Annotated in this window: 120 protein-coding genes, 2 pseudogenes and 1 riboswitch; of the genes and pseudogenes, 38 read left to right on the top strand and 84 right to left on the bottom strand. The window is 71.7% G+C overall.

The window, feature by feature from the left end:
* The 4 genes from LB823_RS06960 to LB823_RS06945 form a co-directional block, all read right to left on the bottom strand.
* Positions 1 to 426 (bottom strand): acyl-CoA thioesterase domain-containing protein (locus LB823_RS06960; RefSeq protein ID WP_224646035.1); only part of this gene is annotated, 426 nt, incomplete at its 3' end.
* A 43-nt stretch (positions 427 to 469) separates the two neighbouring features.
* Positions 470 to 1321: a sugar phosphate isomerase/epimerase gene (locus LB823_RS06955; RefSeq protein WP_224646034.1), complete on the bottom strand. Its 852-nt coding sequence runs from the start codon at positions 1319 to 1321 to the stop codon at positions 470 to 472.
* Positions 1322 to 1335: 14 nt separating this feature from the next.
* Positions 1336 to 2622 carry a hypothetical protein gene (locus LB823_RS06950; protein ID WP_224646033.1) on the bottom strand — a complete coding sequence of 429 codons (1287 nt, stop codon included), beginning with the start codon at positions 2620 to 2622 and terminating at the stop codon, positions 1336 to 1338.
* Between the two features lie 161 nt (positions 2623 to 2783).
* Positions 2784 to 3743: a Ppx/GppA phosphatase family protein gene (locus LB823_RS06945; RefSeq protein ID WP_224646032.1), complete on the bottom strand. Its 960-nt coding sequence runs from the start codon at positions 3741 to 3743 to the stop codon at positions 2784 to 2786.
* A 48-nt stretch (positions 3744 to 3791) separates the two neighbouring features.
* Between LB823_RS06945 and LB823_RS06940 the strand changes: the two genes are divergently transcribed.
* A complete protein-coding gene (locus tag LB823_RS06940; RefSeq protein ID WP_224646042.1) occupies positions 3792 to 4607 on the top strand; it encodes a hypothetical protein in 816 nt (271 codons plus the stop codon).
* Here LB823_RS06940 and LB823_RS06935 read toward each other — a convergent pair.
* The 7 genes from LB823_RS06935 to LB823_RS06905 form a co-directional block, all read right to left on the bottom strand.
* Positions 4604 to 5290: a sterol desaturase family protein gene (locus LB823_RS06935; protein WP_224646031.1), complete on the bottom strand. Its 687-nt coding sequence runs from the start codon at positions 5288 to 5290 to the stop codon at positions 4604 to 4606. The genes LB823_RS06940 and LB823_RS06935 overlap by 4 nt on opposite strands.
* The gene (locus tag LB823_RS06930) at positions 5287 to 6012 is read right to left on the bottom strand and encodes a FadR/GntR family transcriptional regulator (protein WP_224646030.1); all 726 of its coding nucleotides are present in this window, start codon (positions 6010 to 6012) and stop codon (positions 5287 to 5289) included. The genes LB823_RS06935 and LB823_RS06930 overlap by 4 nt, the downstream gene beginning before the upstream one ends.
* A gap of 90 nt (positions 6013 to 6102) precedes the next feature.
* Complete coding sequence (locus LB823_RS06925) at positions 6103 to 6792, bottom strand: response regulator transcription factor (protein WP_224646029.1); 690 nt, start codon at positions 6790 to 6792, stop codon at positions 6103 to 6105.
* Positions 6789 to 7985: a cell wall metabolism sensor histidine kinase WalK gene (locus tag LB823_RS06920; RefSeq protein ID WP_224646028.1), complete on the bottom strand. Its 1197-nt coding sequence runs from the start codon at positions 7983 to 7985 to the stop codon at positions 6789 to 6791. The genes LB823_RS06925 and LB823_RS06920 overlap by 4 nt, the downstream gene beginning before the upstream one ends.
* Positions 7986 to 8048: 63 nt before the next feature.
* Positions 8049 to 8345: a GNAT family N-acetyltransferase gene (locus tag LB823_RS06915; RefSeq protein WP_224646027.1), complete on the bottom strand. Its 297-nt coding sequence runs from the start codon at positions 8343 to 8345 to the stop codon at positions 8049 to 8051.
* A gap of 98 nt (positions 8346 to 8443) precedes the next feature.
* Positions 8444 to 9190, bottom strand: coding sequence for a phosphoglyceromutase (locus LB823_RS06910; protein WP_224646026.1), 747 nt, complete (start codon positions 9188 to 9190; stop codon positions 8444 to 8446).
* Positions 9187 to 9756 carry a TetR/AcrR family transcriptional regulator gene (locus LB823_RS06905; RefSeq protein ID WP_224646025.1) on the bottom strand — a complete coding sequence of 190 codons (570 nt, stop codon included), beginning with the start codon at positions 9754 to 9756 and terminating at the stop codon, positions 9187 to 9189. Before LB823_RS06905 ends, LB823_RS06910 begins: the two co-directional genes overlap by 4 nt.
* Positions 9757 to 9822: 66 nt before the next feature.
* Here LB823_RS06905 and LB823_RS06900 point away from each other — a divergent pair, with 66 nt between their 5' ends.
* Entirely contained in the window at positions 9823 to 10665 is an 843-nt protein-coding gene (locus tag LB823_RS06900; RefSeq protein ID WP_224646024.1) for an SAM-dependent methyltransferase, read from the top strand.
* Here the strand turns inward: LB823_RS06900 and ctaD are convergent.
* The 4 genes from ctaD to LB823_RS06880 form a co-directional block, all read right to left on the bottom strand.
* Complete coding sequence (ctaD, locus tag LB823_RS06895) at positions 10662 to 12371, bottom strand: cytochrome c oxidase subunit I (RefSeq protein WP_224646023.1); 1710 nt, start codon at positions 12369 to 12371, stop codon at positions 10662 to 10664. The two genes, LB823_RS06900 and ctaD, sit on opposite strands and share 4 nt — an antisense overlap.
* 67 nt (positions 12372 to 12438) lie before the next feature.
* Complete coding sequence (locus tag LB823_RS06890) at positions 12439 to 12852, bottom strand: pyridoxamine 5'-phosphate oxidase family protein (RefSeq protein WP_224646022.1); 414 nt, start codon at positions 12850 to 12852, stop codon at positions 12439 to 12441.
* Between the two features lie 124 nt (positions 12853 to 12976).
* Positions 12977 to 13753: an LLM class F420-dependent oxidoreductase gene (locus tag LB823_RS06885; protein WP_224646021.1), complete on the bottom strand. Its 777-nt coding sequence runs from the start codon at positions 13751 to 13753 to the stop codon at positions 12977 to 12979.
* Between the two features lie 14 nt (positions 13754 to 13767).
* Complete coding sequence (locus LB823_RS06880; RefSeq protein ID WP_224646020.1) at positions 13768 to 14994, bottom strand: MFS transporter; 1227 nt, start codon at positions 14992 to 14994, stop codon at positions 13768 to 13770.
* A 71-nt stretch (positions 14995 to 15065) separates the two neighbouring features.
* Between LB823_RS06880 and LB823_RS06875 the strand changes: the two genes are divergently transcribed.
* Positions 15066 to 15965 carry a LysR family transcriptional regulator gene (locus LB823_RS06875; RefSeq protein WP_224646019.1) on the top strand — a complete coding sequence of 300 codons (900 nt, stop codon included), beginning with the start codon at positions 15066 to 15068 and terminating at the stop codon, positions 15963 to 15965.
* Here LB823_RS06875 and LB823_RS06870 read toward each other — a convergent pair.
* The gene (locus LB823_RS06870) at positions 15947 to 16720 is read right to left on the bottom strand and encodes a methyltransferase domain-containing protein (protein ID WP_224646018.1); all 774 of its coding nucleotides are present in this window, start codon (positions 16718 to 16720) and stop codon (positions 15947 to 15949) included. The genes LB823_RS06875 and LB823_RS06870 overlap by 19 nt on opposite strands.
* Positions 16721 to 16756: 36 nt before the next feature.
* Between LB823_RS06870 and LB823_RS06865 the strand changes: the two genes are divergently transcribed.
* The 5 genes from LB823_RS06865 (at position 16757) to LB823_RS06845 (ending at position 20584) form a co-directional block, all read left to right on the top strand.
* Positions 16757 to 17554 (top strand): ABC transporter ATP-binding protein, encoded by a 798-nt coding sequence (locus LB823_RS06865; protein WP_224646017.1) that lies wholly within the window; start codon positions 16757 to 16759, stop codon positions 17552 to 17554.
* Between the two features lie 304 nt (positions 17555 to 17858).
* Entirely contained in the window at positions 17859 to 18443 is a 585-nt protein-coding gene (locus tag LB823_RS06860) for a DinB family protein (protein WP_224646016.1), read from the top strand.
* Positions 18444 to 18518: 75 nt separating this feature from the next.
* The gene (locus tag LB823_RS06855; RefSeq protein ID WP_224646015.1) at positions 18519 to 19052 is read left to right on the top strand and encodes a MerR family transcriptional regulator; all 534 of its coding nucleotides are present in this window, start codon (positions 18519 to 18521) and stop codon (positions 19050 to 19052) included.
* 1 nt (position 19053) lies between these two features.
* Positions 19054 to 20052 carry an aldo/keto reductase gene (locus LB823_RS06850; protein WP_224646014.1) on the top strand — a complete coding sequence of 333 codons (999 nt, stop codon included), beginning with the start codon at positions 19054 to 19056 and terminating at the stop codon, positions 20050 to 20052.
* Between the two features lie 121 nt (positions 20053 to 20173).
* Entirely contained in the window at positions 20174 to 20584 is a 411-nt protein-coding gene (locus tag LB823_RS06845) for a hypothetical protein (protein WP_224646013.1), read from the top strand.
* Positions 20585 to 20711: 127 nt separating this feature from the next.
* On the opposite strand, the gene LB823_RS06840 is transcribed toward LB823_RS06845, so the two are convergent.
* Together LB823_RS06840 and LB823_RS06835 are read right to left on the bottom strand one after the other, a co-directional pair.
* Positions 20712 to 21842: a YbfB/YjiJ family MFS transporter gene (locus LB823_RS06840; RefSeq protein ID WP_224646012.1), complete on the bottom strand. Its 1131-nt coding sequence runs from the start codon at positions 21840 to 21842 to the stop codon at positions 20712 to 20714.
* A gap of 9 nt (positions 21843 to 21851) precedes the next feature.
* A complete protein-coding gene (locus LB823_RS06835; protein WP_224646011.1) occupies positions 21852 to 23234 on the bottom strand; it encodes an MFS transporter in 1383 nt (460 codons plus the stop codon).
* 60 nt (positions 23235 to 23294) lie between these two features.
* Here LB823_RS06835 and LB823_RS06830 point away from each other — a divergent pair, with 60 nt between their 5' ends.
* The gene (locus tag LB823_RS06830) at positions 23295 to 23954 is read left to right on the top strand and encodes a TetR/AcrR family transcriptional regulator (protein WP_224646010.1); all 660 of its coding nucleotides are present in this window, start codon (positions 23295 to 23297) and stop codon (positions 23952 to 23954) included.
* 4 nt (positions 23955 to 23958) lie between these two features.
* Here the strand turns inward: LB823_RS06830 and nagB are convergent, their stop codons facing one another.
* The 3 genes from nagB to LB823_RS06815 form a co-directional block, all read right to left on the bottom strand.
* Complete coding sequence (nagB, locus tag LB823_RS06825) at positions 23959 to 24738, bottom strand: glucosamine-6-phosphate deaminase (RefSeq protein WP_224646009.1); 780 nt, start codon at positions 24736 to 24738, stop codon at positions 23959 to 23961.
* A gap of 66 nt (positions 24739 to 24804) precedes the next feature.
* Positions 24805 to 25305: a hypothetical protein gene (locus LB823_RS06820; protein WP_224646008.1), complete on the bottom strand. Its 501-nt coding sequence runs from the start codon at positions 25303 to 25305 to the stop codon at positions 24805 to 24807.
* Positions 25302 to 25895 carry a hypothetical protein gene (locus tag LB823_RS06815; RefSeq protein ID WP_224646007.1) on the bottom strand — a complete coding sequence of 198 codons (594 nt, stop codon included), beginning with the start codon at positions 25893 to 25895 and terminating at the stop codon, positions 25302 to 25304. The genes LB823_RS06820 and LB823_RS06815 overlap by 4 nt, the downstream gene beginning before the upstream one ends.
* Positions 25896 to 25991: 96 nt before the next feature.
* Here LB823_RS06815 and LB823_RS06810 point away from each other — a divergent pair, with 96 nt between their 5' ends.
* The gene (locus LB823_RS06810) at positions 25992 to 27485 is read left to right on the top strand and encodes an MFS transporter (protein WP_224646006.1); all 1494 of its coding nucleotides are present in this window, start codon (positions 25992 to 25994) and stop codon (positions 27483 to 27485) included.
* Here LB823_RS06810 and LB823_RS06805 read toward each other — a convergent pair.
* The 3 genes from LB823_RS06805 to LB823_RS06795 are packed head-to-tail and all read right to left on the bottom strand — an operon-like array spanning position 27433 to position 30137.
* A complete protein-coding gene (locus LB823_RS06805) occupies positions 27433 to 27939 on the bottom strand; it encodes a YbjN domain-containing protein (protein WP_374201283.1) in 507 nt (168 codons plus the stop codon). The genes LB823_RS06810 and LB823_RS06805 overlap by 53 nt on opposite strands.
* 5 nt (positions 27940 to 27944) lie before the next feature.
* Positions 27945 to 29258, bottom strand: coding sequence for a D-inositol-3-phosphate glycosyltransferase (mshA, locus tag LB823_RS06800; protein WP_224646004.1), 1314 nt, complete (start codon positions 29256 to 29258; stop codon positions 27945 to 27947).
* Between the two features lie 24 nt (positions 29259 to 29282).
* Positions 29283 to 30137, bottom strand: a complete 855-nt coding sequence (locus LB823_RS06795; protein WP_224646003.1) for an alpha/beta fold hydrolase — start codon at positions 30135 to 30137, stop codon at positions 29283 to 29285.
* Positions 30138 to 30458: 321 nt separating this feature from the next.
* Here LB823_RS06795 and LB823_RS06790 point away from each other — a divergent pair, with 321 nt between their 5' ends.
* A complete protein-coding gene (locus LB823_RS06790; RefSeq protein ID WP_224646002.1) occupies positions 30459 to 31430 on the top strand; it encodes a pirin family protein in 972 nt (323 codons plus the stop codon).
* A gap of 22 nt (positions 31431 to 31452) precedes the next feature.
* On the opposite strand, the gene LB823_RS06785 is transcribed toward LB823_RS06790, so the two are convergent.
* From LB823_RS06785 to LB823_RS06775, 3 genes are all read right to left on the bottom strand, one after another.
* Positions 31453 to 32184 (bottom strand): DUF305 domain-containing protein, encoded by a 732-nt coding sequence (locus LB823_RS06785; RefSeq protein ID WP_224646001.1) that lies wholly within the window; start codon positions 32182 to 32184, stop codon positions 31453 to 31455.
* Positions 32181 to 33734, bottom strand: coding sequence for a hypothetical protein (locus LB823_RS06780; protein ID WP_255603045.1), 1554 nt, complete (start codon positions 33732 to 33734; stop codon positions 32181 to 32183). The genes LB823_RS06785 and LB823_RS06780 overlap by 4 nt, the downstream gene beginning before the upstream one ends.
* A gap of 154 nt (positions 33735 to 33888) precedes the next feature.
* A complete protein-coding gene (locus tag LB823_RS06775) occupies positions 33889 to 34446 on the bottom strand; it encodes a PadR family transcriptional regulator (protein WP_224645999.1) in 558 nt (185 codons plus the stop codon).
* A 70-nt stretch (positions 34447 to 34516) separates the two neighbouring features.
* On the opposite strand from LB823_RS06775, the gene LB823_RS06770 reads away from it, so the two are divergent.
* From LB823_RS06770 to LB823_RS06750, 5 genes are all read left to right on the top strand, one after another.
* Positions 34517 to 34936 carry a nuclear transport factor 2 family protein gene (locus tag LB823_RS06770; protein WP_224645998.1) on the top strand — a complete coding sequence of 140 codons (420 nt, stop codon included), beginning with the start codon at positions 34517 to 34519 and terminating at the stop codon, positions 34934 to 34936.
* 107 nt (positions 34937 to 35043) lie between these two features.
* Complete coding sequence (locus LB823_RS06765; protein WP_224645997.1) at positions 35044 to 35940, top strand: metal ABC transporter solute-binding protein, Zn/Mn family; 897 nt, start codon at positions 35044 to 35046, stop codon at positions 35938 to 35940.
* Positions 35937 to 36692 (top strand): metal ABC transporter ATP-binding protein, encoded by a 756-nt coding sequence (locus LB823_RS06760; RefSeq protein ID WP_224645996.1) that lies wholly within the window; start codon positions 35937 to 35939, stop codon positions 36690 to 36692. Before LB823_RS06765 ends, LB823_RS06760 begins: the two co-directional genes overlap by 4 nt.
* Positions 36692 to 37594 carry a metal ABC transporter permease gene (locus LB823_RS06755; RefSeq protein WP_224645995.1) on the top strand — a complete coding sequence of 301 codons (903 nt, stop codon included), beginning with the start codon at positions 36692 to 36694 and terminating at the stop codon, positions 37592 to 37594. The genes LB823_RS06760 and LB823_RS06755 overlap by 1 nt, the downstream gene beginning before the upstream one ends.
* Positions 37591 to 38346 (top strand): LamB/YcsF family protein, encoded by a 756-nt coding sequence (locus LB823_RS06750; protein ID WP_224645994.1) that lies wholly within the window; start codon positions 37591 to 37593, stop codon positions 38344 to 38346. Before LB823_RS06755 ends, LB823_RS06750 begins: the two co-directional genes overlap by 4 nt.
* 4 nt (positions 38347 to 38350) lie before the next feature.
* On the opposite strand, the gene LB823_RS06745 is transcribed toward LB823_RS06750, so the two are convergent.
* From LB823_RS06745 to cysS, 3 genes are read right to left on the bottom strand one after another with little or no spacing between them, the layout of a single operon-like run.
* Positions 38351 to 38959, bottom strand: coding sequence for a TetR/AcrR family transcriptional regulator (locus LB823_RS06745; protein ID WP_224645993.1), 609 nt, complete (start codon positions 38957 to 38959; stop codon positions 38351 to 38353).
* A gap of 25 nt (positions 38960 to 38984) precedes the next feature.
* Complete coding sequence (gene rlmB, locus LB823_RS06740; RefSeq protein WP_224645992.1) at positions 38985 to 39950, bottom strand: 23S rRNA (guanosine(2251)-2'-O)-methyltransferase RlmB; 966 nt, start codon at positions 39948 to 39950, stop codon at positions 38985 to 38987.
* A gap of 11 nt (positions 39951 to 39961) precedes the next feature.
* On the bottom strand, positions 39962 to 41368 hold the full coding sequence (gene cysS, locus LB823_RS06735) for a cysteine--tRNA ligase (protein WP_224645991.1): 1407 nt from the start codon (positions 41366 to 41368) through the stop codon (positions 39962 to 39964).
* An 85-nt stretch (positions 41369 to 41453) separates the two neighbouring features.
* Here cysS and rarD point away from each other — a divergent pair, with 85 nt between their 5' ends.
* On the top strand, positions 41454 to 42377 hold the full coding sequence (rarD, locus tag LB823_RS06730) for an EamA family transporter RarD (protein WP_224645990.1): 924 nt from the start codon (positions 41454 to 41456) through the stop codon (positions 42375 to 42377).
* Positions 42378 to 42822: 445 nt separating this feature from the next.
* On the opposite strand, the gene ispF is transcribed toward rarD, so the two are convergent.
* The 3 genes from ispF to LB823_RS06715 are packed head-to-tail and all read right to left on the bottom strand — an operon-like array spanning position 42823 to position 44440.
* Positions 42823 to 43290 carry a 2-C-methyl-D-erythritol 2,4-cyclodiphosphate synthase gene (ispF, locus tag LB823_RS06725; RefSeq protein ID WP_224646041.1) on the bottom strand — a complete coding sequence of 156 codons (468 nt, stop codon included), beginning with the start codon at positions 43288 to 43290 and terminating at the stop codon, positions 42823 to 42825.
* A 2-nt stretch (positions 43291 to 43292) separates the two neighbouring features.
* A complete protein-coding gene (gene ispD / locus LB823_RS06720; RefSeq protein WP_224646040.1) occupies positions 43293 to 43955 on the bottom strand; it encodes a 2-C-methyl-D-erythritol 4-phosphate cytidylyltransferase in 663 nt (220 codons plus the stop codon).
* Entirely contained in the window at positions 43952 to 44440 is a 489-nt protein-coding gene (locus tag LB823_RS06715) for a CarD family transcriptional regulator (RefSeq protein WP_068523712.1), read from the bottom strand. Before LB823_RS06715 ends, ispD begins: the two co-directional genes overlap by 4 nt.
* A 282-nt stretch (positions 44441 to 44722) precedes the next feature.
* Here LB823_RS06715 and LB823_RS06710 point away from each other — a divergent pair, with 282 nt between their 5' ends.
* Genes LB823_RS06710 through disA form a run of 3 tightly spaced genes read left to right on the top strand, consistent with a single transcriptional unit; the run spans position 44723 to position 47818 of the window.
* Positions 44723 to 45316 carry a hypothetical protein gene (locus LB823_RS06710; protein WP_224645989.1) on the top strand — a complete coding sequence of 198 codons (594 nt, stop codon included), beginning with the start codon at positions 44723 to 44725 and terminating at the stop codon, positions 45314 to 45316.
* 15 nt (positions 45317 to 45331) lie between these two features.
* Complete coding sequence (radA, locus tag LB823_RS06705) at positions 45332 to 46735, top strand: DNA repair protein RadA (protein ID WP_224645988.1); 1404 nt, start codon at positions 45332 to 45334, stop codon at positions 46733 to 46735.
* A gap of 9 nt (positions 46736 to 46744) precedes the next feature.
* Entirely contained in the window at positions 46745 to 47818 is a 1074-nt protein-coding gene (gene disA, locus LB823_RS06700) for a DNA integrity scanning diadenylate cyclase DisA (protein ID WP_224645987.1), read from the top strand.
* 21 nt (positions 47819 to 47839) lie between these two features.
* Here the strand turns inward: disA and LB823_RS06695 are convergent, their stop codons facing one another.
* Entirely contained in the window at positions 47840 to 48649 is an 810-nt protein-coding gene (locus tag LB823_RS06695) for a BsuPI-related putative proteinase inhibitor (protein ID WP_224645986.1), read from the bottom strand.
* 69 nt (positions 48650 to 48718) lie between these two features.
* A complete protein-coding gene (locus tag LB823_RS06690; protein WP_224645985.1) occupies positions 48719 to 49372 on the bottom strand; it encodes a carbonic anhydrase in 654 nt (217 codons plus the stop codon).
* A 9-nt stretch (positions 49373 to 49381) separates the two neighbouring features.
* Here LB823_RS06690 and LB823_RS06685 point away from each other — a divergent pair, with 9 nt between their 5' ends.
* Genes LB823_RS06685 through LB823_RS06675 form a run of 3 tightly spaced genes read left to right on the top strand, consistent with a single transcriptional unit; the run spans position 49382 to position 52129 of the window.
* On the top strand, positions 49382 to 50302 hold the full coding sequence (locus LB823_RS06685) for an A/G-specific adenine glycosylase (protein WP_374201281.1): 921 nt from the start codon (positions 49382 to 49384) through the stop codon (positions 50300 to 50302).
* A gap of 47 nt (positions 50303 to 50349) precedes the next feature.
* A complete protein-coding gene (locus tag LB823_RS06680) occupies positions 50350 to 51279 on the top strand; it encodes an oxygenase MpaB family protein (RefSeq protein WP_224645983.1) in 930 nt (309 codons plus the stop codon).
* A 10-nt stretch (positions 51280 to 51289) separates the two neighbouring features.
* On the top strand, positions 51290 to 52129 hold the full coding sequence (locus LB823_RS06675) for an SDR family NAD(P)-dependent oxidoreductase (RefSeq protein WP_224645982.1): 840 nt from the start codon (positions 51290 to 51292) through the stop codon (positions 52127 to 52129).
* Between the two features lie 42 nt (positions 52130 to 52171).
* Here LB823_RS06675 and LB823_RS06670 read toward each other — a convergent pair whose 3' ends face one another.
* Positions 52172 to 52531: a hypothetical protein gene (locus LB823_RS06670; RefSeq protein WP_224645981.1), complete on the bottom strand. Its 360-nt coding sequence runs from the start codon at positions 52529 to 52531 to the stop codon at positions 52172 to 52174.
* 166 nt (positions 52532 to 52697) lie between these two features.
* Between LB823_RS06670 and LB823_RS06665 the strand changes: the two genes are divergently transcribed.
* Entirely contained in the window at positions 52698 to 53405 is a 708-nt protein-coding gene (locus LB823_RS06665; protein WP_224645980.1) for a DsbA family oxidoreductase, read from the top strand.
* Between the two features lie 21 nt (positions 53406 to 53426).
* Here LB823_RS06665 and LB823_RS23995 read toward each other — a convergent pair whose 3' ends face one another.
* The 4 genes from LB823_RS23995 to LB823_RS06640 form a co-directional block, all read right to left on the bottom strand.
* Positions 53427 to 53996 (bottom strand): TetR family transcriptional regulator, encoded by a 570-nt coding sequence (locus LB823_RS23995; RefSeq protein ID WP_308011425.1) that lies wholly within the window; start codon positions 53994 to 53996, stop codon positions 53427 to 53429.
* The gene (locus tag LB823_RS06650; RefSeq protein WP_224645979.1) at positions 53980 to 54915 is read right to left on the bottom strand and encodes an SDR family oxidoreductase; all 936 of its coding nucleotides are present in this window, start codon (positions 54913 to 54915) and stop codon (positions 53980 to 53982) included. Before LB823_RS06650 ends, LB823_RS23995 begins: the two co-directional genes overlap by 17 nt.
* A 74-nt stretch (positions 54916 to 54989) precedes the next feature.
* Positions 54990 to 55781, bottom strand: coding sequence for a DNA-formamidopyrimidine glycosylase family protein (locus LB823_RS06645; RefSeq protein ID WP_224645978.1), 792 nt, complete (start codon positions 55779 to 55781; stop codon positions 54990 to 54992).
* Between the two features lie 3 nt (positions 55782 to 55784).
* Positions 55785 to 56501, bottom strand: coding sequence for an alpha/beta fold hydrolase (locus tag LB823_RS06640; protein ID WP_374201282.1), 717 nt, complete (start codon positions 56499 to 56501; stop codon positions 55785 to 55787).
* A 95-nt stretch (positions 56502 to 56596) separates the two neighbouring features.
* Here LB823_RS06640 and LB823_RS06635 point away from each other — a divergent pair, with 95 nt between their 5' ends.
* Together LB823_RS06635 and LB823_RS06630 are read left to right on the top strand one after the other, a co-directional pair.
* Positions 56597 to 56932, top strand: coding sequence for an antibiotic biosynthesis monooxygenase (locus tag LB823_RS06635; protein ID WP_224645976.1), 336 nt, complete (start codon positions 56597 to 56599; stop codon positions 56930 to 56932).
* Positions 56933 to 56994: 62 nt separating this feature from the next.
* Positions 56995 to 57300 carry a hypothetical protein gene (locus LB823_RS06630; protein ID WP_224645975.1) on the top strand — a complete coding sequence of 102 codons (306 nt, stop codon included), beginning with the start codon at positions 56995 to 56997 and terminating at the stop codon, positions 57298 to 57300.
* 93 nt (positions 57301 to 57393) lie between these two features.
* Here the strand turns inward: LB823_RS06630 and hsaB are convergent, their stop codons facing one another.
* From hsaB to LB823_RS06615, 3 genes are all read right to left on the bottom strand, one after another.
* Positions 57394 to 57945, bottom strand: a complete 552-nt coding sequence (gene hsaB, locus LB823_RS06625) for a 3-hydroxy-9,10-secoandrosta-1,3,5(10)-triene-9,17-dione monooxygenase reductase subunit (protein ID WP_224645974.1) — start codon at positions 57943 to 57945, stop codon at positions 57394 to 57396.
* Between the two features lie 127 nt (positions 57946 to 58072).
* Positions 58073 to 58876 (bottom strand): phytanoyl-CoA dioxygenase family protein, encoded by an 804-nt coding sequence (locus LB823_RS06620; RefSeq protein ID WP_224645973.1) that lies wholly within the window; start codon positions 58874 to 58876, stop codon positions 58073 to 58075.
* Positions 58877 to 58961: 85 nt separating this feature from the next.
* Positions 58962 to 59504, bottom strand: coding sequence for a hypothetical protein (locus LB823_RS06615; RefSeq protein ID WP_224645972.1), 543 nt, complete (start codon positions 59502 to 59504; stop codon positions 58962 to 58964).
* A gap of 114 nt (positions 59505 to 59618) precedes the next feature.
* Here LB823_RS06615 and LB823_RS06610 point away from each other — a divergent pair, with 114 nt between their 5' ends.
* Positions 59619 to 60368, top strand: coding sequence for a potassium channel family protein (locus tag LB823_RS06610; RefSeq protein WP_224645971.1), 750 nt, complete (start codon positions 59619 to 59621; stop codon positions 60366 to 60368).
* Between the two features lie 38 nt (positions 60369 to 60406).
* On the opposite strand, the gene LB823_RS06605 is transcribed toward LB823_RS06610, so the two are convergent.
* The 5 genes from LB823_RS06605 to LB823_RS06585 form a co-directional block, all read right to left on the bottom strand.
* Entirely contained in the window at positions 60407 to 62989 is a 2583-nt protein-coding gene (locus LB823_RS06605) for an ATP-dependent Clp protease ATP-binding subunit (RefSeq protein WP_224645970.1), read from the bottom strand.
* A gap of 285 nt (positions 62990 to 63274) precedes the next feature.
* Complete coding sequence (locus tag LB823_RS06600; RefSeq protein WP_224645969.1) at positions 63275 to 63619, bottom strand: Lsr2 family protein; 345 nt, start codon at positions 63617 to 63619, stop codon at positions 63275 to 63277.
* 185 nt (positions 63620 to 63804) lie between these two features.
* On the bottom strand, positions 63805 to 65574 hold the full coding sequence (gene lysS, locus LB823_RS06595; protein ID WP_224645968.1) for a lysine--tRNA ligase: 1770 nt from the start codon (positions 65572 to 65574) through the stop codon (positions 63805 to 63807).
* 43 nt (positions 65575 to 65617) lie between these two features.
* Positions 65618 to 65938, bottom strand: coding sequence for a multidrug efflux SMR transporter (locus LB823_RS06590; RefSeq protein WP_224645967.1), 321 nt, complete (start codon positions 65936 to 65938; stop codon positions 65618 to 65620).
* Positions 65935 to 66612, bottom strand: coding sequence for an FMN-dependent NADH-azoreductase (locus tag LB823_RS06585; protein ID WP_224645966.1), 678 nt, complete (start codon positions 66610 to 66612; stop codon positions 65935 to 65937). Before LB823_RS06585 ends, LB823_RS06590 begins: the two co-directional genes overlap by 4 nt.
* A 107-nt stretch (positions 66613 to 66719) precedes the next feature.
* Between LB823_RS06585 and LB823_RS06580 the strand changes: the two genes are divergently transcribed.
* Positions 66720 to 67325, top strand: coding sequence for a TetR/AcrR family transcriptional regulator (locus LB823_RS06580; protein ID WP_224645965.1), 606 nt, complete (start codon positions 66720 to 66722; stop codon positions 67323 to 67325).
* A 45-nt stretch (positions 67326 to 67370) separates the two neighbouring features.
* Here the strand turns inward: LB823_RS06580 and LB823_RS06575 are convergent, their stop codons facing one another.
* From LB823_RS06575 to ftsH, 12 genes are all read right to left on the bottom strand, one after another.
* Positions 67371 to 67745: a rhodanese-like domain-containing protein gene (locus LB823_RS06575; RefSeq protein ID WP_224645964.1), complete on the bottom strand. Its 375-nt coding sequence runs from the start codon at positions 67743 to 67745 to the stop codon at positions 67371 to 67373.
* A gap of 158 nt (positions 67746 to 67903) precedes the next feature.
* Positions 67904 to 68737, bottom strand: a complete 834-nt coding sequence (locus tag LB823_RS06570) for a type III pantothenate kinase (RefSeq protein ID WP_224645963.1) — start codon at positions 68735 to 68737, stop codon at positions 67904 to 67906.
* Positions 68737 to 69144, bottom strand: coding sequence for an aspartate 1-decarboxylase (gene panD, locus LB823_RS06565; RefSeq protein WP_224645962.1), 408 nt, complete (start codon positions 69142 to 69144; stop codon positions 68737 to 68739). Before panD ends, LB823_RS06570 begins: the two co-directional genes overlap by 1 nt.
* On the bottom strand, positions 69144 to 70037 hold the full coding sequence (gene panC, locus LB823_RS06560) for a pantoate--beta-alanine ligase (RefSeq protein ID WP_224645961.1): 894 nt from the start codon (positions 70035 to 70037) through the stop codon (positions 69144 to 69146). The genes panD and panC overlap by 1 nt, the downstream gene beginning before the upstream one ends.
* Positions 70034 to 70984 (bottom strand): Rossmann-like and DUF2520 domain-containing protein, encoded by a 951-nt coding sequence (locus LB823_RS06555; protein WP_224645960.1) that lies wholly within the window; start codon positions 70982 to 70984, stop codon positions 70034 to 70036. Before LB823_RS06555 ends, panC begins: the two co-directional genes overlap by 4 nt.
* Before the next feature lie 109 nt (positions 70985 to 71093).
* Positions 71094 to 72095, bottom strand: a complete 1002-nt coding sequence (locus LB823_RS06550) for a DUF6779 domain-containing protein (protein WP_224645959.1) — start codon at positions 72093 to 72095, stop codon at positions 71094 to 71096.
* Positions 72096 to 72131: 36 nt separating this feature from the next.
* Positions 72132 to 72659 (bottom strand): DUF3180 domain-containing protein, encoded by a 528-nt coding sequence (locus LB823_RS06545; RefSeq protein WP_224645958.1) that lies wholly within the window; start codon positions 72657 to 72659, stop codon positions 72132 to 72134.
* Positions 72656 to 73144: a 2-amino-4-hydroxy-6-hydroxymethyldihydropteridine diphosphokinase gene (folK, locus tag LB823_RS06540; protein ID WP_224645957.1), complete on the bottom strand. Its 489-nt coding sequence runs from the start codon at positions 73142 to 73144 to the stop codon at positions 72656 to 72658. The genes LB823_RS06545 and folK overlap by 4 nt, the downstream gene beginning before the upstream one ends.
* Positions 73141 to 73521: a dihydroneopterin aldolase gene (folB, locus tag LB823_RS06535; protein ID WP_224646038.1), complete on the bottom strand. Its 381-nt coding sequence runs from the start codon at positions 73519 to 73521 to the stop codon at positions 73141 to 73143. Before folB ends, folK begins: the two co-directional genes overlap by 4 nt.
* Position 73522: 1 nt before the next feature.
* The gene (gene folP, locus LB823_RS06530; protein ID WP_224646037.1) at positions 73523 to 74332 is read right to left on the bottom strand and encodes a dihydropteroate synthase; all 810 of its coding nucleotides are present in this window, start codon (positions 74330 to 74332) and stop codon (positions 73523 to 73525) included.
* A gap of 26 nt (positions 74333 to 74358) precedes the next feature.
* On the bottom strand, positions 74359 to 74955 hold the full coding sequence (folE, locus tag LB823_RS06525; RefSeq protein ID WP_224645956.1) for a GTP cyclohydrolase I FolE: 597 nt from the start codon (positions 74953 to 74955) through the stop codon (positions 74359 to 74361).
* A complete protein-coding gene (ftsH, locus tag LB823_RS06520) occupies positions 74955 to 77390 on the bottom strand; it encodes an ATP-dependent zinc metalloprotease FtsH (RefSeq protein WP_224645955.1) in 2436 nt (811 codons plus the stop codon). Before ftsH ends, folE begins: the two co-directional genes overlap by 1 nt.
* Positions 77391 to 77549: 159 nt before the next feature.
* On the opposite strand from ftsH, the gene LB823_RS06515 reads away from it, so the two are divergent.
* A complete protein-coding gene (locus LB823_RS06515; protein ID WP_224645954.1) occupies positions 77550 to 78137 on the top strand; it encodes a DUF2628 domain-containing protein in 588 nt (195 codons plus the stop codon).
* Positions 78138 to 78477: 340 nt separating this feature from the next.
* Positions 78478 to 79038, top strand: a complete 561-nt coding sequence (locus LB823_RS06510) for a LysR family transcriptional regulator (RefSeq protein ID WP_224645953.1) — start codon at positions 78478 to 78480, stop codon at positions 79036 to 79038.
* A 22-nt stretch (positions 79039 to 79060) separates the two neighbouring features.
* On the opposite strand, the gene LB823_RS06505 is transcribed toward LB823_RS06510, so the two are convergent.
* Genes LB823_RS06505 through dacB form a run of 5 tightly spaced genes read right to left on the bottom strand, consistent with a single transcriptional unit; the run spans position 79061 to position 84276 of the window.
* Complete coding sequence (locus LB823_RS06505) at positions 79061 to 80374, bottom strand: amidase (RefSeq protein WP_224645952.1); 1314 nt, start codon at positions 80372 to 80374, stop codon at positions 79061 to 79063.
* The gene (hpt, locus tag LB823_RS06500; RefSeq protein ID WP_068524691.1) at positions 80371 to 80937 is read right to left on the bottom strand and encodes a hypoxanthine phosphoribosyltransferase; all 567 of its coding nucleotides are present in this window, start codon (positions 80935 to 80937) and stop codon (positions 80371 to 80373) included. The genes LB823_RS06505 and hpt overlap by 4 nt, the downstream gene beginning before the upstream one ends.
* Complete coding sequence (gene tilS / locus LB823_RS06495; protein WP_224645951.1) at positions 80934 to 81890, bottom strand: tRNA lysidine(34) synthetase TilS; 957 nt, start codon at positions 81888 to 81890, stop codon at positions 80934 to 80936. The genes hpt and tilS overlap by 4 nt, the downstream gene beginning before the upstream one ends.
* Positions 81869 to 82915, bottom strand: a complete 1047-nt coding sequence (locus LB823_RS06490; protein WP_224645950.1) for a zinc-dependent metalloprotease — start codon at positions 82913 to 82915, stop codon at positions 81869 to 81871. The genes tilS and LB823_RS06490 overlap by 22 nt, the downstream gene beginning before the upstream one ends.
* A complete protein-coding gene (gene dacB / locus LB823_RS06485) occupies positions 82906 to 84276 on the bottom strand; it encodes a D-alanyl-D-alanine carboxypeptidase/D-alanyl-D-alanine-endopeptidase (RefSeq protein ID WP_224645949.1) in 1371 nt (456 codons plus the stop codon). Before dacB ends, LB823_RS06490 begins: the two co-directional genes overlap by 10 nt.
* Before the next feature lie 107 nt (positions 84277 to 84383).
* Here dacB and LB823_RS06480 point away from each other — a divergent pair, with 107 nt between their 5' ends.
* Positions 84384 to 84887 carry an inorganic diphosphatase gene (locus LB823_RS06480; RefSeq protein ID WP_068523642.1) on the top strand — a complete coding sequence of 168 codons (504 nt, stop codon included), beginning with the start codon at positions 84384 to 84386 and terminating at the stop codon, positions 84885 to 84887.
* Between the two features lie 68 nt (positions 84888 to 84955).
* Here LB823_RS06480 and LB823_RS06475 read toward each other — a convergent pair whose 3' ends face one another.
* The 8 genes and pseudogenes from LB823_RS06475 to LB823_RS06440 all read right to left on the bottom strand — a co-directional run bounded on the left by LB823_RS06475 (position 84956) and on the right by LB823_RS06440 (position 93065).
* Positions 84956 to 85630, bottom strand: a complete 675-nt coding sequence (locus tag LB823_RS06475) for a hypothetical protein (RefSeq protein WP_224645948.1) — start codon at positions 85628 to 85630, stop codon at positions 84956 to 84958.
* Positions 85631 to 85665: 35 nt separating this feature from the next.
* The gene (locus tag LB823_RS06470) at positions 85666 to 86784 is read right to left on the bottom strand and encodes a tRNA guanosine(34) transglycosylase Tgt (protein ID WP_224646036.1); all 1119 of its coding nucleotides are present in this window, start codon (positions 86782 to 86784) and stop codon (positions 85666 to 85668) included.
* Positions 86785 to 87066: 282 nt separating this feature from the next.
* Positions 87067 to 88728: pseudogene (locus LB823_RS06465) on the bottom strand (MDR family MFS transporter); the annotation flags it as partial.
* A complete protein-coding gene (locus LB823_RS06460; protein WP_224645947.1) occupies positions 88725 to 89201 on the bottom strand; it encodes a MarR family winged helix-turn-helix transcriptional regulator in 477 nt (158 codons plus the stop codon). The gene LB823_RS06460 and the pseudogene LB823_RS06465, both read right to left, overlap by 4 nt.
* A gap of 104 nt (positions 89202 to 89305) precedes the next feature.
* Positions 89306 to 89788, bottom strand: a complete 483-nt coding sequence (locus LB823_RS06455; protein ID WP_224645946.1) for a YbaK/EbsC family protein — start codon at positions 89786 to 89788, stop codon at positions 89306 to 89308.
* 23 nt (positions 89789 to 89811) lie between these two features.
* Complete coding sequence (locus LB823_RS06450) at positions 89812 to 90198, bottom strand: hypothetical protein (RefSeq protein ID WP_224645945.1); 387 nt, start codon at positions 90196 to 90198, stop codon at positions 89812 to 89814.
* A 14-nt stretch (positions 90199 to 90212) separates the two neighbouring features.
* Positions 90213 to 91496, bottom strand: coding sequence for an aminotransferase class V-fold PLP-dependent enzyme (locus tag LB823_RS06445; RefSeq protein WP_224645944.1), 1284 nt, complete (start codon positions 91494 to 91496; stop codon positions 90213 to 90215).
* Between the two features lie 53 nt (positions 91497 to 91549).
* Positions 91550 to 91661, bottom strand: a riboswitch (SAM riboswitch).
* A 45-nt stretch (positions 91662 to 91706) separates the two neighbouring features.
* A complete protein-coding gene (locus tag LB823_RS06440) occupies positions 91707 to 93065 on the bottom strand; it encodes an MFS transporter (protein WP_255603034.1) in 1359 nt (452 codons plus the stop codon).
* Between the two features lie 69 nt (positions 93066 to 93134).
* On the opposite strand from LB823_RS06440, the gene LB823_RS06435 reads away from it, so the two are divergent.
* Complete coding sequence (locus tag LB823_RS06435; protein ID WP_224645942.1) at positions 93135 to 93740, top strand: TetR/AcrR family transcriptional regulator; 606 nt, start codon at positions 93135 to 93137, stop codon at positions 93738 to 93740.
* Between the two features lie 65 nt (positions 93741 to 93805).
* Entirely contained in the window at positions 93806 to 94393 is a 588-nt protein-coding gene (locus tag LB823_RS06430; protein WP_224645941.1) for a hypothetical protein, read from the top strand.
* Between the two features lie 77 nt (positions 94394 to 94470).
* Here the strand turns inward: LB823_RS06430 and LB823_RS06425 are convergent, their stop codons facing one another.
* The 3 genes from LB823_RS06425 to LB823_RS06415 all read right to left on the bottom strand — a co-directional run bounded on the left by LB823_RS06425 (position 94471) and on the right by LB823_RS06415 (position 96852).
* On the bottom strand, positions 94471 to 95637 hold the full coding sequence (locus tag LB823_RS06425; RefSeq protein ID WP_224645940.1) for an RtcB family protein: 1167 nt from the start codon (positions 95635 to 95637) through the stop codon (positions 94471 to 94473).
* A 221-nt stretch (positions 95638 to 95858) separates the two neighbouring features.
* Positions 95859 to 96488, bottom strand: a complete 630-nt coding sequence (locus LB823_RS06420) for a hypothetical protein (RefSeq protein ID WP_224645939.1) — start codon at positions 96486 to 96488, stop codon at positions 95859 to 95861.
* Positions 96475 to 96852: a hypothetical protein gene (locus tag LB823_RS06415; RefSeq protein ID WP_224645938.1), complete on the bottom strand. Its 378-nt coding sequence runs from the start codon at positions 96850 to 96852 to the stop codon at positions 96475 to 96477. The genes LB823_RS06420 and LB823_RS06415 overlap by 14 nt, the downstream gene beginning before the upstream one ends.
* A gap of 59 nt (positions 96853 to 96911) precedes the next feature.
* Between LB823_RS06415 and LB823_RS06410 the strand changes: the two genes are divergently transcribed.
* Positions 96912 to 97583, top strand: coding sequence for a copper homeostasis protein CutC (locus LB823_RS06410; protein ID WP_224645937.1), 672 nt, complete (start codon positions 96912 to 96914; stop codon positions 97581 to 97583).
* Positions 97584 to 97588: 5 nt separating this feature from the next.
* Here LB823_RS06410 and LB823_RS06405 read toward each other — a convergent pair whose 3' ends face one another.
* Genes LB823_RS06405 through LB823_RS23990 form a run of 3 tightly spaced genes read right to left on the bottom strand, consistent with a single transcriptional unit; the run spans position 97589 to position 99682 of the window.
* Positions 97589 to 98794, bottom strand: coding sequence for an O-succinylhomoserine sulfhydrylase (locus LB823_RS06405; RefSeq protein ID WP_224645936.1), 1206 nt, complete (start codon positions 98792 to 98794; stop codon positions 97589 to 97591).
* A 10-nt stretch (positions 98795 to 98804) separates the two neighbouring features.
* Positions 98805 to 99218, bottom strand: coding sequence for a rhodanese-like domain-containing protein (locus LB823_RS06400; RefSeq protein ID WP_224645935.1), 414 nt, complete (start codon positions 99216 to 99218; stop codon positions 98805 to 98807).
* Positions 99215 to 99682 (bottom strand): DUF4878 domain-containing protein, encoded by a 468-nt coding sequence (locus tag LB823_RS23990; RefSeq protein WP_224645934.1) that lies wholly within the window; start codon positions 99680 to 99682, stop codon positions 99215 to 99217. Before LB823_RS23990 ends, LB823_RS06400 begins: the two co-directional genes overlap by 4 nt.
* A gap of 145 nt (positions 99683 to 99827) precedes the next feature.
* Between LB823_RS23990 and LB823_RS06390 the strand changes: the two genes are divergently transcribed.
* Positions 99828 to 101216, top strand: a complete 1389-nt coding sequence (locus LB823_RS06390; protein WP_224645933.1) for an FAD-dependent oxidoreductase — start codon at positions 99828 to 99830, stop codon at positions 101214 to 101216.
* 111 nt (positions 101217 to 101327) lie between these two features.
* Here LB823_RS06390 and LB823_RS06385 read toward each other — a convergent pair whose 3' ends face one another.
* From LB823_RS06385 to LB823_RS06375, 3 genes are all read right to left on the bottom strand, one after another.
* A complete protein-coding gene (locus tag LB823_RS06385; protein ID WP_224645932.1) occupies positions 101328 to 101648 on the bottom strand; it encodes a hypothetical protein in 321 nt (106 codons plus the stop codon).
* Positions 101649 to 101688: 40 nt separating this feature from the next.
* Positions 101689 to 102072, bottom strand: a complete 384-nt coding sequence (locus LB823_RS06380; RefSeq protein ID WP_224645931.1) for a hypothetical protein — start codon at positions 102070 to 102072, stop codon at positions 101689 to 101691.
* 75 nt (positions 102073 to 102147) lie between these two features.
* On the bottom strand, positions 102148 to 102456 hold the full coding sequence (locus LB823_RS06375; RefSeq protein WP_224645930.1) for a helix-turn-helix domain-containing protein: 309 nt from the start codon (positions 102454 to 102456) through the stop codon (positions 102148 to 102150).
* A gap of 80 nt (positions 102457 to 102536) precedes the next feature.
* Here LB823_RS06375 and LB823_RS06370 point away from each other — a divergent pair, with 80 nt between their 5' ends.
* Entirely contained in the window at positions 102537 to 103265 is a 729-nt protein-coding gene (locus tag LB823_RS06370) for an SDR family oxidoreductase (RefSeq protein WP_224645929.1), read from the top strand.
* Here the strand turns inward: LB823_RS06370 and LB823_RS06365 are convergent.
* Positions 103254 to 105095 carry an ABC transporter ATP-binding protein/permease gene (locus tag LB823_RS06365; protein WP_224645928.1) on the bottom strand — a complete coding sequence of 614 codons (1842 nt, stop codon included), beginning with the start codon at positions 105093 to 105095 and terminating at the stop codon, positions 103254 to 103256. The two genes, LB823_RS06370 and LB823_RS06365, sit on opposite strands and share 12 nt — an antisense overlap.
* A gap of 114 nt (positions 105096 to 105209) precedes the next feature.
* Between LB823_RS06365 and LB823_RS06360 the strand changes: the two genes are divergently transcribed.
* Complete coding sequence (locus LB823_RS06360) at positions 105210 to 105932, top strand: siderophore-interacting protein (protein WP_224645927.1); 723 nt, start codon at positions 105210 to 105212, stop codon at positions 105930 to 105932.
* Between the two features lie 210 nt (positions 105933 to 106142).
* The gene (erm, locus tag LB823_RS06355) at positions 106143 to 106907 is read left to right on the top strand and encodes a 23S ribosomal RNA methyltransferase Erm (protein WP_224645926.1); all 765 of its coding nucleotides are present in this window, start codon (positions 106143 to 106145) and stop codon (positions 106905 to 106907) included.
* Here erm and LB823_RS06350 read toward each other — a convergent pair.
* Positions 106904 to 107174: pseudogene (locus LB823_RS06350) on the bottom strand (formate-dependent phosphoribosylglycinamide formyltransferase); the annotation flags it as partial. The gene erm and the pseudogene LB823_RS06350 overlap by 4 nt on opposite strands.

Here is a 107174-nt window from a genome sequence, read left to right as displayed (position 1 = left end):
CTCGGGGTCCCAGGCCAGCGCGTGGGCGGGCGGGGTCGGCGGCATCGCGTCGATCGGGAGGGGCTCGGCGTAGCGCTCGTCGCCCTCGTCGCGCTGCGCGAGGGTCACGGCCGCCTGCACGTAGACGCGGTCACCCTGGACGGCCTCGACGTTCACGAACGAGGTGGTGCGGCCGCGCTTGCGCACGTCGGTCCGCAGCTCGACGTGCCCCGGGTCGGGCGCGCCGAGGTACTCGGCGGAGATCACCACGGGCGTGACCTCGGGGTCTCCCCCGTCGTCGAGGTAGGCGGCCTGCGCCGCCGAGGCGATGACGGCGAGCAGCGCCCCGCCGTGCACCTTGTTGCCCACCGACCAGGTGGGATCGATGTCGGCGGTGTACCCGCCGGGGGCCTTCGCGACGGAGACGAGGTCCGCGAACAAAGCCATCTGTGCGCTCTCCTTACCGGGGTACCCGTGCGGGTACCCGACGTCAGGCTGCCGGATCGGCGCGCAGGTGCTCCCGCGCGAATTCCAGCGCCTCCGTGAGCATCGCACGGCGCTCCTCGGGGGTCTTCGCCGAGCCCGTCGCGATCTCGAGGATCACGTGCCCGTCGAAGCCGGACGCGGCGAGCCGGCGGCACACCTCGGCGGCCGGCTGGGTGCCGTGACCGGGCACGAGGTGCTCGTCGACGGCCGCGCCGAGGCCGTCGGTGAGGTGCAGGTGCCGCAGCCCGTCGCCCATCCGGTCCATCAGCTCGAGGGCGTCGACGCCCGCGGTGGCGGTGTGCGAGAGGTCCAGGGTGTAGTTCGCGTAGCCGACGTCCGTCGGGTCGATCGACGGGGCGAAGGCCGAGACCGCGGTGCCGGGGTGACCGCGGCGCTTGAGGCGCTCGACGGATTCGCCGCGGCGCCCGAAGAAGGCGTCGAGCCGCATCGGGAACATGTTCTCCACCGCGACGGCCACGTCGCTGTCGTCCTCGAGCTCGCTGACGAGGTCGACGAAGTTCTCGGCGTAGCGCCGCTGCCACCGGAACGGCGGATGCACGACGACGGTGCTCGCACCCAGGTCCTCCGCGGCCGTCACCGCGCGGCCGAGCTTCGCCATCGGATCGGGGCCCCACACGCGCTGGCTGATGAGCAGGCAGGGCGCGTGGACCGACAGCACGGGCACGTCGTAACGCATGGACAGCCCGGCGACGTTGGCGATGTCCTGGCTGGCGCCCTCGTGCCACACCATGAGCTCGACACCGTCGTAGCCCGTCTCGGCGGCGTACCGGAAGGCGTCCTCGAGCTTCTCGGGATAGACCGAGGCCGTCGACAGTCCGACCGGTATCCCGCTCACGTCGCCGAGCGTACTCAGTTGGAGCCGAGCGCCATCAGCAGCGGGCCGAAGGTGATCACCAGGCCCACGAACAGGGCGAGCCCCAGGGTGAGGTAATCGGTGGTCTTGCGCAGGTAGTGCGTGAAGGTCACGATGCCGATGATCACGATGAACGCGAGCACGACGGTCAGCGCGATGGTGGGCCAGCCGCCGCCCCAGTTCCACAGCTTGAAGAAGCCATAGAACAGGCCGGCGCCGGCCGCGAGGCCGAGCACCACCTCGGCGGCGAGCGCGGCCCAACCGCGGCCCTTGCCCGTCGCGGCGTCCTTCTCGTCGGCGTCCGCGTCCTCGTCGCCCGGCTTCGCGAGGAAGTCCGGGGTCTCCTCGGCGCGCGCGTCGTCGATCTGCTGAGCGCTGAGCGCCGCGGTGTCGGGCGCGACGGGCGCATCCAGGTCCACGTCCGGGGTCGGCACGGCGACGGGCTTCACGTCGACGGTGTCGTCGGCCTCGACCTCGGCGAACCGGGACTGGCGCTCGCGGACCTGCGCGGTGTTGAAGTCGGCGGTCGCCATGATCGGGGCCTCGGCCTGATCCCAGCGCGACCACGCGTAGTCGCGGCCGTCCTCCGCCCGGGGGGCGTCGGCCTGCGGGGCGTCGGCCGGCGCGGCATCGGCAGCCGGCGCACCGTCGGCCAGCGCGGCAGCGGGTTCCGCGGCCTGCTCGGCCACAGGCTCGGCGGCGGGCTCCTGCACGGGCTCCTGCGGCGCCTCGGCCGCCCGGGAGCCACGGCCCCAGCGGAGCAGCCCACCGCGCCGGCCCTCGGGCTGCGCAGGCGTCTCGTCCACCGCCGGCGCCTCGGGCTCCTGCGGCGCGCTCTCCTGCGGTGCAGGAGTTTCGACGGGGCCGGGGGCAGCCACGGCGGCGGCGAGGAAGGAGGAGGTGATCGGCTCATCGTCGTCCTGGTCGGCCTGCTCCGCCGGGGCGGCCGGCTCGGGCGCGGCGGGCTCGGGCTCGACGACCTCGGGGGTCACGACCTCGGGCTCGTACGCGGCCTGCTGCGCAGGAGCGGCCGGTGCGGGCTGAACCGCCTGCGCGGCGGGTGCCTCGGGCACGGCCGACACCTCGGGCTGCTCGGCCGGCGCCTCGGTGCCCGGGGCGGGCTGGTCGTCGCGGATGACGGGGATCTCACCGGTCAGCTCGGCGACGGTGATCGAGTTCTCGCCGCCGCGGTGGCGTCGGCGGCGTCCGCCCGCGGGTGCGGGTGGAGTGCCGCCCTCCCTGGCGAGCAGCTCCGCCAGCGAAATCCTTCGCTCCTCGCTCATGCACGTCACCGTCCTGTGGCTCGTCGGCCTCGTGGGCCCCGCGCGTGCCGGAAAGTTCACACCCGCCACTCACGCCCTGTGTGGTCTCAGAAGATTCTACTTGTACACCGTCGCGCAACCGTGGCGGCACACGCGGCGGTCCGTTATGTTACTTCGCGCCTTTAATGGGCTTTACCGCTGCTCTCCGGGGTGAAGCCCGCCTGGGTGTCCAGATAGCGCAGGATCACGCCCTCGCGCAGCGCCCACGGGCAGATGTCGAGCTCCTCGACCTTCATCGCCCGCATCGCGGCCTCGGCGACCAGCGCGCCGGCCACGATCTGGCCCGCGCGGTCGGAGCTCAGCCCGTCCAGCTCGCGGCGGTCGGACTCCGTCATCCGGCTGATGAAGGCGATCAGCTGGCTCAGCCCGCGCGCCGTGAGCGTGCGCTTGACGCGCGGCCCGGCGGAGGAGGGCGCCGCACCCGTCAGGCGGGCGAGGGTGCGCATCGTCTTCGACGTGCCCGCCACCAGGTCGGGCGTGCCGACGGCCTGCAGTCGCGCGGCGGCGGGGGCGATCTCGGCGTCGAGCCAGTCGCGGAGCATGGCGACGCGGCGACGCCCGGGCGGATCGTCGGGCAGCCACTCGCGGGTGATCCTGCCCGCGCCCAGCGGCAGCGAGAGCGCGACGTCCGGCTCCTCGTCGACGCCGTTGCTCATCTCGAGCGAGCCGCCGCCGATGTCGATGTTGAGCACGCGACCCACGCTCCAGCCGTACCAGCGGCGCACCGCCAGCGCGGTGAGGCGGGACTCGTCGGCGCCGGAGAGCACCTCGACGTCGACGCCCGTGGCCTGCTTGACGTGCGCGAGGACGGTGTCGGTGTTGCTGGCGTCGCGGACCGCGGAGGTCGCGAAGGCCATCACCTCGGAGCAGCCGGAGCTGCGCGCGATCTTCGTGAACTCCTCGACGGATGCGACGAGCGCATCCTCGCCGGCCTGGCTGAGCCGGCCGCTCGGCTCGATCTTCTCGGCGAGCCGCAACGTGGCCTTGGTCGAGCTCATCGGCGTCGGGTGCGCGCCCCAGTGGGCGTCGACCACGAGCAGGTGCACCGTATTGGACCCGATGTCGAGGACTCCCAATCTCACCCCGTCAATCTAGACCCGACTACGGTGGCCCCTGTGACCGACCTTCCGATGCCCGGCCTGCGGCGTCCCGTCCCGGAAGTCCCCCTGGACTTCCCGCGCGAGTGGCTGGAGTTCACCGACCCCGCGGACCCGAGCCATCTGATCGCGGCGGATCTGACCTGGCTGCTCTCCCACTGGACGTGCGTCTTCGGCACCGAGTCGTGCCACGGGATCGAGCCGGGCCGGGACACGGACGGCTGCTGCAGCCACGGGGCCTTCCTCTCCGACAACGACGACAAGAAGCGCCTGAAGAAGGCCGTCGCGAAGCTGACGGACGACGACTGGCAGTTCCGCAGCAAGGGATTGGGCAAGAAGGGCTACCTCGAGGAGGACGACCTCGACGACGAGCCCGCGCTGCGCACGCGCCGGTACGAGGGCGCGTGCATCTTCCTCAACCGGCCGGGCTTCCCCGGCGGCGAAGGCTGCGCCCTGCACGCGATGGCCCTGCGGACCGGGGTGGAGCCGCTCACCGTCAAGCCCGACGTCTGCTGGCAGCTGCCGGTCCGGCGCACCCAGGAGTGGGTCGAGCGGCCCGACGGCGAGCAGATCCTGCGCACGACGATCGGCGAGTACGACCGACGGGGTTGGGGCGCAGGCGGACTCGACCTGCAGTGGTACTGCTCCGGCTCCCCCGAGGCGCACGTCGGCGCGCAGCAGGTGTGGCAGAGCTACGCCCCCGAACTGACCGAGCTACTGGGCGAGGAGGCGTACGCCGCGCTGGCCCGCGAGTGCGAGGCGCGCCAGGGCAAGCTGGTCGCCGTGCACCCCGCCACCGCCGCGGCGACGGAGCGGCAGAACTTCGACATGAAGTACGTGGAGCTCTAGGCGATCTCGTCCAGGCCGTGCAGGTTCTTGGCGGTCGGGCTGGTGTCGACGGTGCCGGGGTCCGGATAGGTGCCCAGCACCCGGTCGGAGGTGCCCGCGGTGGTGACCGAGAACCAGTAGTGCTCGTTCTTGAAGTGGTGCAGACGGTGACTGCGCCAGACCGCCTTGTAGGCGCGGCCGCGCGGCTTGTAGTCGGTGTGGACGAGGTAGTGGGTCCACTCGTAGCCGAGCAGGAAGACCGCCTCGACCAGCATGAAGGTGAGCGTCGCGTGCACCGGGGCGCCGATCAGGGCGCCCACGCCGAGCGGCGCGGCGACACCCAGGCCGACGATCACCCAGGGCAGCGCGCGGGTGGGGATGAACACGAGATCCACGTCGCGGGGCGCGGCGTGGTGCCGGCGATGGTCGCGCGCGAGCAGCGTGTCCACCGTGATCGGCCCGACGGTGCGCGGCCGCCAGTGCAGCACGAAGACGTGGATCACCCACTCCAGGAACGGGAACAGGGCCGCGAAGACGAGCGGCGCCCACAGGTCGGCGAGCCCTCCCCCGCCGACGGCGATGCGCGCTGCGACGGTGCCGGCCAGGAAGGCCAGGATCATCCACGGCGTGGGATGGCGCAGGAACTCGCGGCCGGCGTCGCCGAGTGAGAATCCGCGGCGGGCCGCGCGATCGGTCGTGGTCATGACTGCTCCATCCGGTCGAGGAATCCACCGAGCACGCCAGTGGCGCCGCCGAGGACGGCCAGCGCGGCCGTGCGGGCGGCGGTGGCGTCGCCGTCGAGGACGGCGGCGGTGAGCGCGCGGTAAAGATCCGCGGGCTCCGCGGCCGCGACGGCGTCGGCGAGCACGCCGAGCAGCGGCTCGTAGACGCGCCGCATGCCGTTGAAGATGAGGGTCATCGCGATCGAGTCGGCACCCCGCACGAGGTGCTCCCAATAGGCGAGGGCTGCGGCCTGCTGCTCCGCGCCGGAGCCGGCGCCCTCGATCGCGGCGAGCGCCGCGGTCAGCGGGCCGGCAAGCGCGTCGGCCGAGCGGGCGGCCGCCTTCTCGGCGATCCACGGCCCGAGGTACTCGCGGACCTCGAGGACGCTGCGGACCACGGACGGGTCGACGACGGCACCGTCGGGCGCGGCGACGAGCAGGTGCGGCAGCAGGTCCAGCCCGCCCGTGCGGGTGATGTCGTTGACGACGGCACCGTCGCCCTGCCGGACCTCGACGTGGCCCGACGTGGCGAGGCGGGCGATGGCCTCGCGGACGACGGGGCGAGAGACGCCGAGGACCTCCGCGAGCTTGCGCTCGCTGGGCAGCCGCGAGCCGACCGGCGCGGCACCACTGACCAGCTGGTTCAGCAGCTGCTCGTGCACCTCGTCGGCGGCGGACCGCTTCGTGACCGGGCTCAGTTCCATGCCGGAACCGTAGCGCCACCCGGTCCGGTGGTCAAGTGGTATTACCAGTGAATCGAAGGACCGTCGCGGAACGCGACGGTGATGCCGGGGCTAGGGCTCGAGCTTGTAGCCGAGGCCCCGGACGGTGACCAGGTGCTTCGGGTTGGCCGGGTCCGCCTCGATCTTGCTGCGCAGGCGCTTGACGTGCACGTCGAGCGTCTTGGTGTCGCCCACGTAGTCCGCGCCCCAGACGCGGTCGATGAGCTGCCCGCGAGTGAGCACGCGGCCGCTGTTGCGCAGCAGGTACTCGAGCAGGTCGAACTCCTTGAGCGGCAGGGTCACCGCGTCTCCCCCGACGGTCACGACGTGCCGCTCGACGTCCATCCGGACGGGACCGCCCTCGAGCACCCCGTCGTCGAGGCCGTCCGCGGCGGCGGTGTCGGCGCCGCGGCGCAGCACCGCGCGGATGCGGGCGATGAGCTCCCGTGCGGAGTAGGGCTTGGTGACGTAGTCGTCGGCGCCCAGCTCCAGGCCCACGACCTTGTCGATCTCGCTGTCGCGCGCGGTCACCATGATGACCGGCACGGACGAGCGGGCGCGCAGCTGCTTGCACACGTCGGTGCCGCTCATGCCGGGCAGCATCAGGTCGAGCAGGACGATGTCGGCGCCCGCGGAGTCGAAGTGCCGCAGTGCCTCGACCCCGTCGCCCACGACGGTGGTCTCGAACCCCTCCTTGCGGAGCAGGAACGCGAGAGGGTCGGCCAGCGATTCCTCGTCCTCGACGATCAGTACGTGTGTCACCGCAGTACATCCTCACTGTGGTCATCGCGCTCTGCAGGGTCCGGCCCGGACTCGACCGACGCCGGCAGCACCAGCGTGAAGGTCGAACCCATGCCCGGTTTGCTCCAGAGCCTAATGGTGCCGCCGTGGTTCGCGGCGACGTGTTTGACGATCGCGAGACCGAGTCCGGTCCCGCCCGTCATCCGGGACCGCGCCTTGTCGACGCGGAAGAAGCGCTCGAAGACGCGCTCCTGGTCTTCGGGGGCGATGCCGATGCCCCGGTCGGTGACCGCGATCTCGACCGACGCGGCACCGTCGGGCCCGGCGGCGGGCCGCAGGCGGCGGCTGATCGAGACCTGGGTGTTCTGCGGCGAGTAGGCGATCGCGTTGGAGATGAGGTTCGACAGCGCCGTCAGCAGCAGGGTGTCGTCGCCGCGGATCTCCAGGCCGGAGGGCTCGTCGACGATGAGCGAGATGTTGTTGGCCTCCGCGGAGACCTGGGCGCGGGCCACGGCCTCACCGACCACGTCGTCGACCTCCACGCTGCCGAGGTCGGGCAACTTCTCCGCGCCCTGCAGGCGGGAGAGCGCGATCAGCTCGTTGACCATGTTGCCCATGCGGGTGGACTCGACGAGCACGCGGGAGCCGAAGTGCCGCACCGCCTCCGGGTCGTCGTCGGATTCGAGCAGCGCCTCGGCGAGCAGGCCGATCGCGCCGACGGGGGTCTTGAGCTCGTGCGAGACGTTCGCCACGAAGTCGCGGCGGGTTGCCTCCATGCGCTGGTTCTCGGTGTCGTCGTCGGCGTAGACGACGGCGTACCGCTCGTCGGGTTCGGTCCCGACGATGAGGTCCACCCGGCAGCGCACCGCGATGCTCGCCCGGTCGGACCGGCGGGACACCGTCAGTTCGACGGTGCGCGGCGCCCCCGTCTCGAGCACCAGGGAGGCGGCCTGCCACACGCGATCGTCGAGGAGCTGCTCGCGGACGAGGGAGAACTCCTCGGCGCGCGGATTGCAGGCGATGACGTCGCGGAAGCGATCGACGACCAGCAGGCCGGTGGGCGACTCGCGGAGCACCGCGCGCTGCAACTCCGCGACCGTCATGCGGGTCGGACCGACGGGTTCGGCGGTGACCACCCGCTGCCGGACGCGCCGCGCGAGCCATCCGATGAGGGCGCCCGCCAGGGCGGACACCACACAGAGGGCCACAGTCACGCGGTCAGTGTACCCAGGTTCTCCGGCGATTCTTCACATCGGGAACGACTGGTGAACAACGGGTTACCGGTCGGCGGCCACCTCGACAACGGAGGCGTACTCGGGGTGCTTCGTCACGTAGTTCGCGACGTAGGAGCACACCGCGCGGGCCCTCTTGGCCGAGGCGACGACGTCGTCGAGCGCAGCTTTGGTGAGCACCGCCGCATAGCCGTTGCCGCCGTACTCGGCGTCGACCACGGTGTGGGTGAGCAGGCGCACGTCCACCTCGTCCACGTAGTCGAGGTAGCCCGCCTGCTCGCCGTCGACGGTGAGCACGTAGCGCTCCTGTTCCGGGGAATGGGTCACAGTCACGTCAGCCATGTGATCCAACCTATCCCCTTCGCGGCCCCGGAGCCTGAGGAGAAACTTAGGGGGCGGTACCGATTCGCTCGGTACCGCCCCCGTCGTCGATCGTGGGACTACTTGGCGCCCTGGTTGGCGACCGCGGCGGCGCCCGCGGCGGCGGCCTCGGGGTCCAGGTAGGTGCCGCCCGGGTTGGCGACGGAGCCGTCCTCGTTGAACGAGTAGGTCAGCGGGATGCCGGTGGGGATGTTCAGCGCCGCGATATCGGCGTCGGAGATCCCGTCGAGGTGCTTGACCAGCGCGCGCAGCGAGTTGCCGTGCGCGGCCACGAGCACCGTCTTCCCCTCGGCGACCTGCGGCTCGATGACGGCCTGGTAGTAGGGGATGAAGCGCTTGACCACGTCGAGCAGGCACTCGGTGAGCGGCACCTGCGGCAGGTGCGCGTACCGCGGGTCGGCGGTCTGGCTGTACTGGTCGTCCGCGTCGATCGCGGGCGGCGGGGTGTCGTAGCTGCGGCGCCACAGCATGAACTGCTCGTCGCCGTACTTGTCCTTGGTCTCGGCCTTGTTCAGGCCCTGCAGCGCGCCGTAGTGCCGCTCGTTGAGGCGCCAGTCGCGGACCACGGGGATCCAGTGCCGGTCGGCCGCGTTCAGCGCGATGTTCGCGGTGGTGATCGCGCGACGCAGCAGCGAGGTGTAGAGGATGTCGGGCAGCAGGCCGGCCTCCTTGAGCAGCTCGCCGCCGCGGGCGGCCTCGCCGCGCCCCTTCTCGGTCAGCGCCACGTCGACCCAGCCGGTGAACTGGTTGGACGCGTTCCACTCGCTCTCGCCGTGACGGAGCAGGATCAGGGTGCCGTAGGTCATGCGCCGTAGTTTAACGCCCGCCGGATCGGCCCACGCAGGTCCGCGAGGCTCTCGGCCTCGGCCTTCGCGGGCCCCAGCGACCGGGCGCCGTACAGCCGGTCGAAGAGCAGGCCCTCGAGCAGGCTGACCAAGTCGGCCGCCGCCCGGTCGGGGTCGACGGTGCCGAGCGCCGCGAACAGGCCCGTCGCGAGCGGCACCGAGAACAGGCAGGTGGCGAGGTCCGCCTCGAGCCCCTCGGCCTGCGCGTCCGGTGCCAGCGCGTAGCGGGCGAGCGAATCGCGCCGACGGTCCGTGAGCAGGTGGTGCAGCTGGCGCGCCGTCACGTCCGCCGCGGTGTCCCGGTCGACGGTGCGCGGCACGTCGGCGTCGAAGGCCGCCCGCGACCGCTGCCGGAGATGCTCGATCGCGGTGCGCAGCAGATCGGAGCGGGTGCGGCAGTAGTACGACGTCGATCCCTTCGGCAGCCCCAGCCGCTTGTCGACGGCGCCGTGCGTCACCGCCCGGTTGCCGCCCTCTGCCGCGAGGTCCAGCGCCGCCTCACCGATCGCGGTCCGCCGCTCGTCCACGGTTGCCCTCCATCCACTCGATCCTCTATAACAATAGAGCACTCTACTTTTATAGAGGGAGACGACATGGACGACCTGATCGGCACCGTCGACGACACCGCGCGCTGGGTCGCGCACCACCGGGCCATCGAATCGGCGCGCCCCGACGCGCTGTTCCACGACCCGTTCGCCGCGCGGCTCGCGGGCGCCGAGGGCGCGGCGATCGCGGAGGGCGCCGCCCCGGCCGCGGGCGGCGGCGACGGCTGGTACCTCACCGCCCGGACGGTGCTGGTCGACGAGGCGGTGGCCGCGTCGATCGCCGACGGCTGCGACACCGTCGTCAACCTGGGCGCGGGCCTCGACGCACGGCCGTACCGCCTCGACCTGCCCGCCGACCTCGAGTGGCTCGAGGTCGACCTCCCCGCGATCCTCGACCACAAGGCCGCGATCCTCGCGGCGGAGATGCCGCGATGCCGGCTGCGCCGGGTGCCGCTGGACCTGGCCTGCGACGGCCTCGCGGACCTCCTGGCCGGGCTCGCCGGCCGTCGGATCCTGGTCCTGTCCGAGGGGCTGGTCATGTACCTCTCCCCCGACGATGCCGACACCCTCGCCGACGCCCTGCTCGCCGCACCCGTGGACCACTGGTGCCTCGATCTCGGCTCTGCGGGTGTGGGATCGGTGATGGCGGAAAGGAACCGGGGCATCCTGCGGCACGCGCCGTGGCGCTTCCTCCCCGCGGACGGAGTCGCTCACTTCGAGGACCGAGGCTGGGCGGCCGACCGGATCGACTCGTTGTTCGTCGCCGCGGTGGAGCTAGGACGCCTGGACTCGCCGGAGGCGCACCGTCTGGCCGCGGGACCGCAACCGGACCCGCGCGCCCCTGGCGACGCACCATGGAGCGGCGTCGTGACGCTCTCCCCGGCTCGCTAGCGCGCGGTGTGCTTCTCCGCCCGCATTCGCTCGACCATGTGCGGGTAGTGCAGCTCGAACGCGGGGCGCTCGGAGCGGATGCGCGGCAGCTCGGTGAAGTTGTGCCGCGGCGGCGGGCAGCTGGTGGCCCACTCGAGGCTGTTGCCGAAGCCCCACGGGTCGTCGACCGTGACGACCTCGCCGTAGCGGTAGCTCGTGAAGACGTTCCACACGAAGGGCAGGACCGAGGCGCCCAGGATGAACGCGCCGACCGTCGAGATCTGGTTCAGCGTGGTGAAGCCGTCCGTGTCGAGGTAGTCGGCGTAGCGGCGCGGCATGCCCTCGGCGCCCAGCCAGTGCTGGACCAGGAAGGTGGTGTGGAAGCCGATGAAGGTGAGCCAGAAGTGCCAGCGGGCCAGTCGCTCGTTCAGCAGGCGTCCGGTGGCCTTGGGGAACCAGAAGTAGATGCCCGCGAACGCCGCGAAGACGATGGTGCCGAACAGCGTGTAGTGGAAGTGGGCGACCACGAAGTAGGTGTCTGAGACGTGGAAGTCGAGCGGCGGGGAGGCGAGGAGCACGCCGGTGAGGCCGCCGAAGAGGAAGGTCACGAGGAAGCCGATCGAGAACAGCATCGGCGACTCGAAGGTCATGTTCCCCTTCCACATCGTGCCGATCCAGTTGAAGAACTTCACGCCCGTCGGCACCGCGATCAGGAACGTCATGAAGCTGAAGAAGGGCAGCAATACCGCGCCGGTGGCGTACATGTGGTGCGCCCACACCGCCATCGAGATCGCCGCGATCGCGAGTGTCGCCATCACGAGGCCGCTGTAGCCGAAGATCGGCTTGCGGGTGAACACCGGGAAGATCTCGGAGACGATGCCGAAGAACGGCAGGGCCAGCACGTACACCTCCGGGTGACCGAAGAACCAGAACAGGTGCTGCCACAGGACCGCTCCGCCGTTCGCGGGGTCGAAGAGGTGGGCACCGAACTGCCGGTCCACCTCCAGCCCGACCAGTGCGGACGCCAACAACGGGAAGACCATCAGCGCGAGCACGCTCACCACGAACATGTTCCACGTGAAGATCGGCATCCGGAACATCGTCATCCCGGGCGCCCGCAGACAGAGGACTGTCGTGACCATGTTCACCGACGCGAGGATCGTCCCGAGCCCACCGACCGTGAGCCCCATCAACCACAGGTCGCCGCCGACGCCCGGGCTGTGCGCGGCATCGGAGAGCGGGGTGTACGCGGTCCAACCGAAGTCGGCCGCGCCGCCGGGGACCATGAAGCCCGCGGACGCGGTGAGGCCGCCGAACAGGTACAACCAGTAGCCGACGGCGTTGAGCCGGGGGAACGCGACATCGGGCGCGCCGATCTGCAGGGGCACGAGGTAGTTGGCGAAGCCGAACGCGATCGGGGTCGCGTAGAGCAGCAGCATCACGGTGCCGTGCATGGTGAACAGCTGATTGAACTGCTCCGTGGAGAGGAACTGCAGGCCGGGCTCCGCGAGCTCGCCCCGCATGACCAGGGCCATGAGGCCGCCCACGAAGAAGAACAGCATCGAGGTGACGATGTACATGACGCCGATCGTCTTGTGATCCGTGGTGACGACGACGTCGCGGATCCAGCCGCCGGCGGGCCTGCCGCGCGCGGGTTCGGGGCGCACGGCGCGAAGCCGCCGCTCGGGTGCCACGTCCGTGGCGGTCGTCTCGGTTCCACCGTCCATGGATCGATCGTCGGCCGCGGGAGCCCCCCGCGGCAGTGGCGGACGTCCCGACCGATGTCCCGGCGGCTCAGGACCAGGTGCGGCCGAAGCCGCGGGCGCTGACCCGTTCCGCCAGGACCTCCACGACCTCGTACTTGCCGTCGTCGATGAAGGGACGCAAGGAGAGCGCGTCCGTGACGGACAGGGCCGACGAGTCCGTGCGCACGCGTGCGGGCCCGCGCACGATGACGCTCCAGGCCTGGTCCCCGCCGACCTCGTCCACCTCGAAGGCCACCTCGCGCGCCACGACGGCCGAAGCGAGCTTGCTGCCCGGCCCGGTCCGGAACAGGACGTTGCAGCCCTCGCCGAGCACGTAATTCACGGGGAAGATCTCGGCATCTCCCCCGAGCGCGATCACGATGCGCCCGACGTCCTTGCGGCGCAGCAGCTCGATCGCCTCCGCACGATCGAGGACGGTGGTGCCGGCGGTGAAACGTTCCATGACTCGCTCCTGGGGTCGGGGCGGGCGGGTGCCCGCCGTCCCAACCTCACCCCGTCCGGCGGCGCGCCACCAGGGACCTTCGTCCGGCCGCACGTCCCGGGACCGCCGGGAGCGGAGGCCTCGCCTACTGCGAGTCCCGCCAGCGCAGCAGGGCTTCGATGATGGTGTAGTCGAAGCCGGGCGCGGAGAGCTCGGCGGTGAACTGCGTGGCCCCCTCGGCGACGAGCTGGTCGGCGAAGGCGAGGGCCTCGTCGGGGCCCGTGCCGCGCGGGATGGCGATGTTGTGCGCGATCTCCTTCGGGTCGCGGCCGATCTTCGCGCACGCCTCGGCGAGCACGGCCGACTTGTGCCGGTACGTCTCCAGGTCCACGAAGTAGTGCCACACCGACGCGTACTGCGCCACCAGCGGCAGCGTCTTCTTCTCGCCGCCGCCGCCGATGAGGATCGGGATGTCGCGCGTCGGAGCGGGATTGAGCTTGGCCCACCGCTCGGTGATCCGCGGCAGCGCGGCGCCGAGGTCGTCAAGGCGCGAACCGGCGGTGCCGAACTCGTAGCCGTACTCGTCGTAGTCGCGCTGGAACCAGCCGGAGCCGATGCCCAGGATCAGACGCCCCTTCGAGATGTGGTCGACGGTGCGCGCCATGTCGGCGAGCAGGTCGGGGTTGCGGTAGCTGTTGCAGGTGACCAGCGCGCCGATCTCGATCCGCGAGGTCTGCTCCGCCCAGGCGGCGAGCATCGTCCAGCACTCGAGGTGCGTGCCGTCGGGGTCGCCGGAGAGCGGGAAGAAGTGGTCCCAGTTGTAGACGACGTCGACTCCCAGGTCCTCGAGCTTGGCGACGGCGTCGCGGAGCTGCTGGTACTCGGTGAAGTGCTGGGGCTGAAGTTGGACTCCGATGCGCATGGCATCGACGCTACTCAGCGCTCCGCGGACGCGCTGGCCGAACCGGGAAGGACCGCGACGACCAGGACGAACGCCGCGGCGATGCCCACCCCGACCGCGGCGGCGATGCCCGCCCAGCCGGCGGCGGCGAAGGCCAGCCCCGCCGCCGCGCCGACGACCGACGAGCCCGCGTAGTAGCAGAACAGATACCCCGACGAGGCCTCCGCGCGATGCTCCGTCGCGAGCAGCCCGACCCAGCCGCTCGCGACGCTGTGCGCCGCGAAGAAGCCGGCGGTGAAGACGACCATCCCCGCGAGCACGGCGGGCGTCGAATCCGGCAGCGTGAGCACCAGACCCGCGCCCATCGTCGCGATCGAGGTCAGGAGCACCCGGCGGCGGCCGATCCGGTCCGCGAGCCGGCCCGCCGCACCCGAGGAGACGGTGCCAGCGAGGTAGATGAGGAAGACCAGCCCGACGACGCCGGGCGCGAATGCGAAGGGCGCGGCCAGGAGCCGGAATCCGAGGAAGTTGTAGACGCTGACGAAGCCGCCCATCAGCAGGAAGGCGAGCACGAACAGCGTCGCGAGCTCCGGCCGGCGGAGGTGGCCGAGCATGCCGCGCACCGTCGTTCCCACCGAGACCGGCTTCGGCACGTGGAACCGCGACGCCGGCAGGGTGCGGATCATCACCACCGTGAGCACCGCCGCGGCGACGGCGAAGAGCTCCATGGCGCCGCGCCAGGCCATGACGTCGAGCCCCACCGCCGTGACGACGCGTCCGAGCAGCCCGCCGATCGTCGTGCCCGCGACGTAGCGGCCCATCGCCCCGCCGAGGTCGCGCCCGTCCACCTCCTCGGCCAAGTAGGCCATGGCGACGGCGGGCACGCCGGCGAGTGCGATCCCCTGCAGCGCACGGAGTCCCAGCAGCATCGGGAGCGTCGGGGCGAGCGGGATCAGGAGGCCCAGTATTACGGCCGCGACGGCCGACACCGTCATCACGCGGGTCCGGCCGAAGCGCTCGGACAGCGCGCTGACGGGGATGATCGCGAGCGCGAGCAGCCCGGTGGTGACGGAGACCGCGAGCGCGGAGACGGCCGGCGCCGAACCGAAGACCCTCGTCAGCTCGGGCAGCACGGCCTGGGTCGAGTACATCGAGCCGAAGGTCGTCAGGCCCGCCACGAACAGCGCCAGGGTGGTCCGACGGTACGCGGGGGTCCCGGCACGGAGCGGCGCGGTCTCGGCGGTCTCGACGGTGGCGGTCATGGGGCTCACCCTGCCCCCGCGGTTCCGATGTGTGAAATGCATGGATATGTAGATCCTGATAGAAAGAACGCATGACCCCAGCTGGTAGGCCTGTTTCGAGCGCGTCGGACGACCTCGCGCGGTTCATCACACTCGCCGAGACCCAGCACATGACCGACGCCGCGGCGGCGCTGCGGATCACCCAGCCCACGCTCTCACGCACCCTGGCGCGCCTGGAGGCGGACATCGGGGCGCCCCTGTTCGACCGGCGGCACGGGCGCCTCGTCCTCAACGCGAGCGGCGAGATCTACCTCGACCACGCGCGCCGCGCGCACGCCGAGCTGGAGGCGGCGCGGGCCCAGATCGCCGACCTCCGCAGCCCCTCGCAGGGCACGATCCGGCTCTCCTTCCTGCACTCCTTCGGCGTGGCACTGGTGCCGCGGCTCGTCTCCGGCTTCCGGGAGCGGGAGCCGCGGGTGACCTTCGAGCTGTCGCAGTTCGCCGCCGGGACGGTCACCGAGCGGGTGCTCGCCGACGAGGCCGACCTCGCGATCGTCTCGCCGCGGCCCGCCACCAGCGCCGTCGCCTTCGGACTGCTCGCGGTGCAGCGCCTGGCGCTGGCCGTGCCGGCCGGCCACCCGCTGGCGGAGCGCCCGTCCGTGCACCTGTCCGAGGCCGCCGACGCGGACTTCATCACGATGCACCCCGAGTTCGGCCTGCGCCGCATCCTCGAAGAGCGCTGCGCCGCCGCCGGATTCCGGCCGCGGATCGCCTTCGAATCCTCCGAGTCCTTCACCGTCGCCGGCCTGGTCGCGGCCGGCCTCGGGGTGGCGCTGCTGCCCGTCGACGAGGACCCGCTGTGGCCACCCGGTCTGGTGCTGGTGCCCATGTCCGGGCCCGCGCCGACCCGCGAGGTGGGACTCATCTGGCGGCCCGACACGGCCCTACCGCGCGCGGTGCGCGCCTTCCGCGACTACGCGCTCGACTCCTGATCCCGGGCCGCCACGACGAAGATCCGACGGAAGGGCAGCACCGTCCCGAAATCCTTGGGCGGGTAGGCGGTGTTCAGCTCCGCCTTGTACCGGGCGACGAAGTCCGCGCGCTCGGCACCGTCGAGCCGCGCGAGCACCGGGCGCGCGCCGGTGCCGGAGATCCACTCGAAGACGGCGTCGGGGCCCTGCAGCACGTGTTGGTAGGTCGTCTCCCAGGCGTCGACCGCCCAGCCTGGGCGCTGCAGCGCCGCAAGATATTCGGCGGGATCGCGCACGTCGATGCGGCGGAAGTCGGTGATGCCGTACTCCGCCGCCAGGCGCCACAGGAGGGCGTGCGAGGGCGCGTCCTGGTTGCCGGGTACCTGGAAGGCGAAGGCGCGGGCGGCACCGTCGGCGGTGGCGGGCAGCAGGTCGATGTGCCGATCGACCCACTGGTACATGGCGTTCGAGACGATCACGTCGGGGCGCTCGCCGTCGGGGCGCCAGGCGGCGGCGTCCCCGACCGCGAAGGTCGCACGCGGATCGGCGACGTCGGCGCGGGCGCGCTCGATCATCTCCTCGCTGGAGTCGACGCCGTGGATCGCAGCGTCCGGCCAGCGGGCGCGCAGCGGCGCGACGTCGTTGCCCGGGCCGCAGCCGAGGTCGACGACGGTGCGTGCGTCACCGGGGATGCGGGCGAGCAGGTCGAGGAACGGGCGAGTGCGCTCGTCGCCGTAGCGGAGGTACTGGGATGGATCCCACCGATGAGAAGTCATACAATCATCCAATCAATTGGAGTGGAGAGGTGGACTGTGACTGATACCGCGACGAACGATCCGCACGTGCTGAGCATCGACCACGTGGACCTGGTCCGCACCGGTCGCAACCTCCTCGACGACGTCTCCCTCACCGTACGCCGGGGCGAGCACTGGGTCCTGCTGGGCGCGAACGGCGCCGGGAAGTCGACGCTGCTCGGCCTGTGCGGCGCGGTCACCCACCCGACCCGCGGCACCGTCGACGTGCTCGGCAAGCGCCTCGGGCGGGTGGACATGCGCGAGCTGCGCACGCACATCGGGCACGTCAACCCGCGCCACCGCCTGGACCAGCCGCTGACGGTGCGCGACGTCGTGATCACCGGCGTGACGAACACGCCCGAGTTCCCGCCGCGCTGGGCGCCGACCGACGCGCAGCGCACCCGCGCGGAGGAGCTCGTCGAGACGCTCGGGATGGCGCGGCACGTGGAATCGCGCTGGCCCACCCTCTCCCAGGGCGAGCGGGGGCGGGCGCTGATCGCGCGCGCGCTCATGGGCGAGCCCGATCTCCTCCTGCTGGACGAGCCGGCGACGGGGCTCGACCTCGCCGCCCGCGAGCGCCTCCTGACCACGGTCGACGGTGCGCGGCGCGCCCACCCCGAGCTCGCGTCGATCCTGGTGACCCACCACCTGGAGGAGATCCCCGTGACCACCACGCACGCGGTTCTGATCCGCGACGGCCGGATCACCGCGGCGGGCGCCGTCGACGACGTGCTGACCACCGACGCGATCAGCCACGCCTTCGACCACCCGATCACCATCGCGCGCCAGGATGGGCGCTGGACAGCCCGGTCGTAGCGCGCCGTTCGTTCGATTCGCGTTCGATATCGTTATCGATTCGTGATCTGGTGATCGATTTTCGGCGCTAGACTGGGGGCATCCTTCCACGGAGGTGCCGGATGTACAGCGACGACGAGTACGAGCCGTTCGAACACTGCGTGTGGCTGGAGGTCGCCCAGGAGGAGATCGCCGCCCGTGCGCTCGCCGATGCGATCGCCGATGCGCTCGCCGCCGAATACGAACAGCAGGACGCGATCGAGGCGGATGTCAGTGGTCCGCGCTTGACTGGGGACGTCCCCCTCGATCCCGTCAGGAGTTCTTCATGCCCTTCATGGCACCCCCGGCCGATTCCGAGCGAGCCGGGCTCCGTGGCTTCCTCACGCAGCAGCTCGACGGTCTGCGGCACACCGCGTTCGGTCTCACGGAGGCGCAGATCCGGCTCTCGCCCGCCCGCAGCACGCTCACCGTAGGCGGGCTGCTCAAGCACGTCACACTCACGGTCAACGCCTGGTCCGCGCGCGCCGAGGCCGCGCCGGAGCTGTTCTCCGATCCCCGGCTGGACGCCATGGCCGAGGGCGATGACTTCCGGCTCGGGGAGGGCGAGACGCTCGCGACCCTGCTCGCCGCCCACGACGCCGCCACCGCACGCGTCCTCGCCGTCGCAGACACCGCGAATCTCGACGCCGTCGCTCCCGCGCGCCCGGCGCCGTGGTTCCCCGACGGCTTCGAGGGGTGGACGGTGCGCTGGATCCTGCTCCACGTCATCGAGGAGGTGGCCCGCCACTCCGGCCACGCCGACATCCTCCGCGAGGAGATCGACGGCGCCACCGGATACCCACTCATCGCCGCGGCCGAGGGCATGGGCGACCTGGGCTTCGTCCGGCCCTGGACACCTGAGCGCGACTGACACAGCACCGACGGATCCGGGCGCCTGCGAAACGGTGTTGACTTCGAGTGCGCTCGAAGGCTTAGCGTTGCTCACGTGGTCGCACACACGGAAGAACTCGCATCCATCGTCCGCTCGCGCGGGCCGCTGCCGAGCGCGGCGGAGATCCTCGCCGGGCCGGCCCAGGAGGGGCCGCTCACCGTCGCCGAGATGGCGGAGCTGGTGGGCGTCTCGGGCCACACGCTGCGCTACTACGAGCGGGTCGGCCTGGTCACGGTCGACCGGGACGGCGCCGGGCACCGTCGCTACGGGCCGCAGGCGATCGCGCGGGTCATCTTCCTGACCCGGCTCCGCCTGTCCGGCATGCCGATCGCCGACATCACGGAGTACGTCCACCTCGTGGACGGCGGCGACGCCACGATCCCCGCCCGCCTCGCACTCCTCACGGCGCACCGTGCCCGCACGGCCGCGCAGATCGAGGAGCTGCAGTACTCGCTCGCGGTCATCGACTACAAGATCGCCACCTACGGCGGCGGGCTCGGCGACTGCGTCGCCGGCGCACCGGCCACCACTCCCGACACCGCGGCGGCCGGCACCGTCGCAGCCCACGAACTCGACCTGAAGGACTGACATGCTCCCCACTCGCACCCTCGGCGACCTGCGCGTCTCCGCCCTCGGCCTCGGCTGCATGGGCATGAGCCACGCCTACGGATCGGCCGATCCCGACGAGGCTCGCGCCACCCTCGAGGCCGCGCTCGCCGCCGGCGTGACGCTCTACGACACGGCCGACATGTACGGCAACGGCGCCAACGAGGAGTTCCTCGCCCCCTTCGTTCAGGCGCACCGCGACGAGATCGTGCTCGCCACCAAGTTCGGCTTCGTCAACGACGAGAACGCAAGGCCGATCGGCCTCGACGGCCGCCCGGAGCGGGTGGCCGGGTGCGTCGACGGCTCGCTGCGCCGCCTCGGCGTCGACGTGATCGACCTCTACTACCTGCACCGCGTCGATCCGCAGGTGCCCGTCGAGGAGACCGTGGGCGCGATGGCCGAGCAGGTGGCGGCGGGCAAGGTCCGCGCGCTGGGGCTGTCCGAGGCGACCGCCGAGGACATCCGCAAGGCCGCCTCCGTGCACCCGATCGCCGCGCTGCAGTCGGAGTACTCGATCTTCACCCGCGACGTCGAGGACGGTCCGCTGCAGGCCGCCCGCGAGGTGGGCGCCGGCCTGGTGCCCTTCAGCCCGCTCGGGCGGGGCCTACTCACGGCCGACCGCAAAGCCGTCGCCGCGGCGCTGGGCGGCGACGACTTCCGCCAGTCGATCCCGCGCTGGCAGGGCGAGAACCTCGAGGCGAACCTACGGCTCGTGGACCGGATCGACGCCATCGCCGCCGACCTCACCGCCTCCGGTGCCGGGGCCGACGGTGCGCCGGTGACCGCCGCGCAGGTCGCGCTCGCGTGGGTGCTGGCGCAGGGCGAGGACGTCGTGCCGATCCCGGGAACTACGCGGCGCAAGCACCTCGGCGACAACCTCGGCGCCGCCGCCGTCGCGCTCACCGCGGACCAGCTCGCCGAGCTGACCGCTCTGTCGGCCGTGGGCAGCCGCCTCCCGCAGCGCACGCTGCAGCAGCGCTGATACTCCGGCGGTCGGCCCGCGCCGCCGCAGTGCGGGCCAACCGCCGGGCAAGGCGACACCGAGGGGTCGCGGGAATCGTGGAGTTCGGCAAGAAGATCCGTGCTGACCTCCAGGAGAATCGATGCATCCCCATCCGACGAAGGCCGGGGGCCCGACGGGCCGGATCCGGCTCCACTGCCGGCGGGGCCGACGCGGGTTCTGGCAGCGGTTCGACCTCGTGAACCGCATCGCCGACTTCCTCTGGACCCGCGACCCGACGGATCTCATCGACCTGGGCGGCAACGGTCCCGACGTCTGGGCCACCGTGGACGGGCTGGTCGAGCAGTGGCCGCTGGCGACGATGTGGAGAACGAACACGCTGACGGTGGAGGCGGGCGATCGATTGCTGCGCGTCGCATGCAACACGGACACGGTCACCTTCACCTGGCAGTACCTGCCCGTGCGCGTGCTCCCCGGCCAGACAGTGGACGTCTACTACGCCGCGCCTCCGGCCAAGAACAGGCCCGCCTCGCTCGGATTCGTGCCGGCCTGACGCGGGGCATCCCGGTGCCGTCGGACCTCACGCGCGCGGAGGAGGTACTCGGCGTACCCGCTGAGATGTGTTCCCCAGCGGCGCGACCTCCGCGGAATCACAGGGGTGCGCCGCTGGGCGGCACAGGTCAGCGGATGCCCGGAGTGGCGGCCCGATCCGGCGCCGTCCAGCGGGCGAAGGCGGCCAGCGCCGCGGAGGCGACGAGCACGCCACCGGCGGTGAGGAACGCCGCGTCGTAGCCGTCGCCGAGCATCGGCGCGACGACGAGCGGGCCCACGATCTGGCCGATGCCGTACCCCGCGGTGAGCACGGCGGCCGACCGGGGAATGCCGATCCGCGCGCCCGCCTCCATCGACAGTTGCACTGCCCCGATGAAGGTGCCGCCGAACAGGACCGCCGAGACGGCGGCCGCCGCGGGACCGTGGACCAGGGCGGGCAGCACCGCGGAGACCACCTGCAGCAGCAGCGCGATCACCAGCAGCGATTCCGCGGAACGGTACCGCCGCAGCCGCGCCCAGATCAGCGGCGAGACGGCGGCCGCGAGACCGACGATTACCCACGCCGCGGGCCCCTCCCAGGGCCGCCCGCCGACGGCCACGGCGGCGACGAGGAAGGTGCCGAGCACGATGTAGCCGAGCCCCTCGAGGAAGTAGCTGATCCCGAGCGCCCACCCGGCCACACCGGGCCGGGGCGCGGGGGCACCGTCGGGCCGTGCGACGGGGCCGGACGCGCCCGGCGGGAGCCCCCACGCGAACAGCCCGAACAGCGCGGTCGCCACCGCGGCCACCCACCACAGGACCTGCCAGCCGACGACCTCCCCCAGCGCGACGACCAGCACGCCCGACGCGGCGATCCCGACACCGACGCCGCAGAAGGCGACGCCCGCCGCGGCGGTCCCGGCCACCGCGCCGGCGCAGTAGACGAAGACGACGGCGCTGGCGAGCCCGGCGATCAGCCGCACGCCGGACCACAGCGGCACGCTCACGGCCAGCACCATCGCCACCTCGCTGGCGACCAGCGCGAGCAGCGAGGCCCGAAGCAGTCCCCGGCTGCGAGCCAGCCGCGGTTGGACCGCCAGCGCCAGGGCGCCGAGGAAGTAGCCGAGGTAGTTGAACGTGGCGACGACCGCGGTGGAGCCGGGCGAGATGCCGGTCTGCTCCTGCATGAGCGGCAGGATCGGCGTGTAGACGAACCGCCCGAGTCCCATCGCCGCCGCGAGTCCGGCGAGGGCGCCGAAGCCGAGCTGCCGCGTATTCACTACGCCATTCTAACGAGCGGGGGATTCCTGCTTCGCGGGCAGGAGGAGCGCGAGGGCGAAGGCCGCCGCGACGAGGCCCGCGCTCACCAGCAGCGCGGAGCGGTAGCCGGGGAGGACGGCGCCGTCGCCGTTCACGGCGGCGGAGACGGTGACCAGGATCGCGAGCCCGAGCGCACCGCCCACCTGACGGAAGGTGTTGAGCGCACCCGAGACCATGCCCGCGGCCGCGGGCGCCACCGCGGCGGTCGCGACGTTCGGCAGCGGCAGGAAGACCATGCCGATGCCGACCGAGGTGACCAGCGACGGGATGAGCACGGCGGTGAGGAAGCCGCCGTCCGCGGGGAGCGGCGCGAAGAGCAGGAAGCCGACGGTCGCCAGCGCCGTGCCGATCGTCACCACCCTGCGGGCGCCGATCCGGGGCACGAGGCGCGACGCGACCTGCACCGCGACCACGATGCCGAAGGAGAAGGGCAGGAACATCAGTCCGGTCTTCGTCGCCGAATAGCCCAGGCCCATCTGCAGATACAGCGACACGAAGTAGAAGGCGCCGAACTGGCCCGCGACCACGAAGGCGAACACCAGGCACGGGACCAGCACGTCGCGCCTGCCGAGCACGCGGAAGTCGAGCAGCGGCACCGTCGTTCGGCGCTCGACGGCCACGAGGGCGGCGAGCAGCACAGCGGCGACGACGAACCAGCCCAGCGTGCGCGCGCTGCCCCAGCCGTTGTCGGTGGCCGCCACGATGCCGTAGGCGAGCACCGTCAGGCCCGCGGTGGCGAGCACGCCGCCGGCCCAGTCCGTCCGACGGTCCGCCCCCTCCACCGGCCCGGGAGCGGCGTACGAGAGGGCGAGGCCGAGCGCGGACACCACAGCGCCGCAGGCGATGACGGTGCGCCAGCCGAAGGCGTCGGTGAGGACGCCGGAGAGCACCACACCCACGGCGCCGCCGACCGACGCGCCGATCGCGATGGCGGCGAAGCCCTTCGCGCGCTGCGCGGGCTCGCGGAAGGTGAGCGCCACGGAGGTGATCGCGGCGGGCGCGATCGCGGCGGCGCCGACGCCCTGCAGCACCCGCACCGCGATCACCTGCCAGGGCTCGTGACACAGGTAGGCCGCCAAGGAGGCGACGGTGAACAGCGCGAAGCCGAACCGGAGCAGCGCCCGCGGGCCGAACCGGTCGGAGAGCCGGCCGGCCAGGAGGAGCAGCCCGCCGAAGACGATCGCGTACGCGTTGACCACCCACGACAGGCCCTGTGGGGTGAAGTGCACGTCGTCCCGGATCGCCCGGAGCGCGACGTTGGTGACGGAGGCGTCGAAGGCGACGAGGAACTGGGAGAGCGCGGCGAGGAGGAGCGCCGCCCGCACCGGAGGCTTTTGTGTATCTAGTAACATAAATTAATAGGGTAGCCTCAGCACTGGGTGTTCACAAGGCCTCTCCGACAGAATGTGGGCATGCGCCAGATCACGCCGCGCCGCGGCCGCCCGCCCAGCATCACGCGGGAGAAGATCGTCGAGCGGGCCCTCGTCGTGCTCGACGAGGCCGGCGTCGACGGGCTCACCATGAAGGCGCTCGCCGGCGACCTGGGCGTGACCACCATGGCTCTGTACCGCCATGTGGACGACAAGGAGAACCTGCTCGCCCTGGCGCTCGACGCGATCGCGGAGCCCTTCGCGGCGATCACCTTCCCCGACGAACCGCACGCCTGCATCCGGATGGCGATGACGACGCTCTTCGAGTCGCTCACGGCGCACCCCTGGGTGCCGGAGGCGCTCATCCGGCCGCAGCGGATCGGCCGCGGCGCGCTCCTCCTCACCGATGCCGTGATGGGCGCGGCGTACGAGCTCACGGGCGACCGCGCGGCCGCGCTCGCCGCCTACCGCGCGCTGTGGAGCCTCACCCTGGGCAGCGTGCTCTCGCACCTGCGGCAGCGCGCGGAGGGGACGCCGCTCACCCACGAGCGCATGGACGAGATCGTCGGGACGATGCCGCGGGACACCGTGCCGAACCTGCGCGCGAGCGCGGAACTGGATGCGAAGCCCGCCACCGTCGACGACTTCGCCGTGACCCTCGCGGCGCTGATGGCGGGCCTGTTCGGACCCGAGGGGTCCTGAGTTCCTAGAAGGGCTGGTTCGCCGGCTTGTTGGCCAGCACGTGCACGTAGTAGTCCTTCAGCCGCAGCCGCGACGCGGCGGCCTCGTCGATGACGACGGTGACGTGCGGGTGGAACTGGAGCACCGACGCGGGGTTGATCGCGGCGACGGGCCCCTCGACGGTGGCGGCGATCGCCTCGGCCTTGCCCTCGCCCGTGGCGAGCAGCAGCAGGTGCTCCGCCTCGGAGATGGTGCCGAGCCCCTGCGTGAGCACGTGGATCGGCACCTCGTCGATGGAGGCGAAGAACCGCGCGTTGTCCTCGCGGGTCTGCGTGGTGAGGGTCTTGATCCGGGTGCGCGAGGCCAGCGACGAGACCGGCTCGTTGAAGCCGATGTGCCCGTCGGTGCCGATGCCCAGCAGCTGCACGTCGACGCCGCCCGCGGCCTTGATCGCGTCCTCGTAGCGCTTCGCCTCGGCGGCGATATCGGCGGCCGTGCCGTCCGGGCCCTCGACCTTGGCGTCGGGGATGTCGACGTGCGAGGTGAACTCCTTGCGGATCACCTCGCGGTAGCTCTCGGGGTGCCCCTTCGGCAGCCCGACGTACTCGTCGAGGTTGAAGGAGACGCAGTCCTTGAAGCTCAGCCCCTCGTCGCGGTGGCGTCGGATGAGCTCCTGATACGTGGCGAGCGGCGTGGAACCGGTGGCCAGCCCCAGCACCGCGGGGCCGCGGCGCACGTGCTCGGCCACGATGTCGGCGGCGGTGACGGCGACGTCGGCGGGAGTCGGACGGATCACGATTTCCATGCGGCCATCCTAAGGGGCGTGACCGCGGGATACCCGCAGTTCAGCCAAACTGGTCATAACCAAATCTCAGGCGTTGCGAGCACGCCCCCGCAGGCCCCCGATGAGCAGCACCAGGCCCGGCCCGCCGACCAGCAGGGCGAAGCCGAAGGCGCCGAAGATCCCGCCGAGCAGGCGCGTCATGTCGGGGCGCTTGCCGAGCGCGACCTCCGTGTAGCCGGGGGTCGGCGGGCAGCCCGCCGTGACCGCACCGGTGCCCGTGTCGAAGACGCGCAGCACCATCCGGTTCTCCACCGTGACGCCCCCGGAGACCTCGCGCAGCGGGATCGGCGCACCGTCGGGCCCGGTCAGCACGCACGACGGTGCGCCCTCCTTGGTCCGCGTGGCCGCCAGGACCGCGTACTCGGCGCCGGCCGGGAGCGAGGCGGCGTGCGGCGCACCGTCGAGGGGGACGGTCTGCGCGTCGAGCCGGAACTGCGGCAGGGTGAGAGTGAGGACGAGGAGGATCGGCACGACGATCGCCGCGAGGATCATCGCGGCGCCGGCCCGGAGCTTCGCGGTCGGACTCACGCCTTCGACCTCCGGACCGCGGTGACGAGGACGCAGAGGAACCCGGAGAGCCCGAGAACGCCGCCGAGCGCGAGCGCGCCGAAGATCGCCCCGATCATCGGGCCGAAGCGCGGGTACTTCCCGACCTCCACGTTCTGCCTCATCCCCTCGGGGGACTCACAGGTCACGACCACCGTGCCCGACCCGGTGTCGAAGCGGCGCAGCACCTTCCATCCGCCGACCGTGGTGGTGCCGGCGAGCGGACGCAGCTCCACCGCGGCCCCCGAACCGTCGACGACACTGCACGCCGGGTCGCGGTAGCTCAGATACTCCGAGTTCGCCGTGTAGATCGCGTAGTCCGCGTTCACGGGGAGAACGACGCCGTGCGGCGCCCCGTCCGCGGGAACGGACCGGCGGTCGAGGTCCCACGCGGGGACGACGATCGTGAGTGCGATGACCAACGGCCCCACGACCGCGGCGACGAGCAGGGCGATGCCGACCCAGATCCCGGCTCGGCCGGGACGCGGCCGGGCGGGCCCCGCCGCGACTTCCGGCGCCGGGCCCCCGGGGCCCGGACCGAAGGGCGGAAAGCCCGGATTCGGGCAGTTCATGGCTCCACATTAATGCACGTCACAGTGCCCCCGGCGGGGGTGACGCTCGCCGCATCCGGTTGCTAGAGTTGTATTCTGCAACTACCGTCGTGCGGCATGACAGACATGCTCCGAAAGACCCGCGCCGGGGCCCCGTCGGACGGGATCCTCATCGCCGTCCTGTGCCTCGGCGGACTCCTCGCCTCCCTCATGCAGTCGCTGGTGGTGCCGCTCGTCGGGCAGCTGCCGCACCTGCTGAACACCTCCGCCGACAACGCCGCGTGGGTCATCACCTCGACGCTGCTGGCCTCGTCGGTCGCGATGCCGATCGCCGGGCGCCTCGGCGACATGTACGGCAAGCGCCTCATCCTGCTCACCAGCCTGCTGAGCCTCATCGCGGGCTCGCTGATCTGCGCGCTCTCGCACACGCTGCTGCTCACCGTCGTGGGCCGCTCGTTCCAGGGCTTCGCGATGGGCCTGGTGCCCGTGGGCATCTCGCTCATGCGCGACGAGCTGCACGCGAAGAAGATCCCCGGCGCCGTCGCGCTCATGTCGGCGATGCTCGGCGTGGGCGGCGCGATCGGTATTCCGTTCGGCGCCTACATCTCCGAGCACTTCGACTACCACACGCTGTTCTGGTTCTCGCTCGCGCTGGGCGTCATCACGCTCGGCCTGGTGTACGTCGTGGTCCCGGAATCGCCGAACCTCAACCCGGGCAAGTTCGACGTGGTCGGCACCGTCAGCCTCAGCGTCGGCCTGGTGTCCGTGCTGCTCTCGATCACCAAGGGGCAGAGCTGGGGCTGGACCTCGGCGGCCACGATCGGCTGCGCCGTCGGCGGCGTGCTCGTGCTGCTGGCCTGGGGCTGGTGGGAGCTGCGCACCCGCGAATCCCTGGTGGACCTGCGGATCTCGGCGCGCCGCCCGATCCTGCTGACCAACCTCGCCTCGATCATGGTCGGCTTCGCGATGTTCTCGCTCATGCTGACGATGCCGCAGCTGCTGCAGATCCCCGAAGCCTCCGGCTACGGCCTCGGCCTGACCATGCTGAACGCGGGCCTGTGGATGGTGCCCGGCGGCCTGGTCATGATGGTACTCTCCCCCGTCTCGGCGCTGCTGACCAAGCGGATCGGCGCGCGCCTGACGCTCGCGATCGGCGCCACCATGTCGGCCGTCGGCTACTTCGCGCTGCTCGGCCTGACCGACGCGACGTGGAAGATGTCGCTCGGCTCGATGATCGTCTTCGGCGGTGTGGGCGTGGCCTATTCGGCGATGCCCGCGCTCATCATGGGCAACGTCCCGGAGACCGAGTCCGCCGCCGCGAACGGCCTCAACTCGCTCATGCGCTCCATGGGCACCGCGGTCGCCTCGGCAGTGATGGCGACGGTCCTCACCCGCACCACCATCACCCTGGGCGCCGGCACCCCGCGCGCCGTCGAGCTGCCCGCGGAGTCCGCGTTCACCAGTTCCTTCGTGATCGCCGGCATCGTCGCCGCGGTCGCGGCCGTTGTCGCGCTGGCGATCCCGCGCACGCGCACCGTCGCCGACGGCGCCGAGGAGGTCAGCGCTCCGGAAGCTCCGGAAAGTCTGGCAGCAGGTGCTCGAAGGGCTTGAGGTTCCACAGCGGTTCGCCGCGGGAGACGCGCCAGTCGAACTCGCGGCGGATCGCGGTGGAGAAGCCCATCTCCAGCAGGATGTTGAAGTCGCCGTCGGCCGCCTCGAGCACCTGCCCGAGGATCCGGTCCAGCTCGTCCTCGGTGAGCTCGGCGAACTTGCCGGTGAGGTAGATGTCGCCGGCCTTGTCGAGCGTGTACGCCACCCCGTAGAGGCGCCGGTTGCGCTGCAGCAGATAGCGGTACACGCCCTCGAAGTTCTCGTCGACGTGCCGGCAGACGAAGGCCTCCACCCGCGCGCCGTGCGTGCCCAGCGTGAGCAGGGTGGTGGTCTTCAGCTTCTTCTCGCCGGGCAACTCGATGACGAAGTGGGCGGCGTCCGTGCCCGTCTCCTCCTTGCGCGTGAACTCCAGTTCGCGCTCGGCGAGCGCCGCCTCGACCTGTTCGGGCGTCATCGTGGTCATACCCGCGCTCCTGTTCTGCGTCGCCGGCGGCGCACCGTCTGCGCCGCCTCGCTCCGCGCCTGCATCGCCTTCCCGTAGCTCTCCAGGAGGCCGTCGGCCGTGCGCGCCCAGGAGAACTGCCGGGCGTGGGCGGCGGCACCGTCGGAAAGCCGTTGCCGCAGCGCGGGATCCGCGGTGACCTCGTCGAGCACGGCGGACCACACCTGGGGCTCGTGGCCGTCGACGAGGCGGCCCGAGACGCCGTCGGCGACGGCGACCGGCAGGCCGCCGACCTTCGCGGCCACGACGGGCGTGCCGCACGCCTGCGCCTCGACGGCGACGAGGCCGAAGGACTCGGAGTAGCTGGGCACGACGACCACGTCGGAGGCGCGGTAGACCTCGGCGAGCCCGGCGGGCGGGCGCGGCGGGCCGAAGGTGACCGCGTGCTCGATGCCGAGCTCGCGGGCCAGTGCGATCAGCGCGTCCGGGCGCTCCAGCCCGGTGCCGGACGGTCCGCCGATCACCAGCACGCGGATGCGGCGCTCCGGGTGCGCGTGGATCAGCGGCGCGGCGGCGCGCAGCAGCAGGTCGGGCGCCTTGTGCGGCTGGATGCGGCCGACGAAGGTGAGCACCAGCTCGTCGGGCGCGATGCCGAGCTCGGCGCGCTCGGCGGCCCCGTCTCCGGGGGTGTAAGTGTTCAGGTCGGCGCCCGGATACACCACGTCGATACGGCCGGGCGGCACGTCGTGGATCCGCGCGAGCTGGCCGGCCTCGACCTCGGTGTTGACGATGAGCCGGTCGGCCTCGTCGGAGACCTGCTGTTCGCCGATGAGCCGGGCCTGGGGCTCCGCGGTGTCGCCGACCGCGAGGGCGTCGTTCTTCACCGCGGCGAGCGTGTGCGCGGTGTGTACCAGCGGCACGCCCCAGCGGTCGCGCGCGAGCCAGCCGACCTGGCCCGAGAGCCAGTAGTGCGAGTGGATCAGGTCGAAGTAGCCGGGCTCCTCGCGGGCCTCGGCGCGCTGCACGCCCGCGGCGAAGGCGCACAGCTGCGCCGGCAGGTCGGTCTTGTCCAGGCCCTCGAAGGGCCCCGCGACGATGTTGCGCACGCGGATGCCGGGCGCGGCCTCGACGATCGGCTGGTCGGCCGAGGCGGTGGCGCGGGTGAAGATCTCGACCTCGATGCCGCGCTTCGCGAGCTCGAGGGAGGTCTGCCAGATGTAGACGTTCATCCCGCCGGCGTCGCCCGTCCCGGGCTGGGCCAGCGGCGACGTGTGCACCGACAGCACCGCGATCCGGCGCGGCACGGGGGCCGCGGACTTCCCAGTAGGCACGTCGTCCAGCTTAACCCCGGCCGATCAGGGCGCCAGTTCGAGGAGTTCGCGGGCGCTGCGGGCGGGGTCGACGACGAAGGGGGCGTGCCCGCCTCCGTCCCACCAGGACAGGGTCGCGTTCGGCAGGATCCGGGCGTGGTGCTCCGCGGTCGACGGCGCCACCACCTCGTCGTCGCGGCCGTGCTGCACCAGGACCGGGAAGGTCCAGGCCGCGAGGTCGGCGTCGTGGTCGACGGAGCGCCGGAACAGCCCGCCGCGCACGGCCGGAGGCGTGGACAGCGCGATGCCGAACTGCTGCTGGGCGACGGAGCCGAGCGCGTCCTGGTCGAAGCCGTGCGGCAGCATCCGCAGCTTCGCCAGGGCGGTGATGGCCTTGCCGGGGTGCGCGGACAGCGCTGCCGGGAGGGCGGCGTTCATGGAGTCGCCGGTGACGCCGCCGGGGAACGGGCCGGTCTCCTTCGAGCCGCCGATGGACGTGATGGCGCCGATGAGCCCGACGGCCGTGACCCCGTCCGTGCCGTGGGTGGCGAGGTGGTCCGCGATGACGAGGCCGCCGTAGGACCAGCCGACGAGGATCACGTCGGTCAGGCCCAGGTCGCGGCGGATCACCGCGAGGTCGTCGGCGAAGCGCTCCGTGGAGTACGGGTGGTCGGAGTCCGGGACCGAGCTGCGCCCGTGGCCGCGGTTGTCCACGGCGACCACGCGGTGCCCGGCGGCGGTGAGCTCGCCGAGGAACGCCGCGCCCCACGAGTCCGAGCTCGCCGACCAGCCGTGGACCAGCAGGAACGCCGGCTTCGCCGGGTCGGCACCGTCCGCGTAGTCGGCGTAGAAGATCTCCGTGCCGTCGTACGAGACGGCCAATCCCACTGATCGAGTCACGGCTCCGACACTAGCTGGCACGCCCCGTGGACGGTCTCGAGTCCGGTGCGGCCGCCCTCCGAGGGCCACTACGCCCGCGCGGGGACGCGGGCCGTGGCGACACTCGATTCGGCAGCTATGAAAACGTGACCGCTGGTGCCAATCCGGACATTGCGGCATGCCTGAATCGTCACCAGCGGTCACGTTTTCATAGTCGCCGGACTGCACCCCACTACCGGCCGGACGCACGACGTCACGCCGTGCCACCTCATCGCGGAATTAATCGGACCACGGTCCGGTTGATGGTACTGTCAGCGTCACCAGCCAATCGAGGAGGACGACATGCCCGCCGTCACCGCAGACACCCTGACCCTGCCCCGCATCGCCGCGGCGGCACCGTCGGACACCGAACGCCCCGTCCGGAAGATCACGACCGGCCCCCGCGGCCACGAGGGCGAGGGCTTCCCCGTCGTCCGCGCCTTCGCCGGCGTGCACCCGCGCGACCTGGACCCGTTCATCCACATGGACCAGATGGGCGAGGTCGAGTACGAGCCCGGCGAGCCCAAGGGCACGCACTGGCACCCGCACCGCGGCTTCGAGACCGTGACCTACATGATCGACGGCCTGTTCCAGCACCAGGACAGCCACGGCGGCGGCGGACTCATCCAGGACGGCGCCACCCAGTGGATGACCGCGGGCTCCGGCATCCTGCACATCGAGACCCCGCCGGCCGAGCTGGTCGAGTCGGGCGGCACCTTCCACGGCATCCAGTTGTGGGTGAACCTCCCCAAGTCGGAGAAGTTCACGACGCCCGCCTACCAGAACCTCGAGGGCGGCCAGACCACGCTCGTCACCACGCAGGACGGCGGCGCGCTGATCCGCGTCGTCGCGGGCGAGGTCGACGGGCACGCCGGCCCCGGCTCCACCCGCACGCCGATCAACTTCGTGCACGCGACCATCGCGCCCGGCGCCGAGGCCTCGCTGCCGTGGAACCGCGACTTCAACGCGCTGGTCTACATACTGAGCGGCAAGGGCACCGTCGGGCCCGTGGGGCACCCGATCCACCAGGGCCAGCTCGCGCAGCTCGGCCCCGGCGACCGCATCACCGTGGCCGCCGACGAGTCGCAGGACTCGCACCGCCCCGCGATGGAGGTGCTGATCCTGGGCGGCCGCCCGATCCGCGAGACCGTCGCGCAGTACGGCCCGTTCGTGATGAACACCAAGGCCGAGCTGATCCAGGCGCTCGAGGACTACAACGCCGGCAAGTTCGGTGTGATCCCGCCCGACGCGCTCATGCCGCACGTCGTGCGCTGACCGGGCTCCGGCTCGGCCGGCGTCAGGGGTAGGGCAGCGAGGTCGCGTTCCGCGCGGTGAGCTGGACCAGCATCATGCTGATCTCGTCGGACTGCCCCTTGGCCATGGCAGTGGCGCGCTGGCGGACCGCCGGCGCGTCACCGCCGCGTTGCGCGTACCCCGCCATGTCGACGCCGCCCTGGTGGTGGCGGAGCATCAGCTGCAGGAACCGAACCTCCTGTTGCACACCCGACGCGGTGGTCAGCGCCGTGAGCTCCTCGCTCGTCGCCATCCCGGGCATGGCGTGCTGCATCGTCGGCGCGGCCGACGCCGAGCTCGACGTCGCGGCGGGCATCGCGTGGCCGCCGTGCGCCCCGCCCCCGCTCGCGCCCGTCGACGGTGCCGAGGATTCGTCCGTCATCCAGGCCATCGGGTTCGGGTTCTGCAGCGGCTCCCCCAGCACTTCGAGCCAGCCCATGAGCACGCCGATCTCCCTGCTCTGCGAGAGCTGGATCTGCGTCGCGATGCCCCGCACGTCCGCGCTGAGGTCGGGCCCCAGCAACTCGACCATCTGCAGCGCCTGCTGGTGGTGCGCGATCATGTCCTGCGCGAAGCCGATGTCGGCGGCGCTGAGCCGCTGCGGCCCGCCCGGCTGCTGCTCGGGCTCCGCCGGCTGGGCGCCCCTCCCGATCAGGACGCCGATCGCGACCGCCAGGGCGATCGCCAGCACTGCGGCGGCCGCGCGCACGGACCGCCGTTCCGTGAATCCCGTCATCGTGGCGAGTACACCTTCGGGTCGATGCGCAGCCGCAGGAAGCCGTTGTCCATGCAGCTGACCATGAGTTCGTTGCCGCGGAACTCCGGCGGCGACATGCACCAGTCGGCCGAGAGATCCGCGCCCAGGAGCCTGCTCTGGTCGTTGATGATCCCGTTGACCGGGGCCTGCCCCTGCAGGATCGACCGCGCGATCGACAGCGTGCCCATGATCGGCGGCGCGATGATCGAGCCGAGCAGGGCGTGCGTCGAGTTCGGCAGCTGCAGGTTCTTCCCCGTCTGCGCCGGCGGATTGAAGTAGGCGATCTCGCGGATCCGGTCGGGGTCGCGGATGTCGAAGACGCGGATCCCGGACTGGATCCAGCCGCACGCCATGGCCGTCGGCTGCTCCGGCCGGTCGACGGAGCAGTAGTGCGCGTCGTACCCGAAGACGCCGTTCGACGTGGCGCTGGACGCCCACTTGGTCGCGTTCTTCGGCAGGTTGATCTCGAGCTTGATCTGGTTGCGGAGCTTGAGGTCCTTGAGATCGGTGAGAGCGAGCAGCTTCACGCCGCCCGATCCGGCCTCGTCGACCACGTAGACGTGGGGCTTGCCGCCGTAGGTGACGTAGATGCTGTGCTGCGTGATGTTCCCGTCGAGCCAGAACTTGCGACCCACGTGCGGCACCGGCGCGGTCACGACCGTGCGCGGCTTGCGGTCCTGGATCGCCGAGACGTCGATGACGGTGATGCCGGCGAGCGTGGAGGCGTACAGCTGCCGACCGTCGGGCGAGAAGCCGATGCCATGCCCCTCGATCCCCGTGATGCCCGACCAGACGACCATCGGATTGGCGGGGTCAGTGATGTCGACGGCGCTGAGATGCCCCGCGATCGGCCCGGACGCCCAGTACGTCCGCCCGTCGGGCGAGAAGTCGCCCTCGTGGGTGGTGATCGGGATCGGCATCGCCAGGTTCGAACCGGGGCCCGGGTTGAGCAGCCGCGGCCGGGCGCAGTCTGTCGCGACGTCGTAGATCGCGATGTATCCGAATCCCGTCAGAAACGGGACGGAGGTGCCGATCAGGAGTCCGCGTTTCGCGTTGACCTTGAGCGACTCCCACGTCCCGGTGACCATGCCGAGCTCGTTGAGGACCGCCGTCTGCTTCGGGTTCTTCGGGTCGGAGTTGTCGACGACCCGCACGCCGGGGCCGCGGCCTCCGGCGAAGTTCGTCGGGAAGGTCGTGGAGATGTACGAGCAGTTCTTGTAGCTCGGGCTGACGATGCCCGCACCGTCGCCCTGGTACTGGCCGACGAGGTCGATGTTGCAGTTGTAGCCCTTGGTGCTGCGCCGGTTCTTGCGGTCCTCGAGCGGGACGTCGCCCTGGATCCCCGTTTCGACGCGGTCGCCCTCGCGGCAGTCCGCACGCGGGACCGCCTTCTCCCATCGGCCGGTCGCGGGGAAGTACGACGGGTCGGCCTGCGCCACGCCCGGCGCGCCCGCCACCCCCACGGCCACGAGCAGGCCGGCCAGCAGGCAACGCAGCAGGGCCGAGGCCCTCACACCGGTGGTCCTCATGCATCCTCCGCATTCCCGCAGGTCCCGGGCGATCCGGCGCGGGATGCGAATCGCATTCACACCCCTATACGGGTTGGTCCTGCAGGCATCCTAAGGAACGGTGATTAACTTTTCCGCTGAAACCGGAAAATGCCGAGCACCGCGTCACTGCGCGTCAGGCGATCCGGGCACGCAGCACCGGCAGCGCCAGCTCTGCCCACGCGACGTTCTCCCGCTCGAAGGACAGCCCGCGCAGCAGCGTGAGATACGGGCCGCCGAGGTGCACGTCGGCGAGGAGCTCGGCGCGGCCGCGGTCGCCGAGCCAGGTGCGCTCGATCCGCTCGTAATAGGCGAGCTTGGCCGCGGCGGCGTCACGGAGCGCACCCACGGCGTCGCACACCGCGGCCGGATCGCCGACCTCGACGGCCTGCACCTGCACCATCAGCTCGTCGCGGATCGCGGTGGCGCGCGGGGTGGTCGCGGTGAAGGCGGCGAGCTCGGCGCAGCCGGCGTCGGTGAGCCGGAAGACGCGCTTGTTCGGCCGCTTCTCCTGTTCGACGGTCCGCGCGACGATCACCCCGTCGGACTCCATGCGCTCGAGCTCCCGGTAGAGCTGCTGCGGCGTAGCCACCCAGAAGTTGGCGCGGGCACCGTCGAACTCCTTGGAGAGGTCGTACCCGGAGGCCTCCCCCAGCACCAGGAGGGTCGAGGAGATCGCGTGCCGCAGCGCCATGCCTTCCATTCTAGTCAATTAGTTGCCTATACTCGCGGGTACCTACTCAACAAATTTACTAGGAGATCCCATGCGTGAGTTCCGTGCCGCCGTCGAGGCCCGCGACGGCGGGGCCTTCGACGGCCTCCTCGCCGACGACGTGACCTTCACCAGCCCCGTCGCCTTCAAGCCCTACGAGGGCCGGCACATCACCGCGGCGATCCTGCGCGGTGTGCTGCGCGTCTTCGAGGACTTCCGCTACGTCCGCGAGATCAACGACGGCGACGACCACGCGCTCGTCTTCGAGGCCGCCGTCGACGGCAAGAAGATCACCGGCTGCGACTTCATCCACGTCAACGCCGAGGGCAAGATCGACGACTTCATGGTGATGGTCCGCCCGCTCTCCGCCGCGCAGGCCCTCTCCGCCGCCATGGGCGCGCAGTTCGGCGCCATCGCCGAGGAGGCCGCCGCCACCGCGCAGGCCGAGGCCGCCGGAAACGCCGGGGCCTGACCGCACCGGATGCGCTGACACATGCGCATCCGCCTATTCGACAGTGCAACCACGTCGCCGCTACTCTAAATGACAACGATTCCCATTGCTGTCAGAGGAGCTCGACCGTGCGCAACCGCCTTCGTCTCACCCGGGTCGCCGGCGCCGTCGCCGTCGCGGCCCTCGCGCTCACCGCGTGCGGGACGTCCTCCTCGGACGCCGGCGACGGCAAGCCCGCCGTGGTGGCGTCGACCGACGTCTACGGCGCGGTCGCGCAGGCCGTCGCGGGCGGCGACGCCACGGTGACCTCGCTGTTCGCCAACCCGACGGGCGACCCGCACGAGTTCGAGCCCTCCGCGCAGGACACCCTCAAGGTCAAGAAGGCGGCGGTCCTCGTCTACAACGGCGGCCACTACGACGCCTACATCGAGCAGGCCGCCGAGGGCGCCGCCGCCGCGAAGGTCGACGCGGTCTCGCTGCAGGACCCGAAGAGCGAGAACGAGCACGTCTTCTACGACCTGCCCACCATGCAGAAGGTCGCGACCGCCGTCGCGAAGGCGCTGGCCGAGAAGGACGCCGCGCACCGCGAGGGCTACGAGAGCCGCGCCGCGGCCTTCTCCACGAAGCTCGACACCGTCATCGGCCAGGCCCGCGCCATCGGCCGTGCCAACCCGGGCGCCAAGATCGCGGCGACCGAGCCCGTCGCCGGCTACCTGCTCGCGCTCGCGGGCCTGACCGACGCCGCGCCCGCCCGCTACACCGCGGCCATCGAGTCGGGCACCGACCCGGCGCCCGCCGACATCGCCGCCGCGAACGCGCTGGTCAGCGGCAAGCAGGTCCGCGCCGTCGTGCTCAACGCGCAGACCGAGAGCCCCGTGACCGCCGCGCTGGCGAAGACCGCCGAGACCGCGGGCGTGCCCGTCGTCAGGGTCACCGAGTCGCTGCCCGCGGGCGTCGACGACTACATCGCGTGGCAGGCGAGCAACGTCAAAGCGCTCTCCGACGCGCTCGCGCCGCGCCCGTGAGCGCACCGTCGGACCCGGTGATCCGCCTGCGGGACGCCGGGCTGCGCTACGGGGACCGCACCCTCTGGGACGGTCTCGACCTCGACATCGCTCCCGGCGAGTTCGTCGCCGTGCTCGGCCCGAACGGCGCCGGCAAGACCTCGCTGCTGCGGATCCTGCTCGGCCAGAGCCACCTCTCCGCCGGATCGGTCGAGGTGAACGGCCGGATCGGTTACATCCCGCAGCAGCGCGCGCTCGACGGGGCCGTGCCCCTGCGCGGGCGCGACCTCGTGGGCCTGGGCTTCGACGGTGCCGCCTGGGGCCTCGGCCTGCGGAACCGCGCGGCCCGACGGTCCGCCGTCGACGAGGCGCTCCGGCAGGTCGACGCCGAGGCCTTCGCCGAGGCGCCCATCGGCTCGCTCTCCGGCGGCGAGCAGCAGCGGCTGCGGGTGGCGCAGGCCCTCGCCTCGGACCCGACGATCCTGCTCTGCGACGAGCCGCTGCTCTCGCTCGACCCGGGTAATCAGCAGCTGGCCGTCTCGCTCATCGAGCGCCGCCGCCGCGAGCACGACACCGCCGTGCTGTTCGTGACGCACGAGATCAACCCGGTGCTCCCCTACTGCGACCGCGTCCTCTACCTGGTGGACGGGCGGTTCGAGGTGGGGCCGACCGCCGAGGTGATGACCTCCGAGCGGCTGACCCGGCTGTACCGCACGCCCGTCGACGTGCTGCACGTGCGCGACCGGCTGGTCGTGGTGGGAGGGGACCACTGATGGACCGGCTCGAGAACCTGACGAACTTCTCCCTCACCTGGGAGCTGCTGCAGCAGCCCTTCGTGCAGCAGGCGCTGCTCGCCGCGGCGCTGCTCGGCGTGCTGGCCGGGGTGATGGGCCCGCTCATCGTCTCGCGGCAGATGGCCTTCAGCGTGCACGGCACCTCCGAGCTCTCGCTCACCGGCGCCGCCTTCGCCCTGCTCATGGGCTGGAGCGTGGGCTCGGGCGCGCTGCTCGGTGCACTCGTCGCGGGCCTGCTGTTCGGCCTGCTCGGCGTCTACGCGCGCGAGCGGGACTCGGTGATCGGCGTGATCATGGCCTTCGGCCTGGGCCTGTCGGTGCTGTTCCTGGCGCTGCACGAGGGCCGGCAGGGCACCGCGTTCGCGCTGCTCACCGGGCAGATCGTGGCCGTCGGGATGAGCGGCGTGACGCTCATGGCGATCACCACCGTCGTGGTGCTGCTGATCCTCGCGTTCATCTACCGGCCGCTGCTGTTCCTCTCGACCGACCCCGACGTGGCCGCCGCGCACGGCGTCCCCGTCAAGACGCTGTCGGTCGTCTTCGCGATGCTCGTGGGCGCCGCCGCCGCGCAGGGCGTGCAGATCGTCGGGGCCCTGCTGGTGATGAGCCTGCTCATCACGCCCGCCGCCGCGGCCGCACGGGTCACCAGCTCGCCCGGCAAGGCGACGGTGCTCTCGCTGATCTTCGCGCTGGTGTCCGCCGTCGGCGGCATCATCCTGTCGCTGGCCCCCGCGCTGCCGGTGTCGGTGTTCGTCACGTCGATCTCCTTCGTGATCTACCTGGTCTGCCGCCTGCTCGGGCAGCGCGGCCGTCGCGGCACCGTCGCGCCCGTCGACGCGCCCGCGCACGACTGCCAGCACGCGCTACCGTCGAGGTCGTGAGAATCGACCTCAACGCCGACTGCGGCGAGTCCTTCGGCGCCTGGCGCCTCGGCGACGACGCCGCTCTGCTCGACGTGGTGACCTCGGCCAACGTCGCGTGCGGCTTCCACGCCGGCGACCCCACGACGCTGCGGGAGACCTGCGCCGCGGCGGTGGCCAAGGGCGTGGCGACCGGCGCCCAGGTGGGCTACGCGGACCTGCGCGGCTTCGGCCGCCGGGCCATGGACGTTCCCGCCGCCGACCTCACCGCCGACGTGATCTACCAGATCGGCGCCCTGCAGGCGATCGCGCGGAGCGTCGGCGGCACCGTCGACTACGTCAAGCCGCACGGCGCGCTGTACAACCGGATCGTCGCCGATTCCGTGCAGGCGGAGGCCGTCGTGGAGGGCGTGCTCGCGGCCGCGCCCGAGCTCCCGGTCCTCGGCCTCCCCGGCTCCGCCTTCCTCCGCATCGCCGCCGAGCGCGGGCTGCGCACCGTGCGGGAGGCCTTCGCCGACCGCGCCTACCTGCCCGACGGTGCGCTCGTCCCCCGCTCGCGGGAGGGCTCGGTGCTGCACGACCCCGACGAGATCGCCGCGCGGGTGCTGCGCATGGTCGGCGACGGCACCGTCGAGGCGATCGACGGCACCGAGGTGCAGCTCACCCCCGATTCCGTGTGCGTGCACGGCGACAACCCGTCGGCCGTCGCCGTCGCGCGACGCCTGCGCACCGTGCTCGACGGTGCCGGCGTGACGATCGCGCGGTTCGCCTAGCGCCTCAGTCCGCGAACCGCTTCGGCGCGGTGGCGACGAGGCGGACGCAGTGGTCGACGAGCCGCTCCCGCGTGACGTCGAGCCGCCCGGCGATGAACTCGGTGAACAGCGTGGTCAGCGCGCCGACGAGACCCATCGCGACGAGACGCCGGGTCGTTCCGTCCACGGAGGAGGGCAGCGCGCCCGCGACCACGTCGAAGAATCCCGGCATGCTGCCGAGGCCCCGCTCGGCGAGCGAGGGCTCGCGGTAGGGGCCGAGCAGGAGCACCCGCCCGACGTCCGGCCTGTCGACGACGAACTCGACGAAGGTGGTGACCGAGCCCTCGGCGACCGTGACCGGGGACACGGCCTCGCCGTCCGGTGCAGCGGCGTAGGCATCGCGGACGCCGCGGACCAGCGCGTCCTGTGCGCGGCCGCTGACGTCGTCGTAGACGGCGTGCGCGAAGCCGTCGCGCGTGCCGAATGCCTCGTAGAAGTAGCGCTCGGTGATCCCGGTGGAGCGGCACACGGCGCGGACACCGAGCGCCCCTGCCTCCGGGCCGCCGAGGAGCGCGATGCCGGCGTCGAGCATCTGTCGGCGCCGGCTCTCCTGCCGCTCCTCGAGTGAGGTCATTCGTTCAGGCTAACGCAGATGATCTTTACTGACGACGCTGTCGCGCGAACTCGGCCAGGACGACGCCCGCGGCGACCGAGGCGTTGAGCGACTCGACCGACGACGCGATCGGGATCGACAGGATCGAATCGCAGTTCTCGCGCACCAGGCGCGAGAGGCCCTTGCCCTCGGAGCCGACGACCACGACCACGCCGGTGTCGGCGCGGTAGTCGTCGAGGTCCACGTCGCCGCCCGCGTCGAGGCCGACGACCTGCAGGCCGGCGGCCGCGTAATCGGCGAGCGCACGGTTGAGGTTCGGCGCCTGCGCGACGGGCAGCCGGGCCGCCGCGCCCGCGGAGGTGCGCCAGGTGACGGCGGTGACGGCCGCGGACCGTCGACCCGGGATGACCACGCCGTGCCCGCCGAACGCGGCCGTCGAGCGAATGACGGCGCCCAGGTTGCGGGGGTCGGTGATGTTGTCGAGCGCGACGATGAGCGGTGCCTCGCCGCGGTCCTGCGCCCGGGCGAGGAGGTCCTCCGGGTGCGCGTACTGGTACGGCGGCACCTGCAGGGCGACGCCCTGGTGCAGGCCGTTGTCGCTGAGCCGGTCCAGCTCGCCCTTCTGCACCTCGAGGATCGCGATGCCCGTGTCGGCCGCGATCTGCACGGACTCGGTGAGCCGCTCGTCGTTCTGCGAGCCGATCGCGACGTACAGCGCCGACGCGGGGACACCCGCGCGGAGGCACTCGACGACGGGGTTGCGGCCGAGGACGTACTCGGGGCCGTCGTCGGCGGCGCGGCCGGCGACCTTCGGACGGCGCTGCGGCGTGGTGGACGCCTTCGCCGCGGCCCGCGCCTTCTTGTGCGCGGGGTGGTACGGGCGGTCCTTGGCGGCCGGCGTCGCGCCGCGCCCCTCGAGCCCGCGGCGACGGACGCCGCCGGAGCCCTGGACCTGCCCCTTCTTGGTGCCCGCCTTGCGGACCGCGCCGCGGCGCTGCGAATTGCCTGCCATCAGTCCGTCTCCTACTTGTTCGTCTTCAGGGTCCAGGCGGAGCCGTCGGCACCGTCGGTCACCTCGATACCCGCGGCGTGCAGCCGGTCGCGCGACGCGTCGGCCTCCGCCCAGTTCTTCTCCGCCCGGGCGGCGGCGCGCCGCTCGAGCTCGGCCTGCACCAGCACGCCGAGGGCGTCCATGGCGTGGCCGTCGCCGGCGTTCTCCGTGACCCAGTGCGGGTCCAGCGGATCGACGCCGAGGATCGCCGTCATGGCCCGCACCGCGCCCGCGAGCCGCCGCGCCTCGTCGAGGTTCCCCGACTCGAGCGCCGCGTTCCCGGCCCGCACGGTGCCGTGGACCTCCGCCAGTGCCGACGGTACGCCCAGATCGTCGTCGAGCGCGGCGGCGAAACCGTCGGTCCACTCGCCGACGGTCACCTCCCCCGCCCGTTCGACGGTGCGCCGCACGAACGCCTCGATCCGGCCGTAGGCCGTGACGGCCTCGTCCAGCGCGCCCGCCGAGTACTCCTGCATCGACCGGTAGTGCGCCGAGCCGAGGTAGTAGCGCAGCTCGACGGCGCGGTACTGCGTGAGCAGGTTGGGGATCGAGACGACGTTGCCGAGCGACTTGCTCATCTTCTCGCCCGACATGGTGACCCAGCCGTTGTGCAGCCAGTAGTTCGCGAACGGATCGCCCGCGCCGTGCGCCTGCGCGATCTCGTTCTCGTGGTGCGGGAAGACGAGGTCCATGCCGCCGCAGTGGATGTCGAACTGCGCGCCCAGGTAGCTCGTCGCCATGGCGGAGCACTCGAGATGCCAGCCCGGCCGGCCGTCGCCCCACGGCGAGGGCCAGCTGGGCTCGCCCGGCTTCGCGGCCTTCCACAGCGTGAAGTCCAGCGGGTCGCGCTTGCCCTCGGCGAGGGTCTCGCCCTGCTGCACGTCGTCGACCTTCTGCCGGCTGAGCTCGCCGTAGGTCGGGAGGCTTCGGACGGAGAAGTACACGTCGTTGCCCGTGCCCGACGGCGCGGCGTAGGCGTGGCCGCGCTCGATCATCCGTTCCATGTACGTGACCATCTGGGTGATGAACCCGGTGGCCCGCGGCTCCGCCGACGGGGGCAGCACGCCCAGGGCGTCGTAGGCGCGGGTGAACTCGCGCTCGTGCGTCGCGGCCCACTCCCACCAGGGCCGACCGGCCTCGGCCGCCTTGCGCAGGATCTTGTCGTCGATGTCGGTCACGTTCCGCACGAAGGCCACGTCGAGGCCCTTCGCGATCAGCCAGCGACGCAGCACGTCGAAGGCCACGCCGCTGCGGATGTGGCCGATGTGGGGAACGCCCTGGACCGTCGCGCCGCAGAGGTAGATGCCCGCCTTGCCGTCCACGAGGGGCACGAAGTCACGGACCTCGCGGGTCAGGGAGTCGTAAAGGCGCAGCGTCACGTCGACTGATTCTACGGGTCGCGGCGCGCGCGCCTCGCAGGTCAGGGGCTTCGACGGTACGCGCCCGAAAAGGTAGGATCATTCGGTGGCCGATCGCGACGTCTCCGAGGTGACCCGCGGCACCGCAATGGGCATCGCCGCCTACCTGCTCTGGGGCCTGTTCCCCCTGTACTTCGACGCCCTCAAGCCCACCGGGCCGTGGGAGATCCTGGCGCACCGGATCCTGTGGACGCTGGTGCTGTGCGGCGCCGCGCTGCTGATCCTGCGCGACCTCGGCTGGATCCGGCCGGTGCTGCGCCAGCCGCGGCTGCTGGCCGGGGTGACGATCGCCGCGCTGCTCATCTCCACCAACTGGATCGTCTACATCGTGGCGGTCACGTCGGGCCACACGTCGGATGCGGCGCTCGGCTACTTCCTGAATCCGCTGGTCACGGTGGCGCTCGGCGTGGTCGTGCTGCGCGAGCGGCTGCGGCCGCTGCAGTGGGTCGCGGTCGGCATCGGCGTCCTGGCGTTCGTCTACCTCGCAGTGGTGGCCGGGACCTTCCCCGTGACGGCGCTCGCCCTCGCCTTCTCCTTCGGCCTGTACGGACTGGTGAAGAACAAGGTCGGTGTGCACCTGAACGCGCTGCAGGGCCTGACGCTGGAGACCGCGATCCTCACGCCGATCGCCGCGGCGGTGCTGGTGGGCATCGCCGTGTGGGGCGGCGGGCTCGACTTCGCGCGCCACGGCGCCGGCCACGCCGCGCTGCTCGCCTTCGCGGGCGTCGCCACCGCGGTGCCGCTGCTCCTCTTCGCCGCGGCCGCCCGCCGGATCCCGCTCGTGACCGTCGGGTTGATCCAGTTCGCGACGCCGATCATGCAGCTGCTGTGCGCGGTGCTGTTCCTGGGCGAGCACGTCTCCCCCGAGCGCTGGATCGGCTTCGGCATCGTCTGGATCGCGCTACTCCTCCTCACGGTCGACACCGTGGTGACGCTGCGTCGCGCGCGGGCCGGCCGGCTCGCGGCGTAGCTCGACGGCTGCACCTCCTGCGGTTCGTGTGTAGCTCTGCGCAGCCATGCGCGTGACGCATACCCCCGGAGCGCGGTCAGATCGACGCGGGCGGGACCGTGATGGCGTTCGGCGGGGGACCGAACGCCGCGCGGGAGTCAGCCGGTCCCCCACCGCAAGCACGGCTTCTGGTGGGGGTTCGAACGCGGGGCGGGCGGATCGGCGTCGCGCGGGGGACGACAGCCGACGGGGCCACACACCGGGGCCACCACGCGGCGCGAGTGACATAGCGGGTCGCAACACGGTGTGTCGTGCCCGCCGGACGGAGGGGCATGCGTGCCGCGCATGGCAGGTCGCAGACCGAAAAACCTTTGACCTGCAGATATTCGAGCCATGCGCGCGGCGCATAGCTTCTGCGATCGATACACGACCCGCCCGGCGGGCGCCCGTGACGTGCAGTCCCGAGTCAGCCTGCGGAGTAGACCAGGGCCGTCGCCATGGCGGCGACGCCCTCGCCGCGGCCGGTGAGGCCGAGGCCGTCGGTGGTGGTGGCGGAGACGGAGACCGGGGCGCCGAGCAGCCCGCTCAGCACCTCCTGGGCCTCGTCCCGCCGCGGCCCGACCTTGGGCCGGTTGCCGATCAGCTGCACCGCGGCATTGCCGACGGCGAAGCCGGCGTCGGCCAGCAGCGACCGCACGTGCGTGAGCATCTCCGCGCCGGTGATCCCTACGTTGTCGGAGCGCCCCACGCCGAAGACGGTGCCCAGGTCGCCGAGACCGCCGGCGGAGAGCAGGGCGTCGCACAGGGCGTGCACGGCGACGTCACCGTCGGAGTGGCCGGAGCAGCCGTCACCGTCGAAGAGGAGACCGAGCATCCAGCACTCTCGGCCCGGCTCGAACGGATGGACGTCGGTGCCGATGCCGACACGGGGAATGATCATCTCTGCTCCTGCGCAAGGACTTCCGCGACCCGCAGGTCGAAGGCGGTGGTGATCTTCAGGGCGAGCGGGTCGCCCGGAACGGTGACTACGGTGCCGCCCGCCCGCTCGACGAGGCCCGCGTCGTCGGTGGCGAGCTCGCCGGGCGCGGCGTCGTAGGCCGCGCGCAGCGCCGCGGCGGTGAAGCCCTGGGGCGTCTGCACGGCGCGCAGGTCGGCCCGGTCGACGGTGGCCTCGACGGCACCGTCGGGCCCGACCCGCTTGATGGTGTCGGCGACGGGCAACACGGGGATCACGGCGGAGGCTCCGGCGCGCAGCGCGGCGACCACCCGCTCGATCATCGGGCCGGGCGTCAGCGGCCGGGCCGCGTCGTGCACCAGGACCAGGTCGGCCGATCCCGCGGCGGCGAGGCCCGCGCGGACGGAGTCGGTGCGTTCCGCCCCGCCCACGACGACGCGTGCCCGCGGCACCAGCTCCCGGGCCCGCTCGATCATGTCCGGCGGCACCATCACGACCACCTCGTCAACGGCCCCGGACGCCAAAAGACCGTTCACTGCCCTTTCGAGCAGTGAACGGTCTTTCAGAGTCACGAAGGCCTTGGGGATGTTCAGCCCCAGGCGTGTCCCCTGCCCAGCGGCGGGGACCAGCGCGACGACGGTCAGGAGGCCGCCGCCAGCGCCTCGTCCAGACGGGACTCGGCGTTGCCGTCGTCCGTCGCCTCGGCGAGCGCGAGCTCACCCACGAGGATCTGGCGGGCCTTCGTCAGCATGCGCTTCTCGCCGGCCGACAGGCCACGATCCTGCTCCCGACGCCACAGGTCGCGAACGACCTCGGCCACCTTGTTCACATCGCCCGACGCGAGCTTCTCGAGGTTCGCCTTGTACCGGCGCGACCAGTTCGTCGGCTCCTCGGTGTGCGGCGCGCGCAGCACCTGGAAGACCTTGTCCAGGCCCTCCTGGCCGACCACGTCACGAACGCCGACGACCTCGGCGTTCTCAGCGGGAACCTTGACCGTCAGATCACCCTGTGCGACCTTGAGCACGAGGTACTCGCGCTCACGTCCACCGATGGTCTTGATCTCGATAGCTTCGATCAGTGCGGCACCGTGATGGGGGTAGACAACGGTGTCTCCGACCTTGAAAATCATCTGATCCTTGCCCCTTTCGATATGACCAGGATAACACGGGGCGAATTCGGGCTGCGAGGCAACGTCGCAGGTCAGGACTCGTCCTGGGCTTGACAAACGAAGCCGTGGATGTTCTCCGCAGGTTCCGGCAACCGGCGGAGTGCACGACGGCGCGTAGTACTCGCGCCCTACTTGCCGCCCGGCGGCACGGGCCGACCCGCCTTCTACTACGCTGCGTGGTGACATACTCAGCACCGTCCGCACGCGGGTGTCGCCGCGCACGGGGAGGAAACTGGAGGAACCGTGTCCGCACGCACCGTCTCGACCCGCCGCACCGCCACCACCGTCGCGGGCGCCCTGCTCGCCGCCGGCGCCCTGCTCTCGGTGTCCGCCTGCGGCGCGGGCCAGATCTCGCAGACCGCGAACCAGGTGGCCGCGATCAACGGCGCCAACCAGACCTTCGTGGACCAGAAGATCACCCTCAGCGACGTGCACGTCCTGTACCCGGTGTCGGGCAGCCAGGGCAAGCTCGCCTTCGTGCTGACCAACCTGAACGCGCACCAGGGCGACAAGCTCAAGGGCATCTCGGACGAGAAGGGTCGCTTCGCCACCATCGGCGGCGACACCACCCTCGCGCCCAACGGCTCGCTGTACGGCACCGCCCCTGCGGGCAGTGACACGAAGGCCGCCGGCATCACCCGCCTCACGGTCTCCGTCCCCGTCGACGCGAACTGGCGTCCGGGCCTGACCAACAAGCTCTGGTTCCACCTCGAGAAGGCCGGCTCGCTGCCGATCGACGTCCCGATCGACGCCGGCGCCGCCCCCGCCTCCGCCGCTGGCATCACCCCCACCGAGGGTGGCGAGCACGGTGCGGGCGAGGGCACCGGCGGCCACTAGGCCCCTCGGTACTTCATGGCACGAGCCAAGGTGCAGTACACCTGCACCGAGTGCGGCCACACCGTGGCCAAGTGGGTCGGCCGCTGCCCGTCGTGCGGCGCCTGGTCCACGATGGAGGAGGGCGCGCCCGCCCGCGCCGCGGGCTCCGGCCCGGCGGCCAACGTCGGGCTGACGCTCCCGAAGACCCCCGCGGTCCCGATCACGAAGATCGACCCGAACTCGACGCGCGCGCTGCCCGTCGGCATCGGCGAGCTCGACCGCGTTCTCGGCGGCGGCATCGTCCCCGGCTCCGTGATCCTGCTCGCCGGTGAGCCCGGCGTCGGCAAGTCGACGCTGCTGCTCGAGGTCGTGCACCGCTGGGCCACCACGGGCCGCGGCAAGTCCCTGTACGTCACGGGCGAGGAGTCCGCGGGCCAGGTGCGGCTGCGCGCCGAGCGCACCGGCGCCCTCTCGGATCAGCTGTACCTCGCCGCGGAGTCCGATCTGGGCACGGTGCTCGGCCACGTCGAGCAGATCGCCCCCACCCTCATGGTGGTCGACTCGGTGCAGACCCTCTCGGCGTCCGGCGTCGACGGGGTGCACGGCGGCGTCACGCAGGTCCGCGCGATCACGACGACGCTCACCTCGCTCGCGAAGGCCTCCGGCATCGCGGTGATCCTCGTCGGCCACGTCACCAAAGACGGCGCCGTCGCCGGTCCCCGCTCGCTGGAGCACCTCGTGGACGTGGTGCTCAGCTTCGAGGGCGACAAGCACTCCACGCTGCGCATGGTGCGCGGCATCAAGAACCGCTTCGGCGCCTCCGACGAGGTGGGCTGCTTCGAGCAGCGCGAGTCCGGCATCGTCGAGGTCACGGACCCGTCGGGCCTGTTCCTGCACCACCGCGACCAGGCCGCGGCCGGGACCGCGGTCACCGTCGGCCTCGACGGCAAGCGGCCCATGCTGGGCGAGCTCCAGGCGCTCGTGACGCCCACTCCCCTGCCCTCGCCGCGGCGGGCCGTCTCCGGCCTGGACTCGGCCCGGGTGGCGATGATCCTGGCCGTGCTGACCAAGCACGGCGGCATCGAGAACCTGCCGCAGAAGGACGTCTACGCGGCGACGGTCGGCGGCATGAAGATCACCGAGCCGGCGGCCGACCTCGCGCTGGCGCTGGCCGTCGCGTCCGGCGCGGTCGAGAAGGCGCTGCGCCCGAACACCGTCGTGCTGGGCGAGGTGGGCCTGGCCGGCGAGGTGCGGCGCGTGACCGGCCTGGAGCGGCGCCTCGCGGAGGCCGCCCGCCTCGGCTTCACCCACGCCATCGTGCCGCCCTCGCCCGACGGGCAGAAGCTCAAGGTCGACGGCATCCACATCGGCGAAGCGGCGACGCTGGCCGACGCCCTCCGTCTGGGCTCCCTGGCGCCGAGCGGCAAGAAGGAGCGCTAACCTACCGCTATGGACCTCGAAGCCGCGTTCGGCGGGAACGCGTCGCTCCGCGACACCGTGATCCGGGTGGCCCCGGGCACCGGGCTGCGCGACGGGATCGAGCGGATCCTCCGCGGCCGCACGGGCGCGCTCATCGTGCTGGGCTACGACGACGCGGTCGAGGGCATCTGCGACGGCGGCTTCCACCTGGACGTCGAGTTCGCGCCCACCCGCCTGCGGGAGCTGGCGAAGATGGACGGCGCGGTGGTGCTCTCCACCGACGGCAGCCGGATCGTGCGGGCGAACGTGCAGCTCGTGCCGGATCCCGCGATCCCCACGCAGGAGTCGGGCACGCGGCACCGCTCGGCCGAGCGTGCCGCGATCCAGACCGGTTACCCGGTGATCTCGGTGAGCGCGTCGATGTCGATCGTGCACGCCTACGTCGGCGGGGTGCGGCACCTCGTCGACGACGCGGCGCCCATCCTCTCCCGCGCCAACCTCGCGATCGCCACGCTCGAGCGGTACGCCCACCGCCTCGACGAGGTGCTCACGCAGCTCTCCCGCGCCGAGATCGAGGACGTGGTGACCGTCCACGAGGTCGCGCTCGTCGTGCAGCGGCTGGAGCTGGTGCGGCGCCTGGCCGTCGAGATCGAGCAGCACGTGCTGGAGCTCGGCACCTCGGGCCGGCAGATCGCGCTGCAGCTGGAAGACCTTTTGGGCGAGTCGATCTCGCTCCGCGAGCCCGTACTGCGCGACTACCTCGGCGACGGCGACTCCGTGGACGCCGCCGTCGCCCGCATCGACACGCTCAGCGATGCGGACCTGCTCGCCGCCACCACCATCGCTGCGGCCCTGGGCTTCTCGGGCACCGTCGAGGCGCAGGACGAGCCGGTCTCGCCGCGCGGGCACCGCCTGCTCGGCTCGATCCCGCGGCTGCGTCCTTCGCAGGTCGAGGCGCTGGTCGCCGCGTTCGGCTCGCTGCAGACGCTGCTCGCCGCCTCCGCCGCGGACCTGCAGGCCGTGCCCGGGATCGGGTCCGACGGTGCGCGGCAGGCCCGCGAGGGCCTCTCCCGCCTCGCCGAGGCCTCGGTCGAGCGCTTCTGAGCCGCTGCGGGTTCCGCGCGGCTAGTTGCCGGTGCCCGTACCGGCGTCCGCGCCGGCCTCCGGCGTGGGTGCCGCCCGGACGATGTTGAAGGTGACCGGCGCGCTGCGCTTGGCGCCGAGCTGCGCGACCACCTGGTACGCGCCGGGCGCGACGGGGACGCGCTGCGCCTGGCAGCCGGGCGCCGAGGTGGTGCCTGCCCACTGCAGCTTGTAGCGCAGCTGCTGGCCGGGCTGCAGCACCTCGTTCTTGATCCCGGGCTGGAAGGTGCAGTCGAAGTTCGTCCACAGCTGCTTGCTGCCGTCGAGGGTGAGCACGATCAGCTGCTGCTGCCCGGAGCCGATGTCGCGCGAGCAGGCCACCGGGCCGGCGTTCGTCACGGTCGCCTCGAAGGTCGGCTGCTCGCCGAGCGCGTACGTCGGCTTGTCGGCGCCGACCACCACGGAGATGTTCGCGTCGGGGCAGGGGCCGCCGGCGACGACCGCGCCGGGCGTCGGAACGCCGCCGCCCGAGGAGCTGGCGGAGGCCGAAGCTGAACCCGAAGCCGGTGCGCCGGACTGGGGCGCGCCCGAGCCGCCGGCCCCGCCCGAGCCGCCGCCGTTGTTGTTCCCGGCGGAGGGGTCGGCACCGTCGGGCGCCTGCGACGGGGGCAGGTCGGACGTGGTGACCGACGTCGACGAGGTCGCCGCCGCGTTCTGCGACGAGTCCTTGCCGCCACCGACGAAGACGATCAGGAGCACCACGACGAGCACCGCGAACAGCGCCAAGACGGCGGCCAGCACGCGGCGGCGCCAGTAGATCTCGGGCGGCAGGGGTCCGTTGGGCTCAAGCACGCCTCAACCGTAACGTTTCCCCGACCTCACGCCGCTGACCTGCGGCGGCGTGTCACGAATCGGTACGGATCACTCCGGCCGGACGGCCTGGAAGGGCGACGTGGCCGCCTCGCCGATGTCGCCGACGGAGCCGCGCAGGTGCACCTTGCCCTCGGCGAGCTCGTAGGTGAGGCCGACGATCGCGACCCGGCCCTCCTCGACGCCCTTGGCGATGATCCGCGAGCGCTCGATCAGCAGCCAGCTGGTCTCCATGACGTGCTGCGCGGTGATGTCGTTGACGTCCGACAGGCCCTCGCGGCGGCCGGCGAGCACCGACGGGGTCAGCCGTTCGACGATGTCGCGGATGTAGCCGGGCGGCATGGTGCCGGTGTCGATCGAGTTCACGGTGGCCGCGACGGCGCCGCAGCTGTCGTGCCCGAGGATCGCGATGAGCGGCACCTTGAGCACCTCGATGGCGTACTCGATCGAGCCGAGGACGGCGGCGTCGATGATGTGGCCGGCGGTGCGGACCACGAACATGTCGCCGAGGCCCTGGTCGAAGATCACCTCGGCGGCGACGCGGGAGTCGCCGCAGCCGAACAGCACCGCGGTGGGCTGCTGTCCGCTCGCGAGTTCCGCCACGCGGCTGGCGCCCTGGTTCGGGTGCGCCGGCGCGCCTTCGACGAAGCGCTGGTTGCCTTCACGGAGGGCGCGCCAGGCGCCGGGAGGAGTCGAGGTGGGCATGGGTCCATAATGCACTTCGTGACGTCGACGCGAGACACCGGAGCGGATTCTGTCCCGGATTTCACACCGGTGCTGGGATGGTTCGACGCCGCGGAGCGCGACCTCCCGTGGCGGGCCCCGGACGTCGGGGCGTGGGCGATCCTGGTCAGCGAGGTGATGCTGCAGCAGACCCCCGTGGTGCGGGTCGAGCCCGTATGGCGCGCGTGGATGGAGCGGTGGCCCACCCCTGCCGATCTCGCCGCCGCCACCGGCGCCGACGCCGTGCGCGCCTGGGGCAAGCTCGGCTACCCGCGCCGGGCGATGCGGCTGCACGCGTGCGCGCAGGCCCTCGTCGAGCGGTTCGACGGCGCCGTCCCCGGCGACGTCGACGAACTGCTGTCGCTGCCGGGCGTCGGCGACTACACCGCCCGCGCGGTGGCCTGCTTCGCCTTCGGCCAGGACGTGCCCGTCGTCGACATCAACGTGCGCCGGGTCCTCGCCCGCGCCGCGGACGGCGACTCCGACGCGGCGGCACCGTCGGCCAAGCGCGACCTGGCGGCGGCGACGGCGGCCCTGGAGACCGTGCCCGCGGACCGCCGGACGCGGCTCTCGGCCGGGCTCATGGAGCTGGGTGCGCTGGTCTGCACCGCGCGGTCGCCGCGCTGCGGCGAGTGCCCGATCCACGCCGACTGCGCCTGGCTCGCGGCCGGGGCGCCGGCGGGCACCGTCGCGCCGCGGAAGGTGCAGAAGTACGAGGGCACCGACCGACAGGCGCGCGGGAGGCTCCTCGACGTGCTCCGCGGGGCCGACGGTGCCGTCCCCCGCGCCGCGCTCGACCTGGCGTGGGAGCGCGATCCGGCGCAGCGCGACCGCGCGCTGGACTCGCTGCTGGTGGACGGGCTGATCGAGCAGACGGGGGACGGACGCTTCGCGCTCGCCGGCGAGGGGTGACGGATGTTTTTATTCACAGCTGTAGGAATTGGTGATAGATTCGAGCCATGAAGCTCTCAGACGGCCCGCTGCGCGTCACCGACCAGGGATTCTTCGGTCCGGACTCGCCCACGTGGAAGGTGTGGGCCTCGCCCACCGCACTCATCGGTTTCCAGCGCTCGGTGGTGCTGGAACACTTCGACCCGAACCTCACCGCCGCGGTCGCGGACTCGGCGGGGATCTACACCGACCCGTTCGGCCGGCTCGACCGGACGCTCGCCTACTTCCTCCTCGTCGCCACCGCGGATTCCAAGACCGCGATCGAGGCCTCCGAGCACCTCATGGACGTGCACCGCAAGGCCACCGGCATCGAGCCGATCACCGGCAAGCGGTACAGCGCCAACAACCCGGCCTCGCAGCTGTGGATCCACGTGACCGGCTGGCACTCGGTGCTCAAGTGCTACGAGATGTACGGTCCCGGGCCGCTCACCGCCGACGAGGAGGCGCGGTACTGGCGCGACTGCGTCGTCGCCGCGGAGCTGCAGACCTGCGACCCGGCCGACGTGCCCACCTCGCGCGACGAGGTGCGGGAGTACTTCGCGCGCGTCCGGCCGACGCTCGCGCTCACCGAGCGCGCCCGCACCGGCATGCACTACCTGCTGCGCCCGCGGGATCGCGGCGCGCGCCTGCGGATGGGCGGCGCGCTCATCGCTCCCGCCACGATCGCGACCCTGCCGGCCTGGATGCGCGAGATGGGCGGCTTCGATCAGCCCGGCGTCGTCGACGTCGCCTATCCGCTCGCCGTGCGCCTCGCGGTCCGCGCCGCCTCGGCCCAGCACGCCGCGGGCACCGTCCGGCTGGGCGGGCTGGTGGCGCCCATGACGGGCGGGATCCTGCGCCGCCACTTCGCCCAGAGCGACGAGCCCGCGGGCATCGTCACGCCCGCGCAGGCGCGGGAGCGGTACGGCCGTGGGGCACGCGCCGCGACCGCCTCGTAGGCTGGCCGCCATGACCACCTATGTAGTGACCGGCGCGAACGGCGGCCTCGGCGAGGTCGTGACGCGCAGTCTCGCCGCCACCGGCGGCCGCGTCGTGATGGCGTGCCGCGACGTCGCGGGCGCCCAGCGCATCGCCGACGGCATCGACGGCGACGTGACCGTCGAGCAGCTCGACCTCGCGGACCTGGACTCGGTGCGCGCCTTCGCCGACCGCACCGCCGAGGTCGACGTGCTCGTCAACAACGCCGGCCTGATGAACATCCCGCTGCGCCGCACGAAGCAGGGCTTCGAGATGCAGTTCGGCGTGAACCACCTCGGGCACTTCGCCCTCACCGGCCTGCTGCTCGACCGGCTGACGGACCGCGTGGTCGCGGTCTCGTCGGTGGCGCACCGGCAGAACTACCGCTGGCGCATGGACGACCCGAACTACGAGAACCGGAAGTACCTGCGCACCGAGGCGTACGGGCAGAGCAAGCTCGCGAACATGATGTTCGCGCGCGAGCTGCAGCGCCGGTTCGAGGCCGCGGGTTCCGAGAAGAAGGCGTACTACGTGCACCCCGGCGTCTCGCCGACCGGGCTGTTCGCCCGCACGGACACCCCGCTGGATCTCGTGATGAAGCCCGCCGTCGCGATGCTGGCGAACCCGCCGGCGAAGGCCGCGCAGTCGCTGATCCTGGCCGCGACCGATCCTGACCTCGACCCGCACCCGTGGTGGGGGCCGACGCAGCTCTTCCAGTCCCGCGGCCCGGTGGGCAAGTGCTCCAGCACCGCGGTCTCGAAGGATCAGGCCAAGTGGGCCGAGTTGTGGGCCGTCTCCGAGAAGCTCACGGGCGTCACCTACGCCGTGTGAGGACGCGGGCGGTCACATGGCATGGACATGCGACCGCCCGCGTCACCGGACGTCGATGAACTGCGGCCCTCCGCCGCAGGACGGTCGGCCGTTCGGGCTCCCGCCCTGGATGGATCCACCGATGCGGACCGAACACGAGGCGGTCGCGTGCCACACGCCGGGAGCGAAGATGCCCGCCGACGTGAGACTCCAGGACTGCGCGTAGAAACTCCCGTCGGAGTACGGCTTCCCCAGGCAGTACCGCGCGCCGCCGTACCCGGGAGCCTGTCCACCCTGGCACCAGTTCACCGCGCCGTTCGGGAAGTACGGATTCCGCGCCGCGTTGGCGGGCTGCGCCGCACCGGCGAGGACCGCGGCCGCGAGCAGAGCCACCGCGGTACCGCGAGATACGAGACGTTGCATGTCTTCTCTCCCATCCGATCAAGTCGAATCCCATGATCGCGGCCGGGCGACGACCCGACAACGCCCACGGGTGAGATTCCCCTGATCAGACGACACGAGGAGTACCTCCACCCGTTCGTGACGCGGAGCACGGAATCACCGCGGGCCGCCGACGGTTGAACCTTTCATGCGCGTGGACGTCTGGACCGATATCAACTGCCCCTTCTGCTACATCGGGAAGGCGCGTTTCGAGGAGGCGCTCGCGGATTTCCCGCAGCGCGACCAGGTCGAGGTGATCCACCGCTCCTACGAACTGGACCCCACCGCCGGCGACTCCGAGCCCGTCATCCCGCGGATCGCGGCCAAGTACGGCATCAGTGAGGCGCAGGCCGCCGCGAACGAGCGCGGCCTCGGCGCGCAGGCGCAGCAGCTCGGCCTGCCCTACCAGGTCGACGGCCGCGACAGCGGCAACAGCTTCGACATGCACCGCCTGCTCCATTGGGCCCTCGAGCTCGGCCGGCAGGAGGCGCTGCTCGACGCGCTCTACGCCGCGAACTTCGCCGAGCCGACGCCCGCCTTCGGCAGCCGCGACCGCCTCGTCGCCATCGCCGAGTCCGCCGGGTTCGACGGTGCCGCCGCCCGCGCGGTGCTCGACGATCCGTCCGCCTACGCGGACGCGGTCCGCGCCGACGAGGAGACCGCCAAGCGGATCGGCATCGGCGGCGTCCCGTTCTTCGTCTTCGACGGCAAGTACGCCGTCTCCGGCGCCCAGCCGCCCGAGGTCTTCACCGAGGCGCTGACGAAGGCCCGCGGTGAGGAGCCGCTCACCGTCATCGGCGGCGACGACGCCGAGGCGTGCGGTCCCGACGGCTGCGAGCTGCCGCCGCGCGACTGAGTCCCGGGCCCGCGACCGGGCCTACGGCGCGGTGAGCCGCCGCACGGCTGCCGCGAGCGCATCGTCGTCGAGCATGACCTCCACGGCCTCGCTGCCCCCGGTGAGGATGTCGCCGTGCACGAGAGCGAGCACCTCGAGGAGCAGCGTCGGCGCGGGCGTCGCCGCGGTGACCGCGCCCGCATCCTGTGCGGCCTGGAGGGCGGCGATCTTCTTCGCGTTCGAGTCCGACGTGAACTCCAGCTCCAGCAACTCCCCCGGGCACTCGAGCGTGTGCCAGAGCACGAGCCGCATCAGCTCGGGGTGCGCACGGTTGAAGCCGCGCAACCGCACGGCGTAGCCGGGCAGGTCCTCGGCGGTGAAGGGCACCGTCTCCAGCAGCTCCGCGACGCGGCCCTCGATGACGGCGTCGAAGAGCTGCCGTTTGTTGCCGAAGTAGGCGTAGATCAGCTGCTTGTTGGCCTCGGCCGCGGCGGCGATCCGGTCGACGCGCGCGCCCGCGAGCCCGTGCTCGGCGAACTCGACGATCGCGGCGTCGAGCAGCCGGGCGCGGGTCGCAGCGGCGTCGCGCTGTTGCTTAGGCGCGGGCGGCATCGCGCGGCAGGTCGGTTCCGGTCACCTCGGCAGCGTACTTCCACAGCTTCGCGGCGACGTCGGCGTCCCGCATCCTCGTGTTCTTCTTGGTCACGCCCGGCGCGCCGACGAGGCCGAATCGTCCTTGGGGGCCGTAGTACTCGCCGTTCCGGGCCTGCGGATCGCTCGCGGCGAGCAGCAGCGGCTCGGCGCCCTGCTCGGGCTGTTGCGAGGGCAGGAAGCGGCCGGCGAAGCGGGTGACCACGGACTCGCGCTCACTGCCCGCGCCGAGGCTCGCGCCCGCGGTCTGCAGGTTGGTCTGGGTGTAGCCGGGGTGCGCGGCGTCGCTGAGCAGGCCCCAGCCGCGGCGCTCGCTCTCGGCGGCGAGGTGGTTCGCCATGAGTAGGTCGGCGAGCTTCGACTGGCCGTAGGCGCGGGTCGGGGAGTACTTCCGCAGCGACTGCGGATCGTCGAAGTCGATGCGGCCGAAGTTGGCGACGCCGGAGCTCATCGTCGTGACGCGCGGCGCCGCGGACTGGAGCAGCACGGGCAGCAGGAGGTTGGTGAGCGCGAACGGGCCGAGGAAGTTCGAGCCGAACTGCAGCTCGAAACCGTCGGCGGTCTCGAAGCGCTCGGGCGGGGTCATGACGCCCGCGTTGTTGACGAGGACGTCGACCGCGACACCGCCGGCGACGATGCCGTCGGCGAAGGCCCGCACGGACGCCAGGTCCGCGAGGTCGAGGCGCCGGACCGCGAGGTCGGCACCGGGCACCTGCGCGAGGACCTCCTGCCGCGCGGCCTCCCCCTTCTCCGGCGTGCGGACCGCCATGATCACGGTCGCGCCCGCCGCGGCGAGCCGCTTGGCCGCCTCCTTACCCGTTCCGCTGTTCGACCCGGTGACCACGAAGGTCCTGCCCGACTGATCGCTGACCTGGTACATCTCGTTCTCCTTCGATTCAACTAACTGGTTAGTTGAAAGATTAGAGCCGATCCCGCCAACTGTCAACCAACTAGTTAGTTAGAGGATTGCGGCTGGCAGCGCGGGCACCACCAGATCGCCCGCTCCGCCTCGCCCGGACCGCCGAGGGAGCCCGCGACGATCGCCGTCCCACAGCGCAGGCAGGGGCGCCGCGCGCGGTCGTAGACGAAGGCGCGCATGCCGTTCCGGTCGACGCCCGTCGTCACCCGACGCGTCCGCCCGAGGTTGGCCCGCAGCAGCCGCGCGGCACCGTCGGCCCAGGCGAGCGGGTCGCCGCACTCCCCGACCGGCGTCGCCGGATGCGCGCCGCGCAGGAAGCAGAGCTCGTTACGGTAGACGTTGCCCACCCCGGCGAGCACGGTCTGGTCCAGCAGCGCGAGCCCGACGGGGCGCTCCGGCTCGGCCGCGAGGTTCGCCGCGGCGCGGTCGGCGTCCCAGTCGGGGCCGAGCGGGTCGGGCCCGAGCCGGGCGAGGGCACCGTCGGCCTCGGCGGGCGTGAGGATCTCGAGCGTTCCGAGGGAGAACCCGACCACCTGCGCCCCGTCGACGGCGAGCACCGCGCGGGCGGTGTGCGCGGGGCGGCGCCAGCGCTCGCCGGGGCGGTACACGTGCCACTCGCCCTCCATCTTCAGGTGGCTGTGGATAACGGCGTTCCCGGCGACGATCAGCAGGTGCTTGCCGCGCGCGGTGACGGCGCTCACCTCGCGCCCGGTCAGGTCGACTGTGGCGTACCGCGGCACCCGAATGTCGCAGGCGGTGAGCACCTTCCTCTCCAACACCGGCCGCAGCCGCGCGGCCAGGTTGTGGACGGTGTCGCCCTCGGGCACCGGTCAGTCCAGCCCGGAGAGGAACGCCTCGACGGCGCCGCGGTACACGCCGGGCGCGTCGTCGTGGACGAGGTGGCCGGCACCGTCGACCTTGAGGTAGCGCAGGTCGGGGCCGGTGTAGGAGCGGACCATGCGCTCGCCCACCCCGGGCGGCACGACGGTGAACTCGGCCTCGACGAGCAGGGTGGGCGCCTGCACGGCCCGCCACTGCGGCCAGTGGTCGCGCGGACCCCAGTGGTCGGCGATGGCGCGGAAGACGTCGAGTTCGCCGTGCAGGGCACCGTCGTCGAAGGCCTCGTAGAAGTAGCGCCCGGCGACCGGCCCGAACAGCGCCTCACACTCGGCTTGCGAGGCGAAGCGGTCGGGCCAGCTGGCGAACCAGGGCGCCCAGGTGTCGGTGGACTGGCCGGCGAACTCGGGCGACATGTCCTCGACGACGAGCGCGCGCACGAGCTCGGGGTACTCGGCGGCGGTGCACCAGGCGTGGAGGCCGCCCATGGAGTGCCCGATCAGCGTCGCCGGGCCCTGGTCCAGGCAGGTGAGGATCTCGGCGACGTCGGCGACGAAGCGCTCGGTGCTGATGTCGTCCGGTGGTACGGGAAAGCCGGGGCCGCGGTGGAATTCGGCGTCGAAGGTGAAGACGCGGCCGTAGCGGCGCAGCCACGGGATCTGCCGGCGCCAGGTGCGGCCGCGGCCCATGAGGCCGTGCAGCAGCACGATCGGTCCGGCTCCTTCGCGGCCACCCCAATCTCTCAGGCCCACACACTCATCCACGCGGCCCAACCTACCGGGTCGGGCGACGGTATCGTCGGGTCATGTCGGTAGTGAAGATCAACGCCATCCACATCCCCGAGGGCGCGGGCCCCGAGCTCGAGAAGCGGTTCGCCCAGCGCGCGCACGCGGTCGAGAACTCGCCCGGCTTCCTGGGCTTCCAGCTGCTGCGCCCGGTGAAGGGCGACGACCGCTACTTCGTGGTCACGCAGTGGGAGTCCGAGGAGGCCTTCGCCGCCTGGCGCGACGGCCCGGCCCGCGAGGCCCACGCCGGCGAGCGCAACCCCGGCGGCGGCGAGGGCCGCAAGCCCGTCGCCTCGGGCGCCGACCTGCTCGAGTTCGAGGTCGTCCTCGACGTGCAGGGCAAGGCCGGGCAGTAGCCACACGGGATTCGCACGAGATCGCGTCCCGGCGCCGGAACCTTCCGGCGCCGCCGCGGTTCGTGTGCGAGGACCTGGCCGCGCCGGTTCCGCGCACCGTCCGGCACTGGCTGCGCCTGACGGACGACGAGGTAGCCCCGGCGGTGCTGTCCACCGACGGCGAGACGCGGGTCGAGTGGTCCTCGCTGTGGCCCGACCGCCCGGACCTGCGCGTGGTCTTCACCGTCGAGCCCGGCGGCGGCGGCTCCGACGTGCAGTGGGTCCTGTACGCCGAGGAACCTCTCCCGGGGCCGGAGTACGTCCGCCACGTCGCCCGACGGATCAGCACCCTCGTCTTCGCCGACCTCCGGTACGCCTACGGCCAGTAGGGGTGGTCGTAGGTCGCTCCGCGGAGCCATGCGCGTGACGCATCGCCTCTCACGGCAACACGCGCCCCCACACCGGCAGCCGGCGCCCGAGCGTCAGAGCCAGGCGCCGGAGTCCCAGGTGAGGAACGACTCCAGGCTGGCCGCGGGGTGCTGCTGCGGGTGGTTCGTGGAGAGGTACGCGCCGCGGTAGAACAGGAGCGGCTTCGCGTCGTCGACATCGCCGAGGTGGTGCACCCGGCCGATCGCGATGTGGTGGTCTCCCCCGTCGAGCACGTTCTCGAGCGTGCAGTCCATCCACGTCAGCGAGCCGTCGATCGTCGGGTTGCCGAGCGGCGAGGGCGTCCACCGCAGGCCCTCGAACTTGTCGTCCACCGACCGGCCGAACGCGGCGCTCACGGACTCCTGCTCCTGCCCAAGCACGGAGACCGCGAACTTCCCCGACGCCTCGATGTGCTTCCACGTCCGCGACGTCTTCATCGGGCAGAACAGCACCAGCGGCGGGTCCAGCGACAACGCGGCGAACGACTGGCACGCGAAGCCGACCGGGTTCTCCTCGGCGTTGGACGTCGCGATGATCGTGACGCCGGTGCAGAACTGCCCCATCACATGTCGGAACGTGCGCTGATCGAATCCGGCCTCGGTCATGCTGCCAACCTACTCCCGCCGTTTCCGACGGTGCGCGCCACACCACCGCCCGGCACGCCCCGCGGCCGGGTCCACCGAGCCTGCGCACGGCGGACGCCGAGCGCCACCGATCCACTCGGCGTGATCCTTACCCGCGGCGGCCCAGGACGATCGCCCGCGCGACCGGGGTGAGTTCCTCTTCGGGCCGGTCCAGGTCGGCGGGCGCTCCGAGCAGTGCGGGCTGCGCGAGGAACCGGGCGCCGCGTCCCGGCCCCGGCAGCAGGGCCTGCGCGGCGTGCACGAGGAAGGGGTGGCAGAGGTAGACGTCGCCGGCGTCTCCCGTCGCCCATGCCTCCGGCAGCCCCTCGGTCGCGGCGAACTCAGGGATGAGCGCGCCCATCTCCGCCCCCTCCTCCCCGTAGGGCTGCAGCATCTTCGCCATCGCCCGGTGCGAGCCCACGCGCAGCCGCGTCGGGGCGTCGTCGTCGCCGATGTCGGAGAACAGGTACAGCATGAGCAGCGCGCGCCCCTTGCTGCGCACGTTGACCCGCCAGTGCAGGAAGGCCTCCGGCTGTTCGCCCGGAAAGCTGGCGTCCACGTGCCAGCCGTCGTCGCCGGGGCCGTCCTCACCGGGGCCGTCCTCACACGGGAAGCGCACCGGGAAGGTGCCGATCGAGACGCGCGGCGCCCACTTTCCGGCCCCGGCCAGACGGTCCGCCGCCCCCGCCACGAGCGACGACGCCGCGGCCTCGCGGAAGGGCTCCTCGCCGTGCTCGCCCAGCCTGATCACGGGCCGGTCCCAGGTCGACGGGTCGTCCCGGTCGATGCCCGACGGTGCCATCTCCGCCCACAGGACGTCCCGGGCCGCGGCCGCCGTCGCGGCGCTGAACGCCCCACGGATCGCGACGTACCCGTCGCGGACGAAATCCTCCACCTGTTCGTCGGTCAGCACACTCCGAGTGTGGTTCCCGGCCGATCCGGGCACCAGCGAATTTCGGACGGGCCCCCACGCGCCATCCGGCCGCCGCTCGCGCGCCCTATGGCGCCTCCGACTCCTCCGCCACGGGGCGGACCTCGCATAGGACGACCCCGACGAGCGCCGCCACCATCGCGACGGCGGCCGCCCGGTCGTGGATCACCGGGACGGGGACCGCGCTCGCGGCGATCCCCGCGATCAGCGGGATGGCCGCCCTGCGCAGCGCGCGGCCGGGCGGGTCCGTGCCGAGACACCAGATCAGGGTCGCGAGGGCCATGAGGCACGACATCCCGATCCCCACGGCGGCATCGCGCCACCCCCAGTGCCCGCCCGTACCTGCGTGGTGCGGGCCGATCGTCACCGCCAGCAGGATCACGAGCAGGATCAGGGCGAGGCCCGCCGCGTAGCAGATCGCCAGCGCGGACAGTCGCGACGGTCGCCGGCAGTGCAGGACCGTGGCGGCGACGAACAGGACCACGCCCACGAGGAACAGGGAGCCGCCGAGATCGTCCTCGTCGACGACGATCCCCATGGTGGCGAGCGCGGTCAACGATGCGAGGGCCAGCAGCACCCTGGACACCCACCGCCGCACGTCCCAGCGCATCGCCCACCCCCACCCTGAACTCCAGATACCGATGCGATGCTATTGCATACTGCACGGATCGCAACGCGCGCGGTTCCCCAGCGGAGACGGCCCTGCTCGGAGTACCTTTCGCCGGTGACCCGCAGGCAACTCTGGGAGCGCCGGACGAATCCCGTGATGATCGCCCTGGCGCTGGCCTTCCTCGCCGTCTACGCGGTGCAGGTGCTCGACGTGGCGCCGAGCCCGCTGATGCGCCACCTCGTGGACTGGACCGACATCGCCATCTGGGCGGCCTTCGTCGCCGACTACGCGATCCGGGTGCGGCTGTCGACGGACCGCTGGCGGTTCGTGCGGACGCACCCGATCGACCTCCTCGCGATCGCGCTGCCGCCGTTCCGCCCGCTCCGGGCACTCCGTGCCGCACCGCTCCTCCTCGGCGGCCTGCACCGATCGCGGCTCACCCGTGCACGCCTCGCGGTCTTCGTCGGCACCACGTCCGTCCTGGTCGTCTTCCTCTGCAGCCTGGCCTTCCTCGACGCCGAGCGCGGCGCCCCGGACACCAAGGTCACCGGCTACGGCGACGCCCTGTGGTGGGCGGCCGTCACCGTCACCACCGTCGGCTACGGCGACGTCTATCCCGTGACCACGGAGGGCCGGTTCGTCGCCCTCCTGCTCATGGTCGTCGGCATCGGCCTCATCAGCTTCGTGATCGGCACCGCGACCAGCTGGGTCGTCGACCAGCTCAAGGCCGTCGACGCGAGCGCCCGCCGCACCGACCGGGAGGTCGACGAGCTCACCGCCGAGGTCCGCGCCCTGCGCGAGGAGATCGGCCGGCTCAGGGACGGCACCGTCGAGAACGCGAAGAGCCGCCACCCCGAAGGGTGACGGCTCCTCGATGGAACTCTGTCGGTTGCGCTGGCGCGCTACGCGGTCTCGCCGGGCGTCGTCGCGGACGAGGCGTCGGCCACCAGGGCGGGCACGCCGTCGTCGGACTTCTCCAGGTCGATCGCAGGCTTGGGCTTGCCGGCGAAGGTGAACTTCGCGTCCTCGCCCTTGCCCTCGCCGTCCCAGCCCTCGACGTCGACCTCGACGATCTGGCCGGCGCCGATCTCACCGAACAGGATCTTCTCGGACAGCGCGTCCTCGATCTCCCGCTGGATGGTGCGGCGCAGCGGCCGGGCACCGAGGACCGGGTCGAAGCCGCGCTTGGCGAGCAGGGACTTGGCCTGGTCGCTGACCTCGAGCCCCATGTCCTTGTTCTTCAGCGCGGTGCCCACCCGGTTCAGCATCAGGTCGACCATCTCGATGATCTGATCCCGCGTGAGCTGGTGGAAGACGACGATGTCGTCGATGCGGTTGAGGAACTCGGGCCGGAAGTGCTTCTTGAGCTCGTCGTTGACCTTCTGCTTCATCCGGTCGTAGTTGCCGCCGTCCGAATCGCCCTGGGTGAAGCCGAGGCCCACCGCCTTGGAGATGTCGGACGTGCCCAGGTTCGACGTGAAGATCAGCACGGTGTTCTTGAAGTCGACCGTGCGACCCTGACCGTCGGTCAGGCGGCCGTCCTCGAGCACCTGCAGCAGCGTGTTGTAGATCTCGCTGTGCGCCTTCTCGATCTCGTCGAAGAGCACCACGGAGAAGGGCTTGCGGCGCACCTTCTCGGTGAGCTGGCCGCCCTCCTCGTAGCCGACGTACCCGGGAGGGGCACCGAACAGGCGCGAGGCGGTGAAGCGGTCGTGGAACTCGCCCATGTCGATCTGGATGAGCGCGTCGTCCTCGCCGAACAGGAAGTTCGCCAGCGCCTTCGACAGCTCCGTCTTACCCACACCGGACGGGCCGGCGAAGATGAACGAGCCCGACGGGCGCTTCGGATCCTTCAGGCCCGCACGGGTACGACGGATCGCCTTCGAGACCGCCTTGACGGCGTCCTCCTGGCCGATGATCCGCTTGTGCAGCTCGTCCTCCATGCGGAGCAGACGGGTGGTCTCCTCCTCGGTGAGCTTGAACACGGGGATGCCGGTCCAGTTGCCCAGGACCTCGGCGATCTGCTCCTCGTCGACCTCGGCGACCACGTCGAGATCACCGGCGCGCCACTGCTTCTCGCGCTCGGCACGCTCGCCGATGAGCTGCTTCTCCTTGTCGCGCAGCGACGCGGCCTTCTCGAAGTCCTGCTCGTCGATGGCCGATTCCTTCTCGCGACGCGCATCGGCGATCTTGTCGTCGAAGGCGCGCAGGTCCGGCGGCGCGGTCATCCGGCGGATGCGCATGCGCGCGCCCGCCTCGTCGATGAGGTCGATCGCCTTGTCCGGCAGGAAGCGGTCGTTGATGTACCGGTCCGCCAGGGTGGCGGCGGCGACCAGCGCGCTGTCCGTGATGGAGATGCGGTGGTGCGCCTCGTACCGGTCGCGCAGGCCCTTGAGGATCTCGATGGCGTGCTCGACGCTCGGCTCGCCCACCTGGACGGGCTGGAAGCGGCGCTCCAGGGCGGCGTCCTTCTCGATGTACTTGCGGTACTCGTCGAGCGTGGTGGCGCCGATGGTCTGCAGCTCGCCGCGGGCCAGCTTCGGCTTGAGGATCGACGCGGCGTCGATCGCGCCCTCGGCGGCACCCGCGCCGACGAGCGTGTGCAGCTCGTCGATGAACAGGATGATGTCGCCGCGGGTGTCGATCTCCTTGAGGACCTTCCGCAGGCGCTCCTCGAAGTCACCGCGGTAGCGCGAGCCGGCCACCAGGGACCCGAGGTCCAGGGTGTACAGCTGCTTGTCCTTGAGCGTCTCGGGCACGTTGCCGTTGACGATCGCCTGCGCCAGGCCCTCGACGACGGCCGTCTTGCCGACGCCGGGCTCGCCGATCAGCACCGGGTTGTTCTTGGTGCGCCGCGAGAGCACCTGCATGATGCGCTCGATCTCCTTGGACCGGCCGATGACCGGGTCCAGCTTGCCCTGGGCCGCCGCGGCGGTCAGGTTCCTGCCGAACTGATCCAGCACGAGGGAGGTCGACGGGGTGCCCGCCTCACCACCCGAGGTCCGGGCGCCGGCGCCGGCGGGCTCGCCGCCACCGCCCTCCTTGCCCTGGTAGCCCGACAGCAGCTGGATGACCTGCTGGCGGACCCGATTGAGATCGGCGCCCAGCTTCACCAGGACCTGGGCGGCGACGCCCTCGCCCTCGCGGATCAGGCCGAGCAGGATGTGCTCGGTGCCGATGTAGTTGTGGCCGAGCTGCAGCGCCTCGCGCAGCGACAGCTCGAGCACCTTCTTGGCACGCGGCGTGAAGGGGATGTGACCCGACGGGGCCTGCTGGCCCTGCCCGATGATCTCCTCGACCTGGCTGCGCACACCCTCGAGGGAGATGCCCAGCGATTCGAGGGCCTTGGCCGCCACACCCTCACCCTCATGGATCAGACCCAGGAGGATGTGCTCGGTGCCGATGTAGTTGTGATTGAGCATCCTGGCTTCTTCTTGCGCCAGGACGACGACGCGGCGAGCGCGGTCGGTGAACCTCTCGAACATGGCCATTTTCCTCACATCCCGGTTACTTCGGGGAACGGCCGAGGCCGAACCCGCAGATAGCCGTCTGCATCAACGTCTTCTCACTGTAGTTCGGACCGGTCAGCGGTGGTGTCGGCAGTGCCCCGCAGCCGGGGCCCGCAGGCCCCGTCGCCCACTGGTCGGATCCTGATACACCAGGTCAAACGCGCCCCCGGCGGGTTTTGATCCCCGTTCCGCCGTGAGCGAAACGGCCCTGGATACGACTCACCCCGGCGCACCGGGCGCCGGGGTGGGGTCGAACGGGCGTCAGTTCGCCGCGTTGTAGGCGTCGATCACGTCCTGGCTGATGCGGCCGCGGTCGTTGACCTTCAAACCGGACTTGCGGGCCCAATCGCGGATCGCGGCGCTCTGCGAGCGGTCGATCGGCGTACGGCCGCGCGGGGCGGCCAGGGCACGCGTACCGCGCTTGCGGCCGCCGGCCCGGCGGGCGTTCTCGACCCATTCCTCCAGGGATCCGCGCAGCTTCGCGGCGTTCTTGGACGACAGGTCGATCTCGTACGTGACGCCGTCCAGGCCGAATTCCACGGTCTCGTCAGCGGTCTGCGTATCGTCCACGTCGTCGACCAGCGTAACGGTGACCTTGCGCGCCATAGTTTTGGCCCCTTCTCGAAGTAATGGTTCCATTGCGTCGTTCAAATCGAGTGTATACACACTATTGACATTGTTTCGATTCGAGGCGTCGGAAAATTTGTCGCGATACTGTAACGATCGCGACCGAGAAGGTGCCGCATTCCGGTTGAATCGCGCCGGCCGGCGCGCAATTCACCGATTCGGTACTACTGGAACGACACCAGCGCACGCACCCGTTCCACACCGATCGCGAGCAGCAGCGTGGGCAGCCGCGGACCGGTATCGCTACTCACCAGCAGGCGGTAGAGCAGGACGAAGAATGCGCGCTGCGCTGCGGCGAGTTCCTTATCGCCCTTGACGATCTGATCCGCGCCCAGCCCGCGCTGCACCTTCGCGACGCCGTACACCTGGTGCGTTATTCCGGCGAGCGTCCAGTCGTCCTCGAGCCGGCCGAGCCCGGCGGGGGCGGGGGTGCCGGAGCCCTCCAGCAGCAGCCTCAGGCCCTCCCGCTGCTCGTCCGTGAGGGACGCCAGGAGCTCCGCGTCCGGTTCGCTCCGGACGACGGTGCGCTCCTCCGCCGGCATCTGCTCGGCCACCCAGGCGGTGGCGCGGTCCAGCCGCGGACGCAGCGGCGCCAGCTCGTCCAGCGGCTGGTCGGGCTCGAGCGCGGCCAGGATGCGCAGGGTCTGCTCGTCGTCGCCGGTCGTGATGTCGACGACGGAGGCCAGCGTCTTGTACGGCACGGGGCGGGGCGTCAGCGGCAGCTCTCGCAGCTGCTGCGACCTCGTGTCCTGCACGGACACCGCCCGGGCGTGCGCCGCGATGTCGCCGGGCTGCGCCTTCTCCCCGGCCGTCTTGCGGACCAGCGCGTCCCACTCGTCGTAGGTGCGGGGCAGGTCGCCGTCCAGCGCCACGTCGAAGGACTGATTCGGCTTCTTGCGCCCGTACAGCCAGCGCAGCAGCGGCGGCTCGAGGTAGCGCAGCGCGACCGCGGCGGTCGGCACCCCGCCCTTCGAGGACGACATCTTGGCCATGCCGCGGATGCCGACGAAGGCGTACATCGGGCCGAGCGGCCGCTTCCAGCCGAAGATCGGCGCCACGTCCTTGCCCACGGCGAACGACGACCCGGGCGATTGATGATCGACACCGGAGGGCTCGAAAGTGATCTTCTCGAAGGCCCAGCGCATGGGCCAATCGACCTTCCACACCAGTTTCCCGTCGGTGTGATCGCGAAGAATCACCGTTTCCGCGTGTCCGCACCGGCAAACGTAGGTGAGCTCGGTCGAATCGTCGTCGTACGCCGTTACCGTGGTGAAATCGGTCCCGCACACCGAGCAGTAGGGCTTGTACGGGTAGTAACCGGAATCACCCGATCCGTCCGCTTCCTCCGCCGCTCCCGACGCCGCATCGGCGTCCGATTCCGTGTCCGTTTCCGATGCATTCCCGTCCGCCGCTGGTGTTTCTCCGCGGTCGAGCGTCCGATAGCGCTCGAGGATGGAATCAATGCGCCCGCGTTGCGCCATCGCGTGCAGCACCTGATCGACATATGCACCAGAGGTGTACATCTGCGTCTGGCTGATTCCCCGGTACTCGACGCCCAGACCCTCCAGCGCGCCCTGCAATTCGCGCCGGAAATGCTCGGCCCAGTTCTCCGCATCGGAGCCGTGCGGCGCCGGAACGCGTGTCAGTGGTTTACCGATGTGCTGCTCCCAGGAGGAATCGACGCCGGGGACGTTCGGAACCTTGCGGAAGCGGTCGAAGTCGTCCCAGGAGATGATGTGCTCGACCTGCAGGCCGCGGCGGCGCAGCTCGTCGGCCACCAGGTGCGGCACCATCACCTCACGGAGGTTCCCCAGGTGGATCGGCCCCGACGGGGAGATCCCCGAGGCCACCTTCACGGGTGTCCCGTTCCGCTCGGCGAAAGCCACGGCCTCATCCGCGAGGCGGGAGACCCAGTCGTCCAGGGGTGCAGTCACGGGCGCAGCATTCACGGGTGGTGATCCTACCGCTCGGCCCCGGTCACTCCGGATTCGTGATCCGCGCCAGGACCACACCGCCCAGGATCATCGACAGCGCGAGCATCCGGCCCGCCGTCACGGGGTCCCGGTGCACGACGATGCCCAGGGTGATCGCGCCCAGCGCGCCGATGCCCGTGAAGACGGCGTAGGCGGTGCCCACCGGCAGGGTCCGCATCGCGCGGGCCAGCAGGTACACGGCGAGCACCCCGAGCACGATGCACAGCACCGTCGGCCACAACCGGGTGAAGTTCGCGGTGGGCTTGATCGTCTGCGACCACGCGATCTCCACGAGGCCCGCGAGCCCCAGGATCAGCCAGCTCATCGGACGACCTCGCCGGCGCCGGCCCGGCCGCGATCGGTCGCGAGCCGGCGCAGGTCCGCGACGGCGGCGGCGTGCGAGGCGTCGTGCGCGTCGCGCAGGTGCGCGAGCGCGGGGTCGATGCGGGAGTTGGCGAGCTCGCTCGCGACGAAGACCGCATCGGTCACACCGAAGTGGCCGGCGAAGAAGTCGCGCAGGTACCGCTCCTCGTGGTCGAAGGGCTCGCGCGGCGCACCGGGCGAGTAGGCGCCGCCGCGGGCGGAGGCGACGACGAAGGTCCGGGGCGCCAGCGACATCCGCGGGAAGGTGATCTGGTCGAGCCAGGCCTTGAGCGAAGCCGGCACGGAGAAGTTGTACATGGGCGTGCCGATGAGGATCACATCGGCGGCGAGAACCTCGTTCAGCAGCGGTTCCACGACGCCCCAGGCCCGCCGTTGTTCGGGCGTCCGGGCCAGCACGGACAGCCGCGCCGGGTCGGTCTCCCCCGCGACGAGCGCCGCGTCGCAGAGCTCGGTCCACGCCTCGTCGATGAGGGGAACGGGGTCGGCCGCGAGGTCGCGGTAGGTGTAGGCGCCGCCGGGGTGGGCGACGCGCCAGGCCGCGGCGTAGTCGGCGCTGAGCTCGCGGCTGATCGACGCGCGCCGGGCACTCGCGTCGAGGTGCAGGAGGTGGGTCATGGCATCGCCTTCCGTTAACCGGACACGTTGTCCGCTTGTAGTGATCGAACGGTAGCGCACAAGCGGACAGCTTGTCCATATCAAGATTCGTGGCTAGATTCGATGCCATGCGGATCGGACCGGACCTCCTGGCGGGCACCCCTGACGACGGGGCCGCGCCGCCCGTCGAGCGGGCCGACGCCGCCCGCAACCGGCAGAAGGTACTCGACGCGGCCGCCGAGCTGTTCGCGACGCGGGATCCGCGCAGCGTGACGATGGACGACATCGCGAAGGCCGCCGGCGTGGGCCGCGGCACCCTGTACCGGCGCTACCCCGACCGCGGCGCGATCGCGGCCGCGCTGCTCGACGACCACGAGCGCTCACTGCAGGAGGCGATCCTGCGCGGCGACCCGCCGCTCGGTCCGGGCGCGCCGCCCGGGGACCGCCTGGCCGCCTTCTACGCGGCGATGGTCCGGCTGCTCGGAACGCATTCACACCTCGTGCTCGGCGCCGAGACGGGGGGCGCGCGGTTCGCGACGGGGGCCTACGGGTTCTGGTTCGCGCACGTCCGCGCCCTGCTGACGGAGGCGGGGATCGACGATCCGGAGGCGATGGTGGACGCGGTCCTCGCGCCCGTCGCGGCGGAGGTCTACCTGCAGCAGCGCGAGCGCGGGCTGTCGCCGGAGCGGATCAGCGCCGCGCTCGACGCGCAGGCGCACCGGCTGCTCGACTGAGCGCCGGAGACGGCGCCGCGCCGACTGCCCGGCGGCGGCGGAGCCTCAGGCCTCGTGGGCGGCGAACTGGGCGAGCGCCCGCTCGTAGGCCTCGGACGCGCGACCGCGGCCGGCGCCGGGCGTGATGCCCAGGGTCAGGGCCCGGAAGCCACCGTCGACCGACGAGGCCTGCACGCCCCGGTCCCGGAGGCGGGTGGCGATCGCGGCGGCGGTGGCGCCGTTACCGCTGACCAGCAGCCACTGGGCGTCGGGGCCGGCGGCGGCCAGGCTGGTGGGGAGGCCGGGGACGAGCCGGGCGGCGACGGCGGCCGCGTCGAGGGCGACGGCACCGGGGAGGATTCCGTCGCGGTTGCGCTCGGACTGGTCGCGGACGTCGACGACGATCTGGCCGGTGGCGGGGGTGAAGTGCACGGGGTGCATCGGAGAGTCTCCAGGAGGGAGGCGGAGCGCGGAGGGCGCGTCCGGGCAGCGAAAGGGGGTCGGGTTCCTAACGGACCCGACAACACTCCATGCAGCTGCGCACCTGGCTCATGACAGCGAAGCTAGCACCCCGCCGCAACCGGCGGCAAGGGTTCGAATCACGAGTGACGCGAATCCCGCGCGCGCCTGTCCCGCTGCGCCCGGTTGGCTCGCTCCCGCAGGTACACGGCCCGCAGGCCCTGCAGCGTGAGGTCGGCGCGATGGTCGGTCACGGTCGCGCACTCGGAGGCGATGCCCTCGTCGAAGCCGCCCGTCGCGACCACCCGGGCCCCGGGGGCCACCTCGAGCGCGCGGCCGACGAGCGCGTCGACCATGCCTGCGAAGCCGTAGATGATGCCCGACTGCAGCGCCTCGACGGTGTTCTTCCCGACCACCGACCGCGGCGCGACGAGCTCCACCCGGCGCAGCGCGACGGTCCGCTCGGCGAGCGCGTCCAGCGCGCTCCCCACGCCCGCGGCGATCGCGCCGCCGAGGAACTCGCCCTTGGCGCTGACCACGTCCACCCGCGTGGACGTGCCGAAATCCACGACGATGCACGGGGTCCCGGCCGCGCGGCCGACCAGCTCGAAGGCGCCGGCGGCGTTGGCGACGCGGTCGGTGCCGACCTCGCGCGGGTTGTCGACGAGCAGCGGCACGCCGGTCTTGACGCCGGGCTCGAGAATCACGGGCTCGGCCGCCGGGTAGTAGCGGGGCATCACGGCGCGCAGCGAGCGCAGCAGCTCGGGCACCGTCGACAGCACGGACACGCCCGTGACCGCGGCGGGTTCGACGCCCGCGCCCGTGAGGAAGCCGCGCAGGATGAGCGCCAGCTCATCCGAAGTCATCCGCGGGTCGCTGCGCAGCCGCCAGGTGCCGAGCAGCTCCTCGCCCTCGGCGGATGCGAACAGCCCGACGGTGACCGAGGTGTTGCCGGCGTCGATCGCCAGCAGCATCAGACCCTGCCCGTGACCAGGCCGAAACCGTCGGGCACGTGCGCCGCGTCGGCGGTGAGCTCGACGGGCTTGTTGTCGGAGTCCACGAAGACGACGCTGGGCGCGTAGGTCTTCAGCTCCTCCTCGTTCAGCTGGCCGTAGGCGATGAGGATGACGATGTCGCCCGGGTTCACGAGATGCGCGGCGGCGCCGTTGATCCCGATGACGCCGCTCCCCCGCTCGCCGGCGATCGTGTAGGTCTCCAGCCGGGCGCCGTTCGTCACGTCGACGATGGCCACCTGCTCGCCCTCCAGGAGGTTCGCGGCGTCCAGCAGATCGGCGTCGACGGTGACCGAGCCCACGTAGTGCAGGTTCGCCTCGGTCACCGTGGCGCGGTGGATCTTGCTGGTCATCATGGTGCGCAGCATTATTCGGCCTCCTCCAGGAACCCGGTACCGATGGCGATGCCCACGTTGTCGAGCAGGCGGGTGTTGCCGAGCTTCGCGGCCACCAGCAGGCGGCCGTCGCCCTTCTCCGGCGCGACGCCCAGGTCGGGGGCGCGCAGCTCCAGGTACTGCACCTCGATGCCGGGGCGCGAGGCGAGCACGGCGTTCGCGGCGGCCAGGATGGCGGGCTCGCCGCCCTGCGCGGCGTAGGCGCCGGCGAGCAGCGCCGCGGAGAGGGCGGTCGCGGCCTCCCGCTCGTCCTCCGAGAGGTAGACGTTGCGCGAGCTCATCGCCAGGCCGTCGGCCTCGCGGACCGTCGGGACGCCGACGATCTTCACGTCCATGTTGAGGTCGGTGACCATCTGCCGCACGAGAACCAGCTGCTGGTAGTCCTTCTCGCCGAAGTAGGCGGTGTGCGGGCGCACGATGTTGAGCAGCTTGTTGACCACGGTCAGCATGCCCGCGAAATGCGTCGGGCGGCTGTCGGCCTCGAGGCCCACCCCGGCGGGACCGGGCTGGATCGTGGTGCGCGGGCCGTTCGGGTACATGTCGGCGGCCGACGGTGCGAAGACCAGCTCGACGCCGGCGGCGCGCAGCTTCTCGACGTCCGCGTCGAGCGTGCGCGGGTAGGCGTCGAGGTCCTCGTTCGCACCGAACTGCAGCGGGTTCACGAAGATCGAGACCACGACGACGGCGCCGTTGAGCTTGGCGGCGTGCACCAGCTCCAAGTGGCCGGCGTGCAGCGCGCCCATGGTGGGCACGAAGGCGATCTGTCGGCCGGTGGACTTCAGCGCGCTGGTGACCTTGGTCAGCTGCGCCGGGTCGTGGTGCACCGTCAGCTGGCCGGGGGTGTACGGACGGGTGGGTGCGCTCATCGGTTGTCCTTCTCGAGGGCGGGATCGATCATGGCTGAGGTTCCGGATTGAGCTGCCGCGCGCCGGGATTGGGCGCGGTAGGCGTCGGTGATGGCCGGGTCGACGGTGTCGATCGCGGCCAGGTGGCGGGTCACGGCCGCCGCGTCGCCGCGGGCGGCGGGCCCGGTGAGGGCGGCCGCGCCGCTGCGCAGCGCGTTGTCCAGGGCGGCGCGGGCCAACGGTGCGAGCATCCGCTCGGCGAGGTCGCCGGGCGGTCCGCCGACCGTGTCCAGGCCCACCCCGCCGGCGAGCGCGGCGCGCAGCGCGACCACGGCATCGTCGACCAGCGCGACCAGGTGGTTCGCGCCGTGCGCGAGCGCCGCGTGGTACAGCGGCCGGGCCGATTCCGGCACCCGGACGGGCTCGGCACCGATCTCCAGCGCGATGGCCTGGCCCACGGCGTGCCCGATCTCGTCGGCGGCGGTGATCCCGATGCAGCAGGTGGCCAGCCGGGCGGTGTCGTCGGGATCGTCGACGAAGGTCATGGCGGGGTGGAAGGCGATGGTGGTGCAGCCGAGCCGGGCGAGCGGCGCCAGCACGCCGACGCCGAGCGCGCCGGAGGTGTGCAGCACGATCGCCGACGGATTGATCCGCGCCGCGAGATCCTCGACCAGCGCGGGGAGCTCGGTGTCCGGCACGGCCAGGATGAGGAGCTCGGCCTTCTCGGCGATGACCGCGGGGACGTCGACGCGGGCCTCGGGAAGGCGGTGCGCGGCGCGGGTGCGGGAGCGCTCCGACGGGGCGGACGCGGCGGTGACGATGTGGCCGGCCCGTTCGAGGGCGGCGCCCAGGGCGGTGCCGACGCGGCCGGCGGAGATCACGCCCACGGACAGTCGCGCGGGGGTGGGGGGATTGGGGATGCCGGACAACTGATCCACGGCATCGGGCGAGTCCGAGAACTCGGGCATGGGCGTACGCCTCCAAGGGTTCGTTCCAGTCCCGCTCCGCGGGTACCAGACGTTCAGGAGAAGGCTATGCCCGCGCGGTCCCGCGGGCAACGGCGTGTGAGCTAGATCATCACTCCGGCTTGCGCCGACGGCCGCCGCTCGAGCGCTCGGTGTCGGCGTTCATCCGGGCGATCAGATCCGCGACGGTGCTGCCCGACGAGTGCTGCCCGGCGTGACCCGTCTCGACCTGCTGCTCCTGCCGGTCCTCGGGCGCCTGCTGCGGCGGCGTGCGCTGCTGATCCTGCGCCCACGGCCGCCCCTGCGCCTGACCCGGCTGCTGCGGGCCCTGGAACTGCGGAGCCTGCGGCGGCGCGGACTGGAACGGGGAGTACGGCGCCGCCGGGGACACGGTCGGCGGGGTCGCCGGGACGTCCGGCGTGTACGGGCGCGGCGGCAGCGGCGAGCGGTAGCCGGACTGCGGCGCGAGCGGCACGAAGGGCTCGTCGTCGCCGGCCACGTGGTCGACGTGCTCGACATCGACGGGCGGCTGCGCATCCGGGGTCGCCGCGGCGGCGGGCTCGGGCACGCCGGCGAAGTCCTGCTGCGCGCGGAACCGGTCGTCGTCCTCGAAGACGGACTTGGCCCGCTGGGCGTCCAGGGCCCGCTGCTCCGCCGCGGCGTAGAGCTCGGTGTACGAGGGGCCCAGGTCGCGGCCGAGCAGCTCCTCGAGGTTGGCGCGCAGCGCCAGGACCTCGGCCTTGAGGGCGGTCAACTCCTCGTTGGACTCGCCCTTGAGCTCGGCGCGGATGTCGCGCTCGACCTGCAGTTCGTACTCGCGGCGCGCGCTGATCTCGCGCTCGAGCTGCAGCCCGTAGACGGTCTTGAGGCCGCTCTCCTTCGACTCCGCGGCGCGCAGGTCGCGCGAGTACCGCGCGATGAGGAAGGCGGCGATGACGAGGCCCCACACCAGCAGGATCAGCGAGACCAGGCCCCAGCGGCGGTCCTCCGAGAACACCCACATGCCGGTCCCGACGACCGCCAGCAGGATCACCGCACCGAGCATCCACTGCCCCGCACCCGAGGAACGTCGCGGGGCGCGCTTTCGTGAACTCGGGATAGGCGGTTGCGTCATATCCGCGACCTTACCTTTTACCTGAGGTCGGATTCCTCAGGCTGGCGATGTGTCGGCGGGCTGGTCGTCGGGATCGTCGGGTGTGCGACAGCAACGCTCGAGCCACAGCGCGGCGGCCAGGAGCAGCATCGCCCCGGCGGCGCCGATCCAGGCGCCCGGCCGGTCCGCGTGGGTGGCGGTCAGGCTCGCGCCCTCGGTGAGGAGGAAGACGAGCATCCCGCCGAAGAAGCCCAGGGCCACGGCCCCGAGGTAGGCGGACGCCTTGGCGAGCGCCACGGCGCGGGCCACGGCGATCGGGTGGATCCGCCCCGGCCCCCAGCCGACCTCGCCGCGGCTCAGCCGCGAGCGCACCAGCTGCGCGATGTACAGGTCCGCCGCGGCCACGCCGTACAGCAGCGCGCCCGCCCACACGGGCACGACGGGGACGACGTTGCGCACCAGCAGGTACGAGCCCAGGCCCACGCCCAGCACGATCACCACCAGCTCGACCCAGCCGGTCGCGCGCACCGTCGGGCCGCCCGGCTCCTCGGGCTCCCGGTCCACGCCCTTCGACGGTCCGCTCACAGGCGCGTCACCTCCGCGGTCTCGTCGGCGGGCAGGGCCCGCAGCAGGTCGTCGACGGTGCCGTGCCCGGGCAGCAGCGCGTCCGGATCGGCGTCCCGCCAGGGGATGAGGACGAAGGCGCGCTCGTGCGCGCGGGGGTGCGGCAGGGTCAGCTCGGGGTCGTCGGAGAGCACCGGCTCGTCGCCCTCCCAGACCGCGATCACGTCGACGTCGAGGGTGCGCGGGCCCCACCGGACGTCGCGGACGCGCTGCGCGGCGGCCTCCCGCTCGCGGGCGAAGGCCAGCCAGCCGGCGGCGTCGCGCGCGGGATCGTCGACGAGGACGGTCGCGTTGACGAAGTCGTCCTGCTCGACGCCGCCCCACGGCGGGGTGCGGTACAGCGCCGAGGCGCGGACCAGGGCCGGGCCGAGGGCGTCGATCGCGGCCCGGACGGCCACGTCGGCGGCGCCGAGGTTGGCGCCCAGCGAGAGGACGGCGCGGCTCACTGCACGCTCCGCGCGCCGGAGCGCGAGCGACGGGCGACGACGGCAACGTCGGCAAAAGATAACGGGATCGGGGCGGAGGGCTTGTGCACCGTCACCTCGACCGCGTACACCTTCTCGTCGGCCGCGATATCGTCGGCGATCTCCGCGGCGACGGTCTCGATGAGGTTGCGCGGCTCCCCCGCGACGATGTCGTGGGCGCGCTGCGCGAGCGCCCCGTAGTCGACGGTGTCGTTCAGGTCGTCGGAGGCCGCCGCGGGCCGCGAGTCGACCCACAGCACGAGGTCGATGACGAACTCCTGGCCGTCGCGCCGCTCGTGCTCGAAGACGCCGTGGTTGCCCCGCACCCGCAGGCCGGTGAGCTCGATCCGGTCCGCCATGTCAGGCACCGCCTTTCGTCCAGGCCTCGGTCACGGCGATGGCGTCCGCCGTCGACCGCACGTCGTGCACGCGCACGCCCCACACCCCGGCCTGCGCGGCGAGGGCGGAGACCGCGGCGGTGGCGACCTCGCGGCCGGCGGGCTCGCGGCCGCCGAGCAGCTCGCCGAGGAAGCGCTTGCGGGAGGCCCCGACGAGGACTCGGAATCCGGTGTCCTGCAGGGTCGGCAGGCCGCGCAGCAGCTCCCAGTTGTGAGCCGCGTTCTTGGCGAAGCCGAGGCCGGGGTCCAGCACGATCCGCTCGGGGGCGATGCCGGCGGCGATCGCGGCGTCGGCCTGGTGCAGGAGCTCGTCGCGCACCTCGGCGACGACGTCGTCGTACTCGGTGATCTCGTGGTGGATGCCGGCCCACACCGGTCCGGGCGCGCCGGGCGAGGGCCGCCAGTGCATGAGGATCCAGGGCGCGTCCGAGTCGGCGACGACGCGCGTCATGTCGGGGTCGGCCCGGCCGCCGGAGACGTCGTTGACGATCGCGGCGCCGGCGTCGAGCGCGGCGGCGGCCACGGAGGCGCGCATGGTGTCGACCGAGACGGCGATGCCCTCCGCGGCGAGCGCCGAGATCACGGGCACCACGCGGTCGCGTTCCAGCTCGGCGGGCACGCGGTGCGCGCCGGGCCGGGTCGACTCCCCGCCCACGTCGACGATGGCGGCACCGTCGGCCACGAGCTCCCGCGCCCGCGCGACGGCGGCGTCGGGGGCGAGGTAGCGGCCACCGTCGGAGAAGGAGTCGGCGGTGACGTTGACGACGCCCATGATGAGCGTGCGGCCGGGCTGCTCCGTCACCGGCGCAGGATCAGTTCGAGCGCCTCGGCGCGCGAGGTCGCACTGTCCTTGAACGCGCCGCGCACCGCCGAGGTGGTGGTGCTCGCGCCGGGCTTGCGGATGCCGCGCATCGCCATGCAGAGGTGCTCGGCCTCGATCACGACGATCACGCCGCGCGGGTCGAGCTTGCGGACCAGCGCGTCGGCGATCTGCGCGGTGAGCCGCTCCTGCACCTGCGGCCGCTTGGCGTACAGGTCCACGAGGCGGGCCAGCTTGCTCAGGCCCGTGACCCGGCCGCTGGTGCCGGGCAGGTAGCCCACGTGCGCGACGCCGTGGAAGGAGACCAGGTGGTGCTCGCAGGTCGAGTACATCGGGATGTCCTTGACCAGCACCAGCTCGTCGTGGTCCTCGCCGAAGGTGGTGTTGAGCACCTCGTCGGGGTCGGTGTGCAGCCCGCCGAAGACCTCCTTGAAGGCCTTCGCGACCCGCTCCGGGGTCTTCTGCAGGCCCTCGCGGTCCGGGTCCTCGCCGACGGCGATCAGCAGTTCGCGGACCGCGGCGACGGCGCGCTCGTGGTCGAACGGGGCCACGGCAGCCCCGCTGTCCTTGCCCATCAGCTCTCGCTCGATCGGTCCGGGCCGGACTGCTCCCCGCCCTGCTGCTCCGGCCCCTGCGGACCCGCGCCCTGGGAGCCCGCGCCCTGCGGCGGCTGGCCCTGCGGGGGCCACCCTGGCGCCGACCAGCCCGCAGGGGCGCCGTAGTCGGGGCGGCTGCCCTGCTGCGGCGGCTGCTGGCCGTACTGCCCGCCCTGCGGCTGCCCGTAGCCGGGCGCCGGGTACTGCGGGCCGGGGTAGGCCTGCTGGCCGCCCCACTGGTAGCCGGGCTGGCCGTAGGCCGGCTGGGGCTGGCCCTGCTGGCCGTAGCCCGACGGTGCGCCGGGCGTGGGCCAGGGCTGACCGGCCGGCGCGGGCGCGCCCCACTGCCCGTTCTGCCCGGCGTGGCCGTTCGGCGCGGGCTGTGCGGCGGCGAGGGCCGCGGCCTTCTCCTGCTCGGCCTTGTGGCGCTCGGCCTCCTCGTCGACGGGCGGCCAGGGCTCGCCCTTCTCGATCGCGATCTCCTTGGGAGTCTTGATCGGGGGCTTGGTCGACGGGACGCGACCACCGAAGTCGTCGAACTGCGTGATCACGGGCCGCTTCTCGACGGACGCGAAGATCCGCTCGAGATCCTTGCGGACCAGCGTCTCCTTCTCCAGCAGCTCGCCGGCGAGCACGTCGAGGACGTCGCGGTACTCGGTGAGGATCGCCCAGGCCTCGGTGTGCGCGGCCTCGATGAGCGAGCGCACCTCCTCGTCGATCTGCGCGGCGACGGCGTCGGAGTACTGCGCGCCGCTGCCGAAGCCGCGGCCCATGAACGGATCGCCCTCGTCCTGCCCGTACTTCACGGCGCCCAGGCGGGCACTCATGCCGTACTCGGTGACCATCGCGCGGGCGATCTTCGTGGCCTGGTCGATGTCGCTCGACGCGCCGGTGGTCGGCTCGGCGAAGACCAGTTCCTCCGCCGCGCGGCCGCCCATGGCGAAGATCAGCCGGCCGATCATCTCGTTGCGGGTGTACATGCCCTTGTCGTTCTCGGGCACGGCCAGCGCGTGGCCGCCGGTGCGGCCGCGAGCCAGGATGGTGACCTTGTACACCGGGTCCAGGCTCTTCGTCGCCCACGCGGCCAGGGTGTGGCCGCCCTCGTGGTACGCGGTGACCTTCTTCTCGTGCTCGCTGATGATGCGGTTCTTGCGGCGCGGACCGCCCACCACGCGGTCGACGGCCTCCTCGAGCGTCGGCGCCGTGATGACGGAGCCGTTTTCGCGGGCCGTGAGCAGCGCCGCCTCGTTGACCACGTTGGCCAGGTCGGCGCCGGACATGCCGGGGGTGCGCTTGGCCAGGCCGTCGAGATCGGCGTCGGGGGCCAACGGCTTGCCCTGGGCGTGCACCCGGAGGATCGCCTTGCGGCCCGCGATGTCCGGGTTGGTCACGGGGATCTGCCGGTCGAAGCGGCCGGGGCGCAGCAGCGCCGGGTCCAGGATGTCGGGCCGGTTGGTGGCCGCGATGAGGATGATGCCCTGGCGGTCGCCGAAGCCGTCCATCTCGACGAGCAGCTGGTTGAGGGTCTGCTCGCGCTCGTCGTGGCCGCCGCCCATGCCGGCGCCGCGCTGGCGGCCGACGGCGTCGATCTCGTCGACGAAGATGATGCAGGGGCTGTTCTCCTTGGCCTGCTCGAACAGGTCGCGCACGCGGGAGGCGCCGACGCCGACGAACATCTCGACGAAGTCGGAACCGGAGATCGTGAAGAAGGGCACGCCGGCCTCGCCCGCGACGGCGCGCGCGAGCAGCGTCTTACCGGTGCCGGGCGGGCCGTAGAGCAGCACGCCCTTCGGGATCTTCGCGCCCAGGGCCTGGTAGCGGGCCGGGTTCTGCAGGAAGTCCTTGATCTCGTAGAGCTCCTCGACCGCCTCGTCCGCGCCGGCGACGTCGGCGAAGGTGGTCTTGGGCATGTCCTTCGTGAGCTGCTTGGCCTTGCTCTTGCCGAAGCCCATGACGCCGCCGCGGCCGCCGCCCTGCATGCGGTTCATGAGGAAGAAGAACAGGCCGACCAGCAGCAGGATCGGGAGCAGCGTGAACAGCAGCATCGAGATCCACGGCGATTCCTGCGTCACGTTCGTGGTGTACGTGACGGGCTTGCCGTCGGGGTTCTGCGCGTCCTGCACGAGGCCGAGGATGTCGCGCGAGGTGCCCGCGGGGTACTTCGCGAAGACCTTCGTCGAGCCGTCGGTGCCGTTCTCGCCGTCGACGGCCTTCGCGAGCGTCACGCGCAGCGTCTGCTCGCGGTCGTCGATCTGGACGTCGGTGACGTTCTTCGCCTCGAGCTGCTGCACGACCAGCGAGGTGGACGCGGGCTTGTAGTCCCGGTTGCTGCCGCCGACCATGGTGAACGCCCAGACCAGCAGGACGAATCCGGCGATGATCGCCAGCGTGCGGATGAGTGATTTCCGTTTCATATGGCTTCGCCTCGCGGCTCGTCAGTCCTTCTTCTTCCGGCGCGCGGCGGGCCGCGCTGGGTCGACTTCCCAGGCTACCGTGCAGCGTCGCGACCGGGCCGGTCGCGTGGGTGCGCCCTGAGCGAACAACGTCCGTTTCGTGAAGTTTAAGCTGCTCCGGTGACCGACAACAGCGCACCGCCCCCGTACCCGTCCGGCCCGGAGGACCCCTACGGCCAGCAGCAGTACGGACAGCAGCCGTACGGGCAGCAGCAGTACGGACAGCCGAACCCGTACGCCCAGCAGCCGTACCCCGGTCAGCAGCCGTACCCCGGTCAGCAGCCCTACCTGGGGCCGGCCTCGGTCGACGTGCCGGAGCGCTGGCGCAGCCGGTTCGACTTCTTCGCCCGCTACGGCCAGCCCGCGTCGTCGCCGGAGGCCACCGCCGCCTTCAAGCAGCTGTCGTTCGGGCAGCGCTTCCGCCTGGGCTTCAACGGACCGGCGTTCTTCTTCGGCCCGATCTACTACGCGATCAAGGGCCCGTGGCGGAAGGGCCTGAGCCTGTTCGGCATCGCGGTGGGCATCGTCGTGCTCATCGGCCTGGTCGAGACCGCGCTGGACTTCACGTTCCCCGCCGTCTCCTACGGCATCGCGACCGGCCTGCTCTACCAGAGCGTCGCGAACTGGGCCTACTTCCTCCACGTCACCCGCGGCAGCACCAGGTGGAACCCCTTCGAGGGGACACCCATGTTCCGCAAGCGCACCTGACCAGCCCTCGGGTGGTGGGCGCCTGACCGCCGGGCGGGTCGACAGCACGCGACGCCGCAAGCCCCTCAGGACTGCGACCCCGGCTCGAACGTGCCGTCGGCGCCGTAGCCCGATACCGCTCACTCCTGTCCATACAGAAAATGAATATTCGCAGGTCCGGACAGCCACCACGGCTCCCACCAGCGACTATTCATTTTCTGTATGGACACCGCGCAGAAACACCCACGTCTTCCGCGTCACTCGTCCGTCGACCGCCCCTGCCGTTCCGCGCCGCAGCACCCCCTTGCAACCGCAGCGATTCGACCGCGCAGGTCAGGCTGCCCGACATAGAGTCGCGCGCATGTCTGAGATCGACCGGTTCCGGCTGGTTCTCGCCGTCGCGCGCAGCGGAAGTATCAGCGAGGTCGCGCAGCTGACGGGGCTGTCGCAGCCCACCGTCACCCGTGCCGTGAGGGCGACGGAACGGCTCGTCGGATTCCCCTTGTTCCACCGCACGCCGGACGGGACCCTCCCCACCGGCGACGCCGCCAAGGCGTTCCGGCGGATCGAAAGCATCCTCGAGAACTACGACGCCCTCGCCTCCCTCGACGACTCCCCTGTCACCGTCCTGCGGTTCGCGTACCGCGAGGGCGAGCTCCCCACGATCCTCGACAGCGCGATGGCGCACTGGAACCGCGAGAAGATGCTGCCCGCGAAGCTGATCGAATGCGCGGACCCTGTTGCAGAGCTGCGGGCCGGCGGCGCCGAGTTCGCTGTCGCGCCCTACTCGGGAACGCCGTTCCCCGACGGGCTCGACCACCGGCCGCTGCGGATCATCCGCACCGCGCGACTCGACCTGGTCTACGCCGCTGCGCCGACCGGTCCGATCGACGAGTTCCTGCAGGCCCTCGCCCTCGCGTGACGGGCCCTGCGGCGACCCGCCCTCAGACCTCGATCTTCGCGGCCAGCGCGAGCAGGTCCGCCTCGCCGCCGGGGCGGGCGACGAGCTGCACGCCCTCGCCGAGGAAGGGCACCGTCATCGCAGGCCAGCCGACGAGGTTCCACAGCGGCGGGTACGGCGCGTAGGCGAGGCTGGGGATCGCGCTGGCGGCCCAGGGCAGCTCGGCGTACCGGCGGGCGGGCGCGGGCCGGCGGGCCAAGGCGGGCGTCACGAGCACGTCGACGCCCTCCGCGGCGAAGAACCGCTCGAGCGAACTCTCGAGCCGGGCCGCGTCGGCGGGCCGGACCAGGCCGCGGCGCGCGACGGCCCGGCCGAGGGCGGCGTGCCGGCGAGTGCGGGCCTGCAGGAGCAGAGGGTTCGCCCCGCGGGCGACGATGTCGTCGGCGTCGGTCGCGGCGGCGGCCGCCCACCGGGCGAGCAGCGGCAGCGGCGACGCGGGGTACGGCACCTTCACGTCGCGGACCGCGTGCCCGCTCTCGGCGAGCCGATCCGCGGCGCCGCGCACGGCCCGCGTGATCGCGCGGGAGGTGAACGTCAGGGCCGTGGGCCGATTGAGGCCGAGCCCCACGCGCAGGCCGGCGCCGTCGCCGACGGTCGCGAGCTCGGGGCGCCCGGCGAGAACGGACAGGCCGAGGGCCGCGTCCTCGACGGTGCGCGTCATCGGCCCGTTCTCGGACATGCCGAACCAGTTCGTGGGCCCAAGCTGCGCGGGCACGACGCCGCGGCCGGGCTTGATCGCGACGATGCCGGTGCAGGCCGCGGGGCCGCGCAGCGAGCCGAGGCCGTCGTTGCCGTGCGCGAGCGCGACATGGCCCGCGGCCACGACGGCGGCGCTGCCGCCGGAGCTGCCGCCCGCGGTGCGGCCGGGCCGGTGCGGGTTGCCGACGACCTCGCGGGCGTCGTCCGTCATGGCCCACAGGCAGAGCTCGGGGACGCGCGTCAGGCCGACCACGACGGCGCCGGCGGCGCGCAGCCGCTTCACCACGGGGTGGTCGGCCTGCTCGATCGGCAGCCCCGCGCCGCAGGCCTCGGAGACCCCGTCGAGCGTCCGGTGGCCGGAGACGGCGACGTTGTCCTTGATCGCGATGGGCACGCCGGCGAGCGGCAGCGAGTACCGGTCGGACCGCGCGTCGACCGCGGCGGCCTCGGCGAGCGCCTGCTCGGGGCGCAGCACGCGCCAGCCGTGCACGGCGGCGTCGTCACCGATGCGGGCCAGCGCCTGACGGGTGGCGTCGACGGCGGTGAGCCGGCCCGATCGCACCCGCTCCGCAGTGGCCGCAGCGGTGAGCAGGGTCATTCGCTGTAGACCTTGGGCTCCAGCACGCCGATGTACGGCATATCGCGGTAACGCTCGGCGTAGTCCAGGCCGTAGCCGACGACGAACTCGTTGGGGATGTCGAAGCCGACCCACTTCACGTCGACCTCCACGCGCACGGCGTCGGGCTTGCGCAGCAGGGTGACGACCTCGAGCGAGTTCGGCTGCCGGGTCGCGAGGTTGCGCAGCAGCCAGCTCAGGGTGAGGCCGGAGTCGATGATGTCCTCGACGATGAGCACGTCGCGGCCGGCGATGTCGCGGTCGAGGTCCTTGAGGATCCGCACCACGCCGGAGCTCGACGTCGACGAGCCGTAGCTGGACACCGCCATGAACTCGAGCTGGGTGGGCACGGGCAGCGCCCGGGCCAGGTCGGTCACGAACATGACCGCGCCCTTGAGGACGGTGATCAGCAGGAGGTCGGTCTCCCGATCGCCGTACTCCTCCGCGATCTGCGCCGCGAGCTCCGCGGTCCGCTGCTTGATCTGCTCCTCGGAGAGGACCACCGAGGCGATGTCTCCCGCGTACAACTCACCAGTGCCGTTCACCACGCTCTCAGGATGCCACCTGCCCGCTGCACTTGCAGCCGCCGCCCCGCACTTCCGCCCGGGATCGCCGTCGGGCCCTGCCCGCGCCAGTCGGTGACGAGGGCGTCGACGGCCGCGAGGTGGGCGGCCGTGAGGGCACGCGCGCCGCACCCGGCGAGCCAGGTCCGCAGCACCCGGACCCGCAGGGCCGCAGGCAGTCCCGCGATCTCGTCCACCGCCAGCTCGGGGCCCGACGGTGCCGGGGCCAGCGCGTCGAGCGCGTCGTTGTCGGCGCGCAGCGAGGCGGCGGTGCGGGCGAGGGACTCGGCCACTCCCCCGCCGAGCACGTCCTCGAGGAGCGGCAGTACCTCGCTCCGCACCCGCACGCGGGTGTACCTCGGGTCGAGGTTGTGCGGGTCCTCCCACGGGGTGAGCCCCAGCTCCGCGCACGCGGCCCGGGTGTCGGCGCGGCGCACGCCCAGCAGCGGGCGGCCGTACGGCGTGGCCCAGGCCGCCATCCCGGCGAGCGAGCGCGCCCCGCTGCCCCGGCCGAGGCCCAGCAGCACCGTCTCCGCCTGATCGTCGAGGGTGTGCCCGAGCAGCACCGGGGCGCCGTCACGGGCGGCGTCGAGGGCTGCGTACCGGGCTACGCGGGCGGCGGCCTCGGGCCCGCCGGCACCGTCGACCACGACGGGGAGGACGTCGGCCCGGCGCGCCCCGAGGTCGCGGGCGGTCGCGGCGGCGGTCGCGGCCACGGCGGCGGAGCCCTCCTGCAGTCCGTGGTCGACGACGAGGGCGATCACGTCGAGGCCCTCCGCGAGAGCGCCGGTGAGCAGGGCGAGGGAATCCGAGCCGCCGGAGAGGGCGACGGCCACCGTCGGGCCCGATCCGTGGGCGGCGTGCCAGGCCCGGACCGCGTGCCGCACGCGCAGCGCCGCCGGCCCGGGGCGGCTCACAGGACCCGGGCGATCCATCGCTGCGGCTCGTCGAGCTCGTCGGGCAGCGGCAGCGTCTCGGGGCCGGTCCACACGCGGTTGAACCGCTCCATGCCCACCTCGGCGACCACGGCGTCCACGAACTTCTTGCCCCGCACGTACTGCGCGATCTTCGCGTCCATGCCCATCAGGGCGCGCAGGAGCCGCTGGAACGGGTTCGACGGTGCCGCGCGCCGCCGGTCGAAGGCGGCGCGGATGGTCGCGACGGTGGGGATCACGGCGGGCCCGGCGGCGTCCATGACGTGGTCGGCGTGGCCCTCGAGCAGGGTGCCGAGCATGAGCAGCCGCTCCACCGCGGCGAACTGTTCTGGCGGGGCGGCGATCTCGAGCACGCCGATGATGCCGCTGTTGCGGGCGCCGCCGGACAACGCCCGCCGGGTGCGGGCCAGGAGATCGCCGACGGAGCCTGCGCCGGCCGTCCCGGCGAGCGCGGCGACGTTCTCCCGCATGTAGTCCCGCAGCCACGGATTCGCGGCGAACTGCACGCGATGGGTCACCTCGTGCAGGCACACCCACATGCGGAAGTCCTCGGGCCGCAGCCGCAGCGCCCGCTCGACGGCGAGCACGTTGGGCACGACGAGCAGCAACTCGCCGCCGGCGACGCCGAACGGGTCGTACTGGCCCAGAACCGATCCGGAGACCATCCCGAGCATGGCACCGGCCTGCACGCCCGCGAGGCGGGCGCCGAGGCCGGGGTGCCCCGCATCGTCGGGTTCGATGAGCGCCTCCATCGACCGGGCGGCCGCAGAGACCCATGCGCGCCGGTCCACCGTGCGGGCGGGCGGCACCACTCCCGGGGTGACGAGGCCGGTGACGCGCAGGACGTGCTCCTCCGCGGCGACGGCGTCCGCGAGCAGTTCCTCGGCGGCGCGCTCGCGCGTGTAAGCGGTGGTGGCGGGGCCGTCGCCGAGGACACCCGCCACCCGGCGGCCGGACGCCGCGACGAGCGCCCAGTCCACCTGCGCGCGTACCGACTTCGGCTCGTCCATGGCGATCAGCGGCACCCGCAGCCGCGAAGCGCGGCGGTCACGGCGTCCATGGCGGGCCGGGCCACGTCGACCGGCGTACCGGAGGACATGAGCGTGAAGGTGAGCACCGCACCGTCGCGCCCGGGGACGTAGCCGGCGAGCGTGGAGACGCCCGACAGGCTTCCCGTCTTGGCGCGGACGTAGCCGGCGCCGGGGCGGTTAACGGTGGTGTACCGGTCGGCGAGGGTGCCGGTGGCGGCGGCGACCGGCAGCAGGTCCAGCAGGGGCCGCAGCTGGGGCTTGGCCGAACCGGCGGCGGCGGTGACGATGCCGTCGAGCACCGTCGCGGGGATGCGGTTGGCGTTGGACAGGCCGCTGGTGTCGGAGAGCTCGACGCCGGTGAGGTCGAAGCCGGCGTTCCGGAGCGCCCCGGTGACCGCGCGGGCGGCACCGTCGAAGGAGGCGGGCTGGTTCGTGGCGAGCGCGACCTCGCGGCCGATGGCCTCGGCGAGCACGTTGTCGGAGTGCACCAGCGCGTCGTGCAGCCGGGTGCTGAGCGGGGCGCTGCGGACGGCGGCGAGCTGCACGGCGCCCTGCGACGCGGTGCCCTCGGCGACGGCGGTCGGCGGCAGGCCGAGCGCGGCGGCGAGGGCGCGGCCGGCGGTCAGCGCGGGGTCGGTGACGCGGGGCGAGTAGTCCTCGGCGGGCCGGATGCGGCCGGAGTCGGCGATGAGCGACTGCAACGGGGTGATGTCGCCGCCCGCGATGTCGGCGCGCTCCCAGCCGCGGGCGAAGTCGGTGCCGGTGAACAGCGAGGTGTCGACGACGACCTTGGTGACCGTCGTGCCCGCGCGGCGGATCTGCGCGGCGAGGTCGGCGATCTTCGGCGCGTCCGTGAAGAGCGACGGTCCGCCGGCGCGCAGCGTCGGATCGCCCGCGCCGACGAGGACGACCTCGCCTGGGACGGCGCCCGCGACCACGGTGGTGGTGATCCGCTTGTCGGCGGGCAGGGTCAGCAGCGCGGCGGCGGCGGTGAGCACCTTGGTGGTCGACGCCGGGGTGCGGGGGCGGGTGGCGTCCCGCTGCCACAGCACCTGCCCGGTACCGGCGTCGGCGATGACGCCGGTGAAGTCGCCCAGGTCGGGATTGCGCAGGGCCGCCTCGATCTGGGCGGTGATCCCAGCGGCGCTCGGCGCGACGGTGCCCGCGACCTGCGCGATCGCGGGACTGTAGGGCGCCTCGGCGGGGCGCGGCGGCACGGTGTCCGCCACGGCCTGCCGGTCGCGGTAGACGCCGTACCCCAGGGTGGCCGCGACGGCGCCGCCGACGACCAGCGCCAGCACGACCACGGTGATCGCGAGGCGCAGGAGGGTCCGTCGAATCCGCGAGCGTCGCACCGCACCACCCTAACGGCAGCCCGGAACCGGGAGCGGAGTGAGCGGGTCGGACCGGGTTCGCAAAGGGTATCCTCGTCGTGCATGGTTGACGCGAGCGAAGGGAAACAATGAGCGTCGAATTCGAGGTCACCGTCGAGATCGCCAAGGGCTCGCGGAACAAGTACGAGGTGGACCACAAGACCGGTCGGCTCAAGCTGGACCGGTATCTGTACACGGCCTTCGGCTACCCCACCGACTACGGCTACATCGAGGACACCCTGGGTGAGGACGGCGACCCGCTGGACGCGCTCGTGCTGCTGCAGGAGTCGGTGATCCCCGGATCGCTGGTCGACTGCCGCGCCGTCGCGATGTTCAAGATGGAGGACGAGAAGGGCGGCGACGACAAGGTGCTCGTCGTGCCCGCCGGCGATCCCCGCTGGGACTCGGTCCAGGACATCGGCGACATCGACAAGTTCGAGTTGGACGCCATCGAGCACTTCTTCGTCCACTACAAGGACCTCGAGCCCGGCAAGTTCGTCAAGGGCTCGACCTGGGTGGGCAAGAAGGAGGCCGAGGAGGAGATCGCCCGGTCGATCGCCCGCGCCGAGACCGCCGGGTCCGACGCGCACTGACACCGTGAGACGCGAAGCGGCGGCGAGGATCTCCTCGCCGCCGCTTCGCGTCTGTCCGGGCTTGCGGGCTACAGCTTGCCGGCGACGCGCCCCAGGATCTCCTCGAAGCCGGCCTGGTCGATCTTGCCGTCGGCCCCCGGGTTGGCGGTGACCATCGCGACCACGCCGCCCTTGCTGAAGTAGGCGGTGCGGGCGCCGGCGGACTGCCCGCTGATCGTGCGGGTCATCTCGAGCACGAAGCCCGTGCCGCCGACGTTCGCGGGCAGGTCCTTGCGGACGGCGGTCTGGGTCAGCGCATCGCCGTACTTCACGGTCGCGCACTCCCCCGTGCCGGCGGCCTCGAAGACGTCCAGGCGCGCCGAGCCCGGCAGCAGCGTGACGCCGTAGACGGCGGCGTCGCCCTTCGCGATGTTCTGCTGGACGCCGAACTTGATCGTCTCCACGACCTCCTGCTGCGCGGCGACGTTCTTGTCCTTGCAGCCCGCGGGCGTGATCTGCGCCGCCTGCACCTGGCCGACGGAGTTCATGGCGCCCTGGAAGGCGTCGTCGCTCGACACGGTGGTCAGGGTCAGCCCCGCGGGCAGGTCAGCCTGGGCGAGCGCCTTGGCGGGCACGTCGACGTCCGGGGCGGCGGACGACGGTGCCGCCTCGTCGCTGCTCCCGCCGCAGCCGGCGAGCAGGAGGCCCGACGCGGCGAGCGCCGCGAGGATGCCGAGGGAACGGGTCTGGTCACTGCGGCGCAACGGCTTTCTCCTGCCGATCGGGGTAGCGGATCGGGCTAGACCTTACCGAACCGCCGCAGGAACGACGCGGTGAAGGCCGGGTAACCCCCGTCGCGGATCGCGCGGCGCGCGGCCGCGGCGAGGGACACGAAGAAGTGCTCGTTGTGCAGGGTGCACAGCGTCACGGCGAGGCCCTCGTTCGCGGCGAAGAGGTGGTGCACGTAGGCGCGGGTGAAGGCGTCCGTCCGGTTGGGCCCGCCCGGGCGCCCCTCGGCGGGATCGAGCGGCCGGAAGTCCGCGCGCAGCGCGGGATCGGTGACGTCGAGGACGCCCGTCGAGGTGTAGACGCGGCCCTCGGCGCCGGCCCGCGCGGGCTCGGTACCGTCGAGCAGGTCCACGCCCGCCTCGATCGCGGCCAGCAGATCCGCCGGGCCGGTGATGCCGCCGAGGTAGCGCGGACGGTCCGTCTCGAGCTCGCCGACGACGGCGCGCAGCAGCGCGGTCTCGTGGGCGGGGGCACCGACGCCCTCGATCCGGTAGCCGCCGAAGCCCAGTCCGCCGGCCCGCCGGTCCTCGTCCGCGAGCCTGCGCAGTGCGCGGGCCGCGGACCGTCGACGCTCGGGATCCGCGCCGCCGGTCACCACGGCCCAGAGCGAGAGGGCGTCGTGCCGGTCCGCGGTCTGCCAGGCGTGCTCGGCGAGCGCCCGGCGGGCCCAGCGCTCGGTGCGCGCGGGGTCCTCCGCGTCGGCGAGGGCGAAGGCGACGTCGAAGCCCATGCGGTGCGCGAGGCGGACCGTCTCCTCGGGGTCCCAGCGGTGCGGCGAGCCGTCGAGGCGGCCGCGGAAGGCGATGCCCTCGTCGGTGATCCGCGTCTTGCGCTGCTCCGCGACGGCGGCGACGCCGGTGTCGGCGATCGTGGGTGCCGCCCAGGCCATGGCGGCGCCGATGCCGCCGGCGCCCTCGATGACGTCGACACCGGGCTGCAGGTACAGCTCGTGCAGGTCGACGGTCAGCGCCGCGGCGCCGAGGTCGGTCAGCTCGCGCGGGGTGAGGCCGGCGATCGCGCCGCGGCTCGCCACCGGCACGTAGGCGGGCGTGGCGATCTCGCCGCGGGGCAGCACCATCCGGCCCGATCGGGCCCCGCCGGGACCGGTGGCTTCGACGGCGAAGCGCACGGAGTCGGTGGTGCCGGAGGCGCGCAGCCGGGTGTTGCCGGCGATCGCCCGGTAGCCGGTGCGCAGCTCGGCGAGTTCGGCGGCGAGCGAGGCGTTCTGGGCCCGGAGCTCGTCGATCTCGGAGCGGGAGGCCGCGGCCTGCGCGGGCGTGGGCGGTGTGGGGACGGGGCCGGTGGGCGGTTCGGTCACGATCTCCTCCGTCGCTGCTGTGCCCGCCACGGATGCCGCGGCGGCGCTGATCTCCGCGGTCTCGATGCTGTCAGGCGTCGCGGCGGCGCCGGCCTCTGGGGTGGTCGCCTCGATGGCCGGGGCGGTGCGCAGGGGCACCGCCTTCCAGAACAGTACGAGGACCAGGCCTATCGCCGCCAGCACGGTGACGGCGAGGAAGACCACGTCCATGGAGTCGGCGAACCCGGCCTTGAGCGGGTGCACCAGGGTGTCGGGCAGCTTCTGCAGCGCGGAGGTGTCGGACATGACGTCGCTGACGGCGCTGGAATCGCCGTGCACGAGCTTCGTGGCGAAGTCCTGCGCGGCCGGGCCGTCGTGGCCGGCGGCGGCGCGCTGGACGGCGGCCGTGTACTCGGGGTCCGCGGCCGCATCGGTCATGCGGCTGCTCATCTTGTGCGGCATCTGCGAGAACAGCACGGAGAGGAAGACCGCGACGCCCAGCGTGCCGCCGATCTGGCGGAAGAAGGTCGCGGCGGCGGTGGAGACGCCCATGTCGCGCGGCGGCAGGATGTTCTGCAGCGCCAGGGTGAGCGGCTGCATCAGGTTGCCGAGGCCGAAGCCGATCACGGCCGCACCCGCCATGACGTAGCCGATCTGCACGTCCGCGCTGATGTAGTGCATGCCGAACATGCCCGCGGTGAGCAGTACCGCGCCGATGATCGGGAAGACGCGGTAGCGGCCGGTGCGGGAGATCACCTGGCCGGCCAGGATCGAGCCGAGCATGAGGCCCGCGACCATCGGCAGCATGAGGAAGCCCGCCTTCGTCGGGCTGGCGCCGCGGACCACCTGGAAGTACTGGGGAAGCAGCGAGATCCCGCCGAACATCGCGGCGCCCACGACCATCGAGATGAGCACGCCCTGCGCGAAGATGACGTTCTTGAAGATGCGCAGCGGGATGATCGCGTCCTCGCCCATGTACTTCTCGATGGCGATGAACGCGACGACGCCGACCGCACCGATGGCGTAGCAGGCGATGGCCCGCGTCGAGCCCCAGCCCCACTCCTGGCCCTGCTCGGCGACGATGAGCAGCGGGACCAGGCCGACGGACAGCGCGACCGCGCCGAACCAGTCGATGCGGACGCCCTCGCGGCGGGTGTGCGGCAGGCGCAGCACGCGGGAGACGACGGCGAGCGCGACGATGCCGATCGGCACGTTCACCAGGAAGACCCAGCGCCAGCCGGCGATGCCGAGGATGTTGTCGGCGCCCGAGAACAGGCCGCCGAGCACGGGGCCGAGCACCGAGCTGGTGCCGAACACGGCGAGGAAGTAGCCCTGGTACTTGGCGCGCTCGCGGGGCGGCACGATGTCGCCGATGATGGTGAGCGCCAGCGACATCAGGCCGCCGGCGCCGAGGCCCTGGACCGCGCGGAAGGCGGCCAGCTCGTACATCGACGTGGCCGTGCTGCACAGCAGGGAGCCGATCACGAAGACCGTGATGGCGAACATGAAGAAGGGCTTGCGCCCGTAGATGTCCGACAGCTTGCCGTACAGCGGGGTGACGATCGTCGAGGTGATGAGGTACGCCGTGGTGACCCACGCCTGCAGCTTGTAGCCGTTGAGATCGTCCGCGATGGTCCGGATCGCGGTGGAGACGATCGTCTGGTCGAGCGCGGCCAGGAACATGCCGGTCATGAGCCCCGACAGGATGTAGAGGATCTGCTTGTGCGTGAGGCCCGCGCCCGCGGTCTCCTCCTGCTGGACCGTCGCGGCGGTCACTCGCCTTCCCGCATCAGCTTGAGGGCCTGCTCGAACTGCACCAGCGCCCGGTTCCCGAGCGTCACGAACTGGTCGATCTCCTCGTCGGTCCACTGCTCCATGAGGGGCCGGAGCTTCTCGTTGCGCTGCTGCCGGATGAACTCGACCTTGGCCTCCCCCGCCTCCGTCGCGGAGACGAGCGCCGCCCGGCGATCCGAGGGATCGGCGGTGCGCTCGGCGTAGCCCAGGTTGGTCAGGGTGGTCACGTACCGGCTCGCGGTGGACGGGTCGGTGTGGATCTGGTCCGCGAGCACGGACGAGCGCATGGGCCCGCCCTTCACCAGGGCGAAGAGCGCGGTGTACGCCGCCAGTTCGACGCCGTCCGGCGCGACCGCGTGCCGCGTCATCACGGCGTGCCGCTCCTTGAGCCGGGTGAGCTCGGCGATCACGCCGACGATCCCCTCGATCCGGTCCGCCCGTTCCTCGTCCGTCATCACGCCTCCGCAGGTCCCGTCCGCCCACGTCGCCGTGTTCGGACATGCAAAACTACGTGCAGCCTACAACTATTAGGAGAACTAGTCGACTCGGGCGAACCGGCCTATGCCGCCGATGTCGTGACGATTCTGGCACCCGTGAGCGCCACGAGCGCGGCGAAGTCGGTGCGGAAGATCGTGTCGTGCGTCCCGGCCGCGGCGTACAGGTCCGGATAGCCGGCGAGCGACTCGTCGATGACGGTGACCACCGGCCGCGGATGCCCGACGGGCGAGACGCCGCCGATGACCTGGCCGGTCGCGGCGGCCACGTCGTCCGGCTTCGCGCGGGTGATCGCGCCGTAGCCGAGTCGAGTGGCGAGGCCGTCGGTGTCCACGCGGTGCCGCCCGCTCGAGAGGACGAGCAGCGGCGCACCGTCGGCCAGGAAGACGAGGCTGTTGGCGATCGCGCCCACCTCGCAGCCGAGCGCCGCCGCGGCCTCCGCGGCGGTCTTGGCACCGTCCGGCACCAGGCGGACGGTGTCCGGGTGCCCCGCGGCGGCCAGGGCCGCGCGGACGGTCTCGGTGCGGGCGGAGTACTGCTCGGTCACGCCGATCAGTATGCCCGCCCCCGCTACGCGGCGAGCAGGGTGGCGATGAGGTCCTTGGTGCGCGCCCCGCCGACGGGGCGCAGCACGACGGCGTCGGCGACCTCGGCCGCGTAGACGTCCTCGATCAGGGACTTCAGGCCCGACGGGGTGCCGATGTACGTGATGCCCTGCGGCGCGGCGCCGCTCGGGGCGTAGCTGGCGCGGGCGTCGGCGGCGCGCTCGTCGATCACCACGTCGACCTCGAGCGCGACCGCGCCCGGCTCCCGCCCGGCGCGCTCGGCCTCGGCGCGCAGGTAGCCGCGCTCCCGCTGGGCGATGCGCAGGTCGGCGGCGCGTACGCGGGTCAGGTGCGAGGCCTCGGGCTCACCGTCGACGGTGACCACCAGTGCGGGGCGGGAGACGGTCGTCATGGATTCCTCCGGGTTCAGTTCGCTCGTGCGGACAGGTCTTCGAGGGCGCGCGCCAGGCGGCGCACGTCGTGCTCGCTCGTGCCGAGGCCGATGCTCGCGCGGACGGCGCCGTCGTAGCATCCCAATCGGTTAACGACGGGGTGGGCGCAGAACTTCCCGTCGCGCACGCCGATCCCGTGCTCGGACGAGAGGAACTCGGCGACCTCGCGGGGCGTGCGGCCGTCCACGGTGAAGGCGACGATGCCCACCCGCTCGGTGGAGTCGGCCCAGATCTTCAGCGTGCGGACACCGTCGATGCCCTCGAGCGAACGCAGCAGCAGGTCGGTGAGGAAGCGCTCGTGCCGGGCGATGGCGTCCTCGCCGAGGCGCTCGATGGCCTCGCACGCGGCGGCGATGGCGACCGCGCCCAGGACGTTGGGCGAACCGGCCTCGTGCCGCGCGGGGCCGATGTGCCAGGCGACCTCGACGGACTTCGAGACGGGCGTGCCGATCACCTCGTAGCTGGCGCCGCCGCCGCAGCGGACGGGCTCGGCCTCGTCGAACCAGTCGGCGCGGCCGACGAGCACGCCGGAGCCGAAGGGCGCGTACAGCTTGTGCCCCGAGAAGGCGAGGTAGTCGACGCCGCTCTCGCGCAGCGAGATCCGACGGTGCGGGACCAGCTGGGCACCGTCGACCGCGATGCGCGCGCCGTGCCGATGGGCGAGCGCGGCGAGCCGGCGGATCGGCAGCACCTCGCCGGTGACGTTGGACGCGCCGGTCACGCTGACCAGGGCCGCGGGGCGCGCGCGGAGCTCCTTCTCGAGCACCTCGAGGGTGCCCTCGATCGACAGCGGAGCGGAGATCACGCGGGCCCCGATCCGCTTCCACGGCAGCAGGTTCGCGTGGTGCTCGCAGTCGAGGACCACGACCTCGCCGGGGACGCAGCCCGCGAGCAGGTTGATCGAGTCGGTGGTGTTGCCGGTGAAGATCACGTGGTCGTCGGCGCGGGCGCCCACGAACTCGGCGACGACCTCGCGGGCCCGCTCGTAGCGGGAGGTGGAGCGCTGCGAGAGGTAGCCGGCGCCGCGGTGCACGCTCGCGTACTCGCCCAGCGCCTCCTGGACCGCCTGCTGCACCTCGACCAGGGCCGGCGCGCTCGCGGCGTAGTCGAAGTTGGCGTAGCGGACCGTCGCGCCGTCGGTGAGCGGGGCGTACTCGTCGGCGCCGGTCACGGCGGCGAGGGGGCCCAGCGACAGCGGCGTGCTGCGGACGGTCGGGGTCAGGCAGACGGCGGTGCGCTCGGTGGTGGCGATGCTCATGAGAGATGTCCTTCGGTATGAGGACGCACGGCACCCGTTTCCGACGTGCCGCGAATCCGCGCTTGCCGCACTCGTTCGGTGCGGCCAGGTCGTCACCCGGAGCACCCCACCGCGGAGGAGGGTTGCCGACCAGCGAGCCGGGGCTTGTCGCTGGCACTCATGACCTGCGTCGAGAATGCCCTGTCGTGCCGCCCGTCGTCAAGGTTCGAATCACGGCGACGCGAAACCATCCGCTCGCGCAGGGCGCGCGGCGGACAGGGCCGCGAGCCCGACTCCCGCGGCGAGCGCCGCCATGATCAGGAACGCCAGGCCGTACGCACGCTCCGGCGGCCCGATCGCCGCGGTCGCGGCGACCAGGACCGCGAGCCCCATCCCGCCGCCGACCTGCTTCGCGCAGTTCATCACGCCCGCTGCGGCGCCGGCGTCGGACGCGGGGACACCCGCCACCGTCATCGCGGTGAGCGGAAGGTTCACCAGACCCGCACCGACCGCGATGAGCACCGCAGGGACGAGAACCGCGGTGGAATACGCTGAGCCGGTCTCCAGCCCGCTCTGCCAGACGAACCCGCCCGCAAGGAGCGCCGCACCGGCGGCGACGAGGCGCGGCGGCGTCGTGATCCGCAACAGCCGCGGTGTCCAGTGGAGGCCCACGACCAGCTGGATGACGGTGTGCGGCAGGAAGGCCAGGCCCGCCATCAGAGGTGGGTAGCCGAGAACCACCTGCACCTGAAGGGACAGGAAGAACCACATCGGTACGAGCGTGGCACCGATGACCAGGAGCCCTGCATTACCCCACCGCACGGACCGGATCGCGAGCAACGTCGGCGGGATGAGCGGATTCCGCGCCGTGCCGTTACTGCGCACGAAGGCGGCGAGGCAGACCACTGCGACACCGGATGCGGCGATCCCGATCCCCCAACTCTGCTCCCCGACGGCGGCGAAGGCGATAGCCGCGACCACCAACATGCCGGTGGCGAGCGGCGCCGGGGCGATCCCGACGGAGGTTCGTCCTTCGTGTCCGGCCGCCGAAAGGGCCCGCACCGCAAGCACGATGGCGAGTGCGCCGAGTGGAAGATTGACCAACAGCACTGCACGCCAGCCGAAGAACTCCGTGAGCACGCCGCCGCAGAGGTTTCCGGCGGTGCCGCCGGCGATACTCATCGCCGTCCATCGAGCGAGCGCCCTCGTTCGCGACTCCCCCTCGCCGAACGTCGTGGTGATCGCGGCGAGGGCGGCCGGTGCGACCAGGGACGCGGCCAAGCCCTGCGCGGCGCGACCGGCCAGCAGCACCTCGGGCCCCGGTGCGGCGCCTGCGACGGCGCTCGCCGCGGTGAACGCCGCCATACCACCGACGAAGGCCGCACGCACCCCCACCATGTCCACCACGCGACCGCCGAGCAGAAGGCAGCCCGCGAACGGCAGGGCGTAGGCAGTGACCACCCACTGCAGCCCGACGGAGCCCAATGCGAGGTCGGCGCGGACGGCGGGAAGGGCGATGTTCACGACGGAGACGTCGAGCGTGATCATCAGTTGCGCAAGACAGGCCGCGGCAAGAACACGTCCGCGCATCGCGACTCCTTTCATTAGTCAGCTGTATCACAAAGGATATGATACGACTGTATCAACAAGGAGGTGCCGATGCCGCGGACAGTCGATCACGAGGTGCGCCGGTCGCAGCTCGCCGACGCCTTGGCCCGCGTAGCCGCCCGCGACGGCCTGCACGCCGTATCGATGCGGTCCGTGGCCGCTGAGGCAGGTGTCTCGCTGCGCCTCGTCCAGTACTACTTCGACAGCAAGGAGCACCTACTGATCGGGGCGATGCGCAGGCTGGAGGAGCAGTCGAACGAGCGCTGGCGTGCGCGGTTGAGCCGTGGAACGACTACTGCCCCACCACGGGAGGTTCTTGAGGCCTTCCTCATGGAGGCGCTGCCGACCGACGGCCCGAGCCTCGACTTCTACCGTGTGTCCACCGCGTTCACCGGTCTCGCCCTGACCGACCCCGCTCTCGCCGCGGAACCCCTCGCAGGCGGCGTCGCACGGCTACGAGACGCAGTCCTCTCCGCGCTCCGGTCGGCCATCAGCAATGGCGAACTGTCCGCGGACGCGGATCCCGACACCGAGGCGGACGCCCTCGTCTCACTGTGCAACGGCCTGAGCACCGCCGTGGCGATCGGGCATCACACACCGGAGCGCGCGATCGAGGTGGCGCGGTACCACCTCGCCCGCCTGTTCCAGAAGCCCTGAATGGCGCCGAAGACTCGGTCATACCAACTGTTCCACGCACCCGTACAGCATGGGAGTATTCGGCAATGGTGACCGCGATCCATTTCTATGCCACCGCGGTCGATCACGCGCGCCTGCTGGATCACCTCGGTGAGCCCGATGCTGTGACGCTGCATCCGTGGCCCGTGGTCGCGTCACCGACGGTGACGCTGTCGCGGGAAGCCGCGATGAAAAGCGGTCAGGTGCTGATCGCCGACCGATCCCTGGGACCGCCCGTCGTGATCCGCGAGGGAAGCGATGCCATGTCCGGCCGAACCCGATCAGCCCTGTTCAACCGCCTGAACTGGGATCGGCTCGCGCCGGGCGCGACGGAGGGCATCGTCGACTCGAACGCGTCACCTGTTCTGTACTGGGAACCCGCGACCTGCACCGCCGAGGGTCTCACCATCGGCTCCATCGGATCGCAGGCGGATTCGATGCGCGCCGTGTCGGCGGACTTCGAGCGGTGGGTGAACCGCACGCTGGCCTGGGTCCGCCGCAACGGCACGCAGGTCTGGGGACTGACTGCAGCGCACCGCCGCACGGACCTCGACGTGCTTCTCCCCACTGTGTCCTCGGTGTACGCATTGCCCGAGGCGCTGCTCCTATTGGAGGCCGGCACGCCAGGCCGATGAAGCCCTCAAGACGGACAACATCTGCGGCTTGCGGCGGCGAACCGTCGGCGTGTCGCCGCCGCAAGCTGCAGAATTTTCTACTGGCCCTTCACGTTGACGATCTGGCGCAGGAGGGCGCGGACCGTCACCAGCTGCTCCGCATCGGCCATCACCCGGTCGATCGGCTTGTAGGCCTGCGGGATCTCGTCGATGAAGTCGGGGCTGTCGCGGAACTCGATGCCCACCATGGCCTCCCGGAGCTGCTCGTGCGTGAAGGCCCTGCGCGCCGCGGACCGGGAGTACTCCCTGCCCGCGCCGTGCGGCGAGCTGTTCAGCGACGGGGCGAAGCCCTTGCCCTCGACGATGTACGACGCGGTGCCCATCGAGCCCGGGATGAGGCCGAGCTTGCCCTCGGTGGCCTCGATCGCACCCTTCCTCGACACCCACACTTCCTTGCCGAAGTGCTTCTCGCGCTTGGTGAAGTTGTGGTGGCAGTTGATCCGCTCCGCCTCCACGACGGGCGTCCCCACCCACTCGCCGAGCTGGCGGATCACCCGGTCCATCATCTCCTCACGGTTGAGCAGCGCGAAGTGCTGCGCCCACGTCAGCTCGGCGATGTACCGGCGGAACTCGGGCGTGCCCTCCACGAGGTAGGCCAGGTCCGGATCCGGCAGCTCGATCCACCACTGCTTGCACAGGCGCGTGGCCACGGCGATGTGGTGCTGGGCGATCTTGTTGCCCACGCCGCGAGAGCCGGAGTGCAGGAACGCCCAAACCCGCTGGTCGGCGTCGATACTTAGCTCTGCGAAATGATTTCCTCCGCCGAGCGTGCCCAACTGAAGCTTCCAGTTCCCGGCGTACTGGGCCGGGTTGAAGTCCGCCCGCTCGGCGAGCGTCTCCAGCTCCGCGATCCGGGGCTCCGCCGTGGCCACGACCTTCTTGTTGTAGCGGCCGGGCGAGAGCGGGACCGCCCGCTCGATGGCCTCGCGGACCGTCGCGCGGTCGTCGGGCAGGTCGGACTTCGTGAACTGGGTGCGGACCGCGATCATGCCGCAGCCGATGTCGACGCCGACCGCCGCGGGGATCACGGCGCCGAGGCTCGGGATGACCGAGCCGACGGTGGCGCCCTTGCCCAGGTGGGCGTCGGGCATCAACGCGATGTGCGGGTAGATGAACGGCAGCTTCGCCGTGTTGATCGCCTGCTCGCGGGTCTTCTCGTCCAGGATGGACGCCCACGAGACCAAGGACTTACTGATCTTCTCCATGGCTTTCTCGTTCTCGATGTGATGGTCACCGGTCCGAGAAGCCATGCGTGTGACGCATGGGCACCGGGCCGGCGGTGAAGCGACGGCCCGGGTTGCCGCAGGTTATGCGGGCACGCCGAACCGGCGGCAGTAGCACTGCCGCAGCGATTCGGGGAGCTTGCGCATATCCATGTCGGGAAGCGTATTCGAGGGCGCCGCCGCGGTCCACCGACTTTCTCCGGTCACAGCCCGTGGTCCCAAGGTGACCGCCACTCGGCGAACAGATTCGATACTCGGTCTCGTTCGTCCGGCGACTTAAGAATGAGGTCGGCGCCGCCGTCATAAGGGCAGTGGACCCAGTTGACCGCTGATCCGGTAACCATGACATCGCCGGTCCGATCGTCGGCTGCCGCGCGAAACAGGTCCCGCAGGGCAGGCGCGGTGCGGCGAACGCGGTGCACGTACAGGTGCGTCCAGACCTGTTCCTCGCCCGCTTCTTCTCCCTCCGAAACGCTGCGCCAGTAGCGCGGGCGCGGGAGCAGTCCGGCCAGCAGGGACGATCGGCGCACGGGACGGGGCGATGTCGAGAACGAGAACGCGCACGTCAACACCGTCAGTACGCCTTCGCCTGCGCGCAACTCGTCCAGGACGGCGAAATAGCGTCGCAGCAGCTCGTCGTACTCCTCCTGGGTGTCCGCGTAGCGCTTACTCTCCGGAAGACTGTGCAGCCGAACCCAATTACGAGAGAACGCACCGCGCATGTCGATCGCCCGCAGCGGCGCATCGCCGAAGCTCCGCCTCCAGGCGCCGTCGAACTCCGCCAGTTCCTCGGTGGTCGGTCGTCGAACTCCGTCGACCTCATGCACGGACATCGCCCCAGCGGATGCGGTCGACGGGAGGCAGTTGCAGAGGCTCGTCCGTGAACGAGTAGACCTCGAGGGCGTCGAGGTAGCCGTCATTCGTGAACAGCAGAAGTCCGCCGATCACACCGCCCTCGCCGTCGGCGAGGGCGGCTTCGAGCGGAGTCCAGCTGGTCCGGAGCGATGCAGGCGCACTGCGGTCTGCGAGAAGCGCGATCGATCCGCAGCCGCACGAACACGACGGCCGAGCCCGCACTGTGGGCACCTGGGAGCGGAGCTCTTCGACGCCGGGGAAGCCGAAACTCAGGAAGCCGTCGAGGATCGCCCGCTCGATATCGGTGAGCGGGCGCGGCTCCTCGGGCGCGGGCGATTCCATGACCTGCACAGTAGGCACTGCAGGCCCGGCTGTGCGACCGGATTTGGGAGACTGGGTTCATGGCACTGCTGGAAGTGATCGCCCTGGACACGCGCGACGCGGTCGCCGCGTGGGAGGGCGGGGCGGACCGGGTGGAGCTGGTCGCCGACATGGCGGCGGACGGGCTGAGCCCCTCCCCCGCCACCGTCGCCGAGGTCCGTGCCGCCGTGGACATCCCCGTGCGCGTGATGCTCCGGCTCACCGACGGTTTCGCGGCCGGGGACCTCGGCGCGCTGGTGCGGCGCACCGTCGAACTGAGAAGCGCTGGGGCGGAGGAGTTCGTGCTCGGCTTCCTCACCGCAGACGGCGCCGTGGACCTACCGGCCGTGACGCGGGTCGTCGAGGCGATCGACGGCGCGCCGTGGACCTTCCACCGCGCGATCGACCACTGCGCGGACCGCGCGGCGCTGCGGGCCGCCGTGGCGGAGCTGCCGGGGCTCGACGGCTTCCTCACCGCGGGCGCGACCTCCGGCGTCGATCACGGCATCGCCACGCTGGTCGCGGAAGCGTCTGGACTGCAACGGATCCTGGCCGGCGGCGGCCTGCGCCTCGATCACCTGCCGCCACTCATGCAGGCAGGAATCGACGCCTTCCACATCGGCAGTGCCGCGCGGCCACAGGGGTGGATGTCGCCGGTGTCAGCAGAGGCCGTGCGGACGTGGCGCGCCGCCGTCGACGATCAGAGGCCCTGAGTGGCTCAGCCCAGGGCCTGATCCAGATCGGCGATGAGGTCGTCGACGTTCTCCAGCCCGACGGACAGGCGCAGCATCGAGTCGGTGAGCCCGATCTTCGCGCGACCTTCCGGCCCCGTCGCCCGATGCGTCGTGGTGGCGGGGTGGGTGATCAGCGACTTGGCGTCGCCGAAGTTGTTGGAGATGTCGATGACCTGCAGCCGGTTGAGGAACTCGAAGGCCCGCGCCTTGCCCGCGGCCGACGCCGAATCGGCCAGCTCGAGGGTGATCACGGTGCCGCCGGCCTTCATCTGCGCCTTCGCCAGCTCGTGCTGCGGGTGCGAGGGCAGGAAGGGGAAGAGCACCTTCGAGACGCGGGGGTCGGCGTCGAGGAACTCGGCGACCTTCTGCGCGTTCGCGCTCACCCGCTCGGCCCGAAGGTCCAGCGTCTCCAGCGCCTTGAGCAGCACCCAGGCGTTGAACGGCGCCATCGCGGGACCGGTGTGCCGCATCAGCTGCTTCACCGGACCGTCGATGTAGTCGAACCGGCCGAGGATGGCTCCGCCCATGACGCGGCCCTGGCCGTCCATGGTCTTGGTGGAGGAGTGCACGATCACGTCGGCGCCCATCCCGAGCGAATCCTGGTAGCCGACGGGGGTGAAGCCGGCGTCGAGCACGACCTGCGCGCCCGCGGCGTGCGCCAGCGAGGCCACGGCGCGCACGTCGACGAGGCCCTGCATCGGGTTCGCGGGGGTCTCGAAGAAGACGGCCTGGGCGGGGACGCTGAGCGCCTCCTCCCACTGGGCGAGGTCCTCGCCGTCGACGAAGACGGTCTCGATGCCCCAGCGCGGCAGGATCTCGTTGCACACGACGTAGCAGGAGCCGAACAGCGAGCGGGCCGCGACGAGCCGGTCGCCGGCCTTGAGCAGCGCGCCGAGAGCGGTGAAGACGGCGGACATGCCGGAGGCGGTCGCGAAGCAGGCCTCGGCGCCCTCCAGGAGGCGCAGGCGCTCCTGGAACATCGCCACCGTCGGGTTGCCGTAGCGCGAGTAGACGAACCGGTCGATGTCGCCGTTGAAGGCGGCCTCGGCGGCCTCGGCGCTCTCGTAGGTGTAGCCCGAGTTCAGGAAGAGCGCCTCGGAGGTCTCCTCGTGGTTCGTGCGCAGGACGCCGCCGCGCACCGCGTACGTCTCGGGCCGCAGGCCGTCGGGCAGGGGGCTGAACTCCGTCATGGGCTTCAGCCTAGAACTGCCGCCAGGGCAGGCCGTCGGCGCGCCAGCCCGCGACGCCCCGATGCCCGAGTGCGTCGATGGGGCCCTCGAAGCCGTCGAGCACGTTGTAGGCGCGCGCCACGCCGGCGGCGGTGGCGGTCTCCGCGGCGCCGATCGAGCGGTGCCCGGAGCGGCAGAGGAAGACCACGGGTGCCTCGTCGGTGACGCCCTTGGCGCGGAGCTCGTCGACGAACGTGGGGTTGAGCGCACCGTCGGGATAGCGCTGCCACTCGACGAGCACGGGATTGCGCCCGACCTGCGAGAGCTCGGGGATGCCGACGTAGTTCCACTCGGCCTCGGTGCGGCAGTCGACGAGGATGGCCGCGGGGTCCTGTTCGAGCAGCTCCCAGGCCTCGCGCGGCGTCAGGTTTCCGGCGTAGTTCACGAGCACTTCTTCCACTTGCCGTCTTCGCGGACGAACTTCGCCTGCTCGGTGCGCTCGCCCGCCTTCTCGTAGGTCACCGTCAGATCGGCGGACGCGGTGTCGCCGTTCACGGTGAGGTTCTTGACGCCCTTCTCGTCCAGCTTCGCCTCGCCTTCGCGCTCGACGACGGCCTTGCGCGCGTCGGGGAAGCCGGCCTCCTTCGGGAAGTCGGCGGCGGAGCGGTCCTTGGCGCAGGTGTTGGCGACGAGATCCGCGTACCGCCCCTTGTTCAGGGCGCCGTAGTACTGGCCGATCGTGACCTGGACCTGCGCGGAGTCGCTGAGCCGCTCATCGGAGGGGCGGATCGCGTTCCAGGCGAGGACGCCGCCGATGAGCACGACGGCGACCACGAGAGCGATGATGAACGGGGTCGCCGTGGTGCGGCGTTCGGGCGGCGGTCCGGCGGGGGCCTTGTCTGCGCTCACTGAAGTCTCTACCCTCTGCTACTAGAACACGTTCCAGTTCCTTGGATGGGTGGGATGGACCACCCGCACTAGGAACAGTTGATAAGTCCGCACTAACCTGGTGGGGAACTTCAACCGCGTATGCAGACAAGGTAGCCGACTTCACATGACCGAACAGAACCGCCCGTTGCGCGTCGCGATCGTGGGCGCGGGCCCCGCTGGTATCTACGCAGCGGACGCCCTCATGAAGTCCGACGAGGCGAAGGACCCCGGCGTCAGCATCGATCTCTTCGAGAAGATGCCGGCACCGTTCGGCCTGATCCGGTACGGCGTCGCCCCCGATCATCCGCGGATCAAGGGCATCATCACCGCGCTGCACAAGGTGCTCGACAAGCCGCAGGTCCGCCTGCTCGGCAACCTCGACTTCGGCAAGGACTTCACCCTCGAGGACGTGCGCCGCCACTACGACGCGGTGATCTTCTCCACGGGCGCCGTCGCCGACCGCAACCTGGAGATCCCCGGCATCGACCTGGAGGGCAGCTACGGCGCCGCCGAGTTCGTGGCCTGGTACGACGGGCACCCGGACTTCTCGCGCGAGTGGCCGCTCACCGAGGAGAAGGTGGCCGTCCTGGGCGTCGGCAACGTGGGCCTCGACGTGGCCCGCGTGCTGGCCAAGACCGCAGACGAGCTGCTCCCCACCGAGATCCCGCCGAACGTCTACGAGGGCCTCAAGGTCAACAAGGCCAAGGAGGTGCACGTCTTCGGTCGCCGCGGCCCGGCGCAGGTGAAGTTCACTCCGCTCGAGCTCAAGGAGCTCGACCACTCGCAGACCATCGAGGTCGTCGTGAACCCCGAGGACATCGAGTACGACGAGGGCTCGGCCAAGGCCCGCCGCGAGTCGAAGATCACCGACCAGGTCGCCACGATCCTCGAGAACTACGCGATCCGCGAGCCGAACAACCGCCCGCACAAGCTGTTCATCCACCTCTTCGAGTCGCCCGTCGAGATCCTGGGCGAGAACGGCAAGGTCACGGGCCTGCGCACCGAGCGCACCGAGCTCGACGGCACCGGCAACGTCCGGGGCACCGGCAAGTTCACCGACTGGGAGCTCGGCGCCGTCTACCGCGCCGTCGGCTACCTCTCGAACGACCTGCCCGAGATCCCCTTCGACGACCAGGCCGGCGTCATCCCCAACGAGGCCGGCCGCGTCATCGACGCAGGTCAGCACATCACGGGCGTCTACACCACCGGCTGGATCAAGCGCGGCCCCGTCGGCCTCATCGGCCACACCAAGGGCGACGCCAACGAGACCATCGCCTGCCTGCTGGAGGACTTCCACGCCGGCAAGCTGAACGCCCCGTCGGACCCGTCGACCACCGGCGTCACCGACTGGCTGGACGACCACGACACCCCGTACACCACCTGGGACGGCTGGTACCGCCTCGACGAGCACGAGCGCAGCCTGGGCGAGGCCGAGGGCCGCGAGCGCGTGAAGGTCGTCGAGCGCGGCGACATGCTGGCCGCCTCGGAGCCGGGCAAGGTCCAGCAGGACTAGTCCCGAGCGCACGTACGACGGTGCCGCCGTCCCGATTTTTCGGGGCGGCGGCACTTTTCGCTCACGATGATTCTAATTCGGTCGCGCGGTGACTCCTCGCCGCGCGGGCGCTCAGTCCGGTCGCGCGGTGACGACGGGGCCGTCGGCCGGGTCGTGCCCGACCCGCGCGACGCCGAGCGCGGCGGCACGCGTCCGCGTCGCGGTGACGGTGACCGTCGTGGTGCGCGTCGTCGTCGACGTGGTGGTCGTGGTCGACGTGGTGGTCTTCGTCCGGGTGACCGTGACGGTCTCCGTCCGCGTCGCGTCGCGCTGGACGACGCAATCATCCCGCGCGGCGGCGCCGCAGTCCGCGCCCGCGGGCCCCGCGGTGAGCACCGCCCCGACCGTCACCAGTCCCGCGCACGCGCCGATGGCCGCAATCGCTCGTTTCATCGTTCTCCTCCTCCTCGCCGGCCGCGACGGGCCGGCGCGTTCATTCCCAGGTGAAACCGTAGGGGCCGTGCGTGCACGTCTGAAGCCCACCCGGACCGACGCGCTGGGCTCCGACCGCGGTGCACTTCGCGCCGTTGGGATCCGCGGGCTTGACGATCCAGATCCCTCCGGAACAGGTGAGTCGCTGGAGCGGCGGCGCAGCCTCGCCGATCGAGCAGGACTTCCCCGGATAGGGCGGCGTGAAGTCGCGCTCCCACTTCCCGAACCGGCACTCGTAGCCGGGCTTGGTGTCGAACATCCGGCACTCCGAGCCCGTCGACGGGTCGGCGGATGCCGCCCCCATCCCGACCACCCCGGGCACCAGAAATGCCATCGCGAGCGCCGCGAGCGCAACACGGGAAGTCCGAATCGTCCGCTTCTGCATGCGCAACATCCTAAGCGAGCGTCATGACCGGGGCGTTGCTATCGGCCGGACAGTTCGCGGGGCGACCTGTGCTGCTCAGTCGGCGGCCCAGTCCCAGACGGGCCAGAGGGCGCGGCCGAGGGCCTCGCCCCGAGGCGTGAGTTCGTACTGCTTGTCGGGGAGTTTGCGGGCGATGCCCTTCTCGACCAGCTGCGCGAGCCGGGTGGCGAGCACGCTGGAGCTGCAATTGCCCATGCGCCTGCGCAATTCGAGGAAGCCGAGCGATCCCGGCTCGAGCTCCCAGACGATGCGCAACACCCAGCGCTGACCGAGCAGGTCCATCGCAGCGACCGCCGCGGGATCCGGTTCCTCGCGGCGCTGCGGCACCACATCGCGCACTGACACGAGACAGAGCCTACTTGCGCTTCTGAAATCGAAGCGTCATGCTGGCGGCAGTTCTAAATCAGAAGCATGGAGGTTCAGCGATGGCGGTCGTAGTGGTGACCGGGGCGTCCCGCGGGGTGGGCGCCGAGACGGCGGTGGCGCTCGGCGCGCGCGGGCACGACGTGGTGGTGAACTACCGCGAGAAGGAACGCCGGGCGGAGAAGGTGTGCGACCTGGTCCGCGAGGCCGGCGGGCGGGCGATCGCGGTGGGCGCAGACGTGACCGCGGCCGATGGACCGGCCCACCTCCTCGATGCGGCGGTCGCCGCGTTCGGCCCGATCGACGCGGTGGTCCTCAACGCCTCCGGCGGCCTGGAGCTCGGCGCCGACCAGGACTACGCGATGCGGTTGAACCGGGACGCGCAGGTCGCCGCGGCCCGCGCGGCCGCGGAGCACCTGCGGCCGGGCGGGCGGATCGTCTTCGTCACCAGCCACCAGGCACACTTCTCCGAGACCCACCCCGTGCCCGCCGGCTACGAGCCGATCGCGGCCAGCAAGCTCGCCGGGGAGCGGGCCCTGCGCGCGCTCGCCGCGGAACTCGGCCTCGACCTGCGCGTCGTCTCGGGCGACATGATCGAGGGCACGATCATCGTCCGGCTCCTGGAGCGCCGCGACCCCGCCGCCGTCGAGGAACGGCGCAGCCACGGCCCCCTGCCGACCGCCACCGAGTTCGCCGCCGCGATCGCAGGCACCGTCGACACCGGCGGCTCGCCGGAGCACACCACCACCTACGTGGGCGGCCGCGACCTCGTCGCGGGCCTACAGCGGTGAGTACTCCCAAGACCCGCTACCGCTGAGCTCGAGTCGGTGCGCGTGGTGCCTGTCGACGGTGCTGCGGTGGGCGACGCTCACGAGAACCGCCTCGGGCACCTCGCCCCGGATCAGCGTGTACAGCGAGTGCTCGAGCCCCTCGTCGACGGCGGACGTGGCCTCGTCGAGGAACACGGCCTGCGGCCTGATCAGGAGGATGCGCGCGAACGCGATGCGCTGCTGCTCGCCCGGGGAGAGCACCGCCGCCCAGTCCTCCTCGTCGTCCAGCCGGTCCGCGAGATGTGGCAGGAAGACCTTGCCGAGGACCTCCCGCAGTAGGTCGTCGCCGAACGCGCCGGGCTCCGCCGGGTAGCTCAGCGCGGTCCGCAGGTCGCCGAGCGGCAGATACGGCAGCTGCGACACGAACAGCGTCTCGGCTCCAGCGGGGCGCCCGATCTCGCCGTCCGCATAGGGCCAGATCCTGGCGAGCGCGCGCAGGAGGGTCGTCTTGCCGGATCCCGAGACCCCCTTGACGACCACGGCGTCGCCGGGCTCCAGGTGGAGCCGGAGATCGTCGACGAGAACGACCCCGTCGGGTTTGCGGACGCCGATGCCGTCGAGCCGAACCGACCGGTCCTCGTCGGTTCCCTTGACGCGCGGCAGCTTCCGGGACTCATCGTCGGCCGTGAGGAGGCCGTCCAAACGGATGAGGGATGCGCGGTACTCCGCGAAGTCGTCGTACGACAAACGGAAGAACGACAGCGAGTCGTGCACCTGCCGGAACGCGCTCGCGGTCTGACTGACGTCACCGATGGTGAGCTCGCCGGAGAAGACCCGCGGCGCCTGGATCACCATCGGGAACACCTCCGCCGTCTGACTCACGGTGAGGTTCCACCCGCTGAACTTCAAGGAGCGGAACACGATCGCCCAGGTGTTGGCGATCACCGCGGAGAACCGGCCGAGGAGCGTGCGCCGCTCGACCTGCTCACCCTGGTAGAACGCCACCCGCTCGGCATTGTCCCGCAGACGCACGAGCGCGTACCGGTACGCGGCGGTGAGGCGCTCGTTGATGAAGTTGAGATTGATGAGCGGCCGACCGATCCAGAAGGCGATCACCGTGCTGATCAGCACGTACGCGAACACCAGCCACAGCATCGCGCGGGGAATCGTGACGCCGAGGATCGTCATGGGTGCGGACAGCTCCCAAAGGATCTTCGTGAACGAGATGATCGACGCCACCGCGTTGACCGCCCCGAACGACAGGGACACCGACGTGGCCACGAACGCGGTGATGTCCGCCTGGATCCGCTGGTCGGGGTTGTCGATCGTGTCGTCGATGAACCGATTGCGGTAGTACGCCTCGCCGTCGAGGTAGTCGTCGACGACACGTTCGGTGAGCCAGATCCGCCAGTCGATGACGAGCCATTGGTTCACCAGGTAGTCGATCAACGCCCGCGCCACCCACAGCACGGCGAGCAGCGCGAAGATCCGCATCGACAGCCAGAACCCGTCCTCGGCAGCCTGCAGCGCCGGCGAATCACCCTTCGACACCGCCTGCACGGCGTACTGCAGCGCCGTCTGCGAGTCGTTGTAGAAGTACGTGAACAGCACGGACAACCGGACGGCCGCGAGCGTCGACACGATGAGCAGCAGGATGCGCGCATAGACCCGCCAGGAGTCACGCCCCGTGAAGTACGCGCCGGAGACGCGCCAGAACTGGCGGCCCCACTTCGTACTCACGAAGCAGACCGCGAGCACGACCACGAAGATCGGCGTGGTGATAGCGACCGCCTTGAGCAGCCACCACGCACTCGCGGCCCACTCCGCACTCCAATCGTTGGACATCTCCATCCCGCGGCTCCTCTGCTGGACCGTGTGAAAAATTGAGGAAGCTTAACCCGTATCAGCCCAGCGCACGCGGCATGTGCTCGCGATGATCGAGTCGATTAGGGTAGCCTCAGCTTCATGGGTAGAGGAGTGACCGGCCTGATCCTCAAGGCGATGCGGGCGGACGACTACGTTTTCACGGTGCTGTCGACAAAGGCCGTCAGCGAGCACTATCACCGCATCCGTTTCGACGGCGGCGACTTCCTGCAGGACAACCCGTGGTTCCCGACCATGTGGGTGCGCCTGTGGGTACCGAAGAGCGGCGCCGCGACGACCGACGCGGACGAGGGGACGCTCGTGCAGCGCGGCTACACGATCGTCGCGCCCGAGGGCTCGGAGTTCACCATCGAGTTCGCGATGCACGACGGTCCCGCGCCCAGTTGGGCCCTGGACGCCGAGCCGGGCGACCGGATCGCCGCCACCATGATGGGCGCCGACCTGACGGTCCCGGAGGAGCCGGCACCGTCGGAATACGTGCTCGTGGGCGACGCCGCGTCGATCCCCGCGATCAACAGCATCCTCGGGACCGCGCAGGCCCCGTGCCGCGTGTACCTGGAGTACCAGCACGACGGCGAGCGGGAGCTTCCCGTGCAGAGCGAGGCCGTCACCTGGGTGCCGCGCGAGAACCGCGGCGCCACACTGGTGTCCACGGTCGTCGGCGCCGGGATCGGCGCGGACGCCTTCCTCTTCGTCGCCGCCGAGACCAAGGCGACGCGCGAGATCACCAAGGCCGCCAAGCGCGACTTCGGCCTGCCGAAGGACCGGATCAAGTCCCAGGCCTATTGGCTGCAGCGCGGATAATCCGTTGGCACCCCGCCGCTACGGCGCCTAGAGTGCACCCCGTGAGTTCTTCGGCAGCAGCCGCCGCGGCAGCGGCGGCAGTGGTGGACCGCGGCCGCGCGTAGCGGCGGCGGAGCCTCCCACACCATCTCGGCTTCACCGCCCCAGCATCCTTCCGCTGGGCGGCGATTCGCGCTGCCCGGGTGATCCTCGACCCGGAGAACTCCCTTCATGCCCACCCATCACGGGGGCCGTCACGAGCACGGCCAGAACTTCCTCACCGACGATGTCGTCATCGGCCGATTCGTCGACCTCACCCGCCGCACCGACGGTCCGATCCTCGAGATCGGTCCCGGCGCAGGCGCATTGACCGATCCACTCCTTCGCCTGGGACGACCGCTCACGGCCGTCGAGATCGACGGCGGCCACGCCCGACGCCTGCGCGAGCGACACCCGGAGGCGACCGTCGTGCACGGGGATTTCCTGCGGCACCGGCTACCGGCGGAACCCCATGCGGTGGTGGGGAATCTGCCCTTCCACCTGACCACCGCCGTGCTCCGCAAGCTGCTGCACGCGCCGCACTGGACCGGCGCGGTCCTCGTGGTGCAGTGGGAGGTCGCGCGCCGGCGGGCCGGTGTCGGTGGCGCGACGATGATGACCGCGCAGTGGTCCCCCTGGTACGAATTCGGCCTCGCCGGCCGGGTTCCCGCCGCGGCCTTCACCCCCCGTCCGTCCGTCGACGCGGGACTACTGACGATCGCGCGCCGCAGCACGCCCCTCGTGCCGGTGGCGCGCCGGCGCGATTACGCCGCCTTCGTGCACGCCGTCTTCACCGGCCGCGGCCACGGACTGCCCGAGGTCCTGGCGGGCGTGGCGCCGCGGCACCGTCGGGCGGAAGCGCGGAAGTGGGCGGCCCGACGGGGCCACCGCGGCACGCCCCTCCCCCGCGACCTCGGCACTCCCGACTGGGTGGAGGCCTTCGAGCGGTTCGCCTAGTCCTGCGGGCGCTGCGGCGGCAGGCCCATGGAGGTGGGCGGGTTGTGGTCGTACTCCTCGGTCTCCGGAGTCGCCTGGGGCGTCGGAGGCTTCGGACGCGTCGCGGTCTCGCCGGTCGGCTGGCGCGGCGCGGGCTGGATCGGGCGGGGCGGCGCGGGGCGCCGGCCCGCGACGGGGTGCATGCTCGTCGGCGCGACCGGCTCACCGGGGCCGGCCGGCGGCGGGGCCACGCGCGACGAGGGCTGCTGCGGCGGCACGACCGCGGCC

Source organism: Tsukamurella sp. M9C (assembly GCF_020169415.1).
Taxonomy (GTDB): domain Bacteria; phylum Actinomycetota; class Actinomycetes; order Mycobacteriales; family Mycobacteriaceae; genus Tsukamurella.
This window is presented reverse-complemented; position numbering and strand designations above follow the sequence as displayed.

Excerpts from the sequence above, each read along its gene's own strand:
- LB823_RS06950 (WP_224646033.1), bottom strand. The coding sequence starts at position 2,622 with ATGAGCGAGGAGCGAAGGATTTCGCTGGCGGAGCTGCTCGCCAGGGAG.
- LB823_RS06940 (WP_224646042.1), top strand. The coding sequence starts at position 3,792 with ATGCCCGGCCTGCGGCGTCCCGTCCCGGAAGTCCCCCTGGACTTCCCG.
- LB823_RS06935 (WP_224646031.1), bottom strand. The coding sequence starts at position 5,290 with ATGACCACGACCGATCGCGCGGCCCGCCGCGGATTCTCACTCGGCGAC.
- LB823_RS06930 (WP_224646030.1), bottom strand. The coding sequence starts at position 6,012 with ATGGAACTGAGCCCGGTCACGAAGCGGTCCGCCGCCGACGAGGTGCAC.
- LB823_RS06915 (WP_224646027.1), bottom strand. The coding sequence starts at position 8,345 with ATGGCTGACGTGACTGTGACCCATTCCCCGGAACAGGAGCGCTACGTG.
- LB823_RS06910 (WP_224646026.1), bottom strand. The coding sequence starts at position 9,190 with ATGACCTACGGCACCCTGATCCTGCTCCGTCACGGCGAGAGCGAGTGG.
- LB823_RS06900 (WP_224646024.1), top strand. The coding sequence starts at position 9,823 with ATGGACGACCTGATCGGCACCGTCGACGACACCGCGCGCTGGGTCGCG.
- ctaD (WP_224646023.1), bottom strand. The coding sequence starts at position 12,371 with ATGGACGGTGGAACCGAGACGACCGCCACGGACGTGGCACCCGAGCGG.
- LB823_RS06890 (WP_224646022.1), bottom strand. The coding sequence starts at position 12,852 with ATGGAACGTTTCACCGCCGGCACCACCGTCCTCGATCGTGCGGAGGCG.
- LB823_RS06885 (WP_224646021.1), bottom strand. The coding sequence starts at position 13,753 with ATGCGCATCGGAGTCCAACTTCAGCCCCAGCACTTCACCGAGTACCAG.
- LB823_RS06880 (WP_224646020.1), bottom strand. The coding sequence starts at position 14,994 with ATGACCGCCACCGTCGAGACCGCCGAGACCGCGCCGCTCCGTGCCGGG.
- LB823_RS06875 (WP_224646019.1), top strand. The coding sequence starts at position 15,066 with ATGACCCCAGCTGGTAGGCCTGTTTCGAGCGCGTCGGACGACCTCGCG.
- LB823_RS06870 (WP_224646018.1), bottom strand. The coding sequence starts at position 16,720 with ATGACTTCTCATCGGTGGGATCCATCCCAGTACCTCCGCTACGGCGAC.
- LB823_RS06860 (WP_224646016.1), top strand. The coding sequence starts at position 17,859 with ATGCCCTTCATGGCACCCCCGGCCGATTCCGAGCGAGCCGGGCTCCGT.
- LB823_RS06850 (WP_224646014.1), top strand. The coding sequence starts at position 19,054 with ATGCTCCCCACTCGCACCCTCGGCGACCTGCGCGTCTCCGCCCTCGGC.
- LB823_RS06845 (WP_224646013.1), top strand. The coding sequence starts at position 20,174 with ATGCATCCCCATCCGACGAAGGCCGGGGGCCCGACGGGCCGGATCCGG.
- LB823_RS06835 (WP_224646011.1), bottom strand. The coding sequence starts at position 23,234 with ATGTTACTAGATACACAAAAGCCTCCGGTGCGGGCGGCGCTCCTCCTC.
- LB823_RS06830 (WP_224646010.1), top strand. The coding sequence starts at position 23,295 with ATGCGCCAGATCACGCCGCGCCGCGGCCGCCCGCCCAGCATCACGCGG.
- nagB (WP_224646009.1), bottom strand. The coding sequence starts at position 24,738 with ATGGAAATCGTGATCCGTCCGACTCCCGCCGACGTCGCCGTCACCGCC.
- LB823_RS06815 (WP_224646007.1), bottom strand. The coding sequence starts at position 25,895 with ATGAACTGCCCGAATCCGGGCTTTCCGCCCTTCGGTCCGGGCCCCGGG.
- LB823_RS06810 (WP_224646006.1), top strand. The coding sequence starts at position 25,992 with ATGACAGACATGCTCCGAAAGACCCGCGCCGGGGCCCCGTCGGACGGG.
- LB823_RS06805 (WP_374201283.1), bottom strand. The coding sequence starts at position 27,939 with ATGACGCCCGAACAGGTCGAGGCGGCGCTCGCCGAGCGCGAACTGGAG.
- LB823_RS06790 (WP_224646002.1), top strand. The coding sequence starts at position 30,459 with ATGCCCGCCGTCACCGCAGACACCCTGACCCTGCCCCGCATCGCCGCG.
- LB823_RS06785 (WP_224646001.1), bottom strand. The coding sequence starts at position 32,184 with ATGACGGGATTCACGGAACGGCGGTCCGTGCGCGCGGCCGCCGCAGTG.
- LB823_RS06780 (WP_255603045.1), bottom strand. The coding sequence starts at position 33,734 with ATGAGGACCACCGGTGTGAGGGCCTCGGCCCTGCTGCGTTGCCTGCTG.
- LB823_RS06775 (WP_224645999.1), bottom strand. The coding sequence starts at position 34,446 with ATGGCGCTGCGGCACGCGATCTCCTCGACCCTCCTGGTGCTGGGGGAG.
- LB823_RS06770 (WP_224645998.1), top strand. The coding sequence starts at position 34,517 with ATGCGTGAGTTCCGTGCCGCCGTCGAGGCCCGCGACGGCGGGGCCTTC.
- LB823_RS06755 (WP_224645995.1), top strand. The coding sequence starts at position 36,692 with ATGGACCGGCTCGAGAACCTGACGAACTTCTCCCTCACCTGGGAGCTG.
- LB823_RS06745 (WP_224645993.1), bottom strand. The coding sequence starts at position 38,959 with ATGACCTCACTCGAGGAGCGGCAGGAGAGCCGGCGCCGACAGATGCTC.
- rlmB (WP_224645992.1), bottom strand. The coding sequence starts at position 39,950 with ATGGCAGGCAATTCGCAGCGCCGCGGCGCGGTCCGCAAGGCGGGCACC.
- LB823_RS06715 (WP_068523712.1), bottom strand. The coding sequence starts at position 44,440 with ATGATTTTCAAGGTCGGAGACACCGTTGTCTACCCCCATCACGGTGCC.
- radA (WP_224645988.1), top strand. The coding sequence starts at position 45,332 with ATGGCACGAGCCAAGGTGCAGTACACCTGCACCGAGTGCGGCCACACC.
- disA (WP_224645987.1), top strand. The coding sequence starts at position 46,745 with ATGGACCTCGAAGCCGCGTTCGGCGGGAACGCGTCGCTCCGCGACACC.
- LB823_RS06690 (WP_224645985.1), bottom strand. The coding sequence starts at position 49,372 with ATGCCCACCTCGACTCCTCCCGGCGCCTGGCGCGCCCTCCGTGAAGGC.
- LB823_RS06685 (WP_374201281.1), top strand. The coding sequence starts at position 49,382 with ATGCACTTCGTGACGTCGACGCGAGACACCGGAGCGGATTCTGTCCCG.
- LB823_RS06680 (WP_224645983.1), top strand. The coding sequence starts at position 50,350 with ATGAAGCTCTCAGACGGCCCGCTGCGCGTCACCGACCAGGGATTCTTC.
- LB823_RS06675 (WP_224645982.1), top strand. The coding sequence starts at position 51,290 with ATGACCACCTATGTAGTGACCGGCGCGAACGGCGGCCTCGGCGAGGTC.
- LB823_RS06670 (WP_224645981.1), bottom strand. The coding sequence starts at position 52,531 with ATGCAACGTCTCGTATCTCGCGGTACCGCGGTGGCTCTGCTCGCGGCC.
- LB823_RS06665 (WP_224645980.1), top strand. The coding sequence starts at position 52,698 with ATGCGCGTGGACGTCTGGACCGATATCAACTGCCCCTTCTGCTACATC.
- LB823_RS23995 (WP_308011425.1), bottom strand. The coding sequence starts at position 53,996 with ATGCCGCCCGCGCCTAAGCAACAGCGCGACGCCGCTGCGACCCGCGCC.
- LB823_RS06650 (WP_224645979.1), bottom strand. The coding sequence starts at position 54,915 with ATGTACCAGGTCAGCGATCAGTCGGGCAGGACCTTCGTGGTCACCGGG.
- LB823_RS06635 (WP_224645976.1), top strand. The coding sequence starts at position 56,597 with ATGTCGGTAGTGAAGATCAACGCCATCCACATCCCCGAGGGCGCGGGC.
- hsaB (WP_224645974.1), bottom strand. The coding sequence starts at position 57,945 with ATGACCGAGGCCGGATTCGATCAGCGCACGTTCCGACATGTGATGGGG.
- LB823_RS06615 (WP_224645972.1), bottom strand. The coding sequence starts at position 59,504 with ATGCGCTGGGACGTGCGGCGGTGGGTGTCCAGGGTGCTGCTGGCCCTC.
- LB823_RS06605 (WP_224645970.1), bottom strand. The coding sequence starts at position 62,989 with ATGTTCGAGAGGTTCACCGACCGCGCTCGCCGCGTCGTCGTCCTGGCG.
- LB823_RS06600 (WP_224645969.1), bottom strand. The coding sequence starts at position 63,619 with ATGGCGCGCAAGGTCACCGTTACGCTGGTCGACGACGTGGACGATACG.
- LB823_RS06590 (WP_224645967.1), bottom strand. The coding sequence starts at position 65,938 with ATGAGCTGGCTGATCCTGGGGCTCGCGGGCCTCGTGGAGATCGCGTGG.
- LB823_RS06585 (WP_224645966.1), bottom strand. The coding sequence starts at position 66,612 with ATGACCCACCTCCTGCACCTCGACGCGAGTGCCCGGCGCGCGTCGATC.
- LB823_RS06580 (WP_224645965.1), top strand. The coding sequence starts at position 66,720 with ATGCGGATCGGACCGGACCTCCTGGCGGGCACCCCTGACGACGGGGCC.
- LB823_RS06575 (WP_224645964.1), bottom strand. The coding sequence starts at position 67,745 with ATGCACCCCGTGCACTTCACCCCCGCCACCGGCCAGATCGTCGTCGAC.
- LB823_RS06570 (WP_224645963.1), bottom strand. The coding sequence starts at position 68,737 with ATGCTGCTGGCGATCGACGCCGGCAACACCTCGGTCACCGTCGGGCTG.
- panD (WP_224645962.1), bottom strand. The coding sequence starts at position 69,144 with ATGCTGCGCACCATGATGACCAGCAAGATCCACCGCGCCACGGTGACC.
- panC (WP_224645961.1), bottom strand. The coding sequence starts at position 70,037 with ATGAGCGCACCCACCCGTCCGTACACCCCCGGCCAGCTGACGGTGCAC.
- LB823_RS06555 (WP_224645960.1), bottom strand. The coding sequence starts at position 70,984 with ATGCCCGAGTTCTCGGACTCGCCCGATGCCGTGGATCAGTTGTCCGGC.
- LB823_RS06550 (WP_224645959.1), bottom strand. The coding sequence starts at position 72,095 with ATGACGCAACCGCCTATCCCGAGTTCACGAAAGCGCGCCCCGCGACGT.
- folB (WP_224646038.1), bottom strand. The coding sequence starts at position 73,521 with ATGGCGGACCGGATCGAGCTCACCGGCCTGCGGGTGCGGGGCAACCAC.
- folP (WP_224646037.1), bottom strand. The coding sequence starts at position 74,332 with ATGGGCGTCGTCAACGTCACCGCCGACTCCTTCTCCGACGGTGGCCGC.
- folE (WP_224645956.1), bottom strand. The coding sequence starts at position 74,955 with ATGGGCAAGGACAGCGGGGCTGCCGTGGCCCCGTTCGACCACGAGCGC.
- ftsH (WP_224645955.1), bottom strand. The coding sequence starts at position 77,390 with ATGAAACGGAAATCACTCATCCGCACGCTGGCGATCATCGCCGGATTC.
- LB823_RS06510 (WP_224645953.1), top strand. The coding sequence starts at position 78,478 with ATGTCTGAGATCGACCGGTTCCGGCTGGTTCTCGCCGTCGCGCGCAGC.
- LB823_RS06505 (WP_224645952.1), bottom strand. The coding sequence starts at position 80,374 with ATGACCCTGCTCACCGCTGCGGCCACTGCGGAGCGGGTGCGATCGGGC.
- tilS (WP_224645951.1), bottom strand. The coding sequence starts at position 81,890 with ATGGATCGCCCGGGTCCTGTGAGCCGCCCCGGGCCGGCGGCGCTGCGC.
- LB823_RS06480 (WP_068523642.1), top strand. The coding sequence starts at position 84,384 with ATGAGCGTCGAATTCGAGGTCACCGTCGAGATCGCCAAGGGCTCGCGG.
- LB823_RS06460 (WP_224645947.1), bottom strand. The coding sequence starts at position 89,201 with ATGACGGACGAGGAACGGGCGGACCGGATCGAGGGGATCGTCGGCGTG.
- LB823_RS06450 (WP_224645945.1), bottom strand. The coding sequence starts at position 90,198 with ATGACGACCGTCTCCCGCCCCGCACTGGTGGTCACCGTCGACGGTGAG.
- LB823_RS06445 (WP_224645944.1), bottom strand. The coding sequence starts at position 91,496 with ATGAGCATCGCCACCACCGAGCGCACCGCCGTCTGCCTGACCCCGACC.
- LB823_RS06440 (WP_255603034.1), bottom strand. The coding sequence starts at position 93,065 with ATGCGCGGACGTGTTCTTGCCGCGGCCTGTCTTGCGCAACTGATGATC.
- LB823_RS06435 (WP_224645942.1), top strand. The coding sequence starts at position 93,135 with ATGCCGCGGACAGTCGATCACGAGGTGCGCCGGTCGCAGCTCGCCGAC.
- LB823_RS06430 (WP_224645941.1), top strand. The coding sequence starts at position 93,806 with ATGGTGACCGCGATCCATTTCTATGCCACCGCGGTCGATCACGCGCGC.
- LB823_RS06425 (WP_224645940.1), bottom strand. The coding sequence starts at position 95,637 with ATGGAGAAGATCAGTAAGTCCTTGGTCTCGTGGGCGTCCATCCTGGAC.
- LB823_RS06420 (WP_224645939.1), bottom strand. The coding sequence starts at position 96,488 with ATGTCCGTGCATGAGGTCGACGGAGTTCGACGACCGACCACCGAGGAA.
- LB823_RS06415 (WP_224645938.1), bottom strand. The coding sequence starts at position 96,852 with ATGGAATCGCCCGCGCCCGAGGAGCCGCGCCCGCTCACCGATATCGAG.
- LB823_RS06410 (WP_224645937.1), top strand. The coding sequence starts at position 96,912 with ATGGCACTGCTGGAAGTGATCGCCCTGGACACGCGCGACGCGGTCGCC.
- LB823_RS06405 (WP_224645936.1), bottom strand. The coding sequence starts at position 98,794 with ATGACGGAGTTCAGCCCCCTGCCCGACGGCCTGCGGCCCGAGACGTAC.
- LB823_RS06390 (WP_224645933.1), top strand. The coding sequence starts at position 99,828 with ATGACCGAACAGAACCGCCCGTTGCGCGTCGCGATCGTGGGCGCGGGC.
- LB823_RS06385 (WP_224645932.1), bottom strand. The coding sequence starts at position 101,648 with ATGAAACGAGCGATTGCGGCCATCGGCGCGTGCGCGGGACTGGTGACG.
- LB823_RS06380 (WP_224645931.1), bottom strand. The coding sequence starts at position 102,072 with ATGCAGAAGCGGACGATTCGGACTTCCCGTGTTGCGCTCGCGGCGCTC.
- LB823_RS06370 (WP_224645929.1), top strand. The coding sequence starts at position 102,537 with ATGGCGGTCGTAGTGGTGACCGGGGCGTCCCGCGGGGTGGGCGCCGAG.
- LB823_RS06365 (WP_224645928.1), bottom strand. The coding sequence starts at position 105,095 with ATGGAGATGTCCAACGATTGGAGTGCGGAGTGGGCCGCGAGTGCGTGG.
- LB823_RS06360 (WP_224645927.1), top strand. The coding sequence starts at position 105,210 with ATGGGTAGAGGAGTGACCGGCCTGATCCTCAAGGCGATGCGGGCGGAC.
- erm (WP_224645926.1), top strand. The coding sequence starts at position 106,143 with ATGCCCACCCATCACGGGGGCCGTCACGAGCACGGCCAGAACTTCCTC.